This is a genomic window from Actinoplanes sp. NBC_00393 (assembly GCF_036053395.1).
GTDB lineage: Bacteria > Actinomycetota > Actinomycetes > Mycobacteriales > Micromonosporaceae > Actinoplanes.
This window is the reverse complement of record NZ_CP107942.1, coordinates 3,174,839-3,285,616: the sequence shown is the minus strand read 5'-3', so window position 1 is coordinate 3,285,616 and position 110,778 is coordinate 3,174,839. Positions and strand designations below refer to the sequence as shown.

122 protein-coding genes and 1 pseudogene (2 of these 123 only partly in view) are annotated in these 110,778 nt (G+C 70.1%); 63 read left to right on the top strand and 60 right to left on the bottom strand.

The features are described 5' to 3' along the window. Together OHA21_RS15495 and OHA21_RS15490 are read right to left on the bottom strand one after the other, a co-directional pair. Positions 1-175: the 5' end (the start) of a YcnI family copper-binding membrane protein gene (locus tag OHA21_RS15495; protein WP_328474559.1), read on the bottom strand. The gene continues 545 nt to the left of window position 1, outside the view; the window shows 175 of its 720 coding nt (coding positions 1-175); the start codon lies at positions 173-175; its stop codon lies beyond the left edge, outside the window. A 186-nt stretch (positions 176-361) separates the two neighbouring features. Next, positions 362-922, bottom strand: a complete 561-nt coding sequence (locus tag OHA21_RS15490) for a sigma-70 family RNA polymerase sigma factor (RefSeq protein WP_328474557.1) — start codon at positions 920-922, stop codon at positions 362-364. A 163-nt stretch (positions 923-1,085) separates the two neighbouring features. Between OHA21_RS15490 and OHA21_RS15485 the strand changes: the two genes are divergently transcribed. The 6 genes from OHA21_RS15485 (at position 1,086) to OHA21_RS15460 (ending at position 6,564) form a co-directional block, all read left to right on the top strand. Beyond that, a complete protein-coding gene (locus OHA21_RS15485; protein WP_328474555.1) occupies positions 1,086-3,104 on the top strand; it encodes a cytochrome c oxidase assembly protein in 2,019 nt (672 codons plus the stop codon). A 30-nt stretch (positions 3,105-3,134) separates the two neighbouring features. After that, on the top strand, positions 3,135-3,710 hold the full coding sequence (locus tag OHA21_RS15480) for a copper chaperone PCu(A)C (protein ID WP_328474553.1): 576 nt from the start codon (positions 3,135-3,137) through the stop codon (positions 3,708-3,710). 17 nt (positions 3,711-3,727) lie between these two features. Next, positions 3,728-4,894 (top strand): Dyp-type peroxidase, encoded by a 1,167-nt coding sequence (locus OHA21_RS15475; RefSeq protein WP_328478425.1) that lies wholly within the window; start codon positions 3,728-3,730, stop codon positions 4,892-4,894. Next, positions 4,891-5,424 (top strand): copper resistance CopC family protein, encoded by a 534-nt coding sequence (locus tag OHA21_RS15470; RefSeq protein WP_328474551.1) that lies wholly within the window; start codon positions 4,891-4,893, stop codon positions 5,422-5,424. Before OHA21_RS15475 ends, OHA21_RS15470 begins: the two co-directional genes overlap by 4 nt. Positions 5,425-5,573: 149 nt before the next feature. Then, positions 5,574-6,122, top strand: coding sequence for a sigma-70 family RNA polymerase sigma factor (locus OHA21_RS15465; RefSeq protein WP_442875165.1), 549 nt, complete (start codon positions 5,574-5,576; stop codon positions 6,120-6,122). A 91-nt stretch (positions 6,123-6,213) separates the two neighbouring features. Further along, positions 6,214-6,564, top strand: a complete 351-nt coding sequence (locus tag OHA21_RS15460) for an ArsR/SmtB family transcription factor (RefSeq protein WP_328474547.1) — start codon at positions 6,214-6,216, stop codon at positions 6,562-6,564. 56 nt (positions 6,565-6,620) lie between these two features. Here OHA21_RS15460 and OHA21_RS15455 read toward each other — a convergent pair whose 3' ends face one another. From OHA21_RS15455 to OHA21_RS15445, 3 genes are all read right to left on the bottom strand, one after another. Further along, positions 6,621-6,878, bottom strand: a complete 258-nt coding sequence (locus tag OHA21_RS15455; RefSeq protein ID WP_328474545.1) for a hypothetical protein — start codon at positions 6,876-6,878, stop codon at positions 6,621-6,623. Between the two features lie 165 nt (positions 6,879-7,043). Continuing rightward, positions 7,044-8,054 carry a polysaccharide deacetylase family protein gene (locus tag OHA21_RS15450; RefSeq protein ID WP_328474543.1) on the bottom strand — a complete coding sequence of 337 codons (1,011 nt, stop codon included), beginning with the start codon at positions 8,052-8,054 and terminating at the stop codon, positions 7,044-7,046. A 265-nt stretch (positions 8,055-8,319) separates the two neighbouring features. Continuing rightward, complete coding sequence (locus OHA21_RS15445) at positions 8,320-8,634, bottom strand: hypothetical protein (RefSeq protein ID WP_328474541.1); 315 nt, start codon at positions 8,632-8,634, stop codon at positions 8,320-8,322. On the opposite strand from OHA21_RS15445, the gene OHA21_RS15440 reads away from it, so the two are divergent. Further along, positions 8,633-12,163 (top strand): fibronectin type III domain-containing protein, encoded by a 3,531-nt coding sequence (locus tag OHA21_RS15440; protein WP_328474539.1) that lies wholly within the window; start codon positions 8,633-8,635, stop codon positions 12,161-12,163. The two genes, OHA21_RS15445 and OHA21_RS15440, sit on opposite strands and share 2 nt — an antisense overlap. Before the next feature lie 10 nt (positions 12,164-12,173). Here OHA21_RS15440 and OHA21_RS15435 read toward each other — a convergent pair whose 3' ends face one another. The 5 genes from OHA21_RS15435 to OHA21_RS15415 form a co-directional block, all read right to left on the bottom strand. Beyond that, positions 12,174-12,485 (bottom strand): hypothetical protein, encoded by a 312-nt coding sequence (locus tag OHA21_RS15435; protein WP_328474537.1) that lies wholly within the window; start codon positions 12,483-12,485, stop codon positions 12,174-12,176. Continuing rightward, entirely contained in the window at positions 12,482-12,919 is a 438-nt protein-coding gene (locus tag OHA21_RS15430; protein ID WP_328474535.1) for a MerR family transcriptional regulator, read from the bottom strand. The genes OHA21_RS15435 and OHA21_RS15430 overlap by 4 nt, the downstream gene beginning before the upstream one ends. Then, positions 12,916-13,311 carry a hypothetical protein gene (locus OHA21_RS15425; protein WP_328474533.1) on the bottom strand — a complete coding sequence of 132 codons (396 nt, stop codon included), beginning with the start codon at positions 13,309-13,311 and terminating at the stop codon, positions 12,916-12,918. The genes OHA21_RS15430 and OHA21_RS15425 overlap by 4 nt, the downstream gene beginning before the upstream one ends. Next, positions 13,308-13,637 (bottom strand): hypothetical protein, encoded by a 330-nt coding sequence (locus tag OHA21_RS15420; protein WP_328474531.1) that lies wholly within the window; start codon positions 13,635-13,637, stop codon positions 13,308-13,310. The genes OHA21_RS15425 and OHA21_RS15420 overlap by 4 nt, the downstream gene beginning before the upstream one ends. 80 nt (positions 13,638-13,717) lie before the next feature. Further along, positions 13,718-14,377, bottom strand: a complete 660-nt coding sequence (locus OHA21_RS15415) for an SGNH/GDSL hydrolase family protein (protein ID WP_328474529.1) — start codon at positions 14,375-14,377, stop codon at positions 13,718-13,720. Positions 14,378-14,461: 84 nt separating this feature from the next. Between OHA21_RS15415 and OHA21_RS15410 the strand changes: the two genes are divergently transcribed. Further along, a complete protein-coding gene (locus OHA21_RS15410) occupies positions 14,462-14,977 on the top strand; it encodes a winged helix-turn-helix transcriptional regulator (protein WP_328474527.1) in 516 nt (171 codons plus the stop codon). Here the strand turns inward: OHA21_RS15410 and OHA21_RS15405 are convergent. From OHA21_RS15405 to OHA21_RS15385, 5 genes are read right to left on the bottom strand one after another with little or no spacing between them, the layout of a single operon-like run. Further along, positions 14,897-15,604: a VIT1/CCC1 transporter family protein gene (locus tag OHA21_RS15405; RefSeq protein ID WP_328474525.1), complete on the bottom strand. Its 708-nt coding sequence runs from the start codon at positions 15,602-15,604 to the stop codon at positions 14,897-14,899. The two genes, OHA21_RS15410 and OHA21_RS15405, sit on opposite strands and share 81 nt — an antisense overlap. A 21-nt stretch (positions 15,605-15,625) precedes the next feature. Beyond that, positions 15,626-17,428 carry a glycogen debranching N-terminal domain-containing protein gene (locus OHA21_RS15400; protein ID WP_328474523.1) on the bottom strand — a complete coding sequence of 601 codons (1,803 nt, stop codon included), beginning with the start codon at positions 17,426-17,428 and terminating at the stop codon, positions 15,626-15,628. Further along, positions 17,425-18,705: an MGH1-like glycoside hydrolase domain-containing protein gene (locus OHA21_RS15395; protein WP_328474521.1), complete on the bottom strand. Its 1,281-nt coding sequence runs from the start codon at positions 18,703-18,705 to the stop codon at positions 17,425-17,427. Before OHA21_RS15395 ends, OHA21_RS15400 begins: the two co-directional genes overlap by 4 nt. Continuing rightward, the gene (locus OHA21_RS15390) at positions 18,702-19,520 is read right to left on the bottom strand and encodes a sugar phosphate isomerase/epimerase family protein (RefSeq protein WP_328474519.1); all 819 of its coding nucleotides are present in this window, start codon (positions 19,518-19,520) and stop codon (positions 18,702-18,704) included. Before OHA21_RS15390 ends, OHA21_RS15395 begins: the two co-directional genes overlap by 4 nt. Then, the gene (locus OHA21_RS15385) at positions 19,520-20,566 is read right to left on the bottom strand and encodes a zinc-binding dehydrogenase (RefSeq protein ID WP_328474517.1); all 1,047 of its coding nucleotides are present in this window, start codon (positions 20,564-20,566) and stop codon (positions 19,520-19,522) included. Before OHA21_RS15385 ends, OHA21_RS15390 begins: the two co-directional genes overlap by 1 nt. 261 nt (positions 20,567-20,827) lie before the next feature. Between OHA21_RS15385 and OHA21_RS15380 the strand changes: the two genes are divergently transcribed. After that, entirely contained in the window at positions 20,828-21,976 is a 1,149-nt protein-coding gene (locus tag OHA21_RS15380; RefSeq protein ID WP_328474515.1) for an ROK family protein, read from the top strand. 43 nt (positions 21,977-22,019) lie between these two features. After that, the gene (locus OHA21_RS15375) at positions 22,020-22,898 is read left to right on the top strand and encodes a Gfo/Idh/MocA family protein (protein ID WP_328474513.1); all 879 of its coding nucleotides are present in this window, start codon (positions 22,020-22,022) and stop codon (positions 22,896-22,898) included. Positions 22,899-23,001: 103 nt separating this feature from the next. Here the strand turns inward: OHA21_RS15375 and OHA21_RS15370 are convergent, their stop codons facing one another. Both OHA21_RS15370 and OHA21_RS15365 read right to left on the bottom strand, forming a co-directional pair. Then, positions 23,002-23,475: a GAF domain-containing protein gene (locus OHA21_RS15370; protein ID WP_328474511.1), complete on the bottom strand. Its 474-nt coding sequence runs from the start codon at positions 23,473-23,475 to the stop codon at positions 23,002-23,004. A gap of 63 nt (positions 23,476-23,538) precedes the next feature. Then, on the bottom strand, positions 23,539-23,841 hold the full coding sequence (locus OHA21_RS15365) for a hypothetical protein (RefSeq protein ID WP_328474509.1): 303 nt from the start codon (positions 23,839-23,841) through the stop codon (positions 23,539-23,541). A gap of 284 nt (positions 23,842-24,125) precedes the next feature. On the opposite strand from OHA21_RS15365, the gene OHA21_RS15360 reads away from it, so the two are divergent. Both OHA21_RS15360 and OHA21_RS15355 read left to right on the top strand, forming a co-directional pair. After that, positions 24,126-24,818 (top strand): PilZ domain-containing protein, encoded by a 693-nt coding sequence (locus tag OHA21_RS15360; RefSeq protein ID WP_328474507.1) that lies wholly within the window; start codon positions 24,126-24,128, stop codon positions 24,816-24,818. A 216-nt stretch (positions 24,819-25,034) separates the two neighbouring features. After that, positions 25,035-25,391 (top strand): VOC family protein, encoded by a 357-nt coding sequence (locus tag OHA21_RS15355; RefSeq protein WP_328474505.1) that lies wholly within the window; start codon positions 25,035-25,037, stop codon positions 25,389-25,391. A 60-nt stretch (positions 25,392-25,451) separates the two neighbouring features. On the opposite strand, the gene OHA21_RS15350 is transcribed toward OHA21_RS15355, so the two are convergent. The 5 genes from OHA21_RS15350 to OHA21_RS15330 all read right to left on the bottom strand — a co-directional run bounded on the left by OHA21_RS15350 (position 25,452) and on the right by OHA21_RS15330 (position 29,739). Continuing rightward, a complete protein-coding gene (locus OHA21_RS15350) occupies positions 25,452-25,658 on the bottom strand; it encodes a hypothetical protein (protein WP_328474503.1) in 207 nt (68 codons plus the stop codon). Between the two features lie 183 nt (positions 25,659-25,841). After that, complete coding sequence (locus OHA21_RS15345; protein ID WP_328474501.1) at positions 25,842-26,399, bottom strand: dihydrofolate reductase family protein; 558 nt, start codon at positions 26,397-26,399, stop codon at positions 25,842-25,844. 72 nt (positions 26,400-26,471) lie between these two features. After that, positions 26,472-26,975 (bottom strand): RICIN domain-containing protein, encoded by a 504-nt coding sequence (locus OHA21_RS15340; RefSeq protein WP_328478424.1) that lies wholly within the window; start codon positions 26,973-26,975, stop codon positions 26,472-26,474. A gap of 153 nt (positions 26,976-27,128) precedes the next feature. Continuing rightward, entirely contained in the window at positions 27,129-28,586 is a 1,458-nt protein-coding gene (locus OHA21_RS15335; protein WP_328474499.1) for an alpha/beta fold hydrolase, read from the bottom strand. A 28-nt stretch (positions 28,587-28,614) separates the two neighbouring features. Further along, positions 28,615-29,739, bottom strand: coding sequence for an FAD-dependent monooxygenase (locus tag OHA21_RS15330; protein ID WP_328474497.1), 1,125 nt, complete (start codon positions 29,737-29,739; stop codon positions 28,615-28,617). A gap of 61 nt (positions 29,740-29,800) precedes the next feature. Here OHA21_RS15330 and OHA21_RS15325 point away from each other — a divergent pair, with 61 nt between their 5' ends. Further along, positions 29,801-30,415 (top strand): TetR/AcrR family transcriptional regulator, encoded by a 615-nt coding sequence (locus OHA21_RS15325; RefSeq protein ID WP_328474495.1) that lies wholly within the window; start codon positions 29,801-29,803, stop codon positions 30,413-30,415. Here OHA21_RS15325 and OHA21_RS15320 read toward each other — a convergent pair. Then, positions 30,412-31,614, bottom strand: coding sequence for a cysteine desulfurase-like protein (locus OHA21_RS15320; RefSeq protein ID WP_328474493.1), 1,203 nt, complete (start codon positions 31,612-31,614; stop codon positions 30,412-30,414). The two genes, OHA21_RS15325 and OHA21_RS15320, sit on opposite strands and share 4 nt — an antisense overlap. A 10-nt stretch (positions 31,615-31,624) precedes the next feature. Beyond that, positions 31,625-32,260 carry an isochorismatase family protein gene (locus tag OHA21_RS15315; RefSeq protein WP_328474491.1) on the bottom strand — a complete coding sequence of 212 codons (636 nt, stop codon included), beginning with the start codon at positions 32,258-32,260 and terminating at the stop codon, positions 31,625-31,627. Between the two features lie 95 nt (positions 32,261-32,355). Here OHA21_RS15315 and OHA21_RS15310 point away from each other — a divergent pair, with 95 nt between their 5' ends. After that, entirely contained in the window at positions 32,356-33,333 is a 978-nt protein-coding gene (locus OHA21_RS15310; protein WP_328474489.1) for a GlxA family transcriptional regulator, read from the top strand. Here the strand turns inward: OHA21_RS15310 and OHA21_RS15305 are convergent. The 3 genes from OHA21_RS15305 to OHA21_RS15295 all read right to left on the bottom strand — a co-directional run bounded on the left by OHA21_RS15305 (position 33,302) and on the right by OHA21_RS15295 (position 36,332). Then, on the bottom strand, positions 33,302-34,366 hold the full coding sequence (locus tag OHA21_RS15305; protein WP_328474487.1) for a cellulose-binding domain-containing protein: 1,065 nt from the start codon (positions 34,364-34,366) through the stop codon (positions 33,302-33,304). The two genes, OHA21_RS15310 and OHA21_RS15305, sit on opposite strands and share 32 nt — an antisense overlap. An 89-nt stretch (positions 34,367-34,455) precedes the next feature. Then, a complete protein-coding gene (locus OHA21_RS15300; RefSeq protein WP_328478422.1) occupies positions 34,456-35,097 on the bottom strand; it encodes a response regulator transcription factor in 642 nt (213 codons plus the stop codon). Between the two features lie 5 nt (positions 35,098-35,102). Continuing rightward, positions 35,103-36,332, bottom strand: a complete 1,230-nt coding sequence (locus OHA21_RS15295; RefSeq protein WP_328474485.1) for a sensor histidine kinase — start codon at positions 36,330-36,332, stop codon at positions 35,103-35,105. 108 nt (positions 36,333-36,440) lie between these two features. Here OHA21_RS15295 and OHA21_RS15290 point away from each other — a divergent pair, with 108 nt between their 5' ends. The 3 genes from OHA21_RS15290 to OHA21_RS15280 are packed head-to-tail and all read left to right on the top strand — an operon-like array spanning position 36,441 to position 40,837. After that, positions 36,441-37,175 carry an ABC transporter ATP-binding protein gene (locus OHA21_RS15290; protein ID WP_328474483.1) on the top strand — a complete coding sequence of 245 codons (735 nt, stop codon included), beginning with the start codon at positions 36,441-36,443 and terminating at the stop codon, positions 37,173-37,175. Beyond that, positions 37,175-39,112: an FtsX-like permease family protein gene (locus OHA21_RS15285; RefSeq protein ID WP_328474481.1), complete on the top strand. Its 1,938-nt coding sequence runs from the start codon at positions 37,175-37,177 to the stop codon at positions 39,110-39,112. The genes OHA21_RS15290 and OHA21_RS15285 overlap by 1 nt, the downstream gene beginning before the upstream one ends. Positions 39,113-39,115: 3 nt before the next feature. Then, on the top strand, positions 39,116-40,837 hold the full coding sequence (locus tag OHA21_RS15280) for a family 43 glycosylhydrolase (protein WP_328474479.1): 1,722 nt from the start codon (positions 39,116-39,118) through the stop codon (positions 40,835-40,837). Between the two features lie 23 nt (positions 40,838-40,860). Here the strand turns inward: OHA21_RS15280 and OHA21_RS15275 are convergent, their stop codons facing one another. After that, positions 40,861-41,856 carry a saccharopine dehydrogenase gene (locus OHA21_RS15275; RefSeq protein WP_328474477.1) on the bottom strand — a complete coding sequence of 332 codons (996 nt, stop codon included), beginning with the start codon at positions 41,854-41,856 and terminating at the stop codon, positions 40,861-40,863. 39 nt (positions 41,857-41,895) lie between these two features. Here OHA21_RS15275 and OHA21_RS15270 point away from each other — a divergent pair, with 39 nt between their 5' ends. Beyond that, entirely contained in the window at positions 41,896-42,519 is a 624-nt protein-coding gene (locus OHA21_RS15270; RefSeq protein WP_328474475.1) for a TetR/AcrR family transcriptional regulator, read from the top strand. 1,157 nt (positions 42,520-43,676) lie between these two features. Here the strand turns inward: OHA21_RS15270 and OHA21_RS15265 are convergent. Beyond that, positions 43,677-43,925 (bottom strand): hypothetical protein, encoded by a 249-nt coding sequence (locus OHA21_RS15265; RefSeq protein ID WP_328474473.1) that lies wholly within the window; start codon positions 43,923-43,925, stop codon positions 43,677-43,679. A gap of 238 nt (positions 43,926-44,163) precedes the next feature. Next, the gene (locus OHA21_RS15260; protein WP_328474471.1) at positions 44,164-44,385 is read right to left on the bottom strand and encodes a hypothetical protein; all 222 of its coding nucleotides are present in this window, start codon (positions 44,383-44,385) and stop codon (positions 44,164-44,166) included. Between the two features lie 191 nt (positions 44,386-44,576). Here OHA21_RS15260 and OHA21_RS15255 point away from each other — a divergent pair, with 191 nt between their 5' ends. Then, positions 44,577-45,818, top strand: a complete 1,242-nt coding sequence (locus OHA21_RS15255) for a cation:proton antiporter (protein WP_328474469.1) — start codon at positions 44,577-44,579, stop codon at positions 45,816-45,818. 327 nt (positions 45,819-46,145) lie between these two features. Here the strand turns inward: OHA21_RS15255 and OHA21_RS15250 are convergent, their stop codons facing one another. Together OHA21_RS15250 and OHA21_RS15245 are read right to left on the bottom strand one after the other, a co-directional pair. Next, entirely contained in the window at positions 46,146-46,667 is a 522-nt protein-coding gene (locus tag OHA21_RS15250; RefSeq protein WP_328474467.1) for a DUF6328 family protein, read from the bottom strand. A 69-nt stretch (positions 46,668-46,736) separates the two neighbouring features. Beyond that, positions 46,737-48,197, bottom strand: a complete 1,461-nt coding sequence (locus OHA21_RS15245; protein ID WP_328474465.1) for a peptide MFS transporter — start codon at positions 48,195-48,197, stop codon at positions 46,737-46,739. 273 nt (positions 48,198-48,470) lie between these two features. On the opposite strand from OHA21_RS15245, the gene OHA21_RS15240 reads away from it, so the two are divergent. Continuing rightward, on the top strand, positions 48,471-49,385 hold the full coding sequence (locus OHA21_RS15240) for a universal stress protein (protein WP_328474463.1): 915 nt from the start codon (positions 48,471-48,473) through the stop codon (positions 49,383-49,385). A 437-nt stretch (positions 49,386-49,822) separates the two neighbouring features. Continuing rightward, complete coding sequence (locus OHA21_RS15235; protein WP_328474461.1) at positions 49,823-50,239, top strand: PRC-barrel domain-containing protein; 417 nt, start codon at positions 49,823-49,825, stop codon at positions 50,237-50,239. 200 nt (positions 50,240-50,439) lie between these two features. Here OHA21_RS15235 and OHA21_RS15230 read toward each other — a convergent pair whose 3' ends face one another. Both OHA21_RS15230 and OHA21_RS15225 read right to left on the bottom strand, forming a co-directional pair. Next, the gene (locus tag OHA21_RS15230; protein ID WP_328474459.1) at positions 50,440-50,988 is read right to left on the bottom strand and encodes a DUF421 domain-containing protein; all 549 of its coding nucleotides are present in this window, start codon (positions 50,986-50,988) and stop codon (positions 50,440-50,442) included. A gap of 153 nt (positions 50,989-51,141) precedes the next feature. After that, positions 51,142-52,191 (bottom strand): potassium channel family protein, encoded by a 1,050-nt coding sequence (locus OHA21_RS15225; RefSeq protein WP_328474457.1) that lies wholly within the window; start codon positions 52,189-52,191, stop codon positions 51,142-51,144. 216 nt (positions 52,192-52,407) lie between these two features. On the opposite strand from OHA21_RS15225, the gene OHA21_RS15220 reads away from it, so the two are divergent. Continuing rightward, complete coding sequence (locus OHA21_RS15220) at positions 52,408-52,728, top strand: STAS domain-containing protein (RefSeq protein ID WP_328474455.1); 321 nt, start codon at positions 52,408-52,410, stop codon at positions 52,726-52,728. Positions 52,729-53,043: 315 nt separating this feature from the next. Then, a complete protein-coding gene (locus OHA21_RS15215) occupies positions 53,044-54,255 on the top strand; it encodes a sensor histidine kinase (protein WP_328474453.1) in 1,212 nt (403 codons plus the stop codon). Here the strand turns inward: OHA21_RS15215 and OHA21_RS15210 are convergent. Continuing rightward, positions 54,246-54,602: a response regulator transcription factor gene (locus tag OHA21_RS15210; protein ID WP_328474451.1), complete on the bottom strand. Its 357-nt coding sequence runs from the start codon at positions 54,600-54,602 to the stop codon at positions 54,246-54,248. The two genes, OHA21_RS15215 and OHA21_RS15210, sit on opposite strands and share 10 nt — an antisense overlap. A gap of 53 nt (positions 54,603-54,655) precedes the next feature. Here OHA21_RS15210 and OHA21_RS15205 point away from each other — a divergent pair, with 53 nt between their 5' ends. From OHA21_RS15205 to OHA21_RS15195, 3 genes are all read left to right on the top strand, one after another. After that, complete coding sequence (locus tag OHA21_RS15205) at positions 54,656-56,983, top strand: hybrid sensor histidine kinase/response regulator (RefSeq protein WP_328474449.1); 2,328 nt, start codon at positions 54,656-54,658, stop codon at positions 56,981-56,983. 104 nt (positions 56,984-57,087) lie between these two features. Then, positions 57,088-57,387, top strand: a complete 300-nt coding sequence (locus OHA21_RS15200; RefSeq protein ID WP_328474447.1) for a BON domain-containing protein — start codon at positions 57,088-57,090, stop codon at positions 57,385-57,387. 288 nt (positions 57,388-57,675) lie between these two features. Further along, positions 57,676-57,885, top strand: coding sequence for a hypothetical protein (locus OHA21_RS15195; RefSeq protein ID WP_328474445.1), 210 nt, complete (start codon positions 57,676-57,678; stop codon positions 57,883-57,885). Positions 57,886-58,395: 510 nt separating this feature from the next. Here the strand turns inward: OHA21_RS15195 and OHA21_RS15190 are convergent. Next, positions 58,396-58,809, bottom strand: a complete 414-nt coding sequence (locus OHA21_RS15190) for a hypothetical protein (protein ID WP_328474443.1) — start codon at positions 58,807-58,809, stop codon at positions 58,396-58,398. Here OHA21_RS15190 and OHA21_RS52720 point away from each other — a divergent pair. The 3 genes and pseudogenes from OHA21_RS52720 to OHA21_RS15175 form a co-directional block, all read left to right on the top strand. Next, positions 58,693-59,547 (top strand): annotated as a pseudogene (locus OHA21_RS52720) (sigma-70 family RNA polymerase sigma factor); the annotation flags it as partial. The gene OHA21_RS15190 and the pseudogene OHA21_RS52720 overlap by 117 nt on opposite strands. Positions 59,548-59,804: 257 nt before the next feature. Then, entirely contained in the window at positions 59,805-60,446 is a 642-nt protein-coding gene (locus tag OHA21_RS15180) for a BON domain-containing protein (protein WP_328474439.1), read from the top strand. 328 nt (positions 60,447-60,774) lie between these two features. Further along, entirely contained in the window at positions 60,775-61,659 is an 885-nt protein-coding gene (locus OHA21_RS15175; protein ID WP_328468905.1) for an IS5 family transposase, read from the top strand. A 152-nt stretch (positions 61,660-61,811) separates the two neighbouring features. On the opposite strand, the gene OHA21_RS15170 is transcribed toward OHA21_RS15175, so the two are convergent. Beyond that, complete coding sequence (locus OHA21_RS15170; protein ID WP_328474437.1) at positions 61,812-62,192, bottom strand: STAS domain-containing protein; 381 nt, start codon at positions 62,190-62,192, stop codon at positions 61,812-61,814. Positions 62,193-62,477: 285 nt separating this feature from the next. Between OHA21_RS15170 and OHA21_RS15165 the strand changes: the two genes are divergently transcribed. From OHA21_RS15165 to OHA21_RS15155, 3 genes are all read left to right on the top strand, one after another. Then, on the top strand, positions 62,478-62,858 hold the full coding sequence (locus OHA21_RS15165; protein ID WP_328474435.1) for an STAS domain-containing protein: 381 nt from the start codon (positions 62,478-62,480) through the stop codon (positions 62,856-62,858). A 168-nt stretch (positions 62,859-63,026) separates the two neighbouring features. Next, a complete protein-coding gene (locus tag OHA21_RS15160; RefSeq protein WP_328474433.1) occupies positions 63,027-63,707 on the top strand; it encodes a hypothetical protein in 681 nt (226 codons plus the stop codon). Positions 63,708-63,729: 22 nt separating this feature from the next. Next, positions 63,730-65,964 (top strand): MMPL family transporter, encoded by a 2,235-nt coding sequence (locus tag OHA21_RS15155; RefSeq protein WP_328474431.1) that lies wholly within the window; start codon positions 63,730-63,732, stop codon positions 65,962-65,964. Positions 65,965-66,083: 119 nt separating this feature from the next. On the opposite strand, the gene OHA21_RS15150 is transcribed toward OHA21_RS15155, so the two are convergent. Continuing rightward, the gene (locus OHA21_RS15150; protein WP_328474429.1) at positions 66,084-67,850 is read right to left on the bottom strand and encodes a serine/threonine-protein kinase; all 1,767 of its coding nucleotides are present in this window, start codon (positions 67,848-67,850) and stop codon (positions 66,084-66,086) included. A 242-nt stretch (positions 67,851-68,092) separates the two neighbouring features. On the opposite strand from OHA21_RS15150, the gene OHA21_RS15145 reads away from it, so the two are divergent. Further along, positions 68,093-69,079, top strand: coding sequence for an STAS domain-containing protein (locus tag OHA21_RS15145; protein ID WP_328474427.1), 987 nt, complete (start codon positions 68,093-68,095; stop codon positions 69,077-69,079). 101 nt (positions 69,080-69,180) lie between these two features. Further along, the gene (locus OHA21_RS15140; RefSeq protein ID WP_328474425.1) at positions 69,181-69,564 is read left to right on the top strand and encodes a hypothetical protein; all 384 of its coding nucleotides are present in this window, start codon (positions 69,181-69,183) and stop codon (positions 69,562-69,564) included. Between the two features lie 210 nt (positions 69,565-69,774). Here OHA21_RS15140 and OHA21_RS15135 read toward each other — a convergent pair whose 3' ends face one another. Next, entirely contained in the window at positions 69,775-70,197 is a 423-nt protein-coding gene (locus tag OHA21_RS15135; protein WP_328474423.1) for a PRC-barrel domain-containing protein, read from the bottom strand. Between the two features lie 227 nt (positions 70,198-70,424). On the opposite strand from OHA21_RS15135, the gene OHA21_RS15130 reads away from it, so the two are divergent. Both OHA21_RS15130 and OHA21_RS15125 read left to right on the top strand, forming a co-directional pair. After that, complete coding sequence (locus OHA21_RS15130; protein ID WP_328474421.1) at positions 70,425-70,652, top strand: hypothetical protein; 228 nt, start codon at positions 70,425-70,427, stop codon at positions 70,650-70,652. Between the two features lie 91 nt (positions 70,653-70,743). Further along, a complete protein-coding gene (locus OHA21_RS15125; protein ID WP_328474419.1) occupies positions 70,744-71,223 on the top strand; it encodes an STAS domain-containing protein in 480 nt (159 codons plus the stop codon). 152 nt (positions 71,224-71,375) lie between these two features. Here the strand turns inward: OHA21_RS15125 and OHA21_RS15120 are convergent, their stop codons facing one another. Beyond that, positions 71,376-71,669, bottom strand: a complete 294-nt coding sequence (locus OHA21_RS15120; protein ID WP_328474417.1) for a GlsB/YeaQ/YmgE family stress response membrane protein — start codon at positions 71,667-71,669, stop codon at positions 71,376-71,378. A gap of 241 nt (positions 71,670-71,910) precedes the next feature. On the opposite strand from OHA21_RS15120, the gene OHA21_RS15115 reads away from it, so the two are divergent. The 4 genes from OHA21_RS15115 to OHA21_RS15100 all read left to right on the top strand — a co-directional run bounded on the left by OHA21_RS15115 (position 71,911) and on the right by OHA21_RS15100 (position 74,375). Continuing rightward, positions 71,911-72,351 (top strand): SPW repeat protein, encoded by a 441-nt coding sequence (locus tag OHA21_RS15115; protein WP_328474415.1) that lies wholly within the window; start codon positions 71,911-71,913, stop codon positions 72,349-72,351. A 505-nt stretch (positions 72,352-72,856) separates the two neighbouring features. Continuing rightward, positions 72,857-73,540 carry a response regulator transcription factor gene (locus tag OHA21_RS15110; RefSeq protein WP_328474413.1) on the top strand — a complete coding sequence of 228 codons (684 nt, stop codon included), beginning with the start codon at positions 72,857-72,859 and terminating at the stop codon, positions 73,538-73,540. A gap of 189 nt (positions 73,541-73,729) precedes the next feature. Further along, complete coding sequence (locus OHA21_RS15105; protein ID WP_328474411.1) at positions 73,730-74,008, top strand: DUF3040 domain-containing protein; 279 nt, start codon at positions 73,730-73,732, stop codon at positions 74,006-74,008. A 73-nt stretch (positions 74,009-74,081) separates the two neighbouring features. After that, complete coding sequence (locus tag OHA21_RS15100) at positions 74,082-74,375, top strand: hypothetical protein (RefSeq protein WP_328474409.1); 294 nt, start codon at positions 74,082-74,084, stop codon at positions 74,373-74,375. Positions 74,376-74,464: 89 nt separating this feature from the next. Here the strand turns inward: OHA21_RS15100 and OHA21_RS15095 are convergent, their stop codons facing one another. Next, the gene (locus tag OHA21_RS15095; RefSeq protein WP_328479089.1) at positions 74,465-75,022 is read right to left on the bottom strand and encodes a hypothetical protein; all 558 of its coding nucleotides are present in this window, start codon (positions 75,020-75,022) and stop codon (positions 74,465-74,467) included. Here OHA21_RS15095 and OHA21_RS15090 point away from each other — a divergent pair. From OHA21_RS15090 to OHA21_RS15080, 3 genes are read left to right on the top strand one after another with little or no spacing between them, the layout of a single operon-like run. Then, complete coding sequence (locus OHA21_RS15090; protein ID WP_328478420.1) at positions 74,930-75,259, top strand: PRC-barrel domain-containing protein; 330 nt, start codon at positions 74,930-74,932, stop codon at positions 75,257-75,259. The two genes, OHA21_RS15095 and OHA21_RS15090, sit on opposite strands and share 93 nt — an antisense overlap. Positions 75,260-75,275: 16 nt before the next feature. Next, positions 75,276-75,719 carry an SPW repeat domain-containing protein gene (locus tag OHA21_RS15085; protein WP_442875099.1) on the top strand — a complete coding sequence of 148 codons (444 nt, stop codon included), beginning with the start codon at positions 75,276-75,278 and terminating at the stop codon, positions 75,717-75,719. 54 nt (positions 75,720-75,773) lie between these two features. Continuing rightward, complete coding sequence (locus tag OHA21_RS15080; protein ID WP_328474405.1) at positions 75,774-76,733, top strand: alpha/beta fold hydrolase; 960 nt, start codon at positions 75,774-75,776, stop codon at positions 76,731-76,733. Between the two features lie 168 nt (positions 76,734-76,901). Here OHA21_RS15080 and OHA21_RS15075 read toward each other — a convergent pair whose 3' ends face one another. The 3 genes from OHA21_RS15075 to OHA21_RS15065 all read right to left on the bottom strand — a co-directional run bounded on the left by OHA21_RS15075 (position 76,902) and on the right by OHA21_RS15065 (position 79,073). Next, positions 76,902-77,996 carry an SPFH domain-containing protein gene (locus OHA21_RS15075; RefSeq protein ID WP_328474403.1) on the bottom strand — a complete coding sequence of 365 codons (1,095 nt, stop codon included), beginning with the start codon at positions 77,994-77,996 and terminating at the stop codon, positions 76,902-76,904. A gap of 39 nt (positions 77,997-78,035) precedes the next feature. Beyond that, on the bottom strand, positions 78,036-78,491 hold the full coding sequence (locus tag OHA21_RS15070) for an NfeD family protein (protein WP_328474401.1): 456 nt from the start codon (positions 78,489-78,491) through the stop codon (positions 78,036-78,038). A gap of 243 nt (positions 78,492-78,734) precedes the next feature. After that, positions 78,735-79,073, bottom strand: a complete 339-nt coding sequence (locus tag OHA21_RS15065) for a GlsB/YeaQ/YmgE family stress response membrane protein (protein ID WP_328474399.1) — start codon at positions 79,071-79,073, stop codon at positions 78,735-78,737. Between the two features lie 147 nt (positions 79,074-79,220). On the opposite strand from OHA21_RS15065, the gene OHA21_RS15060 reads away from it, so the two are divergent. From OHA21_RS15060 to OHA21_RS15030, 7 genes are all read left to right on the top strand, one after another. Further along, positions 79,221-79,367 (top strand): hypothetical protein, encoded by a 147-nt coding sequence (locus OHA21_RS15060; RefSeq protein ID WP_328474397.1) that lies wholly within the window; start codon positions 79,221-79,223, stop codon positions 79,365-79,367. Continuing rightward, positions 79,364-79,546: a hypothetical protein gene (locus tag OHA21_RS15055; protein ID WP_328474395.1), complete on the top strand. Its 183-nt coding sequence runs from the start codon at positions 79,364-79,366 to the stop codon at positions 79,544-79,546. The genes OHA21_RS15060 and OHA21_RS15055 overlap by 4 nt, the downstream gene beginning before the upstream one ends. Next, complete coding sequence (locus OHA21_RS15050) at positions 79,543-80,886, top strand: sensor histidine kinase (protein ID WP_328474393.1); 1,344 nt, start codon at positions 79,543-79,545, stop codon at positions 80,884-80,886. Before OHA21_RS15055 ends, OHA21_RS15050 begins: the two co-directional genes overlap by 4 nt. Then, positions 80,883-81,452: a GerMN domain-containing protein gene (locus tag OHA21_RS15045; protein WP_328474391.1), complete on the top strand. Its 570-nt coding sequence runs from the start codon at positions 80,883-80,885 to the stop codon at positions 81,450-81,452. Before OHA21_RS15050 ends, OHA21_RS15045 begins: the two co-directional genes overlap by 4 nt. Before the next feature lie 403 nt (positions 81,453-81,855). Next, positions 81,856-82,296 carry a response regulator gene (locus tag OHA21_RS15040; RefSeq protein ID WP_328474389.1) on the top strand — a complete coding sequence of 147 codons (441 nt, stop codon included), beginning with the start codon at positions 81,856-81,858 and terminating at the stop codon, positions 82,294-82,296. A 172-nt stretch (positions 82,297-82,468) separates the two neighbouring features. After that, positions 82,469-83,323 (top strand): IS5 family transposase, encoded by an 855-nt coding sequence (locus tag OHA21_RS15035; protein WP_328468234.1) that lies wholly within the window; start codon positions 82,469-82,471, stop codon positions 83,321-83,323. 117 nt (positions 83,324-83,440) lie between these two features. Further along, positions 83,441-84,007 (top strand): hypothetical protein, encoded by a 567-nt coding sequence (locus OHA21_RS15030; protein ID WP_328474387.1) that lies wholly within the window; start codon positions 83,441-83,443, stop codon positions 84,005-84,007. A gap of 158 nt (positions 84,008-84,165) precedes the next feature. Here OHA21_RS15030 and OHA21_RS15025 read toward each other — a convergent pair whose 3' ends face one another. The 4 genes from OHA21_RS15025 to OHA21_RS15010 all read right to left on the bottom strand — a co-directional run bounded on the left by OHA21_RS15025 (position 84,166) and on the right by OHA21_RS15010 (position 87,656). Beyond that, on the bottom strand, positions 84,166-85,242 hold the full coding sequence (locus tag OHA21_RS15025) for a PucR family transcriptional regulator (RefSeq protein ID WP_328474385.1): 1,077 nt from the start codon (positions 85,240-85,242) through the stop codon (positions 84,166-84,168). Next, a complete protein-coding gene (locus OHA21_RS15020; RefSeq protein WP_328474383.1) occupies positions 85,229-86,020 on the bottom strand; it encodes an ABC transporter permease subunit in 792 nt (263 codons plus the stop codon). The genes OHA21_RS15025 and OHA21_RS15020 overlap by 14 nt, the downstream gene beginning before the upstream one ends. Next, positions 85,995-86,924, bottom strand: a complete 930-nt coding sequence (locus OHA21_RS15015) for an ABC transporter ATP-binding protein (RefSeq protein WP_328474381.1) — start codon at positions 86,922-86,924, stop codon at positions 85,995-85,997. Before OHA21_RS15015 ends, OHA21_RS15020 begins: the two co-directional genes overlap by 26 nt. A 249-nt stretch (positions 86,925-87,173) precedes the next feature. Further along, positions 87,174-87,656 (bottom strand): hypothetical protein, encoded by a 483-nt coding sequence (locus OHA21_RS15010; protein WP_328474379.1) that lies wholly within the window; start codon positions 87,654-87,656, stop codon positions 87,174-87,176. Positions 87,657-87,986: 330 nt separating this feature from the next. On the opposite strand from OHA21_RS15010, the gene OHA21_RS15005 reads away from it, so the two are divergent. The 3 genes from OHA21_RS15005 to OHA21_RS14995 all read left to right on the top strand — a co-directional run bounded on the left by OHA21_RS15005 (position 87,987) and on the right by OHA21_RS14995 (position 90,242). Further along, a complete protein-coding gene (locus tag OHA21_RS15005; RefSeq protein WP_328474378.1) occupies positions 87,987-88,580 on the top strand; it encodes a TetR/AcrR family transcriptional regulator in 594 nt (197 codons plus the stop codon). A 73-nt stretch (positions 88,581-88,653) separates the two neighbouring features. Next, positions 88,654-89,472, top strand: coding sequence for a TlpA family protein disulfide reductase (locus OHA21_RS15000; RefSeq protein ID WP_328474376.1), 819 nt, complete (start codon positions 88,654-88,656; stop codon positions 89,470-89,472). Beyond that, complete coding sequence (locus OHA21_RS14995; protein ID WP_328474374.1) at positions 89,469-90,242, top strand: MBL fold metallo-hydrolase; 774 nt, start codon at positions 89,469-89,471, stop codon at positions 90,240-90,242. Before OHA21_RS15000 ends, OHA21_RS14995 begins: the two co-directional genes overlap by 4 nt. A 438-nt stretch (positions 90,243-90,680) precedes the next feature. Here the strand turns inward: OHA21_RS14995 and OHA21_RS14990 are convergent, their stop codons facing one another. The 9 genes from OHA21_RS14990 to OHA21_RS14950 all read right to left on the bottom strand — a co-directional run bounded on the left by OHA21_RS14990 (position 90,681) and on the right by OHA21_RS14950 (position 100,204). Further along, positions 90,681-92,144 (bottom strand): benzaldehyde dehydrogenase, encoded by a 1,464-nt coding sequence (locus tag OHA21_RS14990; RefSeq protein WP_328474372.1) that lies wholly within the window; start codon positions 92,142-92,144, stop codon positions 90,681-90,683. 26 nt (positions 92,145-92,170) lie between these two features. After that, positions 92,171-93,286 (bottom strand): NAD(P)-dependent alcohol dehydrogenase, encoded by a 1,116-nt coding sequence (locus OHA21_RS14985; protein ID WP_328474370.1) that lies wholly within the window; start codon positions 93,284-93,286, stop codon positions 92,171-92,173. Next, a complete protein-coding gene (locus OHA21_RS14980) occupies positions 93,283-94,608 on the bottom strand; it encodes an amidase (RefSeq protein ID WP_328474367.1) in 1,326 nt (441 codons plus the stop codon). Before OHA21_RS14980 ends, OHA21_RS14985 begins: the two co-directional genes overlap by 4 nt. Then, positions 94,592-95,632 carry a branched-chain amino acid ABC transporter permease gene (locus tag OHA21_RS14975; RefSeq protein ID WP_328474365.1) on the bottom strand — a complete coding sequence of 347 codons (1,041 nt, stop codon included), beginning with the start codon at positions 95,630-95,632 and terminating at the stop codon, positions 94,592-94,594. The genes OHA21_RS14980 and OHA21_RS14975 overlap by 17 nt, the downstream gene beginning before the upstream one ends. Then, positions 95,629-96,495, bottom strand: coding sequence for a branched-chain amino acid ABC transporter permease (locus OHA21_RS14970; protein WP_328474363.1), 867 nt, complete (start codon positions 96,493-96,495; stop codon positions 95,629-95,631). The genes OHA21_RS14975 and OHA21_RS14970 overlap by 4 nt, the downstream gene beginning before the upstream one ends. Continuing rightward, the gene (locus OHA21_RS14965; RefSeq protein WP_328474361.1) at positions 96,495-97,214 is read right to left on the bottom strand and encodes an ABC transporter ATP-binding protein; all 720 of its coding nucleotides are present in this window, start codon (positions 97,212-97,214) and stop codon (positions 96,495-96,497) included. Before OHA21_RS14965 ends, OHA21_RS14970 begins: the two co-directional genes overlap by 1 nt. After that, positions 97,211-97,963 carry an ABC transporter ATP-binding protein gene (locus OHA21_RS14960; protein WP_328474359.1) on the bottom strand — a complete coding sequence of 251 codons (753 nt, stop codon included), beginning with the start codon at positions 97,961-97,963 and terminating at the stop codon, positions 97,211-97,213. The genes OHA21_RS14965 and OHA21_RS14960 overlap by 4 nt, the downstream gene beginning before the upstream one ends. Then, positions 97,963-99,270 (bottom strand): ABC transporter substrate-binding protein, encoded by a 1,308-nt coding sequence (locus tag OHA21_RS14955; protein WP_328474357.1) that lies wholly within the window; start codon positions 99,268-99,270, stop codon positions 97,963-97,965. The genes OHA21_RS14960 and OHA21_RS14955 overlap by 1 nt, the downstream gene beginning before the upstream one ends. A gap of 130 nt (positions 99,271-99,400) precedes the next feature. Then, positions 99,401-100,204: an IclR family transcriptional regulator gene (locus OHA21_RS14950; RefSeq protein ID WP_328474355.1), complete on the bottom strand. Its 804-nt coding sequence runs from the start codon at positions 100,202-100,204 to the stop codon at positions 99,401-99,403. Positions 100,205-100,304: 100 nt separating this feature from the next. Here OHA21_RS14950 and OHA21_RS14945 point away from each other — a divergent pair, with 100 nt between their 5' ends. Beyond that, positions 100,305-101,759: an aldehyde dehydrogenase family protein gene (locus OHA21_RS14945; RefSeq protein WP_328474353.1), complete on the top strand. Its 1,455-nt coding sequence runs from the start codon at positions 100,305-100,307 to the stop codon at positions 101,757-101,759. Here the strand turns inward: OHA21_RS14945 and OHA21_RS14940 are convergent. Further along, on the bottom strand, positions 101,704-102,840 hold the full coding sequence (locus OHA21_RS14940; RefSeq protein ID WP_328474351.1) for an ROK family transcriptional regulator: 1,137 nt from the start codon (positions 102,838-102,840) through the stop codon (positions 101,704-101,706). The genes OHA21_RS14945 and OHA21_RS14940 overlap by 56 nt on opposite strands. A gap of 89 nt (positions 102,841-102,929) precedes the next feature. On the opposite strand from OHA21_RS14940, the gene OHA21_RS14935 reads away from it, so the two are divergent. Next, complete coding sequence (locus OHA21_RS14935; protein ID WP_328474349.1) at positions 102,930-104,204, top strand: DUF1479 domain-containing protein; 1,275 nt, start codon at positions 102,930-102,932, stop codon at positions 104,202-104,204. Between the two features lie 118 nt (positions 104,205-104,322). On the opposite strand, the gene OHA21_RS14930 is transcribed toward OHA21_RS14935, so the two are convergent. Beyond that, positions 104,323-104,511: a hypothetical protein gene (locus OHA21_RS14930; RefSeq protein ID WP_328474347.1), complete on the bottom strand. Its 189-nt coding sequence runs from the start codon at positions 104,509-104,511 to the stop codon at positions 104,323-104,325. Between the two features lie 18 nt (positions 104,512-104,529). On the opposite strand from OHA21_RS14930, the gene OHA21_RS14925 reads away from it, so the two are divergent. The 8 genes from OHA21_RS14925 (at position 104,530) to OHA21_RS14890 (ending at position 110,549) form a co-directional block, all read left to right on the top strand. Then, positions 104,530-104,727: a DUF4240 domain-containing protein gene (locus OHA21_RS14925; protein WP_328474345.1), complete on the top strand. Its 198-nt coding sequence runs from the start codon at positions 104,530-104,532 to the stop codon at positions 104,725-104,727. A 61-nt stretch (positions 104,728-104,788) separates the two neighbouring features. Continuing rightward, the gene (locus OHA21_RS14920; protein WP_328474343.1) at positions 104,789-105,457 is read left to right on the top strand and encodes a HEAT repeat domain-containing protein; all 669 of its coding nucleotides are present in this window, start codon (positions 104,789-104,791) and stop codon (positions 105,455-105,457) included. Positions 105,458-105,463: 6 nt separating this feature from the next. Next, positions 105,464-106,468, top strand: coding sequence for a HEAT repeat domain-containing protein (locus OHA21_RS14915; RefSeq protein WP_328474341.1), 1,005 nt, complete (start codon positions 105,464-105,466; stop codon positions 106,466-106,468). 35 nt (positions 106,469-106,503) lie between these two features. Next, entirely contained in the window at positions 106,504-107,340 is an 837-nt protein-coding gene (locus OHA21_RS14910) for a hypothetical protein (protein ID WP_328474339.1), read from the top strand. A 122-nt stretch (positions 107,341-107,462) separates the two neighbouring features. Beyond that, positions 107,463-107,885: a TOBE domain-containing protein gene (locus OHA21_RS14905; protein WP_328474337.1), complete on the top strand. Its 423-nt coding sequence runs from the start codon at positions 107,463-107,465 to the stop codon at positions 107,883-107,885. Continuing rightward, a complete protein-coding gene (modA, locus tag OHA21_RS14900; RefSeq protein WP_328474335.1) occupies positions 107,882-108,670 on the top strand; it encodes a molybdate ABC transporter substrate-binding protein in 789 nt (262 codons plus the stop codon). Before OHA21_RS14905 ends, modA begins: the two co-directional genes overlap by 4 nt. A gap of 5 nt (positions 108,671-108,675) precedes the next feature. Beyond that, positions 108,676-109,488, top strand: a complete 813-nt coding sequence (locus OHA21_RS14895) for an ABC transporter permease (protein ID WP_328474333.1) — start codon at positions 108,676-108,678, stop codon at positions 109,486-109,488. After that, entirely contained in the window at positions 109,485-110,549 is a 1,065-nt protein-coding gene (locus OHA21_RS14890) for an ABC transporter ATP-binding protein (protein WP_328474331.1), read from the top strand. Before OHA21_RS14895 ends, OHA21_RS14890 begins: the two co-directional genes overlap by 4 nt. On the opposite strand, the gene OHA21_RS14885 is transcribed toward OHA21_RS14890, so the two are convergent. Continuing rightward, a protein-coding gene (locus OHA21_RS14885; protein WP_328474329.1) for a MerR family transcriptional regulator crosses the window boundary here: on the bottom strand, positions 110,534-110,778 show its 3' end. Its footprint extends 649 nt past the window's final position; 245 of the gene's 894 nt are visible here — the last part of the coding sequence; its start codon lies beyond the right edge, outside the window — the gene reads right to left on this strand; the stop codon is at positions 110,534-110,536. The two genes, OHA21_RS14890 and OHA21_RS14885, sit on opposite strands and share 16 nt — an antisense overlap.

Here is a 110,778-nt window from a genome sequence, read left to right as displayed (position 1 = left end):
CGCCGTCGCAACCGTGCGGCACCGACACCGTCAGGACGGTGTAGGCGCCGGCCGCGGTCACCGTGGGGGAGACGGTGACGTGCGCCGCGGCGGGCGCAGCGGTCATCAGCAGCAGGCCGGTGGCGACCAGACCGGCCGCCCCGAGCTGGACCGTACGGCGCGAAACACTGTTCATCGGATTGACATCCCTCCATAGATGGCAGTGGGCCGGACGGATGCGTGACAGCGCCCGGTCCGGTCTCGCCCCATGAGTCGATGCCTGTGCGTGAATAGTTCCCGTGAACTTTCGCCGACTTTGTGCCACACGTCTGGTGGGTCGGCCGACGCTGGCCGGCGGCTCTTTCGCGGATGCCGGCCGATGTCAGGCCGTCTGCTGGTCCTGCCCTTGCCGGCCGGCCAGAGCGGCGACGAGGTCTTCACGGGCCCGGGCCACACGCGAGCGGATGGTGCCGACCGGGCAGTCGCAGACCTCGGCCGCCTCGCTGTAGGACAGGCCGAGCACCTGCGTGGCGACGAACGCCTCGCGCCGCTCGTCGGACAGGGCGGCGAGCAGGTCGGTGAGAGCGTGCTGCTCCTCGAACCGCGGGTGACTGTGCGGGTCGGCGCTGTCCGCGCTGGAAACCCAGTCGGTCACGGCGGCGAGCCGCGGGCGCCGGGTGAGATGGCGGACGTGGTCGGCGGCGACCCGCCGCGCGATTGCGAACAGCCAGGTGCGTACCGACGAGCGGCCGGCGAAGGACGGCAGCGCGCCCAGCGCCCGCAGGTACGTCTCCTGGGTCAGATCGTCCACGTCCGTGCCGCTCGCCAGCGACCGCAGGAAGCGGTTCACCTCGAACTGGGTCGCCCGGATCAGGTCGGCGGCCGCTTCCCGGTCACCGCGCCCGGCGGCGAACGCCAGCGCGGTCAGATCTTGCTCGGCCATCCGGTGCATCCTCTCCCGACACGCTTCGCACCCTCGTACGGCCGGTGGCCGGGCACAGTTCAACCACGCGCCGGGTGACATCCCCGAAGATCATCGGGATGGGAACTTTCCGGAGTCGCGGGCCGACTGATGGGCCGTGCGAAGTGCGCTGAGAACACCATCCGTGGCTCTGGCAGCGGCAGGGGCGGCCGTGCTGGCCCTGGCCGCGGCGTTGTGGTTCGGGAACGCGGTGGAGGACACCGTGCTCCCGGGCATCCCGAGCCCGGGCCCGGTGACCGAATGGCTGCTCCCGGTCATCTCGATGCTGGCGAACCTCTGCGGCGTGCTGACCGTCGGCCTCACCACCACCGCGGCGTTCCTGCTGCCCGGGGACGGCCCCAGCGTGGCCGCGCACGGATGGCAGTTGCTGCGCCGGGTGACGTGGGCGGCCCTGACGTGGGCCCTGCTCTCGGCCGCCGCCATCGTGCTGACCGTGTCCGACGTGCTCGGTATGCCGGTGACGGAGCTGAATCGGCAGGCGGTTGTCAGCTTCGCGCTGTCGATCTCGCAGGGACAGGCGCTGCTGCTGCAGAGCGGGTCGGCCCTCGCCGTGGCGATCCTGTCCCGCGGCGGCGTGTCGCGCGGGCTGGCCGCCTGCACCGCGCTGCTGGCGATGCTCTGCCTGCTGCCACCGGCGTTCACCGGGCACGCGGCCAGTGCCGGCGATCACCAGTTGGCGGTGACCAGCCTGGCTCTGCACGTGCTGGCAGCCTCGCTCTGGGTCGGCGGACTGGCGGGCCTGATGCTGGTACGCCGGCACCGCCGCTTCGCCGACACCGCGGCCCGCTACAGCAGTCTGGCGCTGACCTGTTTCCTGGCGACCGCGGTCAGCGGCACTGTCAACGCGGCAGTGCGGCTCGGCGACTGGCCCGCCCTGTGGACCACCCGGTACGGCGTACTGGTGCTGCTCAAGGTTCTCGCCTTGCTCGCCGTCGGCCTGATCGGCGCGGTGCACCGTGTCCGGACCCTGCCCGCCCTGCGTTCCGGCGCGCCGAGGGCCTTCCTCCGCCTGGCCGCGGGTGAGCTGGTCGTTCTCGGCGCGGCCGTGGGTCTGGCGGCCGGGCTGTCGCGCAGCCCCACCCCGGCGACTGCCGTGGAACCGGATCCGCTGGTGGAACTGCTCGGATTCGACCCGCCCGGCGTGCCCACCGCGACGCGGATGCTCGGTGATCCGCTGCCGGACATGTTCTTCCTGACCGTGGTCGTCGCCGGTGTCCTGGCGTACCTGGCCGGGGTGCGCCGGCTGCGCCGCGCCGGGCACGTCTGGCCGGTGAGCCGCACGGCATCCTGGACGGCCGGGATGCTGCTGCTGGCCGCCATCACCGGCCTCGGCGTCGCCCGGTACTCGGCGGTGCTGTTCAGCGCGCACATGATGCAGCACATGGTGCTGTCGATGGCGGTGCCGATCCTGCTGGTCGGTGGGGCGCCCGTCACTCTCGCCCTGCGGGCCCTGCGGCGCCCCGCGGACCCGCAGGTTCGCGGGGCCCGCGAATGGCTGCTGCTGATTCTGCACAGCGGATTTCTGCGTTTCCTCAGTCACCCCTTGGTGGCGCTCGGCATCTACGTGACAAGCCTGTACGGGCTCTACATGGGAGGCCTGCTCGGCACCCTGATGCGTTACCACCTCGGGCACCTGGCGATGCTGGTCCACTTCGTGCTCGCCGGCTATCTGTTGTTCTGGGTGCTGATCGGCACCGATCCGGGACGCCGCCGCATCCATCCGGCGCTGCTGACCATCGTTCACTTCCTGGCGATGGTGGCGCACGCCTTCTTCGGTTTCGTCCTGCTGCAGTCCACGACGGTCATCGCCGCCGATTGGTACCTCGCGGTGCGTCCCGCCTGGGCCGGTCCGCTGCTCGACGACCAGCGCCTGGGCGCGAGCCTCGCCTGGGCGTTCGGCGAGCTGCCCGCTCTCGTGGTGATGCTGCTGCTGGTACGGCAGTGGATTCGTTCCGACGAGCGGGAACAGGCCCGCCTGGACCGGGCCGCGGACCGGGCGCAGAGCACCGGGACCGAGGACGAGCTCGACCGGTACAACGCCTTCCTCGCGGCTGCAGCGGCACGCGACGCGGCTGCGGCGGCACGCGACGCGAGAAAGTCCGAGGCCGCCGGGAACTTCCCGGCCCCGGGACCGGACCAATGAATTGCAGACCCCCTTCGAGGAACGGACATCATGCGAACCAGGTTCTTCCGCGGCTCCCGCCGGAACATTCTCACGGCGGCCGTACTGGTCGGCGCGCTGGGCACTCTCGGCCTTGCCGGTTGTGGTGACAGCGACGAGTCAGCCACTGGAACGGGGCCCAGCCCGGCACCGACGGCCGGCACGGCTACCACGTTGACCATCAAAGACCCGTGGGTGAAGGCGTCCGAAGCGGGTGTGATGACGGCGGCGTTCGGTGTGCTGGTCAACGACACCGCCGCGGACATCACCATCACCGCGGCGGAGTCGCCGGCCTCGCCGATGGAGTTGCACGAGATGACGATGGACGGCGGCAAGATGGTCATGCAGCCGAAGAAGGGCGGCTTCGTCGTCAAGGCCAACAGCAGCCACGAACTGGCTCCCGGCGGTGACCACCTGATGCTGATGAAGCCGGCCCAGGCGATCGAGGCCGGCGCGGAGGTGTCGTTCACGCTCAAGCTCGCCGACGGTACGTCGGTGCCGTTCACCGCGGTCGCCAAGCCGTTCGCCGGCGCGGAGGAGAGCTACGACCCGGGCATGTCGATGCCGATGGGAAGCAGCGCGCCGTGACGACCCGGCCTTCCCCGGTGAGCAGGCGCCGCCTGCTCACCGGGGGTGCGGTTGCCGGCGTCGGCGCGATCGCCGGAGCCGGTGTCGTCGCGGCCGGCGGGGGCCAGGCGCCGGTTCCGGCGACGGCCGTCCCGGCCGCGCAGATCGGTACGGCGACGGTCGCCTTCCACGGCCCACGTCAGGCCGGGGTGGCGGAGGATCCACCGGCACACGCGTCGTTCGTGGCTCTCACGCTGGCGGCGGGCACCGACCGCGAGGCGCTGCGGCGGCTGCTGCGGTTGCTCTCCGACGACGCCGCCCGCCTCACCCGCGGTGTCCCCGCGCTCGGGGACACCGACGCGCCGCTGGCGGTGCTGCCGGCCCGGCTGACGGTCACCTTCGGGTTCGGCCCGGGTCTCTACCGGGCGGCCGGGCTGAAGTCCCCGGTCGCGGACCTGCCCAAATTCAAGATCGACCGGTTGCAGGACCGCTGGTCGGGTGGTGATCTGCTGCTGCAGATCTGCGCCGACGACCCGCTGACCGTCGCGCACGCCCAGCGGATGCTGATCAAGGACGCCCGGCCGTTCGCGGCGGTCCGCTGGGTGCAGCAGGGCTTCCGGCGCAGCCCCGGTGTCCACGCGCCCGAGCACACCCAGCGCAACGTCATGGGACAACTCGACGGCACGGCGAACCCCCGCGGCGCCGAGATCGATCCGGCGGTGTGGAACCCGGACGGCTCCACCACACTGGTGGTACGCCGGGTCCGCGCCGAGATGGAGACCTGGGACAAACTGTCGGTGACCGACAAGGAGAACGCTGTCGGCCGGCGCCTGGAATCCGGCGCTCCGCTGAGCGGCACCCTGGAACACGACAAGCCCGACTTCGCCGCGCTCGACGAGTTCGGCCTGCCGAAGATGCCGGACTTCTCGCACGTCACCCGGGCCCGCATCGAAGACCCGAAGCTGAAGATCCTGCGCCGGCCGTACAACTACGACGGCGTGCCGGACGAGGCCGGGACCACGGACACCGGGCTGATCTTCGCGGCCTACCAGCGCGACATCGTCGAACAGTACGTGCCCATCCAGCAGCGCCTCGCCGACAAGGACCTGCTCAACGAATGGATCACCCCGATCGGCTCGGCCGTGTTCGCGATCCCGCCCGGCTGCGCCGAGGGTGGCTGGATCGGCGAACACGTGCTGGCATGAGACGGCTCCTGCTCGCCCTCGCCGCGGTGCTGGCCGTGCTCGCGCCCAGCACCTCGGCCTGGGCACACGCCCAGCTCGTCGCCTCGGTCCCCACCCGGGACGCCACACTGGCCGAGGCGCCGAGCGTCGTGACGCTGGAGTTCAACGAGCGGCTCAACCCCGACTTCACGACCATCGTCGTCAGCGATGCGGCGCAACAGCGGCTGCCGGCGTCGGACGTGGTGGTGGACGACGTCCGTGGCCGGGTGACTCTCACCGGACCGCCGGCCAACGGGACGTTCACCGTCGCCTACCGGGTGGTGTCGGTCGACGGGCACACCGTCCAGGGCTCCTACCCGTACACCGTCGCCGACCCGGACCTGCCTGCCGCGTCTGCATCGGCGGTTGCCGCCGCGCCCGACGCGGACGAGGCCACGGGCGGCGTCCCGGCCGGTGTGCTGGCGGGGCTCGGTGCGACCGGGGCGCTCCTCGTCGCGGTGACCGCGCTGCTGTACGTGTCCGGACGGCGGCGCGCCGCAGCCGGAAGCTGATCACGGCCGGCCGCCGCAAACGACCACAGGGAGACAGAACAACAAAGGGGAGGGCGCATGGGCTGCGCGTCGGCAGCGGTGCGGTGGCCGCGGTGAGCGCGCCCGAGCCGGGCGTCACCGGCTCGAACCCGGACTGGAGCGGCGATGCGCTGGCCGCACTGGTACGCGACGCCGTCGACGGCAACAGCGAAGCCCTCACCGCATTCGTCCGCGCCACCCAGCGCGACCTCATGCGATTCCTCTCCTCGTTCGTGCCGCCTGCCGACGTCGAGGATGTGGCTCAGGAGACATACCTGCGTGCCGTCGGCGCGTTGCCCCGCTTCGCCGGACGGTCCTCGGTACGCACCTGGCTGTTCGCCATCGCCCGCCACGCCGCGATCGACCATCTGCGCCACGCGGCCCGGCGGCCCCGCGTGGCGGGCCCGATGGACTTGCTGGTCAGCATCGAGGAAACCCCACCGTGGTATCAGCCCCGGTTCGAAGAGCACCACGCGCTCGCCGGCCTGATCGAGGGCCTGGCAGCCGAGCGCCGCGACGCGTTCGTGCTCACCCAGATCGTCGGCCTGTCCTACGCCGAGGTCGCGGAGCTGACGCAGTGCCCGATCGGCACGGTCCGGTCCCGGGTCGCGCGGGCCCGCGACGATCTGATCACCGCTCTGCGGGACGCGGCACCGGGCCGGCGTGCGGCAGTCGGCTGACGCCGAAGCGGTCAGACTCCGCGGGAACTATCGCAGTCGATCCAGCGACTCTTTGAACAGAGGCAGTAACCGTCGGGAAGGTGGGGCGCTGATGATCGACGGCGTACGGCGAAGGCGCCCCCGCGGCTGGGAACATCCCCATCTCGACGACGTGTACCTGGACACCATGCTGGATGCTCTCGGCGACCCGGTGCGGCTCGACGTCATCCGGCAGCTCGCCGACCGAGGCGGCGTCATCCACGGCCCCATCGAGGTGCCGGTGACCGGCCAGACACTCTCGCACCACCTGAAGATCCTGACTCGTGGCGGCCTCGTGCGAGTGAGCCAGCAGGGCCGCTTCCGCCGCTGCGAACTGCGGCTCGCCGAGGTGGAACGCCGGTTCCCCGGCCTGCTGCCCACCATCCTGGAAAGTGCCGGTGCGCCGGCGCTCGGTGCTCGATGATCCGGACTCGCGGGCCGTCCCAGGGATCTCGGCGGTCCCGGCGGGCAGGGCGATGATCAGGCCGAGCAGATCGAGGGAACCTGGTCGGCGATGCCGGTCGGAACCAGGCCCGGCTCGGCCAGCTGAGCCCGGACAGCCGCCTCGCAGCGGGCCGTGCCGTAACGAGCGGCCGCGCCGAAGCGCGGATGCCAGAGCAGATGATCCCAGTCCGGGTGCGTGGAGAAACCCGCCGCCACGGTACGGCCGGACGACGACAGATCGTCCGCGAGGCAGGCCATCTCGTGGTCCTGCACGCCCGGGTCGATCAGCAGCACCCCCGGGCGCTGCCCTGCACGATGACGGCGTTGCTCTGGATGAACTCGCTCTGGTGGACCAGCACCCCGTCCGCGATCTCCGTCAGCACGGGCCCGCCTTCCCTGCGTCCTGGTTTGTATGGCAGGGGACCGGCGGTGTGCAGCCGCCGGTCCCCTGCGCGCGGGTCAGCTCAAGGCGCAGCTGGCGGTGGGTGTGCTGGTGTTGCCGTTCTTGTAGACGGTGATCCCGAAGTTGTTGCCCGCCCCGTTGGGGCGCGCCGTCACGGTGCCGGAGGTGCCGGTGACCGAGGCGTTCCAGCTGTTCTGCAGGCTCTGGCCGCCGGCCAGCGCGATCCGTACAACCCAGGTGTTGCTGCCGCCGACCGCGAGGTTCACGTTGAACCGGTCGGGCCAGTCGGTGCCGCGGGTGACCGAGACGCTGCAGCTGCCGGTGCCGCCGCCCGGGTTGCTTCCGGCCGGGGCGACGGCCCGGCCGGTGCTGGACGAGATGTGCCCGGTGCACAGGTTGCGGGCCTGCAGGTCCTGCAGGATGCCCGGCAGTGCCTGGATCGTCGCGGCCGGCCAGTCGTGCATGAGCATGAGCTGGCCGTTCGTCAGACGGGTGGCGGCCTGGCGGATCTGGCTGGCGCCGGCGTTGTTCCAATCCTGGGAGTCGACGTCCCAGATGACCTCGCGCAGCCCGAGTGAGGACGCGACCGACTTGAGCGTCGCGTTGGTCTCACCGTACGGCGGGCGGAACACGGTCGGCGTCACGCCGGCCGTCTGCTGGATCGCCTGCTGGGTGCGCGACAACTGGGACTGGATCTGGCTCTGGCTCATCGTGATCAGATGCGGATGGTCCCAGCTGTGGTTACCGATCTGCAGACCGGCATTCTTGTACGCCTGCATGAGCGAAGCGTTGTTCGAAGCGTTCTGCCCGGTCGGGAAGACGGTGGCGGTCGCACCCGCCGAACGCAGCGTGCTGATGAGCTGGTTGGTGGTGCCGGTGTTCGGCCCGTCGTCGAAAGTCAGGGCGACGTAGCCGGCCGAACAGTTGGCGGCCGCGGCCACCGCCCGGTTGACGTCGGCGTGGGCGGTGACGGCCAGCGCCGTTGCGCCGGCGGCCATGGCGATGGTGGCCGTAGCGCCGGCGAGCATTTTCAGGCGGTTTCTCGCGCGGCTCGGAGCGTCGTGCATGCGTTACCTCCTGGTGACGCCTGGCGGGGAACCAGGCAGCGCGGTACGCGCCGGCACCCGGGTGGCTGGTGGCGCCATCCGCGGCCGGCGTCATACCGAATTGCTTGGGGACGGGCGGTGGGGCGGGGGTCGACGACTGCCGGTGGAGGCTCGCTGTCGTCGATGCCCTACTGTCGACCAGCGCGGCGGGCGTTGTCAACAACTTTCGATGTGTCCACGGAACAACCGGATGTGCTAGTTGCAGCTCAGGCCTTGCTTTCTGGGCTTAGAGCGCCTTCATCGACGATCTTCGCCGTCGGACTGGCCGAAACTTTCGGAACCAGGATGCCCCTTGCGGCCATTCCACTTTTCGCCATTTGCCGCCGTTGCCGCTTTGCGCCGCAATAACGTGACCTAGCGCGGCTTCGGAGCCGACATTCACGGTGGGGAATGCGGAAATGGTCAGAACAATTCCGCGGCGCGATTGTGCCGTGCTGCTCGTCCTGCTCGTCACTTGCCTGACGGGGCTGGTGACAGCGGCCACGGCCACGGCCACGGTCTCGGTCTCGGCCGACACGCCGAGCGTCTCGGACGGCGACATGGCAGCGTATTTGGTCGTGGGCGACCGGGTCGTCCGTTTCCGTCCCGGCTGGATGATCGACGAACTTTCCGTCACCGCGCCGAAGTCGGTCGCCGTGACCCGGAACGGTTCGGTTTACGTCGCCGCGACGCTGGGTGACGACCAGGGCGTCTTGGAGATCAACCACGACATGACTGTCGGCGACGATCTCCTCCTCGGTCCGCTGAGTGTCGACGACATCGCGGTGGACGACGGCGAGGCCCTCTACGCGGCCTCCGCCGCCGAGCACAAGATCGTGAAGCGTACGGAAGCGGGGGCGGAGCACCCACTGGCCACGCCGGGCCTTGCCCCGGTCTCAATCGCCGTCAGCCGCAACGGCGCTGACGTCTACTTCGCGGACCGGACCACCCGAACCGTCTACCGGTATGACCCCGACGGGTCGACGCCGGTGATGGAGGATGTGGTGGCGAACGATCTCGCGGTCGACCGTGCAGGCGTTCTGTACGTCGCGGACAACGACACCCGCAAGGTCTTCTCCGTGAGTGCCGATGAGGACCCGGAGCAGGTCATCGAGGCCTCCGGCAGCATTCCGGTGTCGCTGGCGCTGGCCGAGAGCGGCGAACTCTTCGTGGCGATGGACGACGGTAGCGCCTCTCCCGTGATCGACGGTGAGTTGGGGCCCGAGGAGCTCTACTTCGGCGGGCCGATCACCTCCCTGGTGTTTCGGGCCTTGCCCAAAGCGCCGACCGGGGTCGACGCCGTGCCCGGCGACGGGAAGGTGACCGTCAGCTGGGAGGCGGCCGACGACAACGGTGGCGCGCCCGTGACCAGCTACATCGTCAGCACGTTCCTGGAGAACGGCAACAACTTCGACCCGGCCGACGGGTTGACCTGTGAGACGGCCCAGACCAGTTGTGAGATCGCGGGGCTGGAGAACGGCACGAACTACGCCTTCTACGTGCACGCGACGAACACCGAAGCGCCGGACCGCTCCGGCCGCTCCGCCGCCAGCGAGATGTCCTTTTCGGTCCATCCGTACGCGCCGCCGGACGCGCCGACCGGGCTCCAGGCGGTACCGGGAAACGGAGCCGCCACGCTCGCGTTCACCCCGGGCGACAACAACGGCGCCACTGTCAGCGGCTGGGAGGTCTCGTCCGACGGCGTGACCTGGCTGAATGTTCCCGGGGTGAAGCTGGACTCCGGCGAGGTCGAGGTGGTGGTCGGGGGATTGGAGAACGACACGCCCACGGAGGTGTTCGTGCGCGCCACCACCGAGGAGTACGACGGACAGGACTTCGTCCCCGGTGTTGCCGCCAGCAGGATCGTCACGGCGGACGCGGACCTGCCTGGTTCTCCCGGCCCGCTCGGTGTGCGGCCGGATAATGGGTCGGCGGCGCTGATGTTTCTCACGCCCGAGGATGCCGGCGACTCGGAGATCTCCGGCTACGAGGTGAGCACCGGCGGCGTGTGGCAGCCCCTCACCGTCGTGGAGATGAACCCGGGACCGGAGCCAGGCCCGGGCCCAGAGCCGGAGCCGTCAGCGGAGGCAGAGCCGGAGCCGTCTGCGGAAGCGGAGCCGGAGCCGTCGGCGGAAGCGGAGCCGGAACCGTCTGCCGAGGTAGAGCCGGAGCCGTCAGCGGAGGCAGAACCGGAACCGTCAGCGGAAACGGAGCCGGAACCGTCTGCCGAGGCAGAGCCGGAGCCGTCAGCGGAGGCAGAACCGGAGCCGTCTGCGGAAGCGGGGCCGGAACCGTCAGTGGAGGCAGAACCGGAACCGGAAGCGAGTGAGGGCGCGGAAGCCGCCAACGCGGGCGTCGTCATGCTGACGGCGACGGTCGAAGGTCTGACCAACTACAAGCCGACCTGGATTCGGGTGCGGGCGACGAACGACACGGGCGCCGGGGTCTACACGTTCGGCATGGTCGTCCCGACGGATGTTCCCGCGGATCGACCGACGGTTGTGTGGATGCGAATGGGCTACCGCGAGATCACCCTCAGCTTCACCGAGGTCGCCGGTGCCAGCAGCTACCAGGTGCAGCTCAACGGCGAGGAGTGGCAGGACCTCAGCTTCGGCGATGATCCGCTGGACGGCCTGGTCCGCGGCATTCTGGTCGGTCTGCGGCCTGCCGTGTACCGGCTGCGGCTGCGCGCCGTCGACGAAGCCGGGGAGCCCATGCCGGAGAGTATGGAGTTTCCGGTCTCCCTCCTGGAACCACCGCAGCCGCTGGACACGTTCGGGGCCGTGGCCGGCAACACGTCGGCGCTGCTGTACCTGATGCCGGGAGGCGACGGCGGCGACCCCGGCAACCTGAGGTATGAGGTGAGTACCAACGGCGGCGCACGGTGGGACGTCATCGAGTTCACGCCGATTGAGGACTCCGACAAGCTGGGGGCCACGCTGACCGGCCTGGTGAACGACGAAGAGCTGGAGGTTTGGGTTCGTGCGGTCAACAGCGTCGATGCGGGGCCACACTCCACCGTGCTGGTGACGCCGACGGCCACACCCGAGACGACACCTCCGACCCCGGAGCCGTCAGAGTCGGCTTCGCCGACCGCAGCGCCGCCTACCTCGGCTGCACCGACGACCGCGCCGCCGACGACCGTGCCGCCGACGACTGCGGCACCCACGACCCTGCCGCCGACGACCGCGGCACCCACGACGGTGCCGACGACTGTGCCGCCCACCACTGCGGCGCCCACGTCAGCAGCGCCTACGTCTGCGGCTCCGTCGAAGACCACCGCACCGCCGACGAGCACACCGCCCACGACACCGCCGACCACCGCGCCGACGGTCACCTCGCCGGCGCCGACGACGGCACCGACAACGAGCCCGTCCGAGTCTCCGACGCCGGATCTGGTGGCGCCGCTCGCGCCCACCGGGGTTTCGGCCACCGCCGGCCTCGCGTCGATCACCGTGTCGTGGAACCCGCCCGCCGACAACGGCGCGACGATCACCGGCTACCGGGCTACGGCCTCACCCGGCGGGGCGAGCTGTTCCACCACCGGCGCCACGAGTTGTGTGGTGGGTGGTGCGGCCGGCACCGCGTACCGATTCAATGTGGTGGCCCTCTCGGCCGCCGGCGAGTCTGCGGCCTCGCCGTCCTCGAATGCCGTCGTGCCGACCGAGTTGACCGTGCCCACCGCGCCGCCGGAGACCAACGAACCGCTGATCACCCCGGACGGCCCGATCACCTCGGCGGAGCCGGGCGGGACGTTGACGATGTCCGGTAGCGGCTATGCGCCGTTCTCCGAGGTGACCCTCGCGGTCTACTCGGAGCCGCGCGTTCTGGGCACCGTCACGACCGACGCCAACGGCGCCTTCGAGACGGAGATCCAGGTGCCGGACGGTCTCAGCCTCGGCAAACACTCGTTCGTCGCGGCCGGTGTCGACAAGTTCGGCAACTTCCGGGCGCTGCGGCTGGACCTGACCGTCGCGGAGGACACCAGCAAGGAGAAGCTGCCGGTCACCGGTTCGGCGACGCTCTGGATGATCGCCGCCGGTTTCGCCAGTGTGCTCACCGGGGCGGCGATGCGGGGCGTGCGGAGGTGATAGGCCAGGTTCAACAGCCGCAACCACAGCCCGCCGCGGCACGCCGGGCGCTGCGGTGCCGGTGCAGCCACCACATCCCGAGTGCCAGGGCGGTGAGGCCGGCGGCGACGGCGAGCAGCGTCTTCTCCAGCAGCGCGGCGCCGGCCCCGGTTAGCACGCCGGCGGCGATGAGCAACGGCAAGGCGCAGCACGCCGCGCAGGCCAGGGCGGCGAGCCCGCCGGCGATCCGGCTGCGTCGCGGTGGGCTGTTGTCGGCGTGCTGGTGGCGGTCGCGGTGTTCGTCATCGTGCGCCACCACGGGCGTACGGATGGACTGGCTCATTCGTTCTCTCCGGCAGCTCGGTCGGCGGAGCCGATTGTCAGGTACGGGATCGGGCAGTCGGAGCACGTGCAGTTGGTGAGGCTGTCGCAGCGGGCCTCGACGACTTCGGCGAGCGTGGCCCGGATCGTCGTCAGGTCGGCGATCCTCCGGTCGATCTCGCCGATCTTGTCGATCGCGCGTTGCCGCAGGTCCGCACCGGGATGCCGGCGCCGGCCGGCGTCGAGCAGTTCAGCGACCTCGTCGAGGGTGAACCCGAGCCGCTGCGCCGCCTTGATCACCTGGAGCAGGGCGACGGTGTCGGGCGGATAGAGGCGGTGCCCGCCGAGCGAGCGGTGCGGTTCGGCCAGCAGCCCGCGCCGCTCGTAGTAGCGCAGCGTCTGAATGTTGACGCCGGCCTGCTCGGCGACCTCGCCGGTGCGCAGCCCGCCGCTCACGGCGCCTGCTCGGTGGGGAAGCGGGCGCCGAGCCCGACGACCGCGGTCAGGGTGCCCACGGCGTCGCCCGACAGCGCGGTGGCACAACCGCAGTCCTGCCCGCAGAGGCCCTCGTGCGCCGCGCCCGTCAGGGCGGCTGCCACCGCCTGCAGCCGGGCTCCGGCGCAGTCGTCGTCACGCCAGCCCGCGCCGAACGTGACGAGCGGATCGATGCCGAGATCCTCGGCGCCGGCCAGAACCCGTGCCGCGCCCGCTTCGGCCGGCGGGTAGCCGTACCGATCACCGTCCTGCCGGGCCGGCGCCAGCAGGTCCGCCTCGGCGAAGCGCTGCAGCCGCGGCACGGACACGCCCGATCGATCGGCCAGTTCGGACAGCGTCAACAGCCCGCTCATGATGCGGACACCGTGCCCGCCCGCCGGATCAGGGCGTCGAGCACGTCGGCGTAGGCCGCGGGAACCTCGATGCCCAGCACCACCACGCCATCCGGTTCCTCGGTGATGGTGAACGTGAAGAACGAGCAGCAGTCGGTCTCGCGTGCGGTCAGGTCCCGCACGGTGGCCGCCAGTCCGGCCGGGCCGGACAGCCGCAGCCGCGCGTGGGTGGCGTCCACCAGGTCGATGCCGCGCACCGCGGTGGCGAACAAGGCGTCGAACTCGGCGAGCCGTAACGGCTGCTCGGCCGTCGGCAGCGTGCACGCGTCCGGAACCACGAATGACATGCCGGCCTCCTCGGATTCGGGCGCCGTCGGCGCCGTCCGTTCGACGGTAAGCCTGTACCTGGGTACCGGATGCAACCGTCTCAGCGCAGGCGTTCTCCCAGCGCTTCGATCAGCAGGCTGGCGATGACCGCCTGCCCGGTGGTGGCGAAGTGGATTCGGTCCGCGCTGAGCAGGTCGGGCCGATCGTTCAGCGGATGGTCCCAGCAGTCGGCGACGACCGCGCCGTACTCCGCCGCGAGTGTGCGGGTGATGGCGTTGAGGCGGGCGACGCGTTCGCCGAAGTCAGGCAGGGCCGGGATCACGAACGCGCGACCGAGGGTGAAGACGCTCAGGTGGGCGCCGGTTGAGCTCGCCCACTCGTACATCGCTCGCAGGTCGTCCTCGATCCGGCCCCAGTCGGGCGTGCGCCGCATGATGTCGTTGGCGCCGCTGTTGAGGTGCAGCAGATCGGGGCCGAATTCGTTGATCCGCTGCGCCTGTTCCTGCAGTGCCTGCACGGTGGTCGCGCCGATCCTCGCGGTGTTGAGATAGGCCAGGTCGGGGTGGACGCGCCGCAGTGCCCGCTCGACCCGCGCCGGCCAGCCCAGACCGTCGTAGCCCGGCGTGGTGTCGCCGACGCCGAGGGACAGGCTGTCCCCGAAGACGCCGAATCGTCGCCAGGGGGCGCCGGCGAGGATCCTCGCGGCCTGCGCCGGCGCCAGGACGTCGGGATCCGTGGTTTCGGTCAGCAGTTGGGTCATCCCCGCCTCCAAGCGATGAGTGAGTTGGAAAATCAAACCAGGAGTCGGTTTGAAATCACAACCCACTCGGGTGAGAATTCGAGGATGCCGACAGCACCCGCCGACAAGAGCCCCAGGGACTGCACGATCGCCGACGCCCTCGAGGTCGTCGGCGACCGCTGGAGCCTGCTGGCGGTGCGGGAGCTGTTCTACGCGCAGCGGCGGTTCACCGAGATCGCCCGCAACACCGGCGCGCCCCGCGACATCCTGACCGCCCGGCTGCGCAAGCTGGTCGAGCACGGTGTGATCGCCCGCGAGGAGTACAGCCGGCGGCCACCGCGATACGAGTACCGCCTCACCGACGCCGGGCGGGCGCTGGCCCCGGTGCTGCTCACCCTGAAGCGGTGGGGACACGAGCACCTCAGAGACGGCACCGATCCGGTGCGCTTCGACCACACCTGCGGGCACGAGTTCGTGGCCGAGGTGCACTGCACGGCCTGCGGTGACGCGCTCGCAACCGGGCAGCTGACCCTGCAGCCGTCAGCCGACGGCGGTGCCGACCAGCGCGCCGATGCCGTAGGTGACCGCCAGGCCCGCCGTACCGCCGAGGACGAGGCGTAGCACGGCCCGGCCCGGCCGGGCGCCGCCGAGCCGGGCGCTCAGATACCCGGTGCCGGTGAGCGCGGCGATGACCACGGCGAACGCGACCGCGACCCGCACCGGCGGCGGCGGCAGCAGGATCGCCGTCAACGGCAGCAGCGAACCCGCGGTGAACGCGACCGCGGACGCTGCGGCGGCCTGCCACGGGTTGGTCAGCTCGTCCGGGTCGAGGTGCAGCTCGACGTCGGCGTGCGCGGCGAACGCGTCCTTGGCGGTCAGCTCCAGGGCCACCTGCCGGGCGGTCGCCGTGCTGAGTCCTTTCTCCTCGTACAGCTCGACGAGTTCGGCCAGCTCCTGCTCGGGGAACTCGGCCAGTTCCCGGCGTTCCTTCGCCAGCAGGGCCCGTTCGGCGTCGCGCTGGCTGCTGACCGACACGTATTCGCCCAGCGCCATCGACACCGCGCCGGCGACCAGACCGGCCACCCCGGCGGTGAGGATGGCGCCGGTCGAGGTGGTCGCGCCGGCCACGCCGACGACCAGGCCCGCCGTCGACAGGATGCCGTCGTTGGCGCCGAGCACGCCGGCGCGCAGCCAGTTCAGCCGTCCGGCGACGCCGGCGTCGTGTGGCTCACCCGGATGCATCACCATGGCCGCTCCTTCACATGCTGCTCAGGCCCAGCCTCCGATTCTGGCCTGGAGCAGCAGCAGGGGAGCAGCGGCGGCCCACGCCTGCGGCGAGCAGGAATGCGGGTACGGTACCGGGCCGTGTCCCGGTTCGCGGGCCAGGCCGGTCATCAGCTCGGGCAGCCGGCCGCCCGTGTAGGACGCTGCGGCGATCAGGCCGTCGGCGATCCGCGCCGCCTCGTCGGAGTGCCCGGCGGCGGCCAGGCCGGCCACCGTGATCGCCGTGTCGTGCGGCCACACGCCGCCCCGGTGGTAGGACAGCGGGTGGTACGGGACCTGCCCGGCCGCCAAGGTCCGCACACCCCAGCCGGAGAAGAACTCGTCGCCGGCGAGCCGCGACGCCACTGTGTCCGCCCAGTCGCCGTCGAGCAGCCCGCACCACAGCACGTGCCCGGCGTTGGAGGCCGGCGCGTCGAGGGCGGAGCCGTTCGCGTCGAGGGCGAGCGCGACGAACCCGTCGGGCAGGCGGAAGTCGGCGGCGAACCGGTCGCGCAGCTCGGCCGCGGTGGCGGTGAGCCTCGCGGACCAGGCCGGGTCGGACCACACCGCGGTGGCGAGCCGGGCGGTGCCGACAAGCGCGCGGTACGCGTACCCCTGAGCCTCAGCGACCGCGATCGGCCCGGCGGCCGGCGTGCCGTCGCGGAACACCATCGAGTCGGCCGAGTCCTTCCAGCAGTGATGCACCAGGCCCGGCAGGTCGGTGCGGTAGCGCAGATAGCCGCCGGTGAGACCGCCCGGGCCGAGCATCCAGCCGGCCGCGGCCCGCGCCGCCGGCTCCAGCTGCCGCGCCAGCCGGTCGTCGCCGGTCACCTGGTGGTAGACGTCGAGCAGCATGAGGAACAGCGGGGTCGCGTCGACCGAGCCGTAGTAGCGGGCGTACGGCACCTCGCCGGAGATCGCGAGCTCACCCCGCCGCGTCTCGTGGATGATCTTGCCGGGTTCCTCCACCCGGGACTCGTCGGTGACCCGGCCCTGGGTGGCGGCCAGCACCTGCAGCGTGCCGGCGGCCAGTTCCGGCCGGTGCTGCAGCGCGAACAGCGAGGTCAGCAGGCTGTCGCGGCCGAAGACGGTGAGGAACCAGGGCGCGCCGGCGGCCGGCACGATCGCCCCGGGCACGCCCGGCGCCGGCATGCACAGCGCATCGAGGTCAGCGAGCCCCTGGCGTACGCATCGGGCCAGGTCGTCGCGGGCCACCGTGGGCATGCTGCCGCCAACGGCCGCCTCGGCGGCTGCCGGCGACACCGACACCGTGACCTGCAACGTCACCGACTGCTGCGGCGGCAGGATCACCGACCAGCGGACGCCGTCGGGGCTGAGCTCGGCGGCCGGCGCCGCCTCGAGGGTGTTTGCGCGGGAGAAACCCCGCCGGGTGTACGAGTAGAGCACCCGGCCCGCGTTCACCTCGGCACCACGGACCGCGTCGGACTTGTCGAAGCTGCCCGCCGAGCGCAGCTCGAACTGGTCGGCGAAGTCCGCCGCCACCGCGTAGCCCACCTCGACGGTCTGCGGCCCGGCCACGAAGCTGGTCAGCTCCAGCGACTCGACCAGCCGGCCGGGCCGCACCTCGCGGCGCCGGACCATCGCCCACGGCGGGTCGGCGTGCCGGCCGCTGTCCGGCACGTACACCGTCGACTCGGGGTCACTGCGCAGCACCCGCAGCGCCGGCCCCGGCACGCGCAGCTCCAACCGGGACAGGTGACGGCAGTCGTCGACGAAGAAACCGGTGAGATCCGCGTCGTCGCCGACGAGCAGGCAGGTGGTGCCGGCGACGACCGTGCGGCCGCTCACGGGGTCCGCAGCAGGTCGAGGACCAGCGCCGCCGTCCAGCTGAACTCGTCGGTGCCGTGCCCGGCGCCGGTCAGCGGATCGAAGTACTCCCGGAAACCGGCGTCGCGCACCCGCTCGAGCAGGCGGTCCCGCAGGTCGTCGGCGAGCGACGGCTCACCGTGCAGCCGCAGGCCGTGCCAGAACAGCCAGCTGGTGTTGACCCACCCGGGCCCGCGCCAGTAACGGCCGGGGTCGTGGTCGGCGGCGGTCAGGTCGTACGACGGCAGCGGGCTCGCCTCGCCGAGCCGGAACCGGTCGCCCAGCGCCGTCTTGACCAGTTCGGTGGCGACCGGCAAACCCGGCACCACCAGCGGCAGCAGACCGCCGATCGAATACGACCGCAGGTGCGAGCCGGTGTGCGCGTCGCGCGGGAAGAAGATGCCGGCCGACGGGTCGTACAGGGTGGCGGCCATGGCCTCGGTGAGCCGGGCCGCGGCCGCAAGGTGCGGGTCGGGGTCCTTGCCGAGTTCGGTGGCCATCGCCGCGAGCGCGTGCTCGCCGGCGGCCAGCAGCGCGTTGCACAGCGGGTCCTCCACCGCGAAGGCGTGCCCCGCCAGCGAATCGGCGTAACCGGCGTCGCGGTAGTCGCGCGCCAGACGTACATATCGGCCGTAATCGGTGTCGGTCGGCCGGTCCGCGGCCGCCGCATGGTTGAGGTCGCGGCGGGTGAACTCGCCGGCCGGCACCGGCTCGATGCGCGACAGCGGCACGTCCCAGGCTGGGCTGTTGTCCATCCCGGACTCCCACGGATGCACGACGCACATCAGCCCGCTGCCGGTCAGATCCCGCCGGGTGGCCAGGTAGCGGTGCCAGGCCACCAGCCGCGGATAGAGGCGCGGCAGAAAGCCGCGGTCGCGGGCCGCCGCCGGGTCGGCCCGGTAGGTCAGCCAGGCCGCCAGGGCGTGCGCCGGCGGCTGCATGATGCCGGAGGTCGGCACCCCCGGCGCCTGCGGCACCGACCCCGAGCGCCAGAAGGACGGGCCCGGAAAGTAGGCGTCAGCCGGCACGTGCGGATCAAAAACGATGTGGGGTACGCGTCCGTCACGCCACTGCGCCCCGAACAGTGACTCCAGCTCGCGCTGGGCGCGGGCGGGGGACAGGTGCCGCAGCCCGATGGCGATGAACGCCGAGTCCCAGCTCCACTGATGCGGGTACAGCCGGGCGGCCGGCACCGTGGCGTGCCGCCGCCAGTTCGCGATCAGGACCCGCCGCGCGGCCCGGTCCAGGCCGGCGTTCACACCAGCACACTGACGTCGTGGCGGCGCAGAAAGCCGGGAACCCCGGCGACAGCGGTTGCTGGTTCGCCCCGCAGCCGGCACTCCAGCGCCAGCCACCCCCGGTAACCGACCGCGTCGAGGGTGCCCAGCAGCGCCGACCAGTCCAGGTGCCCCGCCCCGGGCTGCAACCGGTTGGAGTCGCTGACCTGCACATGACCCAGGTGCGCGGCGGCCCGGACCAGCGCCGACGTGGGCTCATCCTCCTCGATGTTCATGTGGTAAGTGTCGGCCAGCACCCGCACCGACGGCAGTCCCACCGCATCGATCAGCTCGACCGCCTGCTCCAGCCGGTTCACCATGTGGTCCTCGTACCGGTTCAGCGGCTCCAGCGCGAGAATCGCGCCTTCGCGCTCGGCGTGCTCACCCAGCTCGGCGAGGCCGTCCAGCAGCACCGCCCGGTCCTCCTGCTCGCTGCGCGGCGGCTCGAACGGCGGCAGCCGCCGCGAGAACATCCCCCACGACGCCGGCGTGCAGACCACCGCGCCCGGCCCGCCCACCTCGGCCATCACCGTCAGCTGCGACTTGAGCTGGGCGATGGCGTCGCGGCGCAACTCCGGATCGAAGGCGCCGAAGAAATGCGACATGTCGACGCACACCGACGGCATCACCACACCGTCGCCCGCCGCCCGGCGCAGCTCCGGCAGCCGCTCCCGGAACGCGAAATCACCGCGGGCACGCAGCTCGATGCCGTCATAGCCGGCGTCGCGGGCGAACGCGAACTTCTCCTGCAACGTCTGCCCGGGCAGCATCTGCTCCTGACACGAAATCTTGATCATCAGAATGTCAACACCACCTGGAGAGCTTCGTGGGGACTGCGGTCGAGCATGTCGTACGCGGCCGCCGCCTCGCGCACCGGAATGACGTGGGTGATGAGCCCGGCGGGATCGATCTGCTGGTCGGTGGCGAGCCGCAGGAACGTCTGGTTGAGCCGGATCTGGTCCCAGCGTCCGGCGACGGCGGGTGGCACTCCGCCGATCTGCGAGCAGATCAGGCCGACCCGGTTGTGGTGGAACTCGTCGCCGAGGCGCAGTCCCATCCCGTCGCCCTGATAGAAGCCGGACGCCACCACCCGGCCGTTGACCGCCACCGAGCGGATCGCCTCGTGCAAGGCCGGGTACGAGCCGCTGATCTCGATCGCCACGTCGGCGCCGCGACCGTCGGTGAACTTGCGGATCTGCGTGGCGACGGTGCCGTCGCGGGCGTCCAGGACGATGTCCGCGCCGTACTCCAAGGCCTTCTCCAGGCGGCCGGGCACCGCGTCGACCGCGACGACCGTGCCGCCGTTGAGCCGCACGAGCCGGGTGGTGAGCAGTCCCAGCACGCCCTGCCCGAACACGGCGACGGTTTCGCCGAGGTGCACGTCGGCGGCCAGGACCGCGTTGAGCGCGACCGCGCCGACCCGGGCGAAGGTCGCCGCGATCGGGGCGAGCCCGGCCGGGACCATGCACCCGCGCAGCTTCTCGGCGGGCAGCACGGCCTCGCTGCGGTGGCCCCAGATGCCCCACACCTGCGCGCCGACCGGCGGCAGGTTGGGGTCGTCGGCGACGTCCGGGGCGACCTCGACGACCTGGCCGACCTCGGAGTAGCCGAGCCCGGCCAGCGGGTAGCCGACGCCGGTGGTGTCGTCGACGAACAGCCGCTGGTCGGGATCCCAGGACCTGTTCAGGTACGGGTTGGAGCCGCGATAGGCGGTCAGTTCGGTGCCGGCCGAGATGCCGGAGAAGCTGGTACGCACACGCACCTGCCCGGGACGCAGCTCCGGGGCCGGCTGGTCGATCACCTCGACGTGGTGCGGTGACGTGATCTGCACTGTCAGGGACACTCAGACATTTCATCGCATTAGCGGCACCCGCGGGCCAAAACGCGAGAAGTTACGGCGACCAACCGGCCGACTTATGTCCGGCGGTCGGGCATTAGTGCCGCACCTGAGGGTGAAGCCGGTGGCGATCCCATGTTTTGGACGTGGTCGTGACCGCGCGGCTGCGTCCCCCGGCGCATCGCCGCTGCTTAGGCTACGCAGCATGGATGTCGCTGCGGATCGAACGGCTGACGGCGGGTGCTGAACCAGAACTCGGCAGGGCACTTGCTGTGGCTGGTGCGCACCGGGCGCGCCCGTACCCGCGGCGAGCTGCAGAGCTACACCGGCCTGTCCCGCTCGACCATGACGCAGCGCATCGACGTGCTGCGGGCGGCCGGCTACCTGCGCGCCGGCGGGGTCGAGGGCTCGACCGGTGGCCGGCCGGCCGAACTGCTGGAGTTCGACACCGGGCACGGCGTCGTGCTGGTGGCCGACCTGGGCGGCAACCACGCCCGGGCCGCGGTCGTGGACCTCGCCGGGCGGCCCCTGGCCGAGGAACACGAACCGATCAAGATAGGTACCGGGCCGGAGGCGGTGCTGGGCTGGATCGACGGCGCGTTCCGCCGGGTGCTGGCCCGCACCGGGTGGGACGCCGACCAGGTCCGCGGCATCGGCGTCGGCGTGCCCGGCCCGGTCGAGTTCGAGCACGGCATGGTCACCCAGCCGCCGATCATGCCGGGCTGGGACGGCTACCCGATCGCCGAACGGTTGCGCCGGACCTGGCATCGACCGGTCTACGTGGACAACGACGCCAACCTGATGGCGCTGGGGGAGCAGTCGGTCCACTACCCGGACTGTCCGGCGCTGGTCCTGGTGAAAGTGGCGACCGGGATCAGTGCGGGCGTGGTCATCGACGGGCAGGTCTATCGCGGCATCGACGGCGGGGCCGGCGACATCGGCCATATCCGGCTGTACGAGCATCGTGAGGCCCGGTGCGAGTGCGGGCTCTACGGCTGCCTGGCGGCGGTGGCCAGTGGTTTGGCGCTGGCGCAGCGGCTCACTGCCTCGGGCACGCCGACCTCCTCGGGAGCTGAGCTCGTCCAGCGGATCCGGTCGGGGCATGCCGAGGCGGTGCACCTGGCGCGTACCGCGGGCAAGCTGGTCGGCGAGGTGCTGTCCACGGTGGTCTGCATGGTGAACCCCGCGGTCCTGGTCATCGCCGGCGACCTCGCCGACATCCACTTCGTCACCGGGGTCCGCGAGGTGCTGTACCAGAGTGCGCTGCCGCGCTCGACGCGCCACCTGAACGTCAGCGCGAGCCTGCTGGGCGCGCAGTCCGCGGTGGTCGGTGGGTACGCGATGGTCGTCGATCAGGTGTATGCGCCGGCCGCCGTGGACGCCGAACTCGCCCGGCTGGTACCGGTGACCTGCTGAGCTTTCGCCCTCTCAGGCCGGCCTTTCGTGCACTATGTCCGGTATGGAATCGGAGGCGGTCGCGGTCGGGCTGGTCGGCGCCGGACCGTGGGCGGCCACCATGCACGCACCGGTGCTCGCCGCCGGCCCGCAGACCCGGCTCACCGCCGTCTGGGCGCGCCGTGCCGACGCCGCCGCACAGTTGGCCGGCCGGCTCGGCGCCCATGCTGCTCGCTCGTACCCCGAACTGCTCGATCGCTGCGAAGCGGTCGCCTTCGCCGTGCCGCCGGATGTGCAGGCCAACCTCGCGCCCCTCGCTGCCCGGGCCGGCAAGGCCCTGCTGCTGGAGAAGCCGATCGGGCTCGACCTCGGCGCGGCGCGGAGGCTCGCCGACACCGTCGCCGAACACGGCGTGGTCACCCAGCTCGTGCTGACCAAGCGCTACCACCCCCGTACCCGGGAATTCCTGGCCGAGGCTGCCGGCTTCGCCGCGGCCGGCGCCCGGACCCACTACCTGCACGGCGCCTTCCTGGGCGGCGCGATGGCCACCGGCTGGCGCCTCACCCTGGGCGCCCTCTACGACCTCGGCCCGCACCTGCTGGACCTCGCCGACGCCGCCCTCGGGCCGATCGAGCAGGTGCGTGCGGCCGGCGACAGCCGCCGCTGGATCGAACTGACCTGCCGGCACCGCGGCGGAGCGGTCAGCCAGATGTCGCTGTCCGGCGCGGTGGGGCTGCCGTCGTCGCGGGCCGGGATCGAGCTGTTCGGTCCGGCCGGCACGCTGGCCCTCGACTTCGGCACGGTCGACCACGGCGCGTGCTGGCCGGTGCTGCGCGCCGAGTTCGCCGCCGCCGTGCGATCCGGCGTGCCGCATGCGCTGGACGTGCGCCGCGGCCTGATGCTGCAGGAACTGCTCGACCAGGCCGGCCGCTGCGATACGTGACCTGCCTTGGCTTGCTGTTCGTGCCTCGTCGGCTTTGGCGGGCCGTGGCCGGTCGGGCCGACGCTGCGGTGCCTGGCTCGACGACTCGTCGGCACAGCTTCTCCTAGGGAGCAGTCGGCCATGGCGCCAAGCGGTATGCCTCGAGGACGGCCCCGATCTCTTGCGCGCTGCGGCGCAACTCGGCCAGATCCGCCTCGCTGAACGTTTGCTCCTGAAAGCCCAGCACACAGTGGGCGCCCAGAATCTGCCCATCGACCACGATGGGGACGCCGGCGTAGCTGCGTACCCCGTCGACGGTCACCAGCGGGTTGCTCGCCTGGTGCTCGTCCGACGTGGCGTCTGGGACGACATAGGCCGTTCCCGTCCGTACGGCGGTGGCGCAGAACGACCACTCGGCCGGTGTACCGTGCAGGTCCGCCAACCAACCGTCCAGGCCGTGCGACCCCGGAAAGAACTGTGCGGTGTCCAGCACCATGCTCACAAGGCTGACCGGCTGGCCGAGCCGTGCGGCAGTTCGTGCAGTGATAGCATCCAGCCGGCCGCGGAGCTCGACGTTGTCCAGGTCGATGCCGGCCATGACCGCCAAGCGATCCGCGTCCCGGCTCTCGGTTTCTTCCCCGCTGTTCATGCGGTCCCCCGTTCAGTGCTGCGGACTTGCGAGACGCTCGTGGGCCGCCAAGCGGATCGCGAGGCCCCGGCCACATAACTGGATCAGCGGCGCCGCCCCCTGCATGGCGGCGAGCAGCCGGCGCAACGATGCCGGGTCGGTCTCGTCGCCGCTCAGCCCCGCGCTGAAGATCAGCGTGCGCCAGACGTCATCCGTATGCGGCCCGTAGAAGGACCGCAGAGCGGCTCGAGCGGTCGCCAACGTCGGCCGCTCCAGCTGATAAGACGGCGTCTTCGTGGCGACCGGTACATCGGTCCCGGCGGCGTTCTCGCTCATCGCTGCCTTTCGTCGGCACGGGTCCTGGTGGCGACCTTCCAAAAGACTGGTCGGTCGTGGCGGGTTGTACCTGAGTCACCGTGCCGCAACAGACGGGATGACGGCTGTGCACGCCGGTCTGTGCAGATCCCGCCACCACCCGGCCCACGATGTACCGGCCCCAGCCGAGGTGGGCGGCGACGCGGATCCGCATCGAGTGTGATCGCGGCGGCTCACGATCGCCCGAGACGTGCCGATGGGGTAGGTGTCTGATCCTGCCGTGAAGGGCAGCCACGGAGGTACTGATGAGCAACGTTGCGGCGGGTCCTGCGTCCGTCTCCGGATCGGCCGGCGGTAGCGCGGCGGTCGAGTTGCCGGAGCAGGGCACGCCCGTCTTTCTGGTGCTGGGTGAGGGCGTGAACTTCCGCTCGCGACTGGAGACCGTCGACGGTGACGCGTTCACCGTTGCCGCCCCGCTGGAGACCTCCGGTCCCGCAGTACTCGAGCCGGGCCAGGAGTTCGAAATCTTCTGGGCACCACCGCGCACACGCGTGATGCTGCCGTGCAGGTTGATCGCGGTGTCGGACGAGGCACCGTACCGGTGGACGCTCGTGCCTACGGCGCCTGCACGGCACGACAACCGGCGGCAGTACGTGCGCGGCGGGGCCGGCGCGTTGGTGCGCCTGGACGCCGACATGGCCGGGCAGCCGGCCGAAGGTGTGCTGTTGGACATCAGCGAGAGTGGTCTGCGCTGCTGGGTCGATCAGCCGCTGTCACTGGCCGCTGGGGATCGGGTAAAGGCCACCGTGTGGCTGGGTACCGACGAGGCCCGGATGAACGGCATCGTCCACACGGTGCGGGAGGCTCCCCACGGAGACCCCGGTCAGCACCTGATCCTCACCTTCGGCACACCGGAGGAAGTGGCCCGCATGATCCGGCAGTACGTCCTCGCCTGGGAGATCGGCGAGCGCCGCCGAGGCAGACGGCCCGGCCCGTAGAGGCTGAACGCTCAAACACAGCTCGGCTCACACTGCTCGCCCTCGCGGCGGTCGCCTTCGCAACCATCGTCGCGCAACGCCATGCCCGTGCCGTCGGAGTGCCGCCGGGCCAACGCCTCACCGGACCTACCCACCTGTGCCTCCGCCCACCAGCCGAGCGGACGCTGAACCGTCACCGACGGTGATCGTGATGTCCGTCTGGACTACGATCGGCGTGTGATCAACGGTGCGCACGTGATTCTGTACAGCCGCGACGCCGAGGCCGACCGGGCCTTCTTCCGGAACGTGCTGGGGTACCCGCATGTCGACGCGGGCGGCGGCTGGCTCATCTTCAAGGCGCCACCCGGCGAACTGGCGGTGCATCCGACCGACGGGACGCCGACGTACGAGTTCTACCTGATGTGTGACGACCTGGCCGCGACCATGGCCGAGCTCGGCGGGCGCGGGGTTGAGTTCACCGGGCCGGCCACTGACCAGGGCTGGGGCCTGCTCACCGGCATCAGGCTGCCCGGCGGTGGACAGCTCGGCCTGTACGAGCCGCGCCACCCGGTCGCCCACGCCCTGCCTGACTGACGCCGGTCCGCCGCGGTGGACTGTTCTCCCGGCAGCGGAGCCGGCGCGGTTTGCCGAAGGTCAGCCGCTTCGACGGTTGCCGTAGGAGCGCGGGCCTTGCACCGTGCCGGAACGGCCATGGAGATGGGGCGCGGCACCTTCGGTGTGCTTGGCGGTCGACTTGCCCTTGGCCCGGCGTGCCGCCCGGTTCTGGAAGGGCTGCGGTTGTTCCTCGGAATCCGTCTCGGCGTCGGCGGCGGGATCGGCGTCGCCAGGAGCGTCGGTCATCGGTGTCTCCTCGTACTGTTCAGAACCGGACTGATCACTGCGGATCTTCGAGTGTGGCCGTCTCGATGAGCAAACCGTAGCGCGCGCACCACGAGAGGCAGCGCATCTCTCGTAGGTGAGTCTGCCTCGTCCCGGCTGATCGATCCGCCCGCCGGCTTCGGTCGTGGAAACGGGGCCCAGGCTTCAGCGCGCGCGGCGGTAGTGCATGGCCACCGCGCCGTTGCGCAGCGGGTCCGCCGAGATCAGCTCGAGCTTGCGCGTGCTGGGCAGCCCGTCCTGGTACAGCGTCGGCCCGTGGCCGGCGATCCGGGGATGGACGAGCAGCCGGTACTCGTCGATCAGGTCCAGCCGGTCGAGCTCGGTCGCGAGCTTGCCGCTGCCGAGCAGGACCCCGGCCGGGGTCGCGTCCTTGAGCTTCTGCACGCCCTCGCGCAGGTCCCCGGCGATGTGGTGGCTGTTGTTCCACGCGAAGTCCTTCCGCGTCGACGACACCACGTACTTGGGTTTGGCCTCCAGCTTGCCCGCCCACTCGCGTAAGGCCGGCGGCGCCTCCTGGTCGCCGCGGGCGATGGCCGGCCAGGAGTCCTCCATCAGCTCGTAGGTGACGCGACCCCACAGCATGGCTCCGGCCTCGTCCATGAGGCGGGTGAAGAAGGCGTGCGTCTCGTCGTCGGCGATCCCCTCCTGATGGTCGACGCAACCATCAAGGGTGACGTTGAGGCTGAAGGTGAGAAGTCCCATGCCCGGCGACTCTAATGCCCCGCCCCCACGCTACCGGTCATCGACGCCAGGCGGGCCCGCGTGAAGCGTCTTCTACCAGGGGACTATCTCCCAGCGCTGGTTCGCCAGGTTGTCGCAGGGAGCCTGAATCGCGACCGCGCCGGGGGCGGTGCTCGCTCCGTTGATGCCGAGGCAGAGGTTGCTGTTGCGGTTCTTCAACTCGTAGAGGGTGCCGTGCTTGGTGACCTTCCAGTCCTGGTTGTACGCAGGGCTGGGGTTGGCGAGGATCGCGAATCGGAACGGTTGCGTGCTGCCCCGGTCGATGCCGATGTTCCTGCGTCCCAGGTTCGACATCAGGCTGTCGTAGGCACCGTCCGCCACCCACACCCATTCCTGGAAGCCGCCGGCCTGCGGGCGCTCCTGCTTGATCAGGGTGCCGTTGTTGAAATTGCTGTCGGGCTGCAGATAAAGCTTCGACTTGTAGTTCTTCAGGGCGAAAACCGTGGCCGCCTGCGCGGGGCCAGGTGCCGCCAGGACCGCCAGGCAGGTGGCGATCATTGTCAGAAGCAGTGCAGCGCTTGTCGTTCGTTTCGGCATGACCGGCACATCCTTCCCCCGTCGGTGAGGCCAGCGAGCCAATAACCGGTATAACACCGATGTCAATGCCTCGCGAGGTCCCCAATCGGCCGCAACGGAATGCCTGCCGACCATTCTCGGTCAAACGGCCGGGGTCCGAGAATCGTGCAGCATTCAGTGTCCGGCGAGGGGGAGTGTGACCGCCAGTGGCCAGGCCACGATGACGGAACCGGTCGCCGCGATCAGCCACGGGGCCACGGCGAGACGGTTGAGGACGGCGCTCCACACCGCCTGCCAGAGCAGCAGACCGATCAGCGGGACCAGCACCAGCGTCACGAAGCCGAAGGTCAGCCCGGTGATCGCGGCAGCCGCCAGGACGATCACGAAGATCGCGGCGACCAGCAGCAGATGCAGCGTGACGCCGCCGGTGACGCGTTCGGTGGCGTACGCCAGCAGGGCGAAGGCCGCCCAGACGATCAGCAGGATCCACCAGCGGTCGCCGACCGGCTGGGCGTGCGTCAGCCCCAGATGCACCGGCACGGCGATCGACGCCACCGCGTAGGGCACGGCCAGCAGCAGGCGGGGGCGGCTGGTCACGGGCGTGGGCGCGGGCTGCCGGGAGGCGTACGCGAGAAGCAGCGCCCCGGTGACCACCGCATAACAGACGACGTAGCCGGCGATCGCCATCGGCAGCACGGTCGTCGGCAGGAACCGGGCCGTCACCGCCGCGACGACCGCCGCCGCTGCCGTCACCGCCGCGATCCGGATCGTCGCCGCCCACGACGGCCGTGCGAAACGCGGCCACGGGCTGCCACCGCCGGCCAGCACGGCCGCCAAGGGAACGAAGCCGATCAGGAACGCCAGCACCAGCAGCGCCGAGCCGGCCAGGCGCCGCCCGGGGAACGGCATCGCAGCGTCGTCGCGCGGCCCGCCGAACGCCCGGTCGAGCCAGGCGACCGTCTCCCGGTGGGTCTCCGGCGCATACAGGACGCTGATGTGTTCCGTGCCGGGCACGACATGCACCGCGCGGTCGCCGCGCTGGCCGGCGGCGCTGGTGGCCGCCGCGTGGAAGTCGGGGAACTCCAGAGCGCCCACCATGGTGAGCAGCCGGGCCGGGCCTTCGGCGGTGGCGACCGACGAGTCCGGCAGAGAGATCGCCACGGTGGCGGTCACCTCGGGGTGAGCGGCCGCATACCGGGTGACGGCGCCGGCGCCCATCGAATGCCCGACCAGGGCGACGCGGGCCGGGTCGACGTCCGGCAGCGACCGCAGATGCGCCATCGCCACATCCAGGTCCTGCTGCAGAGCCGCGGTGGAACTGGCCGTGCCCGCCGCCTCGTCCGGCAACGGTCGCGGGTTGGCGCCGTGGCCGGTGAAATCCAGCAGAACCACCACATAGCCACGGGCCGCCAGGGTGTCACCGAACGAGGCCATCAGCTTCGCAGACCCGGAGAAGCCGTGCGCGACCACGACACCCGGATGACGCCCGCTCGCCGCCGGATGCACCTGCTGCAGCGGGACCCCGGCCGAGGTGACGTGCTCGCGGCGCAGGTCGTGACCGGCACCGAGGGCCAGCCAGCCGCCGCCGACCACCAGGGCGAGCAGGAGAAGCAGAGGCAGCGTACGTCTCACGGCGCTCCAATCCGGCGGATGCCGGATCTTACCGAGCTACCGGGCGCCAGTCGGCGTAGCGGGCCATCGACCGCAGCGCCAGGCGCGGCGGGGTCAGCCGGATCAGGGTGTTGCGCGACGCCACAGCGAGGGGGTTCGTCAGCTGCTGGCCGAATCGCCCGATCATCCGCGACGCTTTCGCGACCTGCTGGCTGCGCGGGCGGCGTTGCCGGTCGTAGGCGGCCAGCCCGTCCGGATCGGCGGCGACCGCGGCGAGGACGACGGCGTCCTCGAGCGCCTGGTTGGCGCCCTGGCCCAGGTTCGGGGTCATGGCGTGGGCGGCGTCGCCGAGCAGGACGACCCGCCCGTTGACGTAGGTCGGCAGCGGCTCGTCGAGGCACATGAGCTCGTCGCGCAGCACCGTGGGTGTCGCGGCGACCAGCGCCGGGATCGGGTCGTGCCAGCTGGCGAACCGGGGGTCGAGCTCCGCCGGCGCGGTGCCGGGGGCGGCGTTGACGCAGCCGTACCAGTAGACGCGGCCGTCGGGCAGCGGGACGATGCCGAACTCGGCGCCGCGGTCCCAGGTGATCGCGACGACCAGGTCGTCCGGCCACTCCGGTGCGATGCCGCGCCACGCGGTCACCCCGACGTGCACCGGGTCGGCGGCGTCGGGCCACAACTGCTTGCGTACGGTGCTGCGGATGCCGTCCGCGCCGACCACCAGGTCGGCGTCGAGCCGGGCGGGCCCGTCCGGTCCCTGCCAGTTGACCTGGCCGTCGGCGGTGACGCTCGTGACCTGCGCGCCGGTGCGAACCGTCACGTCGCCGGGCAGGGCGTCCAGCAGAATGTTGTGCAGGGCGGCGCGGTGGATCCCGTACGCCGGGGTTCCGAGCGTCTCCTCAAGCCGGCCGGCCTCGACGCGGGCCAGCCACCGCCCGTCCGCGGTACGCGTGCCGCCGGACCGGTCGGGGCAGCCGTCGTGGCGCACGGCCGCGCCGACGCCGAGCGCGTCGAGGCAGCGCAGGCCGTTGGCCTGCAGCACCACACCGGCGCCGACCGGCCGGAACTCGGGTGCCCGCTCCAGGACCGTCACCTGCCAGCCGGCCTGGCTCAGCCCGATCGCGGCGCCGAGACCGCCGATGCCGCCGCCGATCACCACTGCACTGGATGCCATCACTCACTCCTTCTACAGATGTAGAAGCCATACTACAGATGTAGAAAGAGGTGATGCCACCATGCCGGCCGACCGGTTCGCCCTGCTGACCGACGCCGCGATCGACGTCCTCGCCGAGGAGGGCATGCGCGGTCTGACGCACCGCGCCGTCGACCGTCGCGCTGCCTTGCCGGAGGGCACGACCTCCGCCTACTTCCGGACCCGCAAGTCGCTGATCGAAGCGGTGGTGCGCCGCATCGCCGACCTCGACCGGCTGGACCTGCAGGCGGGACAACTGCCCGGCGACGCCGGCGATCCCGTCCCGGTGATCACCGACCTCGAGGCGATGGCCGCGACGATCGCCCGCGTGCTCGACGGATGGATGAGCGTGGGCCGCAACCGCACCCTCGCGCGCTACGCCTGCCTGCTGGAGGCGACCCACCATCCGGAGATCAGGACCATTCTGGCGTACGGCGACGCGTCCCGAGCGCAGTCGACGGCGATGCTCGCGGCCGCCGGCGTACCCGATGCGCAGCAGGCCGGCCGCCACCTCGTCGCCTGCATCGACGGCCTGCTGTTCGACCGGCTGGCCGGCGCCGGCGCGCGCACCGCGCCGCCGCCGGGCACCGACGCCAACCGCGCCGACCTGACCGCCGCGCTCACCGCGGTGCTCCGCGGCTTCGTCGGGCCCCGTTAGCCGAGGAAGGCGGCGAGCCCGTCGAGGAACCGGTCCACGTCCCCGGCGGAGTTGTAGGGCGCCAGGCCGGCCCGCAGCGCCGGGTCGGTCAGCTGCAGCGCGGCGAACGGCTCGTAGGCGTAGAACGACCCGGCCGGGGCCAGCACGTCGCGGGCGGCCAGGTGCTGCTGGGCCTCGCGCGCGTCGCGGCCCTCCAGGGTCATCAGCAGCGTCGGCGTGCGGTCGGCGGCCTGCGAATGCAGGACCACGGCGTCACCGAGCGCGCGCAGACCGTCCTCCATCCGCGCGCGCAGCGCCTTCTCGTGCTCGTGCAGCGAGCCCAGCGAATGCGCGAGCCGCTCCCGGCGGGTGCCCCGCGCGCTGGGATCCATCGCCGCCAGGTAGTCCACGGCGGCGGTCGCGCCCGCCAGCATCTCGTACGGCAGGGTGCCGAACTCGAAGCGCTCCGGCACCGCGTTGGACGACGGCAACAGCTTGTCCGGCTCGATGGTCTCCAGAAGTTCCGGCGCCGCCGCGAGCACACCGCAGTGCGGGCCGAGGAACTTGTAAGGGGAGCAGACGAACAGGTCGGCGCCCATCGCCGGCACGTCCACCAGGTCATGGGCGGCGTAGTGCACGCCGTCCACGTAGACCAGGGCGCCGCACTCGTGCGCCAGATCGGCGATCCGGCGCACCGGTGGCTTGGTGCCCAGCACGTTCGAGGCGGCCGTGACCGCGACCAGCCGGGTGCGGGAAGTGAGCGCTTCGGCGTACGAATCAAGGTCCAGCTCGGTGCTCTTGCTGTCGATCTCGATCCAGCGGACCGTGACCTCGGCACGCGCGGCCGCCTGGATCCAGGGGCGCACGTTGCAATCGTGATCGAGACGGCTCAGGACGATCTCGTCGCCCGGCCGCCAGGTCTTGGCCAGGTGCCGGGAGAAGTCGTACGTCAGCTGCGTCGCGCTGCGGCCGTGCACCACACCGGCGGCAGGCACGTTGAGCAGGTCCGCGTAGGCGGACCGGAAGTGCGCGACCGCGCGTTCCGCGTTGAGCTCGGACGTGCTGACCGCCCCGCGGTTGGACAGCGGAGCGGTCAGCGTCGCGGCGATGGCCTCGGCGACCGGGCGGGGAGTCTGCGTCCCACCCGGCCCGTCGAAGAACGCGAGGCCGTGGTCGAGAGCGGGAAAGTCCGCCCGCAGGGCGGTCAGGTCGATGGCCATGACCGCCAGACTATGACCCGGCCCGCTGTGCGCCGGTCACCGCGGAGGCGCCCAGGTCGGGCTTGGGCAGCGGCTGCCCGGCGGAGGCCGCAGCCGACCAGGTCGCCGTGTCGGCGACGGCGGCGAAGTTGGAGTTGAACAGCGCCATCAGCGTGGTGTGGAGCGTCTTGGCGTCGACGAAGCCGGCGTCGTTGGCGACGTTGATCGCGCCGGTGGCGTCGGAGAGGACCTCGGCGGTCAGCCCGTGGGTCTCCGCCTCGGCGGCCGAGGCCAGCACACAGTTGTTGGTCATGTAGCCGACCAGGGTGATGGTGTCGATCTCGTGTTCGCGCAGCCAGGCGAGCAGGTCGGTGCCGGCGAACACCGTGCCGTACTGCTTGACCACGGACTTCCACTCGGGCGTGCGGCGGCTCTCCACCTCGGGGTGCAGCTGGAAGTCGGGCTGGGTGGGATTGAACAGGGGAGCGTCGTCGCCCATCGTGTGCTGCACCGCGACGACCGGAACACCCGCCGCGGTGGCCGCGTCGATGGCGCGGGTGATCTGCGGCAGCGAGGCGGCGTGCGGCGGGTACTGGATCTCCAGCGGGCCGCCGAAATACACCTGCTGCACGTCGACGAGGATGAGTGCGCGCCGGGGCGTGGTCATGATCTTTGCTCCTTCAACTCGTAACGGCCGCCTCCAAGTCTGTGCCCGGGACACCGCCCAGGCCATTGGCACGTGTGCATCGTTACGATGGAATCGTGCCAACACTGCGCATCGCCGTCTACGCCTTCGACGGCATCACGATGTTCCACCTGTCCGTGCCGCAGCTCGTCTTCGACGAGGTCGCCCGGCAGGGCCTGGGTGACTGGCAGACGGTGTTGTTCGCCGAGCGCGCCGGTTCGATCCGCACCGCGGAGGGCTACACGCTCGGCGAGGTGCGCGGCCTGGAAGCGGCAGAGGACGCCGACATCGTCGTGGTGCCGTCCTGGTTCGAGGACGGCCGTGCCGCCGGCCCGGCGCTGCGGCGAACCCTGACCGCGGCGCACGGCCGCGGCGCGACGGTGGCCGGGCTGTGCCTCGGCGCCGTCGCCGTCGCGGACACGGGCCTGCTGGCACGGCGTACGGCGGTCACGCACTGGCAGGCCGTCGACATGCTCGCCGCCCGGCATCCCGACGTCGACCTGGACGCCTCGGTGCTCTATATCGACCACGGCGACGTGCTCACCTCCGCCGGGACGGCGTCGGCGATCGACGCCTGCCTGCACCTGGTCCGCGGCCGGCTCGGCGCGGCAGCCGCCAACCGGGTGGCCCGCTCCCTGGTGGTCGCCCCGCACCGTGAGGGCGGGCAGGCGCAGTACATCGAACGCCCGCTGCCGCCGCACTCCGCCGACGACCCGATCGCCGGGGTGCTGGAATGGGCGCTGCGGCACCTCGCCGACGACCTCACCGTCGAACGGCTGGCCGGCGTCGCGCACCTGAGCCGGCGCACCTTCATCCGCGCGTTCCAGGCGTCCACCGGCGTCACCCCGGCCGCCTGGGTCCGCCAGCAGCGCCTGGACGAGGCCCGCCGCCTGCTGGAGTCGACCGACCTGTCGATCGATCAGGTCGCCGCCGCCTGCGGGTTCGGCAGCACGGTCACGCTGCGGCAGGCGTTCGCCGCAGCGTTCGACACCACGCCATCGGAGTACCGGCGGCGTTTCGCGATCACGACAGGAAGCTCCCGTACGGGCCGTTGAGGATCCGGTCCTTCTGGGCCTGGCTGAAGTGCGTGTTCGGATAGTTGTAGAAGGACGCGGACATCGGGGTGCCGTCGGTCGACGTCGAGTCGGGCAGCCCGAAAGCGTGGCCGAGCTCGTGGACCATCCCGCCGTACCAGCGGTTCATCGGGCCGTTGATCCCGGCGGCGCCGTCCGCGTCGTGGCCACTGAGGATCACCCAGCCGCCGCCGCCCCCGCCGCCGGAGCACGGCGCCTCGGCGCTGATCTCGCCGACGTTGATCCAGCGGCTGTCCGGCGCGCGCAGGGCGAGTTTGCGCAGCAGCTCCTGCTGCATGTTGAAGACGACCCACCAATAACACTCGCCGCCGTTGGGGGTGTTCTCGTACCAGGATCGGGGGTGGTCGCCGTTGACGACCTCGACGACCGGGTTGTTGAGGGTGAACGTCTTGCCGAGTTCCTGCCGGTAGTAGCGCTGGGCCTCGCGCATCACAGTCGCGATGCCGTCGACGTAGCGCTGGTCGTAGGGCACGTCGGTCGGCCGCAGCCAGTAGGCGCGTACGGTCCGCTGCGGTGGTGTCTGCGGCGCGGTGGTGGGCGTGGCCGTCGGCGAGGCGGTGGGTCCCGGTGTGGTGGCGCCGGTGCAGGCGACGCCGTTGAGGGTGAAGCCGGTCGGCGCCGGGTTGCTGGAGTTGTTCCAGGAGGCGTTGAAGCCGAATGTCGTGGTGCCGTTGGTCGACAGGTTGCCGTTCCAGGCGGCGTTGACCGCGGTGACCGCGGCGCCGCTCTGGGTGGCGGCGGCGTTCCAGGCCTGGGTCACCACCTGGCCGGCGGTGAACGACCACCGCAGGGTCCAGCCGGTGAGCGCGTCGCCGAGGTTGGTGACGGCGACTTCGGCGTTGAAGCCGCCGCCCCACTGGCTGCCGACGGTGTAGGTGACCCGGCAGCCGGACGCGGCGGCCTGTGCGGTGGTCATGCCGGTGAGTGCCGTACCGGTAAGGGTGGCGGCCAGTGCGGCCGCGACCACCGGGGTACGGCGCCATCGTGGGAGCATCTCGTCTCCTTCCGGGGTCAGCCATTGATTTCTGTCAATCAATGCGCTCACGATGGCGTACGAAAACGGTTTCGGCAAGTTTCGGTGAGTCAGCCGCGCAGATAGGTGAGCACGGCCGAGACGCGGCGATCCGAGGCCGGGTCCAGCGGCAGCTTGGCGAAGATGTTGCCGATGTGCTTGCGTACCGCCGCCTCGCTGACGAACAGCTCTCCGGCGATCCCGTTGTTGGTGTGGCCCTCGGCCATCAGCGCGAGAACCTCACGCTCCCGGTCGGTGAGGGCGGCGAGCGGGCCGTCCGCGTGCCGGCGGCCGACCAGGTGGCGCACCACCTCGGCGTCGATGACCGTGCCGCCCGCAGCGACCCGGTCGATGCTGTCGAGGAAGTCGCGGACGTGCCCGACCCGGTCCTTGAGCAGGTAGCCGATGCCGCCGCCCGGGGTGGACTCGAGCAGCTCACCGACGTAGGCGTCGGCGACGTAGGCGGACAGCAGCATGATCGCGACGCCGGGATGCGCGGCCCGGATGGTCGCCGCCGCCCGCAGGCCTTCGTCGGTGTGGGTGGGCGGCATCCGGATGTCGGTGACCACGAGGTCGGGGCGCACGTTGCCGGCGTACGTCAGCAACTCCTTCGCGTCGGCGACAGCCGCGACCACGTCATGCCCGGCGCGTTCCAGGATGCGCACCAGGCCCTCGCGCAGCAGGGCGGCGTCCTCGGCGACCACGATGCGCAGCGCCTTCAGTTGATCGGGCACGTCATCCTCACCTGGGTCGGGCCGCCTGCCGGGCTGGCGATGTGCAGTTCGCCGTCGAGGGCGTCGAGCCGGGCCCGCAGCCCGGCCAGACCGGTGCCGGCCTGCGGGTCGGCGCCGCCGCTGCCGTCGTCGACCACGGAGACGATCAGGGCGTGCTCCTCGGTCCACGCGTGGACCTGCGCCGACCGGGCCCCGGCGTGACGGGCCACGTTGGTCAGGTTCTCGCTGATGAAGAAGTAGGCCGCGGCCTCGATCGCGGGCGGCAGCCGCCCGTGGAGGGCGAGATCGAGGTGGACCGGGACGGGGAAGCGCCCGGCGATCTCGTGCACGGCCGCGGCGAGACCGTGGTCGGTCAGCACCTGCGGGTGGATGCCCCGGATCGTGGTGCGCAGGTCGGCGAGGGCCTGCTCGGCCTGCTGGTGGGCCTCGCGGACCAGGTCGAGGCCGGGACCGTCGGGCAGGTCGAGTTCGGCGCTGCCCAGGGTCATGGTCAACGCGACGAGGCGCTGCTGGACCCCGTCGTGCAGGTCGCGTTCGATGCGGCGCCGTTCGGTCTCGAATGCGTCGACCAGGCCGCTGCGGGATCGGCGCAGCTGCTGGACGGCTTCGGCGAGCCGGGCCTCGGGCGGGTCCAGCAGGTGCCGGACCAGGGCCGCCTGGCCGCAGGCGAGCACGGTGATCGCGTACGCCAGCAGGATGAGCGCGACGAGTCCGGCGCCTGCCGCCATCCACGCCTCGCCGCTGGTGTCGACACGCCACCCAGCGAGGTCGAGCCGGTCGCGCCGGACCAGCACCGGAGCGAGCAGCAGCGCGCCCGGAACCGTCAGAAGAAGCAGCAGCAACGCGGCGTCCACCAGCCAGAACACGGTCGCCAGCAGGACCGTGACGCCGGTCTCCGGCCAGGACACGCGGCCCGGCTGCGGATCGGGCGGCTGGTGAGCCGGCCGCCCGGGGAAGATCAGCCGGAGCCGTCGCCGTTCACTGGCGGCGGCCAGGCGGGCGAGGACCGGGATGCCGGCGAGCACGAACAGCCCGGCGACCACGATGACGGTGGCGCCACCCACCGCGAGCATCACCAGCAGCAGGATCAGCCAGGCCAGGCCGATCGGCACCGTGCTGGCCACATAGGCCAGTGCGCGCCACGGCCACGCTGACAGCAGGAACCGTGTCGGGCGTCCCCGCACGGCCGTCCAGGCGTCCGGGAACCGACTCACGTGCCTCATCCTATGAAGCGGGCGCGCCCCGCGCGGTAGCGCAGGCGCTACCTTCGATGTCGCGTGCGCGCCCGTGTGCCCGGCCGCGGTTGCCGGTGGACTGATCGTATGAATCAGACATCCTCGGCGGCCGTCACGCTCGACGGCCTCACCCGGACCTACCGCTCGCGGGCCGGCGCGGTGCAGGCGCTGCGCGGCGTGACCCACGTGTTCCCGCGCGGCACCTTCACCGCGATCATGGGACCGTCCGGCTCCGGCAAATCCACCCTGCTGCAGCTGGCCGCCGGCCTCGACCGGCCGACCGCCGGGCGGGTGATCGTCGGCGACACCCGGCTCGACACCCTGAACGAGATGGCGCTGACCCGGTTCCGGCGCGGCTCGATGGCGTTCGTCTTCCAGTCCTACAACCTGCTCGACGCGCTCAGCGCGTTCGACAACGTCGCGCTGCCGGCCCGCCTGGCCGGGCGCCGGGTCGAGAAAGCGAGCGTGCTGGAAGCACTGGCCCACGTCGGTCTCGGCGAGCACGCCGGGCGCCGCCCGACGGAACTGTCCGGCGGCCAGCAGCAGCGGGTCGCGATCGCCCGGGCCCTGTACGGCCGGCCCGACGTCCTGTTCGCCGACGAACCCACCGGCGCCCTGGACCGCCGCACCGGCCACGACGTGCTCGAACTGCTGCGCTCGCTGGCCGACCGCGGGCAGAGCGTCGTCATGGTGACGCACGACCCGGTGGCCGCCGCGTACGCCGACGGTGTGCTGTTCCTCGCCGACGGCCAGATCGTCGGCCACCTGGCCCGCGCCGACGCCGGCCAGATCGCCGCCACGATGACCGAGCTGGAGCGCTGATGCCCACCCCGGCGATGCTGGCCCTGGCCCGGCAGACGGTACGCAGCTCGTGGCGCGGCTACCTGGGCGCCTTCGTCGCGCTGCTGTTCGGCGTCGTCCTGATCGCCATCACCGTGACCCTCATCGGCTCCGTCGACGCCACCGCCGGGCAGCCCGGCGTCACCGCCGCCCAGCGGGCCAAACTCGACGACCTGGCCGCGGTGTTCGGCATGATGTCGGCGGTCTCCGCGTTCATGGCCCTGTTCGTGGTCGGCAGCACGTTCGGCTTCGTCGTGGCCGGGCGCCGGCGCGAACTCGGGCTGCTGCGCCTGATCGGCGCCACACCCCGGCAGGTGCGCCGGCTGCTGCTGGGCGAGGCCACCGTCGTGGCCGCCGCAGCCACCACGGTCGGTGGTCTGCTCGGCGCGGCACTGGCCCCGGCCGTGCTGTGGCTGGTCCGGGCCGCCGGGATCACCACACTCGATCTAAAGGCCCCGAGCCCGTGGACCGCCTGGGCGGTCGCCGCCTCCACCGGTGCGACGGTCGCCCTGCTCGGTGTCTGGCGCTCCTCGCGGCGCGCCGCCCGCATCGCCCCCGGCGCCGCCCTGCGCGAAGCCGCGGTCGAGCGGACCCGGCCCAGCATCGTCCAGATCGCCATCGCGACGCTGTGCCTCGGCACCCTCGCAGCGACCGTCGCCGTAGCCGTCGCCGGCGACCTGCCACCACTGTTCGCGGTGCTCGCCTCCATCCTGCTGCCCGAAGCGGTCGTGATCGGCCTGATGTGCGTCGGCCCGGCCGTCATCCCGCGGCTCGCCGCGCTGCTCGCCCGCCCGTTCGTCGGCCGCGACGTGGCGGTGCGGATGGCCCGCGACGAGGTGCGTGCCGCCGCGCGCACCACCGCCGCGATCGCCGCCCCGGTCCTGGCGATCTCGGCCATCGCCGGATCGCTGCTGCTGGCGCTCAGCTTCACCGCCGACTGGACGACCGCCCTGAACCGGGCCCAGCTGCACGCGCCGCTCGTCGTCGAGGCGGACAACCCGGCCGCGGCCGCGTCGGCGGCGGCCGACGAGACGGTCGCGACAGCCGACGTACGCCGGGAGGCCTCCCTGCGCAGCGATGCCGGCGGCCGGGAACAGGTCGAGATCGTCGACCCGGCTGCCGCGTCCGCCGCCCGGGGCCTGCGGGCGATCCGAGGTAGCCTCGACGACCTGCACGGACGGGCCATCGCGGTCAGCGAGACCTGGGTCAGCGACGCCGGGACCGGGCTGGGCGACAAGCTCACGGTCCGGATCGCCGGGGACCGGGTCCGGCTGCGGGTCGTCGCCGTCCTGCCCGACGCCCCCGATCTGTACGGCGACCTGGTCGTCGCCGACGATCTGCTGCCGGCCGCGGCCGGCAAGGCGACCGGGACCGTGTTCGTCATCCCGCGTGCTGACGCCGCCGCCACCCGCGACTCCCTGCAGCGCACCCTGGCCGGCACCGACAGCCGCGTCCTGGACGCCGACGACTGGATTGACGCAACCGGCGAGCAGACCCGGCAGGGCAACAACGTCGGCCTGGTCATCCTGTTGGGGCCGGCCGGGCTGTACGCGGCGATCGCGATCGTCAACGCCACCCTCATCGGCGCGTCCCAGCGGCGCCGGCAGGGGGAGCTGGTCCAGCTGCTCGGCGCGGACCCGATCCAGGTGCGGCGGGCCGCCGTCTGGCAGGCCGTCCTGACCTGCGGCACCGGCCTGCTACTGGGTGGGGCGATCACTGTGTTGCTCGGGTGGCTCGTACGCCGCGCCATCAGCGCCGACCTGCCGGCGCCGCTGACCATTCCCTGGCTGCCGCTGCTCAGTATCGCCGCCACCTGTGTGCTGCTCGCCGTGGCGGCGGCGGCCGCAGGTCTGCGCACGCGCAAGGAGCATGGCGTTACATTGACGGCGGTGTCTCCCGCTGCGGCCGGAAAGGCATAGACCATGCGCCGATTCATCGCTGTCCTCGCGGCGGCTCTGCTGCTGCCCGTTGCGTCACCGGCCGCGGCGCGGCCGGGCGCGCGCTATCAGAACCCGGTGTCGGCGAGCTTCGCGGACACCTTCGCCGATCCGGTGGTCATCGCCGGAGAGGACCGTCATTGGTACGCGTACGGCACCACGGACCCGCTGCGCGAAGGCGAAGGCACGCCGCACCGGATCCCGATGGCCCGCTCCGGCGACCTGGTCAACTGGACGTACGTGGGCGACGCCTTCGGCCCCGGCCAGCTGCCCGCCTACGCCCGGCCCACCGCCGCGCTGTGGGCGCCCGACGTGCGCAAGACCGGCAACCGGTGGGTCATGTACGTGACGGTCACCGAGACCGAACCCGACGGCGCCTCAGCGATCGGGGTGGCCACCGCACCCACCCCCACCGGCCCGTGGACGTTCGCCCCGCAACCCGCCGTGCCGCCGCGCGCCGCACCCGGCGGCGGCTGGTGGTGGACGTTCGACCCGGCGCAGCTGACCACCCCGGACGGCACCCGCTACCTGTACTACGGCAGCTACTTCGGCGGCATCTGGGTGTCCCGGCTCAGCCCGGACGGCCTGCAGACCGTCGGCGACGCCACCCGAGTGGCGATCGACAACAAGTTCGAGGGCGCGTACGTGGTGCGCCGCTCCGGCTGGTACTACCTGTTCGCGTCGTCGGCGAACTGCTGCGCCGGACCGACCACCGGCTACTCCGTGTCAGTGGGACGTTCCCGCAGCCCGCTCGGCCCGTTCGTGGACCGCGACGGCCAGTCCCTGAACGTGTCGCGGGCCGGCGGCACCCCGGTGATCGCCCCGAACGGCAACCGCTGGGTCGGCACCGGCCACAACGGCCTGATCACCGACCGCGCCGGGCAGGACTGGTTCGTTTACCACGCCATCGACCGGGCCGACCCGTACCTGGACGAGCCGTTCGGCATCAACGAGCGGCCCATGCTGCTGGACCGCCTCGACTGGATCGGCGGCTGGCCCACCGTGAACGCCGGCGCCTGGGCGTCGCAGACCCCGCAGCCCGCGCCGGGCCGCCGGGTCGGCCCGGTCCGGCCGGTTCCCGTGCCGCAGCCCGGCCGGTCGCTGCCCGCCCACTCCGACGAGTTCACCGCGACCGGTCTCGGCCCGGCGTGGCAGTTCGTGCGTCCCGACGCCGCAGTGACGGTGTCCGGCGGCCGGCTGCGCTGGCCGGTCCAGGGCGCCGACCTCACCGGCGACTCGAACAACGCCGGGGTGCTGCTGCGCGACGCACCCGCCGGGAACTGGATCGCCGAGACGAAGATCAGCCTCGACCTCGGTGAGGACACGGTCCGCAACTTCCAGCAGGCCGGGCTGATCGCCTACCTGGACGACGACCACTTCGCCCGGCTCTCGACGGTGGCGATCTGGAACACCCGGCAGGTTGAGTTCGGCAAGGAGATGCCGTTCGCGGGAAGCACCTCGTTCGGCGGGACCATTGCCGGCACCCCCGGCCTGACGACGACCTGGCTGCGGCTGGCGCACCGGGTCGACGCGGGCGGCGAACACGAGTACCGGGCCGGGGTCAGCCGTGACGGCCGTACCTGGACCTGGGGTGGGGTGTGGACGCTGCCCGCGGACACCGTTGCGCGGATCGGCCTGATCGCGCACGGCGGCGCCGAGCCGCCGGTCACCGCCGAGTTCGACTACCTACGGTTCTCCCGCTGGTGAGACCGTCGCGCCGCGCGGGACAGCTACCTGCCCCCTTCGCGTGCGGTAGAGGATTCGGCTCTGGACGCGCCGGTCCCGGAGGTCGGCGCGTCCAGGCCCTGCACCTCGAATCCCTCGCCGGCCAGTGCGGTCAGGAACGGCACCGGCTCGATGACCTGGTCGATGTGGTGGATGCCGGGCGGCAGGTCCGGCAGCGACCGGATCACGCGAGCGGCGGCCAGGCCGGTGGCCCGGCTCTGCCGCCGGCCCTGGAACGACGCGGTGACCGCACCGGCCTGCACGGTGACCGCGAAGCCGTCCGATCCCAGGTGCACCGCGCCGAACGCCTGCACCGCCGCGCGCCGCAAACCCGGCCGCCGCTGCAGCAGACCGGCGACGAACGGGCGGTTCAACGCTCCCAGCAGCGCCGTCGTCGGCCGTGAGTCGAGGGCGAGACCGGCTCGTGCGCCGGCCATCCCGGCGAACGGGAAGTCGTGCACGGTCCGCTTTCCGTACGGCTGCGGGAAGTTCGCCTCCCATGAGCCGGGGGAGTGCCCGAGCCCGTCGACGGTCCATTCGACGGCGGCCCGGCCGTGCCGTTCGCCGGATCCGAGCAGCACCCCGATCCGGATCGGTGAACCCGGCGCGCGGGCGGCGATGTGCCGGGCCAGCAGGTTCGTGACTCCCGGTGCCAGGCCGACGCTGAGCACCGCTGTTCCCCGGGCGGGGTGGAGCTGGGCGATCGAGTCGATGACCGCCGGGGTGGCGGAGATGTCGGCGTATCCGATGCCACGCTCGAGCGCGGCCTGCGCCACCCGGGCGTTGCCGTTCTCCGCGCACATCAGCACCGCGTCGACCCCGTCGAGCACCGGGTCCTCGCGGGACAGGTCGAGGCGTACCGCCGTGGTGCCCGGCACCGGCCGGGCGCGTTCCGGACGCCGGCCCGCGACCTGGACCTCCATGTGCGGCACGAGCGCGGACGCCGCCTCCCGCCCGACCGCGCCGTACCCACCGATGATCAACACTCTTTTTGTAGTCACACTCCAATAATGTTCCTGTAGTAGCGCTATAGTCAACACGTGAGTGACAGCGCACCGAAGCCGGACGGCCGCGCCGCCCGATCCCGGGCCAGCCGCACCCGGGTGGCCCGGGCCGCGACCGGCCTGTTCATCGCGGGCGGCTACGCCGGGACCAGCGTCGGCGCGATCGCCAAAGCAGCCGGGGTCAGCGAGCAATCGGTCTACTACCTGTTCGGCACGAAACGAGCCGTGCTCGTCGCCGCACTGGACCAGGCGATCGCCGGCGACGACGAGCCGATCCCCACGCTCCAACGGGACTGGGTGCACGACGCGGTCGCCGACCCGGACCCACACGGCCAGATCGAACGGCAGGTCGCGGGCGTCGGCGAGGTGCTACGACGGGCGGCGCCGCTGCTCGACATCGTGCGCAACGCGTCGACCGACCCGGAACTGGCAGAGGTCTGCGCCACCACGATCGGCCACCACCAGGAGGTGCAGCGCTTCTTCGCCGAGGCGCTCGCGGCCAAGACGGCGCTGCGCTGCGCAGTGGACGCGGCGGCGGACACCGCGGTGGCGCTACTCTCGCCGGAGACCTATCTGCTGCTGGTGGACCACCTGGGCTGGAGTCACGACCGGTGGTGCCGCTGGGCGGTGGACTGCCTGACCCGCACCGTGATCGATTGAACTCTCCACTCCGATGCCCTGCCAGGACGCCTCGGGCAGAGGCTCGCACGACAGCGCAACTCGCGCGCCATCCTCCGTTCCGCGGACGCAGGACGGCCGCATGCGAAAGCAGTGGACGGGATGTCGCCGGGCTGGCTGTCGGCGACGCTGCGTCGTCACACGATTGACATGTCGCTGTGTCGATGCTGTGGACCGGCCACCGTAGCTTCGCGGTGAAAGGTGGTGGCAAGCGCCACCGAGCTGCGGTGGCCAGGCGATGAGCGGCATCCTGTTCGATGTCGCGCGTTGCCCAGACCCCATCCCGGCGTCGCAGGAGGACGGTCATGCAGCCTTTCGACTCGGGTTCTTCCGGTAGGTCCGTCGGCGGACACCGGCGGTGGCACCTGATGAGATCTCGACCTGACGACCTACTCGCGTTGCGGGCGGCTGACGTAGTCGCTGCAGTGCTGGGCACACACGAGTGCCGGATCACCATCGAGGTGCAGAACCGGGTGGTCATCGTCGAAGGCGTTGTATCCGGACGGGGCGTCCTTCAAGCCGTGCACGACGCGGTGACAACCATGCCGGACGTTCTCGACGTCTCGATGAGGGTGAAGGTGAGAGCAGGCGAAGCGTCAACCTCAGCCCCCGAGGATGGCGCTTCGCCCCCTTTCTCCTAGGTGGTCGTTGGTGAGAACGTGCGCTAGGGGGCGCCGGCTGCTGAATCATGGTCATGGCCTGGTAGCGGTTCGACGTTGAACGCCTGTTGACACGGATACGGCTGCCCTCAACGCCTACACCGACGCGTCGGGCCGGGCCCAGTTCGTTCTCGAACCGGTCTGCGTCACCTGAGATGGATGCTGGCCGGCCCGCTCGGCGGAGTACACGGCATCGCGCCGGTCCCGCACCCAGGCCGGTGCGCGCCGACAGCCGCGAAGCCGCAGCCGGGAGTGTCATGCGCGCGAGCCGCGTCGCGGGGATCCCGCGCGTCTGGGTTCGGCCCCTCGCTCGTCGCGACGGGCCCGGCGGTCCTTCTCCATCTGTTCGGATGACGGCGTTTCCGGCGCCGTAGTCAGACGACGACCAGGTCGACCGCGGCGATCACCGCCAAGGCGTTGAACAACCAGCCGAAGGCCGTGAGGTCGGAGCGGTACGCGGCCTGCGTACTGAACAGCAAGTCATCGGCGTGACTCGTGGTCGGCTGCTCGTCGCCATCGCCATCGGATGAAGGCACCGGTGGCGAGTGCGGCGACAGCTATCCAGGCCAGCAGGTGGCCGCGGTCCGGGCGACCGGAGTTGAGCGACATCGCCGCCAGGGTGGCGGCGACCGCGGAGACGACCAGGCAGAACAGGCTGGTGATCCGGGCCGCCACCTCGTGCACTGAAGACCGGGCCCGGCGCTGGTGGTTGGTGGTCGAGCCGGTCATGACTGTTCGGCTTCCTCACGGTCGGGCTCAGCAAGTGGGTACGGGCCGCCTCCGCTGGAACCGGTCCGTGCGTCGGCGCGTTTCACCGGCCCGTCCTGCCGGCTGGCTTCGCTGGTGTCGTGATCGCTGTTCGGTTGAGCGGGGCGGTTCTCGTTCGACATGAGGAGCACCCTCGTTTCGGCAGACGGTGGGCGACCACGCCCAGCGGGGACACCGGGCGCGGCCATACGGCTGATGCTCAGGCTTTCTCGGTCTGCAGCCGCTGGGCGAGCAGCTGCTTGCCCTGCTCGCCGGCTTTCCGGCTGTTCTCCTGGATCGAGCGGAACCAGTTCGCCAGCTCGGTGTCGCCTTCGCGTTCGGCGTCGGCGACGAACTGCTCCATCCGCCAGGCGTTCTCCAGCGACAGGTGCAGGATGTTGATGAGGTTGTAGTTCTTGTCCTTGACCGGGCTGTCCGGCACGGGTCCACCTCCGCAAGTCGGTGCGTTGTCGGGCGGCGCGTACCCGCACAGCGCAGCTCTACGCCTGCGCCGACCGGATTCGGGGTCACGTGAAAGTCGGCGCGATCGGCCGATCCGGTAGCTTGCTATCGGGGTGCGCCGGGAAGTCTGGTCGGCAGTCGGCTCGTCGTTGCTATCGACCGGAGATCTCAGTGCTGCTGCTCGCTTTCGCCGGTGTCCTGCTGCTGGCGGTCCTCGTTTCCGCTCTTGCCGGCCGGACGATCCTGTCCACCGCGGTGCTGTTCCTGGCCGCCGGTTTCCTGCTCGGGCCAGGCGTGACCGGCGTGCTGGACGTGCACGCCGACTCGGAGATCGTCGGCACGCTGGCTGAGCTGGCGCTGTTCGCGGTGCTGTTCACCGACGGGATGCGGGTCGGTTGGGCTGATCTGCGGTCGGCATGGCGGCTGCCGGGCCGGGCTCTGGGCTGGGGCTTACCGCTCACGCTGCTGGTCACCGCTCTGCTGGCACACTATGTGGCGGGGTTGAGCTGGGCGGAGTCGCTGCTGATCGGAGCGATCCTGGCACCGACCGACCCGGTGTTCGCCTCGGCGCTGGTCGGTAACGACAAGGTGCCGGCCCGGCTGAGGCATCTGCTCAATGTCGAGTCCGGGGTCAACGACGGACTGGCGTTGCCATTCGTGATCGTCTTTCTGGCGGTGGCGGCCGGTTCCGCCGACCTGCACCTGGGCGAACTGGCCTTGGAGGTGTCGCTGGGCCTGCTCATCGGCGTACTGATCCCACTGGGTGCCATTCTGCTGGAACGCAGCCGGTTCTTCTCCGCCTCCCCGGCCTACGAGCCGCTCAACGGACTGGCGATCGGCCTGCTCGTGCTCGCCGTCGGGCAGGCTACCCACGCGAACCTGTTCCTGGCAGCCTTCTCCGCCGGCATCACCGTGGCCACCTTCGGGCCGCGGCAGCGGGCCGCCTTCGAGCACTTCGGGGAGAACATCGCCGAGCTGCTCAAGCTTGCGGCGCTGCTGGTTTTCGGTGCGCTGATCTCCCCGGCGTTCCTCGGTGAAATTGCCTGGACCGGCTGGATTTTCGCGATCCTGGCGATTTTCGTGGCCCGGCCGGTGGCGTTGTGGCTGTCGTTCCTGCGCTCCGGTCTGGGCATGCGGGAGCAGGCGGCGGCGATGTGGTTCGGGCCGAAAGGCTTCGCCTCGGTGGTGTACGGGCTGATCGTGCTGGAATCCGGCATCCTCGCCGCGAACGAGATCTTCCACCTGGTCGCGGTGACAATCGTGTTGTCAATTCTGCTGCACTCCTCGACGGATGTGGTGGTTGCCCGCGCCTTCGACGAGCAGGCTGACGTTCCCGCCTGGTACGGCGTTGTCCGCCGGACCGTACGCGCGGTTCGCGGAGAACCTCGTCGTTCACCGGCCGACGACCGTTGAGTGTGCGCTGGTCACGCTGCGCGCGTACCTGTCAGCCGGCCGCTGCACCCGGACGGTGAAAGGAGCTGCGCGGTTTCCTCCGTTCCGCATCGGGTAGGCGCGCCAGGGAGACGTCGTCGAAGGCTCGGGGAGGTACGGCGTGACTGCTCCCCGTCCTAAAGGACGGGGCTTCGCCTAAACCTTGACGGGTTCGGGCTGAGACGCCAGCCCGCCGGTGAGACCGCGCCGAGTTTTCCTCCACGGATACGCGGTCAGGCGCGTACCGGCCGAAGCGCTGGCGCTGTCCGCTGTGCGGATCCGGCCGCAATCAAGACCGCCGATGCCGACTCAGTGGCCGGCGCCGGCGCTCACCCGGTCCGAGACCTCCTTGGCGGACAGGTGCTCGTCCGGATCGTTCTCGCCCCAGCTGCGCCGGGCCAATGGCAGCACGCCCCACAGCACGACGAACCAGACCGCCGTCACCGCGGTCAACGCCAACGCCAGGAGCCTCGGCAGCAGAAAGTCGGTGATCAACAGCACCGAGGCCACCATCGCCACCAGCATGCATCCCAGGCCGGCGCTGGCCATGCGATGAGCGAAGCGCACCAACTCGGGCTTGCGGCCTCGCCGGAACAACGCCCGGTGAAACGCCACCGGGGAGATGATCGCCCCGGTGGCGAAAGCCGCAGCCAGTAGGGCCACCACATAAATACCGCGCTGCACCTCGGTTGTCTGCTCGAACTGGGCAGTGAACGGCAACGTCAGCAGGAACGCGAACAGAATCTGCACACCGGTCTGCGCTACCCGCAGTTCCTGCAGCAGGTCGGCGAAGTTACGCTCCCATCGTTGCTTCTCCGTCTCGTGACGCATTCGCGTCCACCCTCCACATCAATCGTTGATGCTGGATGCCCGCGGTGTCGGGGATCAAACGGCTCACTGTCACCGGACGCCGCTCATGAGGCGGCTGATGGGTTTGGCGGCGGCGGCCAGAGCCAGCCCGAGCACGATGGCTATCGTGCCGAGAACACCGAAGTAGGCGATCTCATCATCGGCGCTGTAGTAGCCGGCGAGAGTTCCCGACAGTGCGGTTCCGAGCGCAACCGACAGGAAGAACAGGGCGACCATCTGGGTGTGGAAGACGCGCGGCGCCAGTTTGGTCGACACCGAGAGCCCGACCGGTGAGAGCAGCAGTTCGGCAACGGTGAACACGAGCAGGATTCCGGCGAGCGCGAGCAGCGGCGCGCTGTTGGGGCCGCCGCCGGCCAACGGCAGGAACAGCAGGAAAGCTACGCCCATGATGACGGTTCCGGCGGCGAACTTGATCGGGGTGGTCGGCTGACGGTCGCCGAGCCGGGTCCACAGGCCGGCGAACACGCCGGACAGCACGATGATGAAGACCGGGTTGATGGACTGCACCCACGACACCGGCATCTCCCAGCCGAACAGGGTGCGGTCGAGACGCTGATCGGAGTAGATCGTCACGACCGTGAACTGCTGTTGGTACAGAGACCAGAAAGCGGCGCTGGCGAGGAACAGCGGGATGAACGCGAGCACCCGGCGCCGCTCCACCGTGGAAATCCGGCGACTGGTCAGGATGACCACGAAGTAGCAGATCGCCGCCGCCACACTGACGACCACCACGATCGAGGCGAGCCGGTCAGCGGCGAGCACGCCGGTGGCTGCCAAAGTTACGATCGCGGCGAGCGTCACGGCGCCGGCCAGGGCCACCATCGGACGGGACTGCGATGGCAGCGGGTTGGGCACCTCGCGCGCCGCGGGCGGCAGACGACGGCGCCCGAACGTGTACTGCACTAGGCCGATGGCCATCCCGATCGCGGCGAGGCCGAAGCCGAAGTGGAATCCGACGTTCTTCTGCAGCAGTCCGGTGAGCAGCGGCCCGGCCAGAGCGCCGAGGTTGATGCCCAGGTAGAACAGGGAGAATCCGGCGTCGCGGCGTTCGTCGTGCTCGCCGTACAGGGTTCCGACCAGCGACGTGGCGTTGGCTTTGACGCCGCCACTGCCGACGGCGATCAGGATGAGCCCGATGGTCACGCCGAGCAGTCCGGGCAGGATCGCGAGGCCGATGTGCCCACACATCACCAGGACAGCACTGAAGAACAGTACGCGTTCCGGGCCCAGCAACCGGTCGGCTGTCCACGCGCCGAGGATGGTGGACAGATAGACGGCGCCGCCGTAAGCGCCGACGATGCTGGTGGCAGTGCTCTCCTGGATGCCGAGCCCGCCGTCGGCGGCCGAATAGTAGAGGTAGATGAGCAGGATGCCCTGCATGCCGTAGAACGAGAACCGTTCCCACAGTTCGACCCCGAACAGGGTGGCCAACGGACGCGGCTGGCCGAAGAAGGATCGATCCCGTTCCGCTTCGGTGGTGTCGGCATCCATGCTGGATCGCTCCGCCCTCGAGTGGTGGTAAGCGGCAGGCGACCTGTGTTCCCGGCTGTCGGCGCGGCAAACAGCGATCGACGGTGCCGACCCCGTTGAATGCTCACGTACGCGCCGCGATGCGCAGGGCAGATCCGGATCAGCCGGAACCGGCTCTGCAAACCCTGGTGCCGAGGAAGGGACCGGAGCGATACCCTGCCCACGCCGGCAGACCGAGCAGCTGCAAGTGACTGACGCGGTACGCACCAAGCGGAACCGCAGGACGGAGTCGACGTGAGCGCGGGTGATCCCAGGCAGCGTGTGATCGTCGGCGTTGACGGATCTGAGGGCGCGCTGGCAGCCGTGCGGTGGGCTGCTCAGTACGCCGCCGAGGTCGGGGAGCCGCTGCAGGTGGTGCATGTGGCAGGCGCATCCGACACGGAGTCCGTCGTCCTGCCGGTACCGGTCGGCGTCAGCAACGCGGGTCTGCGACCCGGGCCGTCGAGCGATCAGATACTGGAGAATGCAGTCGATGAGGCAGCCGGTCATGCTCCGGACCTGGAGGTGACCGCCCGTACGATTTCCGGCGATGCGGTGCCGGCGCTGGTGGAGGTTTCCGCAGAAGCTGGCCTGCTGGTTCTCGGCAGCCGTGATCGAGGTCGATTGGCGGCGGCCCTTTTCGGATCGGTGGCCGACCGGGTCACCGCTGACGCGCGCTGTCCTGTGGTGGTGGTACGGGGAACATCGGAACCGACCGGCCCTGTCGTCGTGGCGGTCGACGCCTCGGGCGGTGACGGGCAGGCGTTGCAGTTCGCGTTCCGGGAGGCGACTCGCCGCCGCTGCGCTGTGCTCGCCGTTCATGCGTGGCAGCCTCCGCTGACGGCGACCGGTCCGGGAACGATGGCGGCCACCACGGCCGCCACAGGGTTCATGAGCGAGGAACTGCCCGCCGCGGCACGACAGGCCCTGAACGAAGCTGTTGCGCCGTGGCGGGCCGCTTTCCCGGACGTCACAGTCCACGAGCGGTTGCTGGAGGGCCACCCAGAGGTCGTAGTGGCCGACCGGACCGACAAGGCCGCCCTGATCGTGGTGGGAACTCGCGGACGCAGGCCGCTGACCGGGCTGCTGTTCGGCTCGACGAGCCAAGCACTGCTGCACCGGGCCGACTGCCCGGTCGCTGTGGTGCGAGAACCCGACGATCAGACCTGAGTTACCGCGGCGATCCGAATCATGCTTGCGAACCACCGGTCCGGGACGGGGCCGTACCGGGGCGCTGGATCAGGACTCGCCGGCACCACCGGCCGGCCCGATCCCGGCAACGCCGGTGGGCGGCGGAGGCTTCACTCTTCCCGGCAGGTTCCGGCGACGAAGTCGACGCTTGCGATCCCCACCCGCTGTCGCGATTCGCCCCGTTCCCGCGTGAGGAAGCCCTGATGGCGGACAGCGCTTTGCCGAGTCCTACGACGTCTGCCGTCCCGGACCGGCGGTCTAGTGGCGTTCATGGTCGGTGAAACGAAGGGCGCGGCTGTCATCGAATCGAGAAGTGGTTGTAGGAAGTCCGCGAATCCGGCCGCATAGCGTTTCGGCCGGTACGTCAATGTCATCCATGACCTCCCGGCGTCGATGCCCGGAGAGGGAGGAGAACCATGAACGCGAACTTCGGCACACTGGTGGAACTTGGCGACAGCGGCCAGATGTTGGCCGACCCGGATCAGGACATCCGCGGACGTAAGGTTCTGGATCGCGACGGCAACGAGATAGGCAAGGTCGACGACCTGCTGATCGATCAGGAGGAGCAGAAGGTGCGCCTGCTGCGCGTCGAGCACGGCGGACTGTTCGGCATCGGCGCGACGGCGCTGTTCATCCCGGTGGAGACCGTTGAGCGGGTGACCGACGACAAGGTCGGCATCGACCGATCCCGGGTGCAGGTGGCGGACGCGCCACAGTACGACCCGGAAGTCGTTGACCGTGACCAGCAGATGGCTGGCCTGTACGACTACTACGGCTACGCGCCGTACTGGGCACCCGGCTACGTTCCCCCGGCGCGTGGCTTCTTCCACTGACGGCCTGGTCATCCACCGGAATACCGGCGCGCGGGCCCGGGCTGTCCGGGATCAATAACCGCACCGGCTCGGGCAAGCCCGCCGGAACACAGTCGTGGGGAACCTGCCGACGAGATCATTGCCCCGATCGCGGACGCCGGCCGACAGCAGCGCACCAGGTGACTGCCATGCTGCACAACCCGCGGCTGCTGAACCGCTGCCTACTGGGCTCGTGACTTGGGCGGAGCCGATGCGATCCGGTCGGCATGGCGGACGTCGCGGAGTGCGCTGCGGGAGCCGGCCTGTTGATGCGGGATGACACTGAAGCTGCCGTCGGTTTCCAGCACCACGGCAGCCACGGAACTCAGATCCCCGATGCCCTGTGCACGTACGGCCTGGAGGATCTCGCCTCCGGTGATCCTCTGACGGCGCAGCTCATCAAGGATCAGATCGCCATCGCGAAGCAACTGGGTGGGGGTCGACTTGACGAGATTGCGAAGCGTATCGCTGTGCACCGAGAGCCAGCTGACCGCGAACTGCAGGCCGATAAGAACCGCGAATCCGACGAGCCCTTCGGACAGCGAGACGTCGCGGGTCAGCAGGATGGTGGCCAGCGTGGAACCGAGGGCAACGGTTACCACCAGATCGAAGGCGTTCATCTTCGCCAACGTGCGTTTGCCGGACATCCGTAGAACGGCGATGAGAACCAGATAGGTCAGCACGCCGACAGCCGCGATGCGCCACAAGTCGTAGACAGTGTCGAAGAACATGTCGGTCGTGTACCCGCCACCGACGTGCTCATCCAGGACGTCTCGGCGGAACCTTCCGGCAAACCGCAGTGGCAGCGGTTACCGCCGTCGACAGCGTGCCGGGCCGGTCGGTGCCGGTAAGCATCGACATTCTCGCTGCCCCGGGCCAGTTGGTTACCGGGGGGAGCGGCGGTCGTGGAGCCGAACGCCTGGGGCGGCCCACGCGCGCAGAGTGTCGGAGAATTCCAGCGAGCGTGAGACGACATGACCGGCAAGCTCGTCGTCGACTGACATGGCCCGGCAACCGGTCTGCTCAGTGATGCGTTCGCGGAGCTGTTGCAAGAGTTGCCGTCCGTGCTCCGGTGCCTGCTGAATGTCCGGAAGGTAGCGCCGGGCGATGGTGTCCTGCAGCCGCAGCAGTGCGTGGGCCAGTTCTTCGGCCGACAGTCGCAGGGCACGCCACGGCTGATGACAGCCCGCAAGCAAAGCGACCGCGGTTGCCTCGGCCAGGTGCTCCAGCGCCGGCTCCAGATCGTAGTCGGGGCGGCGGGGCCGGAACGTCAGCGCGACCAAGGGATAGCGGCGCGTGGTGTCCTCCACCTCGCGGAGGCTGGCCGCCCAGTCGCGGCACCGTTGGACGGCAGCGTCCACACCTTCCTCGGTGAGGCTGCGGAGGAGCAGTCCGGCGCCGTCCTGCTCGCGGGTCTGGTCGTACACCGCCAAGGCCAGCCGGTTGCGTAACTCCAGACCGCCGACCAGCTGAATCAGATAGGTGACCAGGGCGGTGAACATGGCGAATCCGACTGCCCCGAGTATCACGCTGAACAGTTTGAGCAGGCCAGTGTCCGGCGTGATGTCGCCGTAGCCGAGCACGGTCAGTGTGCCGCCGGCGTAGTACAGGGCGTCGTTGAAATCGCGTGCCACCACGCCGTCGGCGGTGCGGTAGGCGTCGAGGTACGGCCACACGAGCAGCGCCGTACCCACGACCAGCACGACGACCCAGAGCAGGAAGGTGGCAGTGACGACTACCGGTCCGGCGAGCACCAGCGCGGTCCGGCGGGGCGGGTCACGATGCCGTCCCGCGAGTGACACCGCCCGCCACACCAGCCGGCGCACCGTCGCCGCGATCGGGCCCTCGGCGTCCGGATGAAAGATCGTCAACCAGACGTCGACCAGCACAGCCGTACTCAGCGCGAAGCCAAGAAGCACCCACACCAAACGCATGCCTGCGCGTTTACCCCGGACTCCCGGAAAGGGATCGTCGAAAGTCCACCACACTGATCCTCCGGGTCAGCCGTGCCTGTTGTCGCCACGACCATTCGGGACGGCGGAGCCGATGAAGCGGCAGCTGTGATGCAACTGTCATGGGCCCGTGGAGTTTCCGTCTGATCGGATGTGGAAGCTGACGTCGACGGACATACGGGCGGAAGGTTGACACGGATGCGGAGCGCGATCATTCCCGAGGCGGTCGTCGTGGTGACCGAGCCGCTGGCCGATCACACGGTGCACCGCTGGCAGCAACTCGTCGACGACGCGACGGAGTTGCGTCCCGGTCGCCTGATTGTCGACTTACAAGCAACGGACCACATCGACGAGGCCGCCGTCGCCATGCTGTTGCGGGCACACCGGCGGATGACGATCATGGACGGCAGTCTCATCCTGCGAGGTCCGAACGAGCGAGTCCGGGACATGCTCAGTCACGGCCGCGTGGCCCGCCTCCTCGACATCGAGGAGCCATCGCAACCTGTGTCCACCCACTGACCGGACGACCCGGCCGAGGACATCCGCCACGAAGGTGGGCAGCCCGTTGCCAGCGCTGATCGGCGGGCGGCAGATTGGCCCGTACCACGCCATGGACGATCGTGAGGTCCTCAAGGTCCTCATTTGCGGTCTGAGCGCGGGAGTAGCGCCGATGCGCCGGTACGTTCTCCGCTTTCGGTTGTCTTTCGCTGCGTCTGCGTACCCTGCTGCTTGATCAACTCGACGACCAGCCGCCGGGCGGGCCTGCCCGGCGGCTGGGAGACAGCGTGACGCCGGCCGATTCACCCGGCCGGCGTCGCCCTGTCTTCCCGGGCGATGCCGGACCTGGTCAGTTCGGCGCTGCAGGTGCAGGCGCCTGCCACGCTGAGTATCGACGGGGGATTCGGCGCGTGGCGCGCGCTGACACGTGCAGCGACTTCCGGCATACGCGGCAGTTTGAGTTATTCAGGTGTTTCGCCCCGGTTATCGTGGACGTTGATGGATAGGGAACAACCCGAACAGGCATTACGACAACCCCCGGCCGGCACCCTGCCACCGGTCGTCGAAGCGCTGACTCAGGCGGTCGACCTTGGCATAGCCATCGTCGCTGACGGCGTAGTGGCCACCGTCAACCGTGCTTTCCTCGGGCTCTTCGGCGCACAACAGGCCTGGAACACCCTCGTCGGCGAGCCGGTCGCAACGCTCAGCGAACGCGAACCGTTCTGTGCCGCCGCGAGCCTGTGGGCCGCGCGGCACGACGGCTATGGCCGCCGGCACCGCTGCACGGTCGGCGATCGGGTGATCGAGGGTCGCTGGCACGCTCTGCCCTCCGACGACCCGCCTCTGCTCGCGGTGATCGCCCGCGACCTCACCAACGAGGTGCGGGTGCGCGGCCGCCTGCGGCAGCACAACCGGGCCCTGGCGGAACTGGTGGCCACCAAGACCGAGTTGGTCTCCGCCCTGCTGCACGAGTTGCGTACGCCGCTGACCTCCGCCTTGGGCATAGTCGATCTGCTGCCGGAAGGCAGCGGCGACCCGCTGCTCGACGAAGCGCTGCCGATGGTCGCGCGCAGTCTCCACCGCATCAACGACATCACCACCCAGATCGCCGCCATCAGCGGGATCGAAAGCGGCGCCGTGCCGATGGAACAGCGGCAATTCGATGTCCCCGCGCTGCTGGCTGAGGTGGCCGCCGCCCATGGGGCCACGGTGCGAGCGCAGGCGTCCGCGCCGATCGCCGTCGGAGACCGGGCCCGGCTGGGCGAGGTCTTCAACCGACTGATCGCGGCAGTCCGAGCCGTAGGCGGAAGCGCCGATGAGATCGCCGCCGAACTGCTCGACGACCGATGGCGGATCGCGCTGAAACTGCCCCCGCAACAGGCGACCGACCGCCTCTTCACCGCCGCCGATTCCGGCGGCAACGCCACCGCCTTGATGCTCGCCCGCGCCGTCGTGGGACGGCACGGCGGCACCGTCGGCGTGGAAACCGTGACCGGTACGCCTTACCTCGTGGTCCGGCTGCCTCGTGGCGGCCCGAGTCAGCCTTGACCGGACGCCGTCAACGCGTCCACGCGCGTCAGCAGCTCCTGAGCGGTGAACGGCTTGACCAGATAGTCGTCGGCGCCCGCGTCGAATCCCGAAGCCACATCCAGCCACTGGCCACGACCGGTCAGCAGGATGATCGGGATGTCGGCGGTCTCGGCGTCGTCGCGTAACGCGCGGCACACTTCCAACCCGGTCATGTCGGGCATGGTGACGTCGAGTACCGCGCAGTCGGGCGGATGTTCGTGAGCCGCGCGCAGGCCGTCGATCCCGGTGCTGCTGGTGGAGACGTCGATGCCACCGGAACGCAGCACCGTCGCGACGATCTCCAACATCGTCGGATCGTCGTCCACCACCAGGACAGAAGTCACCACGCCCTCCTCGATCGCTACCTAGAGTAGTACCCGTGGGTGATCGCGGTGGTCGGATCACCGATGGGAGCCTTTCCTGGTGGACCGTCGGCCGGACCCTCGCCGCCGGGTTCCTGCTGGCGCTGATCTCGCTCGCCGTCATCGGCACCAGCGCGTGGCTGCAGATCGGCGCCCTCATGCGCAGCCAGGTGCCGCTGCAGCACTCGCACCTTCTGTTGAGCGAGATCGGCCGGCTCGGCGACGCCGTCAACGGATTGGACCGCGCCGCTCGCGGCTATGCCAAGGCCGGCAGCCCGACCTGGGCCCAAGCGGTACGGAACTCGTGCTCCACGGTTCGCAACCGGGTCTCGACGGTGCGCAGGACCGCCCGCGAGGATCCCGACCACCAGCGTCTGCTCGACCGGCTGCAGCCGCTGCTCGAGACCCGCCTCGCCGCTTTCGAGGCGGCGAGCGCCGAGCAGACGCCGGAACGCGTCGACTCGGACATGACCGATGTTCGCGAGCTCGTCAGCTTGATGCACGCCGGGGAAGAACAGCACCTGGCCGAATTGCTTCGCCGCAGCGAAGCGAGCGCGCACCGAACCCGGCAACTGATTCTCTGGGTCTCACTGGCCACAGCAGCGCTGGTGGCCGTCTGCGGCCGCTGGATCAGCCGGCGGATCACCGCGCCGGCCCAGGCAGTCACTGCTGCCGCGCAACGGGTGATCGACGGTGACCTCAGCCGCCGCACACAAGTCGCCGGGCCGCGCGAACTGGCTCAGATGGCCCGCGCGGTGAACGCCTCGATGACAGCCATGGTGTCCGCCCGCGACGAGGCCATGGCCGCCGCCGCTGCCAAGTCGGCTTTCCTGGCCACCATGAGCCACGAGATCCGCACCCCGATGAACGCTGTGATCGGCATGACCGGCCTGCTGTCCGAGACCGAACTGGACCCGCGCCAGCGTGAACTGGTCGAGACCGTGCGGGCCAGTGGCGAGTCGCTGCTGGTCATCATCAACGACGTACTGGACTTCTCCAAGATCGAGGCGGGTGAGCTGACGCTGGAGGAGCGGCCCTTCTCCCTGGGCTCCTGCGTCCAGCAGGCGATCAACCTGGTGTCGCTGACCGCAGACGCCAAAGGACTGCGACTGTCGAGCCATCTCTCCACCGACTGCCCACCCGTCGTCATCGGAGATCAGAGCCGCATTCGGCAGGTCCTGGTCAATCTGATCGGCAACGCCGTGAAATTCACCGAGCACGGAAGCGTCACGGTGACGATCTCGGTGGAGCCCGAACAGCCCACCGAAACCGGGCGCGTCGCCGTTCGCCTCGCTGTCCGCGACACCGGTATCGGCATTCCGCCGGACCGGCTGGACCGGCTGTTCCTGCCTTTCAGCCAGGCCGACACCTCGGTAGCGCGCAGCTACGAGGGAAGTGGCCTCGGCCTGGTGATCAGCCAACGCCTCGCCGAAGCGATGAACGGAGGTATCTGCGTCGACAGCACCCCCGGCCAAGGCTCCACCTTCACGGTCACGCTCCGCCTGGGCAGGGCCGAGCCGGGTACACCGATGCCCGCTGCCGACCCCCATCCCGTGTCGCCGCTCGGACGTCGGCTGTACGTGCTGGTCGCCGAGGACAACCCCGTCAACCAGCGGGTGGCGCAGCTGTTGCTGGAACAGCGCGGCCACCGGGTGGAGTTGGCGAACGATGGCGCCGAGGCGGTGGCAGCCATCCGGCGTACCCGGTTCGACCTGGTGCTCATGGACGTACAGATGCCGGTGCTCGACGGGCTCGCCGCCACCGAACGTATCCGCGCCGACCCGCCGCCGCACGGTCCTCCTCGGATCGTCGCATTGACCGCGAACGCGATGGTCGACGACCGCAACGCGACTCGGCGTGCCGGCATGGACGGTTTCCTCGCCAAGCCCATCCGCGAGGCAGAACTGGACGCCGTGCTCGCGAACGCGGCCGGTCACGCCGACGTCCATGCGGCGGTCAGTGCCGTGCAGTCGCAGGGGACGGGGCTCAGCGAGGAGCAGAACATCCGGGAACGAGTGGGGCGTATGGCGGCCGAGTCAGGCGACCGGCACCGGGTTGCTGACATCCTGCACAACTTCGCCGAACGGCTGCCGGACACGCTGGACCGGCTGGAACTGGCTGCGGCGGCAGGGGACACCTCGAGCATGGCGCGGCTGGCACACAGTCTGAAAGGTTCCTCGGCGACCCTGGGTGCGAACGGCTTCGCCAACCTGTGCGCGGATCTGGAGGATCGCGCGCGGCGCTCGGACACCCACCCGGCCGGACTGCGTGCTCTGCATGATCATGCTCGCGAGGTGGCGGATCTGATGGAGGACCTCTCCCACGAGTTGCAGCGCGTCGGCTGAGCCGATCGTCACGAGACTGTCATGGCGCCGCGGAGCGGCCGCTACGTGGCCCAGCGATGCTGTGACCTTGCAGTTTCGGTGCGAGCAATCAGCGGAGGACCTTCATGTACCCATTCCCCGAGGGCGAAGGAGATTGGCAGGAATCCGAAGCGGATCTGCAGGACTGCTCGATGGGCATGTCGACTGACGACATGATTGCGGAACTGTTCGCGGCCTCGGTTTTCGGCGATCCTCACATCAGGGGTGCGTACATCCGGGTGCAAGTGCAGAACCGCGTCGTGATCCTGTTGGGCGAGGTCGCCTCGGTGCAAGCGCGCAAGGTGATGCGTCAGCGAGCCTGGGAGGTTCCCGGCGTCGCGGATGTCTGCAATCGGCTGACTGTCGTTCCGCCGGGACGCTCGTGATCGGCCATTTTCCGGCAACGGGAGTCCTATGAAGCAGTGGCTTCGGGCGGTTTTAATGCACCGGAAATGCAATATCCCACCGCGCCGATCGACCTGAGGCGGACGAGCCACGAGACTGGCACGAACCGTCGACCTGCGCTCGAGTGCCTTGAACGAGGCGGTGCCCCAGCCGACCGGTCCGTCGGGCCGCAGGTTCGAAGGTTGTCATGCAGCTGTCAGGCGACTGTGCACCAACCACCACGACGGGCCACCAGTCTGGACATCTGGCGCTGACGAGAGGAGAAAAGCATGCGAACGCTTCTTACCTGCCTGGCGATCGCTGGTGTGATCGTCGCTGCTGCAGGAGCCGTGTACCGCGAAGGCCTGATCATCCTTCTCGGCTTTGCTGCGGTGATCATCCCGCTGGTCATGTTCGCGCAGGGGGCTGTTTCCGATCGCCGTAGCAGCGCACCACGACGGCACCGGGATCCGAAGCCGCTGAGTCATCTGCACCGATGAGTCCTCCTAGGTTCCGGTGTTGTCGATGACGGCTCAGTCCAGCCAGGTGGCTGTGGACCTTGTCAGAGTGGATGCGGATGACTTCGGGGCTGAATGGGCTCCGAGGTCCTGAGGGCCTTCGCGGCGTTCGGCGGTGCCGCGGATCTCGACCATGCGGGGTCGCCAGGGACAGACGCTGGCGTCACCCTGCTCGTCGGCGACGTCTGTGCGTCCGGCGCGGCGCCATGCACGGGCTGCGGCACGGCACGTCGCGCGAAGCCGATGATCCGGTTCTACCGGTCGTGGGACCAGATCTTGTCGGCGATCAAGGCTTTGCGACCGGCGTGGATCCGGATGGAGACCATGCCCGGATCAAGTTCGCGGTCGGGGCGGTGACGCACAAGGCTCGCGACGCCGGGATGACGGCCCGATCACATTCTTGGCAATTCGATCACAGGTTATCGGCTTGCGTTTTCCGAGCCAGACGGCGGAAACGCCTCATGCAACGTCCGGGCGCCAAGCCGCGGCCGGCTACTGCGGGACGGCCCGGGTGCGCACACACCCGAAACTGTCGCCACGACCTGGGAGAAGAACATGTCTATGAGCTTCATCCGGCCGGACAGCGTGGAATCGGCGGCGCGACCGATCGAGGTCGTCGACGTCGCCGGGCGAGACGAAGTCATCACGGATCTGGTGGGGCGGTTGCGTGACCCCCGGTGCACCACCGTGGAACGGCGTCGGCTGGGGGACGCAGCCGTGCGGCTCGGCCTGCCATTGGCGTACCGCCTGGCCCGCGGTTTCCAGCAACGCGGCGAGATGCTCGAGGATCTGCGTCAGGTGGCAGCGTACGCGCTGGTCAAAGCGATCGGCGGATACGACCCCGACCGCGGCCACCGATTCACCGCCTATGCGACACCGACGATCACCGGAGAGATCAAACGGCATTTCCGTGATCGTGTATGGAGCGTGCACATGCCCCGGCCACAGCGTGACCTGGCGCTCCAGGTCACGCGGACCCGCGCGCAGCTCACGCAGCGTCTGGGCCGGTACCCGTCGGCCGCGGAGGTCGCCGCTGAGCTCGGCGTGGCGAGGGAGCAGGTCGATGCGACGGCTGCCAGCTTCTCGGCGTACCGGGCCGATTCACTGAACCAGCCCTGCGGCGAGGGGGATGGCCTCCAGCGACAGGATCCGCTGGGCACCGTGGATCCGGCGCTGGAGAGCGCCGACGACCGGCTCACGGTACGCGCCCTGGTGCAGCAGCTGCCGCCGCGACAGAAATGGGTGGTCGACAGGTATTTCTTCGGCGGCTGGAGCCAGGCGCAGATCGCGGCAGCGATGGGTACGTCGCAGATGACCGTGTGCCGTCTGCTCAGCTCGGGTCTCGACGGGCTGCGCCGCGATCTGTGCGGGCCGGGCCGGGCGTCGGGCGGCGATGTTCGGGTGCGCACCTACGCGGTCGAGCGTGACTGTGTGGTCGCCGGCGTCGTCGGCACGGTGGACCGGCCCAACATGGCGGAGCTGCGCCGGTGTCTGGTCGACGCGGTCGTCGGTGTCGGGGCGCGGACCTTGGTGATCGATCTGCGCCGGATGTCGAGTGCGGACGGCGGTGTGGCCAGGGCTCTGCTGGACGCCTATCGTGCCGGCGGGCACAGCGGCACGCGGATCTGTGTGGTCAACGCCGCACCGCCGGTAGCCGACATGCTGCGCCGAACGGGATTGTCCCGGCTGTTCCCGTGCCGGGCGCGAACCGATGTACGGCCGGCGACCCCCGGACACGAGGCGGGGGAGAGAAGTGCACCGGCCCGCCCGACGCCGGCGAGAGTCACGGATGACCCCGGGGCAGGGGCCGAGCATGCCAAACACGCGAAGGATCCTCATCGACGGCCGTTTCCGGTGTCGGACGTGAGATCCCCGGCTCAGCGAGCCGGGGCCGTCCGCTGGTGGATCTCATCCAGGCCGACGCGCCGATCCCCCCGGGGAACTCCGGCGGTGCGCTCGACCACGCCGCAGGCCGCGTTGTCGGCATCAACGACGCCTACCTGCCGCCGCCCACCGGCGCGGTGCCGATCGGCTTCGCAGTACCGGCGGCCACCGCCGCCGCCGAGGACCTGCTCGACGACGGCACGGTCACCCACCCGTTCCTCGGTGGCACCGTGCGGCCGGACAGGACAGCAAGAGCGTCCTGCGGCTCGTCACGTTGGGCGTCGTTTGACCGTCACCACGAAGTAGAGCAGTCCGACCAAGACGTTGAACCGCAACACCACCCCGGAGGCCCCCGCATGTATCCGTACTTCCCGTCGGACTTCTTCTTCAACGGAATCCCGACGCACTGGGCGTTCCAGCGACCCGCTCCGCCTCTCGCCGCTGACGAGGAATTGGCGATGCGCGTGGCAGCGAAACTGCGAGAGAACCTCACCGGAACCGCGTACCGCATCGTGGTGGAGGTGCAGAACCGGGTCGTCATCCTGGAAGGCGCCGTCCCTGCCGCCGCACTGCGCACTCGCCTGCATCACCTTGTCTGGCAGGTGCCGGGCGTTACCGACGTCTGCAACTGCCTCACCACAGGTCGCGGCGAACGATAGCCGGACGCCGAGATCTCGGGGGACACCGATGGATCTGATCAGCTTTGTCACCGCCGTCACGGCCGGAGCCGTGGCCGGCTCGGCGAGCCGTTATGTGACCGGAGACAGTCGAAGGCCGTGGTGGCTGGCCCCGGCAATCGGTGTGGCCTGCGCAATTCTCGGGTCCGTGGCCGCCCGGCTTGCCGGAGCCGAGGTTAGCCCGTGTTTCGTAAGGGCATCGATGTCACGGCGTGGCGGTGATCGATAACTGAAGAGGTCTCCGGTAGGTGGTTTAGCGACCAAGCAAAACCAGAGACCGACCGGAGACCTCGTGCCGAGCGTAGCGGCAGTGAGGCGCCATGACCTGACCGACTCGCAGTGGGCGGTGCTGCAGCCGCTGCTGCCTGTCGAAACAAGGCGCGGGCGACCACGCGTATGGGCCAGCAGGGACATCATCGACGGGATCCGCTGGCGGGTGCGGACCGGCTCGCCGTGGCGCGATGTCCCGCCGGTGTATCCGCCCTGGCAGACCTTGTACCGCTGGTTCAGGCGCTGGCAACGCGACGGCACCTGGACACAGCTGCTGGCCCGGCTGCAGTCGGTGGCCGACGCGGCCGGGAAGATCGACTGGACGGTGAGCGTCGATTCCACGATCAGCCGCGCCCATCAGCACGCCGCCGGTGCCCGCCGCGACGGGCAGGCGCAGAAGGAGCCGCCGGGTGGCGTGCAGACCGAGCCTGACGATCACGGGCTGGGCCGGTCCCGGGGCGGGTTCACCACCAAGACGCATCTGGCCTGCGAGCAGGGCCGTAAGACCCTCGCCATGGTGATCACCGCCGGGCAACGCGGGGACAGCCCGCAGTTCATCACCGTGCTGGAACGGATCAAGGTGTACCGGCTCGGCGGCGGCCGGCCACGGACCCGGCCCGACCTGGTGCTGGCCGACAAGGCATACACCAGCCGGGGCAACCGCGGGTACGCGCGCCGCCGCCGGATCCGGGTGTGCATCCCGAGCAAGGCCGACCAGGACGCGCACCGCAAAGCGAAGGGGTCCAAAGGCGGGCGGCCACCCTCCTTCGACCCGCAGGTGTACCGGCTGCGCCACGCGGTGGAATGCGGCATCAGCCAGCTCAAACAGCACCGGGCCATGGCCACCCGCTACGACAAACTCGCCGTCCGCTTCGAAGCCACCGTCACCATCGCCATCATCAACCAGTGGCTCCGCGCGTTATGAAACGCGGCCTAGTGGCGTGACGCGGGAATTCGTGGTGCAGCTGTGCTTCGCCGGCATAGGGGTGGCGGTGATGGCCATCCGCCTGCGGCGGCCTACTGGGCGCCGGGCTGTGCCCGCCGGCACTGACTTGCGTCCTGAATGAAGACGGTGACTCAACCATGCCTTCGAGAGCTGGCAACCACCAGCCGCCGGTTCGTCATGCCGGCCACCGGCCGCAGCTCGCGGATGTCCAGAACCGTGTCGGCCTTGGTTAGGTGCAGGACGCGCCGCACCGGGGGAGCAGGGTTGAGCAGCGTCAACCGGCCGCCATCGCGTCGCAGCCGGTAGTGGGCGCGCAAGAGGACTCCGATACCCGCGCCGTCGATGGAGGAACAGTCGGCGAGATCTATCAGCACGCGCCGGGGGCGGCTCGGCAACACGGCGTCGAGGACCGCCGCTGTCCTCGGCGCGGAAGCCAGGACGAGTTCGCCGGTGACGGCAAGCCGTGCGGACGACACGGTACAGCCGCGATCCGGATGGTCCTCAGCAATCATCGGATCCTCCTTACCGGCGTGGACGTCAGGCCCTTGTATCGTCGCCCGACGACTTCGCGGTCCGCCCGCGGCGGCATGACGGTTGCGTGACAACGGCTGCTCATCGCGGTTCGGTAGGGCGGCCGGCCGGCAGCAGCGGATCGTAGCGGCCGGGGAGACGCCTGGCCCGTTGTGGTGTCTTGCGGGGCGGTAACTGTCGGAATGTCATCCGAACGCCGGTCGACCGTCATGACGCCGGACGATCCTCGACGGGAGGAATCCAGGACGGCCGCTTCGGAGGAGACCATGAACAACACGGATCCCGGCAACGGATGGGTGGCAGTTCCGGCGCAGACGGCAGACACCGCGGTGGTGGAGCTGCACGGCGACATCGACATCACCACTGCCGAGGTGTTGGAGGACTGCGTCGTCGCCGGTGTTACCGGGGGCGCCGACGTGTCCGTCGACATGGCGGACGTCACGCTGATCGACGGTGCGTCGCTCAACGCACTGGTCCGCGCCGGCCGGATCGCCGATCGCTGCGGACGCACCATCCGTTTGGTGGCGCCGTCGCCGTTCGTGCGGCGTACCCTGGCTGCCGCGGGTCTCGGCAAGGAGTTTCCGGTGACCGGCGACCGCTGGCAGGCTCTCGGCGAGCTGGCACCCGAGCCCGACACCCTGGCGTGAAGCCGGGTTCGCGGTGCAATTGCAGCCGATGCGCTCATCGAGCGGAGTGGCGCCGCGACCGAACCGCCTCCGCAGTGTAATCGAAGCGTCACGCGACCGGGTCGGGTCTGTCGCCTCCGATGGGCAGGACACAAGCACACAGCTTGCTCGCTCTCGGAGGCGATCTCCATGACTGCTCGAATTCCTCTGACCCTCTGTCTGGGCATGGTGCTCGGCATGGCCGGCGCCGCTTGTGGTGACACCGGCGACCCCACCGGCGCGGCGTCGCCGCCCGCGCCCACCCCGTCGGCATCTGCAGCACCGACCGCGTCGGCGCAGTCCGCCGAGGTGGCGTGTGTGACCGGATCCTGGCGGGTCACCGGTGTCCGTGCCGCCGGACCTTTCGGCACCACCTCCGGCCGCGTGGCCGGCGGCACCGGTGCTGTCATGACTGTCAACGGCGACGGACTCACCGCAGTGGATTTCGCCGGCTCAGAACCGGTGACCTTCTCGGGAGCGCTCGGCGACATGGAACTGAGTGGACAGATCCAGTACGCCGGATCGCTGCGTGCTGCCGTCCGCTTCGAGCCGGCCACCGGCGATACGCCGGGAACCTGGCAGCCGCAGACCGGCACCGGCGAGAACAAGTTGCGGGCCACCGTGAAACTCAATGAGCCGTTCGACGTCACCCTGCTCGACGATGCCCGCGTCGGCGAACTGACCGGCACCGACCTACCCCAGACCGGCGACGCCCTGGACGTGCTGCCCATCCTGCGCGGTGGCACCTACCGTTGCACCGGCGACGCCCTGCAGGTGCAGACGCGCCAGAACGGTCCCACGATGACCTGGCTGTTCGACCGCACCCGCTGACGCCGATCGCCAGGGGACAACCGTGAGAACGCAGGTGATAGCGCCGGCCGGACGTCGGTCGCGCGGCCCGGCCGCGGCGTATGCGCGCGTCGTCGTCCGCTGCCGTTGGTTGATCGTGGGGGTCTGGCTGCTGCTGGCCGTGGTGGCTGCCGGCTTTCAGCCACCGAACCGGGGCAGTGGCGTGGAGGGCCTGATCTCGGTCGAGAACCCGGCGATCCAGACGGAGTTGGCGTCGTTCGCCCGATTCAAGTTCCCCCTGCTGAGCCGTGTCGCGGTGGTGCAGCACGACCCGGACGGCCTCACTCCGCTGACTCAGGCAGAGGCGGTAGCCCGCGCTGCCGCGGTCACCCAAGGGCAGTACGCCGACGCCGGCCCGATTCTCGGTGCGATCCCGCTGACGAACACGGCCGGGCTGTTCCCCGGCAGCCGCGAACGCGACACCACCATCCTGACTCTGCTGTTCATGCCACCGGACGTCGGTCTGGGCACGCAGATCGCCGCCGCGCATCGCTTCGTCGACAACCACTTCGGGCCGGAGGACCACGTGGTCGGCGTGACCGGTACGCTGCCGGCCCAGGTGGAACAGGGCCGTGTGGTGAGCCGGTCGGTGCACACCGCCGAGATCGCCACCCTGGCGGCAGTCCTGCTCATCGTCGCGGTCGCCTTCCGGTCCGCGGTGGCTCCGTTCGTCGCGCTGGTCACCGCCGGCACTGCCGCCCTCATTCTGCTGGACGTGGCAGGTGTCCTCGGCTGGATGCTGCACGTCGCGGTCCCGCCAGAGGTCGCGCCGCTGCTCATCGCGTTACTGCTGGGTGTCGTGACCGACTACGTGGTCTTCTATCTGTTCGCGATGCGGCGAGCCCTGGCGGATGGCCTTGATCGTCGCGGGGCGGCGGTACGGGCGACCGAGGACACCACGACCATCGTGACCGTGGCCGGCCTGACGGTGGCCGCCGGCACCGGTGTGCTGCTGGTCGCCCGGTTCCCGTTGTTCCACGCGTTCGGGCCGGGTATGGCGCTGGCCGTACTGGTCGGTCTCGTGGCTGCCACGACTCTGGTGCCGGCGCTCATGGCGATCCTGGGACCGTACCTCTTCTGGCCCGGCGGGCACCGGCCGCGCCTGAGCACGATGGAACGCGCGGCGCTGGCGCGCCGCGACCGCCGCACGCGCTGGTTGGTTCGGCCGCGCAACGCCGCAGTGGTCCTGTGCGTCGGCACCGTGCTGCTGGCCCTGGCAGCGGTGCCCGCCCGCAATCTCAGCCTCGGCCTGTCCTTCGTCGGTTCGCTGCCGGCGGACAGCGAGATACGCCAGGCGGCGAACGCTGCACGGGACGGCTTCGCCGAGGGCATCGTGTCACCCACCGTCGTGTTGGTGGAGGGACCGGGAGTGACACGTGAGCGTGACGCGCTCGCCCGTCTCCAAACGATGCTGGCCGCGCGGTCCGAGGTCGCCGGAGTCGTCGGGCCGGCTGACCAGCCGCTGCCGGACGAGCTCGGACTGGTGTTGTCGCGTGACGGTGCAGCTGCCCGCTTCCTGGTAATTCTGGACACTTCGCCGCTGGGCGCCTCGGGGATCTCAGCGGTGTCGGCGTTGCAGCAGGACCTGCCGGGCCTGCTCGCGCGCGCGGGACTATCCGGAGCGAGCGCCGGTGTCGGCGGAGACAGCGCCGTGGCCGCCGATGTCGTAGCGCGCACGACCGCTGATCTGAAACGGATCATCGTCGCCACACTCGTCGTCAACCTGCTGATGCTGATCCTGTTCCTGCGTGCGCTGCTCGCGCCCGTGCTGTTGCTGGCGCTCAATCTGCTCGGTCTGGCCGCGACTCTGGGGCTGAGCACCTGGCTGTTCGTCGACCTTCTCGGCGACGACGAGCTCACGTTCTACGTGCCCTTCGCGGCTGCGGTCCTGCTGGTCGCTCTCGGCTCCGACTACAACATCTTCACCGTCGGCCGGGTATGGGACGAGGCGCGCCGGCAGCCGATGCGGCAGGCGCTGATCATCGCGACGCCGGCGTCCTCGCGGGCGGTGACCACGGCGGCGGTGATTCTGGCGGTCAGCTTCGGTTTGCTGTTCCTGATTCCGCTGCAGCCGTTCCAGGAACTCGCGTTCACGATGGCGGTGGGGGTGCTGGTGGACGCCGTACTGATCAGGTCTCTGCTGATGCCCGCGTTGCTGGCGCTGCTGGGCCCGCTCAGCGGCTGGCCCAGCAAACGCCTGCGGTCCAGTTCCGGCCGGCCGCAGCAGGCGGCGGCATAGGCCCTGCCGACGTACCGGCAGTCACGCGCGGTGCAGAACGGCGGGCAGATCATCATCGTCGTCGGGAATGACGGAGCCGGGGGCCTGTTGGGCGGACGCCCCATCGGGACCGGTAATTTTCACGCCACCGTTTCCGGCGACCTTCCGGCTTGCGCCGATGCGTTCGTGACGGGCGCCGGACCAGTCGATCCCGGGCCCGTTGACGGGATGCTGCTAGGCCGGAGCTCCGAGCCGGTTGGTTGCGGCTCCGTCGGTTCGGGCCTGCTCGGTTGCGGCACTGGCGTGCTCGACGGCGATGACGTCGGGTCGTTGCTCGGCCTCGGCGCCACGCTCGCGGACGGTGAGGCCGGCGGTGGACTACTGGTGGGCGGTGCGGAGGCCGGCGCCTGAGTGCGCGGCGACGGCTCGGCGGTGCTGGCCGGTGCCGTAGGGCGTGTCGTGGGCCGTGCCCGCCGAGTGCGCGAACCATCCACCGTTGCCTGGACCGGCGTCCGCGAACCCCTCACCCGTGTCAACACCTGCGCACAGGTCACACCGTTGACGGCAAAGCCGGCCGGGAGATCGCTGGAGTCCGGGTCGTAGCGGCCGCGAAGTGACAGGGTCGTGGTCGCCCCCGGCAGCAACCGGCCTGCCTCGGCGACCCTCGCCCGTTCCCCGTCCTGTGACCAACGTCCCTGCGGTACACCGCCGGTCACCACCTGACCGTCGGGAACCCGGAAGGACAGCGTCCAATCGCGAAGCGCCTTCGGCCCGGTGTTGGTGACCGCGAGCCGTGCCGCGAACCTGCCGTCGGCGCCGCGGGTGCTGCTGTACGTCGCCCGGCATCGCACCGCGGCCGGTGCGGCGCTGGTCTCGGCCGGTTCGGCCTGTGCCGCCTGTTGCGACGACCCGATCTCCCGCGCCTGGCCTGCGAGCAACCCGGCCACCACGGCCACTGACAACACCGCCGCGAGCCGCGCGGTCCGCCGGGGCCAGTCGCTTCGTCCCGCCCGACGAGTGCTCGGCTGGGGACGCGTCGTTCCCGGCCGGACGGTCGCCACTGTCGTGCGGTGACGCTCCGGGACGGCGGCTGCGGCACGTTCTTCGGCGGCCGCGCGGAGGACGCCGGCGACCTCGCCTGCGCTCGGCCGGTCCGCCGGCTGGTGAGCCAGGCAGCGACGATAAATCTCCGACACGGCGGCGGGCAGTCCGGCCGGCACGACCAATTCGGGTACGCCGAGCCGGTTCCGGCCTGCCGGCGGCCTCGGACCGGTGAACGGCGTTCGCGCCGTCCGTCCGAGGAGACACTCGCGAAGCACCAGACCCAACGCGAAGACGTCGCCTTCGGGCAACGCCTGGCCGTCCCCCCATTGCTCCGGAGGCAGGTAGCCCGGCGTACCCCAAACCCGTCCGGCCGCGTCGGCGGCCTGGTGCCCGGTCCGCGCCGCGACACCGAAATCCACCACCTTGACGCCTGCCGGTGCCAGCATGATGTTGCTCGGTTTGATGTCGCGGTGCACCAGTCCTGCCTCGTGCGCGGCGGCCAGAGCGTCCGCCACCTCGGCGCAGATGCGCACAGCCTCCGGCCAGGACAGCGGCCCCTCCGCGAGGCGCCCGGCCAGAGTGGGACCGTCGACGTACTCCATCACCAGGAACGGCAGCCGGGTGCCGTTCTCCACCGTCTCCCCGTAGTCGTAGACGCCGGCGATGTGGGGATGACAGAGCCTCGCGGAGTGCAGGGCCTCCTGACGCATCTGCTCGGGAGCGGCTTCCGCAGCCAGTTCACGAGACATCACCTTGACCGCCACCGTGCGGCGCAGCACCCGGTCGTGGGCCCGCCAAACCTCGGCCATCCCGCCCCGGCCCACCTGATCCTCCAGGACGTACCGGCCGCTGAGGCATCGCATCAGTCACCTCCCGGGTATTGAACCCTCGCCATGTCGCCGGGGCCGTACGGCCCCGTAGCCGATCTGGAGCACCGTCCGCCCTACCCGGCGAATTCGCAGGCAAACGGAGGTGGCTGCCGGGCGGCGAGGTGTCACGCAACTGTCACGACAGGTGCTCTCACCTGGAGGCGTTCAGACGATGTTGCTGCAAAGGCTGACACAAGGAACAGGACGCAGTAGCTCCGGCACCAAGTTCGTTTGGCATGGGTTCGTTGGCAAGCAGGTCGGAGGGACTACGCGGGAAACATCCGGTCCCAGCCTCCGCCGATCGCGCAGGCCAGCGTGGTGGGCGGGATAGGCGCGGTGACCGCCGAACGAGCCGGGTGCGGCGGAGTGGCCGTTGCCGGGACCCGTACTCGTCGCTGATCCACCCCCGGATGACGAGCCGTAGGTCCGGGGTTGTCGCCGAAAACCGCCGCGATACGCCTGGTGAGCCGATGCCGACGCGAATCCGCGCCGGTGCCGATGTGTCGTTCGCATGGCATTTGTGCCGGTCCCATGGCATAACGCGCCGACCCAGTTTGTGCTCGGTGCCGCTGGATACGCATCACGACGTCGCGGGTCCGGCCGTGCCCCCCGTGGGCCGGACCCGCGGCCCGTTCGACCCCTTGATACGCCGAGTTGCGGGGGCTCAGGCGATCGTCACTGAAGCTTCATGGCTCTGGGCCGCAAGTGCCATCGCCGCGGACGAATATGAGACACGACAGCGAAATCGGAGGTGTGACATGGGTGCGGCCATGCTGGACGCCGCCACGGCGCATTGGTCGGTATGCAGCGCCTTTCCCGCGGGTCCCACGGTGGTGCGGATACACGGTGACGTGGACGCCGAAGTGGCGCCGGCACTGCAGACGTGCCTGGTCGGCGGACTCGAACGGGGCGCTGACGTACTCGTCGATCTGACCGGGGTCTCACTGATCGACGGCGCCTGCCAGGGCGTGCTGGTTCGCGCCCACTGCCGGGCCCGCTCCCTCGGGCTGCTGCTCGCGCTCGCCGCACCGTCACCATCGGTGCAGCGAACCCTCGCCGCGACACGGGTCGACCGGACGCTGCACATCGTCCCCTGTGTTGATCAAACTACGGCCGACCTGCGCCGGCACGCCCTGGAACATGTCTGGCCCGAGCGACTGCGCCGGCGTACCCGTGACGCGCAGCCGCCAAGCCGGCTGCGTCGCCGGGGAGCCAGAGCCTGAGCGGTCGCGACGCGCAGCGGTCACCGGTTCTGAAGTTCTTTCTCTCAGCCGATTGCCGGCTTTCGTCCGCCGGCGCCAAGCCGTTCGCCGAAGGATCCATCATGGAAAGCACACCGCACCGTTGCACCCGTGGCCGGACCGTCCTTTCGACCGCCCTGACCTTCCTGCTGGGTGTGACGGCCGGCGTCAGTATCAGACCGATTGCGGCACCTGAGCGGGCGAGCGACGCCCGGGCACGGCCGGCCGCCGTCGTACCGCAGGTCGACCGGACGGTCGACGTCATTCCGGCGAGCTGCCGCTCCGGCCTGGATCGGGCGCAGCGCGCGGCAACGACCCTCGAAGCTGCCGCACAGGCAGTGGGCGAGCTCGAGTCGGCCCGCCTGCAGCAGGCGCTGAACCGCCTGCAGCAGGCACAACGGCAACTCGACGCGTTGGCTGTGAAGTGCCGGGCGGAAATGCGCGACCGTGCGGTCGTGCTTCCCTGATACCGCAGTCGGCGACGGGCGGATAGCTGTTGTGAGTGTTCTGACCCGACCGCCCCGCCCACTTGATGCGGCTGCACATCGAACGACCGCTGGCGAAGGCGACTGCCCGCCGTCGAGCCAGGCGACCGGAGCGCTCTCCGGCCCGCCGTCGACGCGCGTAGGGCAGCGGCGATCGGTGAGGGCCGCCGCCTGCCCGCTGCGCCGGATACGTCAGTGCCGGTCGGCCGGATCCTCCGGAGCGACGTTGCCGCTACGCCGGACCGGCGTATACCCGTAGTGGCGATACAACTCTTCATACAGTTCGTCGGCGTTGACGAGGTCCGGGTCGTAGTGCGGCGCCCCGGTGACGTGCTCGCGTGACTGGCCGACGTGTACCACGTCGTCGATGGCTGTGACCGCGTCCACCGGGATGAACGACGGGGTACCACCTATGCCCAGGATTCCGCCGTGCTCGAGTCGCAGCATCCGGACCTTACGCTCGGTGGCGTCGATGAGCAGGTCGTCGACCTTGCCCAGGTCTTCGCCGTCATTGTCGACGACCTTGCTGCCTCGGATGTCCTCGTCCGGGTTGGCCAGCATGTGCTCGCTGTCGCTGAGCCGGATCAGTGTGGCGGCGTTGTTCTCCACTGCCATGTCGGATCTCCCATCGTCAGGTAGAGGGCGCAGGCTTCGGCAGATCGGCTACCACTGGCGATGCGGCTTGAACCACCGGGACATGCATTTCTTCGACAAGGACCCGCAACAGCCGCTGCGTTCGCGTGACAGGGTCATGTCAGTCCCGCGTCGATCAGAGCGTTCTCGATCAGCGGTGTCGGTGTTGTGTGAACCTGAGCCGGTATCGATCTACCGGAGGAACGGCGATGACGACGTCCGTAACAGAAGCAGGCTGGGACGGCTGTCTCGGCTGCACAGCTGTCGTCGGAGCAGGCGCCGCAGTCGCCGGCGCGATCTACTCGATCGGTTGGCTGATCCTGATCGGCGGGTTCGCGATGCTGGTCGCCGCGCTCGCGGCGCCCTCAGGGGAGCGCGACTCTTCTTCATCCTGCGACAGCGAATCCAAAATCCGGTTCGCGGCCGCCGATGAGTGATGTCAAGAAACTGTCATACGGCTGCCGGAATGCTGCCATGTCTCTGAGCAACCCTTTGTCGACACGATGAAGGGAAGGCCGGGGAATGTCGATGCCGGAAGCGAAGTTGGCAGAAGTAACCACCATCGTCCCGCGGCCCGCCGACGACGACTTCCGCCAGGTCCGACCGATCCGCGTAGAAGTCCACGACAGTGTGGCCTTTGTGGCGGTTCATGGTGCTATCCAAACCACGACCGCTTCCACTCTCCGGGACATCCTGACGTGGGCGGTGGGGAATCACAGCGGTGTCGTCGTCGATCTGTCCGCAGCCGAGACCATTGACCGGCACGGACTCAGCGTGCTCATCCAGGCCCAGGACGTCGCCCATGCCCAAGCGGTCGGGCTCTGCTTCGCCGAGCCGTCGAAGGCTTTCCGGACCGCATTGCGGGCATTGCAAGCCGACGCCATGTTCGTGATGTTCGAACGCTGCTCTGACGGCTTCGCGTCGGTACGTGATCGAACTTCGCAGCCGGACCGCCGATCGGCCATTCCGTCTGCACGTCTGCCATTCGCCGCCGCAGTCCTCCTATGAGGCGTGTCCGCTCGGGGGCCGGCAACGGAAAGCCCCGCACAGACGCCCGGATGGTTCACGACCGTATCCGGGCCGGGTACTCCTGGAACTTGTAGGCGGCGCCTCACAGGCGTCACAGAACAGCGGTCCATGCGTCGAAGCCCGCGTACAGGTCACCGCACTGTGCCGTCGTTGTCGCGGGAAGCGGGTTGCCGGTCCGCCGTGGCAGCGACCAGGCTGATGGAGAGCGCGGCGAAGACCACCTGCATGACGATGTCGCCTGGGCTGACGCCGGCGACGTCGCTGTTGACGATGTGTGCCGTGATCGTAGCGAGCAACGCGGCACCCACGGCTGCGGTCATCGGAACCCAGAAGGGAATCCGGCGGCCACCTGGCATGATGAGTTGGCCGAGCGCGCCGATGCCGATGCCGACGGCAACTGCCACCACCAGATGCATGACAGTCATCGGTAACCTCCTGGAACGAGAAGCGTAGCGTCCGCCGGGCACATCTCAGTGTGTGCGACTCGCTTGGCGGAAGTTCTCCCGCGCCATGACGTTTTCGTGACGACAAGGCGGCGGATGACCTCATGAGCCGCTGCGACCCCCGGCATGCGGTTCGCCGGATAGAATGGCATTGCAGTGCGGCTGAGGCGCATTTCGCAAGCGCAATCGTCACGATGATGGAGTGAGCCGAAAGGACACTGCCATGCAGCTTCACGTCCAATTTCCCTTTGCTCGCCGCCTCCTCAGCGAGGTGGTTCACACGCCGAGCGAGCTGACGGTTCTGGCCGGAACCTGGCTGATCATGGCGCCGCTGATTCTGGACCACGGCAGCGCCGACATCGCGTTCATCGGCTGGAACGACGTCGTCGTCGGACTGGCGATCGTCACTCTCGCTTTCTTGCGAGTGGTCATGCCCGACGACACCGCGCCGCTCAGCCTGGTCAACATGGGTCTCGGCGGATGGTTGATCGTTGCGCCGTTCGTCCGTGGTTATCACACCGCGCCGCTGGCGACTGTCAACGACATCGTCGTCGGCATCGCCGTGGTCGTGCTGGCACGGGCGAGCTGGAAAGCCGCACGCCGGCAGCGGCTCAGCGATGAAGTGTCCCTGCACGGCGGAACAGGTCACGGTTCTCGAGAGTGAACAGCAGACACGATACGAACAGGTGAACCGTCTTCGACCAGGCCTCGGGCCGAAGGAAACCGGACCGCCGGCCTGCACAGCCTCGGCCCCTACAAAGGTGGCTCATTGACCGCACGGCGGGGGCGGCGCCCGAACCGGTGCGCCACCGCCCGCAGTGCGTATTAAGACCTCCTCATGGTCTCACGGAGAAATATTGTGCATGGATGTGGCGGTTCCGGCCCTGTTGTATGACAACCGCATGACAACTTCGTATCTGCCGAATGGGCGGCGAGCATCGTGATGATCCCGGCCGAACGAACAGTGCGAGCGCTCGGCGTAGCCAGCGACGATGACAACACCGGAAGCGTCGAAAACTTCTCCCGGAAAATCGCAACGAAAAGGTTATAGAATCGACAGACTGCGATCGGCGATCCTGCTGACGGTGACCTGATGACAGTTCCATGACAAATTGCGAAGGTGCCGATGTGATTCGGCTGGAGCGGCCGCTACGGGGCATCATTCGGTTATGAGCACCGTGCTACTGATCGAGGACGATGACCGCATCCGCGTGTCCCTGACCATGGCCTTGGAGGACGAGGGCTACACGGCCCACGCCGTGGCCACCGCCGAGGAAGGGCTGGCCCTGCAGCGTGAGAAGCCGGCCGACACGGTGCTGATCGACCTGATGTTGCCAGGCATGGACGGCTACGAGTGCATCCGGCGGATACGCCGTGACGAGGACGTGCCGATCGTGGTGGTCAGCGCCCGCGACGACACCCATGACATCGTGGCCGCCCTGGAAGCGGGCGCGGACGACTACGTCGTCAAGCCGGTAGCGGTCAAAGAACTGGCGGCGCGGCTGCGCGCGCTGCGCCGCCGCAGCCGCGCCGCTGCGCCATCCGGGCCGGAGACCTCCGTGCTGACCTTCGGCGAGTTGGAGGTACGCCCTGAAGCCGGCGAAATACGTCTGCGCGGCGAGCCCGTCGCGGTGACCCGTACCGAGTTCCGGCTGCTCTGCGAGCTGGCCGACCATCCCGGCCTGGTGCTGTCGCGGCACCAACTGCTGCAACGCGTATGGGGGCACGAGTTCGGCGACGAGCGTGTGGTCGATGTGCACGTGGGCCGCCTCCGGCACAAGATCGAAACGGACACGGCGAAACCCCGGCACCTGGTGACGGTGCGCGGCCTGGGCTACAAGTTGCAACCGTGAAGGTGATCGGCTCGCGAGCCCGATCGGGCGCTGCCTTAGCGATCGGGGCGTTGATGCCACACGATCATCGCGCTTGGTGTGAAGGGGCAACCCCGGTGGAATGTCACGGGAGTGTCATGAACGCAGGGGCGGCGATGCCGCAGGATCGGGGTATCACGCCATACGGAAGGTTCATACACCGATAGGGCGGTGAAAGATTTGTCGACCAAAGACACACGCCGAGAGTTCGACGAGATTGTCGGACGTCTCGCCGCCGAGGAGCCGTCCCTGGCTCGCCCGGTTCGGATGATTCCGCGACATGTGGTGTTGATGGTGTTGGCGACCGCCGGTGCGCTGGTCTGGGCCGGCCTGTCGGTTCTCATGGTGGTATGGGGTGCGCCAGGCGTGCTCCTCGCCGCGGTGACGGTAGCGGTTGTTGCCGGGCTCGCCATCCATCGCGGCAGGCGGCAGGAGAGCGCTGAGCGCTGAGCGCCCGGCAGTGTCATCGATCCGTCATCGCGCTGAGGATGTTTCGGGTCACCGGTGCGCCAGTGTCGGATGCATGGGCAACGGCATGAACGTCCGCCGGCCGGCTACCCGATCCATGCGGCGCCTCTGGCCGGTGATTCTCCTGGCGGCACTTTTCATTCTCGTCGCTGCGATGACCGAGCGGCGGGGATCGGACGCGGGTGCGGTGCTCGTGGGGATGGATGGCGGGCTCGTGGTGGCGTACGCGATCGGCCGGCTGCGGACCCGCACCCGTAGCCGGCCGCAGCGCGCCGTCATACGCTCCGATCGCGTGCCCGGCAGGCACGAGCGCCGACCGTGGCAAGCACCGCGCTCGCTACGGGTCTGACCAACACGACTTCGACCGGTTCCCTGCCGAGCAGTCGCCGCCGGCCCCGACAGGTCCCGCCGAAATTGTCCTTCAGCTCGCCGCGGTGATCACCCCGGGGACGTACGGCTCTGGTCGGGTACGCCGTCGGCCTCGGTGAAATGCTGCTGCTCCGCGTGGTTCGTCCTGCTCGCTGACCACGCCGAAGGCGGGTGACCGGGTCGGCCGGCGATGATGCCGATCGTCGCCGAGTCGGCCGGCGTCGTGCCGAGGCCGCCGGCTCCGGCGAGCGAGACATCGGCCTCGAAGAAGAAGCCGTCCGTGTCCGGTGGCCCCATCAGACTGCTCCGCCGGCCGAGCCGCCGACAGCTTGTCATCAAATCGACCAGCTTTTGTGCGGTCGCCGCCGACATCACCTCGTAGGTTCCCGAACGAACGCCCACCACGTCAGGCCCCGTACCGTTCGGTGCGGAGAGGGGATACTCACCGTGGCCGTAGAATCCTGGGCCCTCGCCCCGTTGAATGACGACGGGCACACGCTCAGCGACCCGGCTGAGGATCTCCGTGGCCGTCGGGTGCGGGATCGCGACGGTAGAGAGATCGGTGAGGTCGGCGACCTGCTGATCGACCGGAGACAGCGCAGAGTGCGCCTGCTTCGCGTCGACCACGGTGGACTGCTCGGGATACTCACGACGCCCGTCTTCGTGCCAGTGGAAACCATCGAGCGAGTGAGCGGCGACGCCGTCGACATCGGCCGCTCCTGGTTCCAGGTTGCCGCCGCACCGCAGTGCCACCTCGCCGGGCCCGACGCGGACATGCAGCTTGCCGACCTGTACGCCTATTACGCTCACCCGCCGTTCTGGCTGTCCGGCCGCCTCACGCCGCCCCGCGGCTTCCTCCGCTGACCGCCGGAGTCACCAGGTGCGATCGAAGCTTCTCCAGGGCATCCGGCACGTGGCACGACCGGCCGCGTCTCCCGTTGTCGACCGGCGTTCGTCTCGTCAAGGCTCCCTCGGCCGCCGCCCGGCGGTGGTCGCCGCTTGCCTGGTCATCGCGGCTGGACTCTGGCTCATGATCACAGCGTCTCGGTGGGACCGGGGTGCCGTCGGCGGCTTCGGTGCCGCATGGAACGACGTGGTAGTGGGAGCGGCGCTGTTCGTTCTCGCGTCGTTCCAGGTCCTCCTGCGATGGCGGACGAGCATGCTCGGTCTGGTCGCCATCCTGCTCGGCTTCTGGCTGATCGCGGCACCTGTCCTGCTCGGTTACGGCGGCGGTACCGGCACCCCGGCCGCGACATGGAACAGCTTCGTCGTCGGCGCGGTCGTTGCGGTTCTCGCGACATTCACTGTGCCCGAAGCAGGTTGATTCATCGAGCAGCAGCGGGCAGGCGGCGTTGTCGACCGGCCGTAGCCTGGGGGAGTGCAGTACACCGACTGGGGTGAACGTGCCGCTCGCTGGTCCGGAATTCGCAGCGGGACTGTCGATGTGCACGGCACGGCGGTGCACTACCTGGCAACTGATCGGACGCGGAGGATGGAAGCGCCGGTTCACCTGCTTGTCGCCAACCCCGCCAACAGCGCCTCGAACTGGCTCGACGTACTCGCGGAACTGCGACCACATGCGTACGCGATCGCGGTGGACCTGCCCGGCACGCTCGCCGGCCACACGGCGCTGCCGAACCGGCGTGCGGCGGGCATCGAAACGAACGCGCTGTTCCTGCGTGATTTCGCTGACGCGCTCCAGCTGGACCGGATAGTGGTGCACGGTTGGTCGGCCGGCGGGTTGGTCGCGTTGCTGTTCGCCGACCGGGAACCGGAGCGGGTCGCCGGACTCGTGTTGGTGGTGCCGGCACTTCCTCCGCCGCTGAGCGACGGCGAGGCGCGCATGTGGCAGAGCTTCGGCAGGGCCGGGTTGGCCCTTGCCGCACCTGTCGCTCGTACGCTGCTTCGCGTGTCGGGGCGGCGCCTGCTCGCTGCGAAGCTGCGGATGCTGGACGATCCCGCGGCGTCAGCGGACGGCAAGCGGAATGCGGGCGGTGACCTGAGGAGAATGTCGCCGGAGATCGCCAGGCTCATGCGGGACGAGATGTCGGCGGTCGAGCCGGCGCGCTTGGGAAACGCGGTCACGGTGTACGCCTCGCTGATGTCGCTGATGTTCGTCCGGCGGCGACGCGTGTTGGAGGCGATGCGCCGCGTCGCCTCGCCGACTTTGCTTGTCTGCTGCGATGAGGATCGCCTCGCTCCCCGCGCGTCGATCGATGACTGGACGGCGCAGCGGCCCGACTGGAAATTGGTGGTCCTTCAGGGCGTGGGGCATGCCCCGCCCTTCGAGGTCCCCACCGAATACGTTCGTGCAGTCATCGATTGGGGCGGGCAATGAGTTCGCGACCGGCAGGCCCGTCGCTTGCCTGCGGGCGGATGCTCCGCAGGCAAGCGACGGACAGTGGCTCGGATGATGAACGTCAAACCCGCGGCGGCGGACCCATGGGCTCGTTGCCGTGCCGGGCGGCCGCAAGATCCAGCGAGGCCTGGCGATGGGGTTTTCCCGTCAGGACCTGTCCTGGTCTCCGGCGTACAGCGCCTGTACCGCATCCGGCGTCGGCAGGCCACCCGATTGACCGTTCGCCGTGCCGGAGACTTCGGCCTCGGCAGCTTGGACCTCCGCGTTGATCTTCTGCGCCTCGGCGGCGGCCGCCTGTGCCGCCGCGGCGGCCTCGCGCTCGACGGCCTGGGAGTCCACTGCGACGGCCGGGGCGTCGTCGGCCATGCCGGCCAGGCCGCCCAGCGCACCACCGAGACCCTCCAACGCCTTCGTCAACTCGGTCGGGACGATCCACACCTTGTTGGCCGAGCCCTCGGCGATCTGCGGTAGTGCCTGGAGGTACTGATAGGCGAGTACCTTCTGGCTCGGGTTGGCGCTGTGGATCGCGTCGAAAACCGTGCGGATGGCTTTGGCCTGGCCCTCGGCCTGCAGGATCCGGGACTGCCGGTCACCGTCGGCCCGCAGGACCGCCGCCTGTTTCTCACCCTCGGCGGTGAGGATCGCGGCCTGCTTGTGGCCCTCGGCGTTCAGGATCGCGGCCCGCCGGTCGCGTTCGGCGCGCATCTGCTTCTCCATCGAGTCGCGGATGCTGGGTGGCGGCTCGATAGCCTTGATCTCGACCCGGGTGACCTTGATACCCCATCGGCCGGTGGTCTCGTCGAGGACGCTGGACAGGTGCCGGTTGATCTCCTCACGGCTGGTCAGCGCGCGCTCCAGGTCGAGCGAGCCGATCACGTTCCGCAGCGTGGTGACGGTGAGCTGCTCGATCGCCTGCAGGAAGTTCGAGATCTCATAGGTGGCCCGCACCGGATCGATAGCGCGGAAGTAGAGCACCGTGTCGATCGAGACCACCAGGTTGTCCGAGGTGATCACCGGCTGAGGCGGAAACGAGACGACCTGCTCACGCATGTCGACCTTCGACCGGACCGCGTCGACGAACGGCACGAGCAGATTCAGACCCGGGCTGAGCGTCTTCTTGTAGCGGCCGAGCCGTTCGACCACGTCCATACGTTGCTGAGGAACGATGCGGACGGCTTTCACCAGAGTGACGACGGCGAGTAGGACGACTGCAGCAACAATGATGCTGAGTACGGCGTCCATATGTGTGAACCACCTTCAATCATATTTGACTGGCACTAATCAATTCGGCAGATCGGTTGCGCCGGTCAGGTCGTCACGCCAGACGACGACGGCACCGTGGCTCATGTCGACAATTCTGACCTGCTCGCCGGGAGAGTAGGCGCCGAATCCTTCGAGGGCGCGCGCTTGCCAGAGCTCGCCGTCGATGCGCACCAGGCCGTTTCCGGTGTCCACCTGCTCCACGACGACTGCGACGGCACCCGACATCGTCTCCGTGCCCATTTCCACGACATTCTTCCTGGCCAGCTGTCGGCGCAAGGCGGGGCGAACAGCGGCCAGCGTCAGCGCCGACACCGCGACGAACACACCGGCCTGGACCGGCACGGGCGCGCCGAGTCCGGCCGCAGCGGCCGCAGCGAGCGCGCCCGCCGAGAACATGAGCAGGAAAAGGGTCGTCGTGAAAATCTCCGCGACGGCGAGCACCACCGCGGCAATAATCCACAACAAGACTTCCATGAATCAATAGTGGCACGATCCTTCGGCTTCGACTACCGAAGCCTTCCGCCGAGAAAATGAGCCTGCCCGCGGGGATCGTCATGGAATTGTCATTGTTCTGTCGGCTATTCCACATGGCGGTCTGACCCCAGCAAGGGCGGAGAATTTCACCTCGGTCAGTACGGACCTGCCCGGCCGCCGTTCTATCTCAGGCATCGTCGGCGGAGCCCGGGTCGCGGCGCGCCGGAACGCTCCGTAAGGCAATCACCCTGCTCGTCGCGACCGCCGGCCGCCTGCAGACCCGGAGCCGTTCTCGCCTGCGTGCTCCCGCGGTGCGCCGGCGGGCGCAGGGCCACCGGTCACGGCTACCAGTGCGACAACGGCGACGGCGGACAGTACCTGCACGATGATCTCGGCTGGGGTGAGATCCGGCCGTGAAGCGTTCGCCATGCGGGCGATGACGGTCGCCAGGACGGCGGCGGCGACGGCGGCCGCGGGAGGTAGCCACAGCGGCACCGACCGTCCACGGCAAGTCAGAATGTGTCCGGCGACGCCGACGACGATGCCAACGGTCACGGCGATGATGAGGCTGTGCGCCGTCATGGCGAATCCCCCAGCTCTGGATCGACAACATCAGATTGCCCTCGTCGCTCTGCACATCGCTCCCAGGTCCGTGACAGTTTCGTGACGAAACCTGTCGTGGCAGGTTCGGCTCGGTCGAAGAGATCGCCGCGGGGCATCATGCGGTGTATGAACACCGAGTTGCTCATCGAGGACGACGACCGGATCGGCCCGTCGCTCGCCATGGCCCTGGAGGAGGAGGGCTGCACGGCCCGCGCCGTACCCCAACGCCAGCCGATGGACGTGCCCCCGTCTGCCCGATGCCGCCGGTCATGAGTGGCTATGGATGCAATCGGCGGCTGCGCCGCGAGGACGACGTGCCGATCGTCGTTGTCAGGGCCCGCGACGACACGCATGACGTCGTGAGGCGGCTGCGTAACCAGATCGAGGCGGAATCGGGAAACCCGCGCCATCCGGTCACGGTGCGCGGCCTGGGCGCTAAGTTGCAGCCGTGAGGCCGATCGGACTGCGGACCAGGGTGAGTGCGGCCTTCGCCCTCGGTGCGCTGCTCCTGTCGGTCTGTATCAGCCTGGTCTCGTACGAGTCGACCCGCCGGACCCTGTTCGCCGAGCGGGAACGCACTGCCGTGCGAGCCACCTACTACGACGCCGCGGTGGTCAACGCGGGAATCGCCGGGCCGGCGCCGGACGTGCTGGAGGTGCTCCGTTCGCTCGATACCGGCTCGGACCGCTACGTGTTGCTGTACCTCGACGGCCAGTGGCATTCCCGCAACGCGGACCTCGCCGCCGACACCGCGGTTCCGCCGCTGCTGCAGACGATGATCGCGGGCGGGCAGGCGGCTGCGCAACGCGTTCACCGCGACGGTCGGCCGGTCCTCATCGTGGGTATACCGCTGGCTGGTTCGGCCGCCTTCTACGAGATCATTTCGCTGGGCGAGCTGGAACGTACGCTGCAGACCCTCGCCCTCGTGCTGACCACGACAGCGATCATGGTCGCAGCCGGCGGAGCCGCCGTCGGCTGGTATGTGACGCGGCATGCGCTACGGCCGCTGTCGGCGGTAGCAAGCGCCGCCCGCGGTATCGCCGAGGGCGATCTGACGACCCGGCTCGACCCGGCCACCGAACCGGACCTGGCCCCGTTGTCGGTGGCGTTCAACGACATGGCCGATCAGCTCGCCCGGCGGCTGGAACGGGATCGCCGGTTCGCCGCCGACGTCAGCCACGAACTGCGCTCGCCGCTGCAGACCCTGGCAGCTGCAGCCAGCGTGATCGAAAAACGCCGCGACGGCCTCGACGGACGCGCGTCGACCGCGATCGGACTGCTCACCGCTGAGGTCGGCCGCTTCCAGACGCTGGTGAACGACCTGCTGGAACTGGCCCGTAGCGATCAGCCGGTCCGTCCCGAGCCGGTGGACATGACCGAACTCGCCCGGCAGGTCTGCCGGTCACGCGGCCTGCCGGCCGACCTGGTCGAGGCCGACCCGGACGCACCGCACACCTGGCTGGTCGAGCGCCGCCGGATGCGACAGGCACTGGGCAACCTCGTCGACAATGCCGTCCGCTACGGCGGTGGCCCGACCGCTGTCCGCGTCGGCGCCGGCTTCCTGGAGGTCGACGACGCCGGACCGGGCGTCGCCGAGAAGGACCGGGTCAGCATCTTCGATCGCTTCGTGCGCGGCCCGGCCGCCAACGCCCGCGGCGCCGGAGACGGCACCGGCCTCGGCCTGGCCATCGTGGCCGAACACGCCGCCGCCCACGGCGGAGGCGCCTCCGTCGGCGAACGCCCGGGCGGCGGCGCCCGATTCCGCATCGACCTACCCGGAAGCAGAACATGATCACCGTACGCGGCCTCGCCGCCCTGATCACGATCAGTCTCCTGTTCACCGGCTGCGGAGTGCCTGCACAGGACGAGCCGCACCCGGTCACGCTGCCGCGCCGCCCCCTCACCGCCACCTCGGCGCCCGCCACCACCGAACCGCTGGGAGAGGTCGCCCAGGTGTTGTGCCTGGTCCGCGACAGCCGGCTCGTGCAAGCCGTCCGGCGCGTCGACGCGGTGCCCGCGCCGCAGCAACAACTCGATCAACTGGTCGCCGGTCCTACGCCGAACGAGCAGGCGCAGGGGATGTCCACCGCCCTTGCGGCTACCGAACTGACCGTCAACCTGCCGATCGGATCATCTACGGCGGAGGTGGGAATCAGCGAAACCGACGACAGTGCGGCACGCACCGACGCAGTGCTCGCCTACGGGCAGATCGTGTGCACGCTGACGTCACGCGCCGACATCGCCACCGTTTCCTTCCGGCGCGACGGCGAACCCCTGCGGGTTCCGAGGGGGGACGGCATCCTGACCGGGGAGGCGTTGCGGGCCGGCGATTACCGTTCCCTCATCGGACCGGCCTGACAGCGGGCTGCGATGCCTGTGATTGCCGGCCTCCATATCGCGTGTGGTGGGGATGGGCGTTGTTCACTTCGTTTCCGCGCCGGCCCGGCGTCCCGCCCAGCCGGCCGCAGAGACCGAACACGGCGATGAGTGACACGGGGCGATCGCCTGAAGGGGGCCGCGGCGCCGCTTCAGCCCAACTCGTCATAAAACTGTCACGACTTCGCGTACCAGTTGACGGACTCGGCGTTCAGGATCGCCGCGGTGGATACGTGTTGAGCAGGTGAACGTCACTGAGGCGCAGGACGGTCCCGGAACCGGGCGCGCGCCGCCCGCGGTGCTACTACCGATGGCGCGATCACAGCCCAGCCGGCGCACGATTTCGGCCCCCCGCTCACTTCGCGGATCATTGAAAGGAGCCTAGGTGGCTGACGCTGCGACCCCGGTCGAATTTCTGATCGTGCAAGCCGATGCTGCGGACAGCCGTGTGACCCGCGAAGCGTTCGAATATTACGAATTTCGCAACGGCGCACATATCACCGAGAACGCCGACGTCGCATTGACCACCCTGATGCGCGCAGCCTCCTCGACTGGCTCTCCGGCGGCATGGCTGGTGATGCTGGATCTCGATCTGCCCGATGCCGGCGGTCGCGACCTGCTTCGACGATTACGCGCTGACCCCAGAACTGCTGAAGTCCCGGTGATTCTGCTGGTGAGGTCCTCCGCACAGGAGCGCCTCCTTCGGGCCGAAGACCTGCCAGTGCAGGGGTACGCCCGTAAGCCGGCTGATTTCGACGCGGTGGCCTGTGCCGTCCGTTGCATCGACTCGCTGAGCGTGGCCGCGTGGCGGGGGACGGGTTTATGAAACAAACCTGAGCACCACCCCTGTGCCGGTAACGGAGCGGCTCGGATGAATGTCACTTAGGGCGACCGGCAGTAGGCATCCACGATCCGGACAACTGGGCACCCCGAGATAGCAAACAGGCACGGGATGTTGATCATCAGAGTTCTCTACGCTCAGCGATCGACGGAGTCCCGTGCCTGCGCTGCCATCATCGTTGCTCGAACCGATCTTCGTCCAGTTCGCCGCGCTGTGTCCCGAGCGACCCGGCTTCGACCCGGCGCATCCCCTCGGATGTCACCGCCGGGCAATCCCGAACCGGGTCGTGTTCGAACTGGTCATTGCCGCCCTCGTTCACGGATCGGGTTACGAACGGGTGGCCACCGCGCAGTGCTCGGATCGCACGATCCGCCGGCGCCTGCACCGGTGGGCGCAGGCCGGGCTGGGCGAGCAACTCCACGAACTGGCCCTGGACGCCTATGACCGGATGATCGGCCTGGACCTGGCGGACGTCAGCGCCGACGGCGCGATCACCAAGGCGCCGTGCGGCGGCGACCGGGCCGGACGGTCCCCGGTCGACCGCGGCAAAGGCGGCATGAAACGCTCGACCGGCGTCGACGGCTACGGCATCCCGCTCGGCCTCGTCGGCGCCCCGGCCAACCGGCACGACTCGCCGCTGCTGCGCGACACCTTCGAACAGTGCAGCACCCAGCTGCGCCATCACTGGCCCGAGCAGGTCACCGCGCACCTCGACCGCGGCTACGACAGTAAACGCACCCGCGAGCTACTCGACGAGATCGGCTTCGATGCCGAGATCGCCCGCAAGGGCGTGCCCGCCCCGATCCAGATCGGAAAGCGCTGGGTGGTCGAGCGGACGAACTCGTGGATGAACGGCTTCGGCAAGATCCGCCGCTGCACCGACCGCAACGCCCAGATCATCGACTTCTACCTGTACCTGGCCGCCGCCATCGTCACGATCCGTCAACTCATCCAACGAGCACGGACCCTCTACCGATGGGAAACCCGGCCCACCACCCGCCGACTCAAGTGAGACACCTATTGCCGGTCGCTCTTACGTGACGATTGCCCGCCAGTCGATGCGCCGGCGTGCTTGCCGGGTAGGTGGCCGCGGGAGGGCCCAAGGGCGAGGTCCCGCAAGGAGGACGTCATGAGGACCGAGAGTGGCAGGCAGAACCGCAACGACACGTCGTCGGCGACGGAATTCGGCTCCCCGGATCCCGATGCCCGTGTCGGCGTGGCCCGGCGGCTCATCGCCGCCGCCGAGGATCAGGCCGCCGCGCAACGAGCGAGGAACTATCTGGTGCAGGCCGGCATTGCGACTGAACGCGTGACCATCGTCGGGCGCAACTTCTCCGCCGCACAGCCCGCCGGCGCACGCACCACCGCGCAAGCCGCGGCGCGCGGTGCCCTGCCGGGTGCTGTGGTCGGCGCCCTGGTCGGCGCAGCACTGCGGGGGAGTGACCTCGTCACCTCCGAAATGCCCCTGGGCTGGCTCACGGTTACGGCCGCGGTGTGCGGCGTGGTGGTGGGGGCCATCATCGCCGTGCTCAGCTATGGGCTGCTGGCCGGCCGTCGAGCGGCTCAACTGCAGGGGCTCACCCACATCGGCCGTTTCGATCTGCTGGTGGACGCCGAGGTCGCCGATGAGGCGGCACGCCTACTGCACGAGGCCACTGTGCCGATCGGACAGCGTGGCGCCGGCGGTCCGGTGTAAGCGTACGGATCAGCATTGATCCGCGTCCGCCGCAATGCCGGAGCCACTCGCGACCGGCTCGAAGCAGGTGGCGTGCCAGGTTTCGCAGAACGGGGGAGCCGTCGGTGTGGTCATCGCGCGCCTCCTGCTTCCGGGCGGACCGGCGGACCGCGGACACGTCACACCGGCGGCCAGCCGAGAAGTCGGGCGCCGAGCACGGCGGCATGCAGGGTGAACCGCTGGGTCGACTCACCGGGGTGGTAGCCGGTGAGGTCGCGGATACGGTCGAGACGGTAGGTGACGGCACGAACCGACAGGTGCATGTCACGGGCAGTCGCTGTGTAATTGCCCTGGTTGTCGAAGAGCACACCGAGGGTGTCGAGGTAGGGACGAGCACCTCCGCGAGCGGCGGTCAACGGCCCGAGGACCGTGCTGACCAGGTCGTTGATCGCGTCGCGGTCACGCAGCAGGACGGGGAAGACGAGCAGGTCGGCGGCGTTGAGCAGCGGGGCGGTGAAGCCGAGTTTGGCGGCGTGCTCGAGGGCGTTGTGCGCCTCTTCCAACGAGGCGGCCAACCCGTGCAGACCTTGAAGGGTGCGGCCAACAGCTACCTGCCAGCGGCCGGCGCCGAGTTCGTTCAAGAGCAGGTGGGCGAATTCGGCATCGATGCCGCGCAGCCCGCCGGCGCTGATGCAGACCAGCTCCCCGTTACGCAGCGTCGTGACCGTGTTGCCTTCGCCGAACCGGGCGGCCAGGGCGGCATCGACCCGATGAGCGATCTCAGCGTTGAGCCCATCGGCGCGGCCGACCAGAACGGTGTGGGTGGCGGAAAGGCGGATGCCGTACCGGCCGGCACGTTCGGCCAGCCGTCCGGGGTCGGCTCGCCCGGTGAGCAGGTCGTTGATGAAGGCGGTGCGTTCGTCGTCGTGACGGTCGAGTTCGGCACGAGCCTGACGGGCATAGCCGTCGAGAACAGCGTCGAGCATGCGCTGGGTGACGCCGATGAGGGCCGCCGCGTTGGCGTGCACCTGCGCCGCGGTCGCCGTTGCATCACCACCGTGCCAGTGCGCTGCGGCCGCGGCGAGCACGCCACCGACGATCTGCCGGAGCTGCAGACCGGAGTCGGCGGCGCAGGCTCCCAGCAGCTGTGCCGCCCGGAGCCGATCGCCGGCAGAGAGCGAGTCCTCGAAGAGCGACGCCCAGTCCGGGCCGGGCGGTAGTGCCGCGCGGCTGCTGCGCGGGTCAGACACCGACATCGCGGCGGTCGAAGAGGATCACGCCGGCAACGGTGGTGACGGCGCCGACGGCGACAAGCAGCAGCAGGTGGCCCGGGTGCCAACCGGTGTGAAGCGGATCGGTGCCGATGAAGTAGTGGAACGGCGACAGCCAGCGCAGCCAATCCACTGCGTCGGACATGTCGCTGAAGGCATTGGCCATGTATGTGGCGACTCCGATCGCCCCGGTGACCGCCAGGACGCTGGCGCGCCGGCCGGTCACCGCGCCGGTCAGGAACGCGATGCCGCCGAAGCACCAGGTCAGCAGAATCAAGCCGACGGAGGCGGCGGCGACGTTGGCCATCGGGATGTCCATGTCGATGGCAGGTACGAGGATCATCAGCAGAATGCCGGGCAGCGCGGCGACACCGGTGGCGGCCGCACCGGCGGCGGCCAGTCGTTGCCGGGCGAAGCGGGTGCGGGAGACCGGCACGGTCAGCAGCAGTTCCATGCCGCCGTCCTCCTCCGGACGGGGAATGGTCCGTGCGATGAGAGTGACGGCGCACAACAGCACCAGCACCGGACCGAGAAAGCCGAAGATGCTGGCCTGCAGATAACCGGCCGGAGAGACCATTTCCGCCACTCCGAGGAAGTCCAGCATGCCCTGCGGCAGAGCGTCCTGCTTCAACTCGGCGGCGCTCTTGAACTGGGGGTAGAACCCGGCGTAGATCAGCGTGAACGCGGTGACGCCGACGGCCCAGCCGAGCACGGCCCGGCGGTCGTCACGCCAGCTCTTACGCACCAGTGGCGGTCGCAGCATCGCCGGCTCCTTCGGAGTGGTAGTAGAACGACAGGAAGGTCTCCTCCAAGTCGGGTTCGGCCGAGAGCAGGTCCACCACCTCGTGCCGCGCCGCCGTCTTGATCAGGGCATCGAGGCGGCCATCCACGGTGCACTTGAGTACCGGCCCCGAAACAGTCACGTCCGTGACCCCGGCCAGGACGCGGAACTCCGCAGCCTCGACGGGGTCTGCGAAATGGATCTCGATCGTGCGTACGGCGCGCCGGCCCAGCGACTCGACCCGTTCCACCGCCGCCAGGCGCCCGTCGCGCACGATGGCGACCCGGTCGGCGACCTCCTGCACCTCGGCGAGAACGTGCGAGGACATGAAGACGGTCTGCCCGGCAGCGCGGGCTTCCCGGACCATGGCCAGAAACTCCTGCTGCATGAGCGGGTCCAGGCCGCTGGTGGGCTCGTCCAGCACCAGCAGGGCCGGCTGATGCATGAACGCCTGCACCAGACCGACCTTCTGCTTGTTGCCCTTGCTCATGGCCCGCACCGGCCGGGACAGATCCAGCTCGAGACGCTCGGCCAGGCTGGTCACCTGCGACCATGCCACCCCGCCGCGGGCCTCGCCGAAGAACCGCAACAGGTCGGCGGCCCGCTCACGACCGGGAAAGACGAGCTCGCCGGGCAGATAGCCGATGCGGCGGTGCAGTGCCGCCTTGTTACGGCGCGGATCCAGGCCAAGCACGGTGGCGTGCCCACGCGTCGGGCGCAGGAAATCCAGCAACAGCCGGATGGTGGTCGTCTTGCCGGCGCCGTTGGGGCCGAGAAAGCCCAGCACCTCTCCGACGCGAACCTCGAGATCGAGGCCTTCGATGCCGCGGTGAGTGCCGTAGAACTTGGTCAAGTCCTCGGCGAGCACGGCCATGTCAGCGGTCATGCCCATATCCTGGCCACCTGCCCATCGTCATTCCAGATCGGCATCCGGCCGACATCAGACCCGCTCGTTTCCGGAACCCGGCAAGCAGCCGAAGCTCGCTGGAACCGGCACGAAGCGGTCCAGCTCGGCGCAGCCTCCGTCCGGGCCGGTGCTCAATGCCCCTGGCGACCGGGCGAGCTACCTGGGGAGGCACCCACCGCGGCGACGAAGAACGACGCACCGCGCCGCGATCGATACTTCCGGGCTTCGTCAGCCACTCACCCCACGGCGGCGAAGCTGGCTCCGGACGTCCGACGTCGAAGCTGTCAGTCCCACGATCGGCATGGAGAACCGCACCTGACTGCCTTTGCGTTTACGCAGCGGCCGACGGCCCTCCCGGTCGACTCTGCTCACCTGTGAGCTGTCGGCGGCATCGACAAAGACCTCGAACACCGTGATCGGCCACCACCGCCGAACCTGAGCGCTCGACACGATCTCGTAGGGCACCCGGACGGCGTCGTGGCGCTGCGCGCCGAGCTCGATCGCATCGCTGCCGAACCTCAGCACAGCCGGCCTTCCACCAGTGAGCAACCAGGAGAAGAGAGGAAACAGGATCGTGTAGGTGCCGATGAAGGCGACCGCGCCGGCAACCGTGGACACGGGAGGCCTGCCGGCGATCGCGGTGAACATCCACATGCCGAGGAACCAGCCGAGGGAAGCGGTAGGTAAGCCCGTCACGGCCGCCGCGAGCACGTAACGCCACGGTGACCAGACGTACCCCGCCTCACCAGTCGCGAAGGCACCGTTGTCATTCACACGTCGATCGTGGCAGCTGCTGCCGAGCGCTGCTGTCCAGCAACCGGCTGCTCCACGGATCTGAAAGGCGACTGTGACTGTGGGGCCGAAGTTCACCGCCCGGACGCCGCGGATGCGATCCGGCCGTCGTCCGGCCGTCGTCCGGCCGGGCCGGCGGTCACCGCAGGCCATGTCCCGCGATGCGGCTGCAGCCGATCATTCCCTCTTGACCGAACGGTAAACTCAGACATAGTTTTTGACCGAACGGTCAACAAGGAAGGTGGGGTCATGGCTCGTGATACGCGGCAACGCATCGTCGCGGTGGCCCGTGATCTGGTGCACGGCGCGTCGTTGGCCGAGGTCAGCACCGAGGACGTCTGCCGGGCGGCGGGGGTGCACAAGGGCAGTCTCTACCACTTCTTTCCGTCCAAAGAGGTGCTGGGCGGGGCGGTCCTGGACCACAACTGGGACATGATGCACGCGGTGCTGGAGCAGGCGTTCGCCTCCGATGTGCCGCCGCTGGAGCGCATCGACCGGTTCGTCGACAGCTTCGTGCGGATGCTGACACTGATGCGCGAGCGGTTCGGCGCTACACCGGGCTGCCCGCTCGGCGGGCTGGCCGCTGAGGTGGCCGGCCACGGCGACGAGGGCCGGGCCCGGGCGGGCCGGGTGCTGGCCGGCTGGACGGGCTATTTCTCGACGGCCATCAGCGAGGCGAAAGGCCGCGGTGACGTCCCCGCCGGCGTCGATCCCGGCGGTGCCGCCATCCGGGTGCTGGCCCTGATGCAGGGGCTGGCATTGCTGGCCAAGGCGCACGACGACCCCGGCCTGGTGCTGCTCGCCAAGAACGACATCCGTCTGCTGTTGCAGGCCGCGCGCTGAGCGCCCCGCCGGGAGCGGTGGGCCTTGTGCGCCAGCAGAGTTGACCGATCAGTCAAAAATGGAGGAGGATGCCATGCCATCGACCACCGCGGACGCCGGAGAGGCGTACCGTTTCACCCGGTTCCGCACCGCCCTGCTGCTCGACGACCTGACCTTCGACCGGGACTCGCCCGCCCCCGGCGCCCGGATACCGGCCTTCGACCTGCCCACCCTCGACGGCGGCCGATTCACTGACACCGACCTCGGCGCACGCCCGGTGCTGCTCGTCTTCGGCTCCCGGACCTGCCCGGTCACCGAGAGCGCCGGCCCGATACTGAACGAGTTGCACCGCGACTTCGGCGACCGAGTGCGATTCGTCCTGGTGAACACCCGAGAGGCGCATCCGGGGGAGAAGTTCGGCCAACCGCGTACGCCGCAGGACAAGCGGCGTCACGCCGAGGAGCTACGCCGCCATCACGCGCTCCAGTTCGAGGTGGCCGTCGACGACCTGGACGGTGGACTGCACCAGGCGATGAGCCCGAAACCCAACTCGGCGTACCTTCTGGACCCGGCCGGTGTCATCCGCTTCCGGGCGCACTGGGCCAACGACGAAACCGGCCTGCGCGCCGCTCTGACCGCGATCGCCGCCGGACGCGTACCGCAGCGCGATCGCAGTCGTGCCATGCTGGGTCCGCTGCTGCGCGCCGTCGGCCATCTGCCCGGCGTCGTCGGCTTCGCCGGCAGTCGCGTGGAACGCGACATCTGGCTCGCTGCGGCACCACTGGCGGTGCTGAGCCGGGTCTCCCGGCTGTTCAGCCGGCTGCCCGAGGATCACCGCGGCCCAGCTGCGGCGGCGCTCACCGCTGGGGTTGCTGTCCTGGTAGTCGCCCTCGCCGTCGCGGTCGCGCGATGACGGCCCGGCCTGCGCACGTCAACGTGCGTCCCATTCCGGTTGCAGGCCGGCACTCGATCAACGCCTACCTGCTGATCGGCCGCAAGCCGATCCTCGTCGACGCCGGAGTTCCCGGGAGCGGCCGCAGGATCGTCGACGGCATCGCGCGCCACGGCGTCGACCCGGCCGACCTGGCACTGATCGTGCTCACCCACGCCCACATCGATCACTTCGGTGCCGCCGCACACCTACGCCGGCTGACCGGGGCGCCGATCGCCGCGCACCGCGCCGACCTGGACCCGTACCGGGCCGGACGCGCCCGCGAACCGTACCTACCCACCGGCCCGTTCGGGTCGATGGTGAGCCGGCTGCCCGCCTTGCATCACACCACCCACCCGGTCGAGCCGGAGCTGATCCTGGACGGCCCGCAACGCCTCGACGACCTCGGCGTCGCCGCCCGAATCGTCCCCACGCCCGGCCACACCGCCGGATCGGTCTCCGTCCTCACCGACGACGGCGACCTGGTAGCCGGAGACCTCGTCGCCACTTCGTTCCTGGGCTCGATCTCCGGACGCCCGGCCAACCCGCCATTCCACGACGACCCGGTCGCCAACCTCGCCAGCCTGCGCGCGATGCTCGCCCTCCAGCCGATGGCGCTGCACGTCGGCCACGGCGGCCGGCTCGACCCCGACCGCGTCAGACGGTGGGCCGACCAGGAACAGCGGCGCCTCGACCGGCTCGCCGCCCGCGGCCGGATCCGCCGGCGCGCCGAAACACCCCGGGTGGACTGACGAGCCCGGACAAGCCGGTTCGTACCAGCAAGGCGCACCAGCCGGGATCTCGACCTGCCCACGACCGCGGAAGACGCGCCGAGCGCGATGGAGACGTTGTATCCCAGGGTGTTGAGAAACATGGCCGCATCGAACTGGTCGGGTGCGGCGCCGAGCATCAACGTGATCTGGCACAGGTTCGCCGCCCCGAAGGACACACCCCACAGCGCGACCGCGAGCAGCAGCCCCGGCCGGCTGTGCCCGACGGTCTGGAGCAGCAGCATCGCGGTCACCAGGCCGCTGCAGGCGGCGACGAAGCCGGCCCGCGGGTTCCGGGTGACCGCGTGCCCCGGCGATGACGTTGCCGGCCGCGAGTTCAGGATGAAGCCGAACAGCGATCGCCCAGGGCCTGCGGTTCCACCGGTCAGGTTCCGGCCTCACCGGTGGAACCGGGCCGGTTCAGAAGGGATAGGTGGCCGGCTCGCCGCGCATGGTGATCCACCGGGTCTCGGTGAACGCCTCGATGTTGGCGGCCGCCCCGCCGAACCGCGAGCCGGTGCCGGAGGCCCGCACCCCACCGAACGGCGCGTTGGCCTCGTCGTTGACCGTCTGGTCGTTGATGTGCACGATCCCGGTCGGGATCTGCTCGGCGACGGCCAGCCCGCGCATCACGTCGCGGGTGACGATGCCCAGCGACAGCCCGTACTCGCTGGCCCCGGCCAGCGCGACAGCCTCCTCCACCGACGACACCCGGGTGACCGGCGCGACCGGGCCGAACACCTCGTCGGCGAACGCCGGGGCGGTCAGCGGCACGTCGGCCAGCACGGTGGGCCGGTAGAACAGGTCCTCGTACGATCCGCCGGAAACGACCGTGGCGCCCTGGCCGGCGCTGGCCGTGACCAGGCCGTGGATCTTGTCGCGCTGCCCGGCGTCGATGATCGGGCCGAGCGCGACCTGCTCGGTCGCCGGGTTGCCGACCGGCAGCTTCCCGGCCTTGTCGGCGAGGCGTTGCACGAACTCGTCGTACAGCCGGTCGGCGACCAGGTGCCGTCCGGTGGTCATGCAGATCTGGCCCTGGTTGAAGAACGAACCCCACGCGGCCAGGTTGACCGCCGCGTCGACATCCGCGTCGTCGAGGATCAGCAGCGCCGAGTTGCCGCCGAGCTCGAGGTGGGCCCGCTTCAGGTGCCGGCCGGCGAGCTCCCCGATCCGGCGGCCCACCGGGGTGGAGCCGGTGAACGAGATGACCCGGATGTTCGGGTCGGTGATCAGCGCCTCGCCGACGTCGGCGCCGCCGGGCAGCATCTGCAGCACGCCCGGGGGCAGCCCGGCCTCCTCGAAGATGCGGGCCATCAGCGTGCCGCCGGTGACCGCGGTGCGCGGGTCCGGCTTGAGGATCACCGCGTTGCCCAGCGCGAGCGCCGGGGCCACCGACCGGATGCCCAGGATGATCGGTACGTTGAACGGCGAGATGACGCTGACCACGCCGGCCGGGATGCGCCGGGCCATCGACAGCCGGGGCTGTTCGGACGGCAGCAGCTCGCCGTGCGGGCGGCTGGGCAGCGAGGCCGCCTCGTAGCATTCCTCCGCGGCGACGTGCAGCGCGAACCCGGCCATCCCGGGGACCGCGCCGACCTCGCGGATGTTCCAGCTGCTGATCTCCTCGGCGTGCTGTTGCCACAGGTCACCGGCCTTGCGCAGCACCGCGGCCCTGGCGGGGTGCGGCATAGCCGCCCACTGCTTCTGGGCCCGGGCGGCGTGCACGCCGGCCTCGGCGACGTCCTCGGGTGTCGCCCGGCCCATCCGGCCGAGTTCGGCGCCGGTGGCGGGTTCGACGACCGGGTAGTCGCCGCCCCGCCCGGTGGTCCACTCGCCGTTCTTGAAGATCTTTCCCTGCCAGTCGACGCCGTCAAGCAGTCCCACAGTGTGTTCCTTTCGTTGTTGCTTGGTCAGTGGTGCATGCGCAGCACGGGTTTGAGGACGCTGCCGCGGTGGCTGTCCTGCAGCGCCTCGTCGATGTCCGCGAGGTCGTAGAACTGCACGAGCCGGTCGAACGGGAACCGGCCCTGCCGGTGCAGTTCGACCAGGGTGCCGATCAGCGTCTCGCTGCGGCCGCTGCCGCCGAGCACGCCGACGATCCGCTTGCCCCACAGCGTGCTCAGGTGATCGACGCTGAACTCCGCGCCGGCCGGCGCCCCGCCGATCAGCACGCAGGTGCCGAGCATGCCGACGCTGTCGACGGCCTGCCGGACGACGGAGATCACGCCGGTGCATTCCAGGGAGAAGTCGGCCGGGCCGCCGCAGAGGCGGTGCACCTCGGCCACCGGGTCGGTCTCGGCGGCGTTCACCGTGTCGGTGGCCCCGAGTTCGGCGGCCAGTCTCAGGCGCTCGGGATGCCGGTCGACGGCGATGATCCGGGTGGCGGGGGAGAGCCGGGCCGCCATCACCGCGGCCAGGCCCACCGCGCCGACCCCGTACACCACCAGGCTCGCGCCCGGCCCGGGCTGCAGCGTGTTCATGACGGCGCCCGCCCCGGTGGAGATCCCGCAGGCGAGCGGGCCGAGCATCTCCAGAGGGGCCGCTTCGGGTACGACCACCAGCGCGTCCGCCCACGTCAGTGCGTAGGTGGCGAACGACGACTGCCCGAAGAAGTGGCTGTGCACCAGCGACCCGTCCGGGCGGCGCAGCGCGCTCTGGCCGGCGCGCGGCCCGAGCAGGCGAGCGCCGCCGCAGAGCGCCTCACCGAGCCGGGCGCAGTAGCGGGGCTCGCCGTCACGGCAGTTGCGGCACTGCCCGCACGACGGCCAGCCGATCACCACATGGTCACCCGGGCGTACCGCGGTGACGTCGTCGCCGACGGCCACCACCTCCCCGGCGCCCTCGTGGCCGAGCACGCTGGGGAACGGCATCGGCAGATCACCGTGCCGGGTGATCGCGTCGGTGTGGCAGATCCCGGCGGCGACGACCTTCACCAGGGCTTCGCCAGGACCCGGCTCGTCGAGGTCGAGTTGTTCCAGCCGGAACGGGCCGTCGAGCTCGTCGACGACCGCAGCGGTAACTCTCATCGGATACCTCCGTCAAGGGGACAGTGCCGCTCCACCAGCCGGGCCGCGTCCAGGACGAGGTCCTCACCGTGTGCCGGCCCGGCCAGCTGCAACCCGACCGGCAGGCCCCCGGCCAGCGCGATCGGCACCGAGATCGCCGGAAGCCCGGCCGCGTTGAACGGCGCGGTCAGCCGGGTCAGCACGAATTCGACCGGCCAGTCGGTGCCGGCGACGCTCAGCGTGTGCGCGCCGATCGGCGGTGCGGTCACCGGCACGGTGGCGCTGGCCAGCACGTCGTAGGAGCGCAGCGCGCCGAGCAGGGCGGTGACTGTGCGGCGCAGCGCGGCCTCGGCGCGTTCGACCTGCTCCGCATCGGGTGCCGGCAGTCGCATGAGCTCGGCGATGTCCGTACCGAACATGGCCGGTTCCTGCTCGAAAGCGGCGCGGTGGAAGGCGCCGGCCTCGGCGGCGATCCGGGCCAGCGGAGCCTGCGGCATCAGCGGCTCGTCGGGGATGGCGACATCACCGACGCGCACCCCGGCGTCTTCCAGCCGGGACCGGGCCGTCGCCAGCGCGGCCCGGACCTCGGGGTACAGGACCGCGTCGTACCAGCCGCCGAGCCAGCCGACCCGCAGCGGGCGTCCCGGCGGTGCCACCGGGATGCCCAGCCCGCCGAGCAGCAGGGCCGCGTCGTCGACCGTGCGGGCCAGCACCCCGAGATGGTCCAGCGACGGCGCCAGCGGCAGCACCCCGTCGAGCGGGATCCGGCCCCGGGTGGGCTTGACACCGACGCAGCCGCTCAGCGCGGCGGGAATCCGTACGCTGCCGGCCGTGTCCGAACCGAGCGCCCCGAGACTGCTGCCAGCGGCGACCGAGGCCGCGGACCCGCCGGAGGATCCGCCGGGGATGTGACCGTGCCGGTACGGGTTGTGGGTCGGCCCGAGCACCGCGCTGTCCGTGCGGCCGCCCCACGCCAGCTCGTGCGTGGTGTGCTTGCCGAGGATCACCACGCCCGCGTCCCGCAACCGCGACACCGCGGTGGCGTCGCGCTGCGGCACGTGCCCGGCGAAGCGCGGCGAGCCGTAGCTCGTCACGATGCCGGCGGTGTCTATCAGGTCCTTGATCCCGATCGGGATGCCGTGCAGCGGACCGCGGCGCGGCTCGCCGGTGAGCCGGGCCGCCTGCTCGCGGGCCTGCCCGGCGGCGACCGTGGCGTAGGCGTGCAGCGCCGGCTCGGTGGCCGCGACGCGCTCCAGCAGGATCTCGGTCAGCTCGGCCGGGGTCAGCTCGCCGTCCGCGATCGCCGCCGCAGCCGCCACGATGCTGTCAGGTCGGGTCGGCATCGGCAGCCCGCGTCCGCACGAAATAGCCCACCGGGAACAGGCTCAGCCCGGTCCGGTCGCGCACCAGACCCCACAGCCCGCGCGGCAGCCACAACGCGACCGCCATGCCGATGGCTCCCAGCAGGATCAGATACCAGGACCCGTAGTCGGACAGCAGCTGCTGCAGGGCGAAGAAGACCACCGCGCCCAGCAGCGGACCCTCGATGTAGCCGATCCCACCGATGACCACGATGAAGATCATGTAGGCCGACCACTGGACGCTGAAGATCGCATCCGGGTTCACGCTGAGCGAACTCACCGTGATCACGCCGCCGGCGGCGCCGCAGCCCGCCGCGGAAACCAGATAGACCAGGAGCTTGGCGCGGCGTACGTCGATCCCGACCGAACTTGCCGCGGTCTCCTCGTCGCGCACCGCCATCAGCGACAGCCCCAGCCGGCCCCGCAGCAGCAGATAGCAACCCGCGATCGAGGCGAGGGCGAGCCCGAGCGCGACCCAGTACGTCAGCGCGCCGCGCAGCGTCTGGTCGAGGCCGGACAGCCCGGTGAGGCTCTTGCCGCTGGCCCCGCCGAGGCTGCTGACCCGCACGACCAGCAGCCGGTAGACCTCCGCGATCACCCAGGTGCCCACGGCGAAGTAGTCGCCGCGCAGCCGGAACGCCAGCCACGACGTCGGCACCGCGAAGATCGCGCAGGTCACCGCGGCCAGCAGCACCGCCAGGTACGGCTGCACGCCCAGGTCGGCGAACGCGATCACGCTGTACGCGCCGATTCCGATGTAGGCCTGCTGCCCGACCGAGACCAGGCCGCCGAACCCGGCCAGCAGGTTCCACATACAGGCCAGCGCGATCAGCACGAACAGGTTCACCAGCGTGTCGGTCACCTGGGCGAACACCAGGAACGGCAGGGCGCACAGCGCGGCGACGGCGACCGCCATCACCAGCGTGGACACCTTCGACGAGCGGGCGGCCCGGCTGACGTCCAGCGCGGCGGCGGCCCGTTCGGTCAGGGACTGCGTCAGGCTCATGCTTTCCGTCCCGCGATGAGGCCCTGCGGCCGGAAGGCCAGCACGGCGAGGAAGATCAGGTGGCCGGCGAGCAGCGTCAGGGCCGGGTCGATCTGCGAGCCGATCGACTGGGTGACGCCGAGGATGATGCCGCCCAGCAGGGTGCCCCACAGCGACCCGAGACCGCCGATGACGACCGCCTCGAACGCGAAGATCAGCCGGGACGGGCCGATCGACGGATCGAACGACGAGCGCATCGCGAACATCAGCCCGGCGAGCGCGACGGTCGCGAACGCGATGGCGGTGGCGATGCCGTAGATGTGCCGGCTGTCGCCGCCCACCAGGTTGGCGGTCTCCGGGTCGTCGGACGAGGCCCGCAGCATCCGGCCCAGCCCGGTCCGCGACAGGAACAGCTGGATCCCGGTCAGCACCAGGGCCGCCAGCACGAACGTCGCCAGCGACAGATACCCGATGGAGATGGCCCCGGTGATCTCGAACGAGCCGGTCGCGAACGAGCCGCCGTCCAACGTGCGGGTGTCGGCGGAGAACATCTCCAGCAGCACGTTCTGCAGCACGATCGACAGGCCGAAGGTGACCAGCAGCGTCGCCAGTGGGCCCGATTTCAAGCTCTTCTGCAGCAGCACCCGCTGGGTCAGGTAGCCGAGCACCGCGAACAGCGGGACGGTCACCACCAGCACGAACCACAGGGGCAGGCCGGTGCCGCTGATCAGGGCGAGGGCCAGGAACGAGGCGACCACCGCGAGGTCACCGTGGGCCAGGTTGACGATCCGCATCACGCCGAACATCAGCGACAGGCCGGTGGCGAACAGCGCGTACAGGCCGCCGATCAGCAGCCCCTGGATGAGGGCATTGAGAAAGTCCATCAGTGTTGTTCCTCTCGCACGCCGATGCCGAAGTAGGCGTGCTCCACCTGCTCGGAGCTCAGGTCCTGTGGTCGGCCCTCGAGCACGGATCGCCCTTCCAGCAGGCAGTGCACCCGGTCGGCGACCCGCATCGCCTGGGAGACGTCCTGCTCGACGATCAGCGCCGTCGTGCCGCTGCCCACGATGTCCGGCAGCACCTCGTAGATGCGGCGCACGATCACCGGGGCCAGGCCCAGCGACAACTCGTCGATCAGCAGCAGGTCGGGGTTGCACAGCAGGGCCCGGCCGATGGCCACGGACTGCTGCTCGCCGCCGGACAGCTGGGAGGCGTTCTGCTGGCGCCGCTCGGCCATCCAGGGGAACAGCTCGTACACCCGGGACAGGGTCCACGGGCCGCTTCGCTTGCCGAAGGTGCCGGTCCGCAGGTTCTCCTCGACCGTCAGCGAACGGAACAGCCGCCGGCCCTCCGGCACCAGCGCGACACCGGCGGACACCCGCTGGTAGGCGGGCATCCGGGTGATGTCGCGCCCGTCGAGCCGGATGGTGCCGGAGGTGGGCGGGTTGAGCCCGGCCAGCGCCCGCAACATCGTCGACTTGCCGGCCCCGTTGGCGCCGATGATGGCCAGCACCTCGCCCTTCTCCAGTTGCAGGCTCAGGCCGTCCACCGCGCACAGCTGCCCGTGGTGGACGGTGAGGTCGCGGATCTCCAGCAGGGTCATGAGGGTGCCTCCTCGGGCAGGTCGGACTCCGGCCCGCCGCCGAGATACAGCTCGCGCACCTTCGGGTCGGCGAGCACCTGAAGCGGCTCGCCGTCGGCGACCACGTCACCGCCGGCGAGACAGACCATCCGGGCGACCGTCTTCACCAGCGCGTGCACGACGTGTTCGATCCAGACGATGCCCAGGCCTTCGGCGTGCAGCTGTTTGACGACCGCCACGAGTTCGAGCACCTCGGGTTCGGTCAGGCCGCCGGCCACCTCGTCGAGCAGCAGCAGCCGTGGATTCGTACCCAATGCCCGGGCGACCTCCAGCCGCTTGCGCTGCAGCAGGCCGAGCCGTCCGGCCGGGGTGTTGGCCAGCTCGGCCAGGCCGGTGCGGTCCAGCACGCCCATGGTGTGCTGCCAGGCCTGTCTGCCCTTCATCGAGGCGCCCTGGAAGCCGCAGACCAGCACGTTCTCGAACACGGTGAGGTGCTCGAACGGGCGGGGCACCTGGTAGGTGCGGCCGATGCCGGCCCGGGTCCGGGCGTGCGGCGCGACGTTGGTGACGTCGCGCCCGTCGAACCACACCGCGCCGCCGTCCGGGCGCAGGTCCCCGGAGATCATGGCGAACAGGCTGGATTTTCCGGCGCCGTTGGGCCCGACGATGCCGAGCGCCTCGCCGGGCTCGACACCGAGCGTCAGGTCTTTCGCGACGGTCACCCGGCCGAAGCTCTTGGTGACGCCCTGCAGATGCAGCAGCTGCTCCATCAGGCGTTGGTCGGGAGCAGGTCGCCGCCGATCGGGACGGCCTTGTTCGCCGAGTTGTCGACGATGACGACGTCCCAGGGGAACGTGCTGCCCTTGCGCCACTGGCCGCCGACCGGGTGCTGGATGGCGATGCCCGGCTCGGGCCCGGCGGTGAAGTCCAGCTCACCGCTCATGCAGCTGATCTTCATGGCCTTCAGCTTGGCGGCGACCTCGTCGCGGTCCTTCGGGTCACCGGCGTCCTTGAACGCCTGGATGGCGACCTCGAACAGCGAGTAGATGGAGCCGAGCGCCTGGGTCCACTGCTTGCCGGTGGAGGCGGCGAAGTCGTCGGCGAGCTGCTTGGCGCTGCGCCCGTCGAGCACGGATTTGTACGGGTGCGCCGGGCTCCACCAGAAGTCGGTGGCGATGTTGTTGGCCAGCGGGCCGAGGGCCTCGGCCTCCGACGGGAACAGCATGACCTTCGCGACGGTGGCGAGCTTGGGCCGGAAGCCCTGCTGCTGCGCCTGCTTCCAGAAGGTCTGGAAGTCCGGCGGGATCGGGGTGCAGGTGAGCAGTTCGGCGCCGGAGTTCTTGAACTTGGCGATCTGCGAGGTGAAGTCGGTCGCGCCGTTCTGGTAGGCGCCGCCGTCGACCGGGGTGTAGCCGGCCTTGCTCATCATGGGTCCGAGGCCCTGCCGGAACGCGTTGGCGTCGGTGTCGTTGGGCCACAGCGCCGCCACGTTCTTGTTGGAGACACCCATCCGGTCCCACATCGGGATGAAGCAGTCGGCGAACTGCTGCATGCCGAAGAAGAACAGCGTCGTGTACTTGAAGCCTTCGCCGGTCTTGCCGCCGCGCCCGTGGAACCAGGCCTCCCACGGCGCGATCGTGGTGACGTTCGGGATGCCGTTGGCCTCGCACTGGTCGGCGACCGGGTTGGTGGTGTCCGGGGTGGAGGAGCCGACAATCAGGTCCACCTTGTCGCTGTTGATCAGCTGGCGGGTGACCTCGGTGGCCCGGTTCGGGTTGGACTGGGTGTCCTTGACGACGATCTCGATGGTGCGCTTCTTGCCGCCGGCGGTGAAACCGTTCTTCACGGCCTCCTGGATCTGGGAGACCACGAAGTTGTCGGCGCTCGCGAACCCGGCCAGAGGCCCGGTCTGCGGGCTGACGTAGCCGATCTTGAGGACGTCGGAGGACGAACTGCCGGTGCCTTTGAGCCCGCCGCAGGCGCTCAGCAGCGGGGCGCTGCCGACCGCGGCCGCGCCCAGTCCGGCCGCTCGGATAAGGGAACGGCGGCTGATTCCGCCGGATGATGTCTCGCTCACGCCGCGCTCCTTCAAAGAGTGTTCGCAGACCGCCAGCGCCTGGTGGGGGACCTACCGGGCTGGCGTGCGACGAAGGTAAGAGCGTTGTGTGACGCGGGCAACAGCGCGTTCGGCTGGCCGAAACAGTTTTTTAATTCTCCGAACGGTGTCCCAGCCGGCGCGAGATTTCCCGGGCGGTTCGCCGCAGATGCGGCTCGATCTGCGCGGCCAGCGACTCCAGCGAGGTCGGGGCGGCGCTCAGGTGCACCGCCACGTTGACCGCCGCGATCACCTCACCGGTGCGGTCCCGGATCGGGGCGGCGAACGAGCGCAGGCCGGGGGCGAGCTCCTCGTCGTTGACGGCGATCCCGCTCTGGCGGACCTTGGCCAGCGTCACCATCAGCTCCTCGCGGTTGGTGATGGTCTTCGGGCCGCGCCGGGCCATGTCGGAGCGCTCGAGGATCTGCCGCAGCGCCTGCGGGTCCTTGTAGGCCAGGATCGCCTTGCCCATGGACGTGCAGTACGCCGGCAGCCGGGAGCCGACATGCAGGTTCAGGTCGATCGCCAGGGTGTTGCGGCGCCCGCTGCGCCGCCGGTCGACGTAGACCACGTCCCGGCTCTCGCAGACCGCCATGCTGACCGTGAAGCCGGTCTCGTCGGCCAGGCTCTGCAGCAGCGGCGCCGCCACCCGGGTCAGATCCATCGACTCGATCGCCGCGAAGCCGAGGTCGGCGACCCGCGGCCCGAGAGAGTATTTCCTGGTGTCCGGGTCCTGCTGGACATAGCCGAGGTGCACCAGCGTGGCGACGTAGCGATGCGCGGTGCTCTTGGTGACCCCGGCGATCCGGGCCAGGTCGGCGATGCCCAGCACCGGCCGGCTGCGGCTGAACGCGGACAGGATCGTCAAGCCCCGCTCGAGCGAGACCGAGAAGTCGCCGGATGCTGGCTGTGCCATCGGTTCAGGATACGCATGAGTTGTTCGACTCAGCCGAACGATAGGGTGACAGGGTGCTTGTCGCGCCTGATCCTAGGGCCGACGGAGGGGGAGCGAAGCGATGCAAGCCGTACGCCACTTCATCGGGGGAACCTGGGCCGACGCTGCCTCGGGGCGCACCTACGACAACCGTTCGCCCTGGTCGGGTGAGGTGATCGGCGCGGTCGCGGCCGGCGATGACGAGGACGCCGCTCGGGCGATCGCGGCGGCGCACACCGCGTTCGGCGAGTGGTCGCAGGCCGCGCCGGTCCGGCGCCAGACCGTCTTCCTGCGTGCCGCCGACATCCTGGAGAACCGGCGCCGCAGCGTGCAGGAGGCGCTCGCCCGGGAGACCGGCTGCGGCTCGCAGTTCGGCGAGATCCAGGTCGACTTCGCGGTGAGTCTGCTGCGCCAGGCCGCCCAGCTCGCCTACCGGCCGGTCGGCGAGATGCTCGCGTCCGACGTACCCGGAACCCAGGCTCTTGCTGTGCGCCGGCCGGTCGGCGTGGTCGGCGCGATCGCGCCGTTCAACGCCTCGCTCACCCTGAGCGGCCGCGCGATCGCCGGCCCGCTGGCGCTGGGTAACACGGTGGTGCTCAAGCCCTCGGAGGAGTCGCCCTACACCGGTGGGGCGCTGTGGGCCGAGATCCTGCAGGAGGCCGGGCTGCCGGCCGGCGTCCTCAACGTGGTCACGCACGCGCCCGGTGAGGCCGGGGTCATCGCCGACGCCATGCTCGACAGCCGGCACGTCAAGCGGATCAACTTCACCGGGTCGACGCCCACCGGCCGGCGGCTCGCCGAGAAGGCCGGCACCCGGCTCAAGCGGGTGGTGCTGCAGCTCAGCGGGCAGAACCCGATGATCGTCGCCGAGGACGCCGACGTGGACTACGCCGTCGACGCGGCGGCGTACGGGGCCTTCCTGCATCAGGGCCAGCTGTGCATGTGCGCCCGGCGCATCTATGTGGCCCGGCCGGTGGCCGAGGAGTTCCTGGCCAAGTTCGCTGCGAAGGTGGCGACCCTGCCGATGGGCGACCCGGCCGATCCGGCGACCGTCGTGGGCCCGGTCATCAACGAGTGGGCCCTGGCCACGCTGGAACGCCGGGTCAAGCAGGCGGTCGACGCCGGCGCCCGGATCCTCGCCGGTGGTGAACCGCAGCCGCCGTGCTACCCCGCCACCGTGCTGGTCGACGTGCCGCCGGACACCGAGCTGGCGGAGAGCGAGACGTTCGGGCCGATCGTGACCGTCGAGGTCGTCGAGTCCGCCGAGGAGGCGGTCGCGCACGCCAACCGCTCCGAGCTCGGCTTGGTCGCCTCGATCATCTCCCGCAACGTGCCGCGCGCGATGCGGTTGGCGGCCCGGCTGGAGGTGGGCATCGTGCACGTCAACGACCAGACGGTCAACGACGAGCCGCAGATGCCGTTCGGCGGGGTGAAGGACACCGGCTGGGGCCGGTTCGGGATCGGCATGGCGGCGGAGGAGTTCACCGAGCTGCAGTGGGTCTCGGTGCGGGAGCAGGGCCGGGCGTTCCCGTTCTGACGACCGCGCCTTGCAGCCGGCGTAGCGCCTCGGCCCGGACCCCGGACAGGACCGGGTTTCCGTCCGGCGTGGCAGCGCGCACCGGCGCCGGGCGCGGCAACCCGGCGGTCGCCGCCCGGATGCTGTCGATCAGCTGCGGCCCCCAGGAACCGCCGATGATGATCTCCTGCGGGTCGGCGAGCGCGACAATAGCCGCGATGACACCGGCGACCGCCTCGCCGATCACCTGACGGCTGTCCGAGCCGCAGGCGAGCAGCCGCTCGACGTCGATCGCGGTGGAGCCGTCGCGGCGCAGGCCCAGCTCACCGAACACCTCGATGAACCGGATCGCGCGACCGTGCGGCCCGACGGTCAGCAGGTGGGCGATCTCGCCGGCCAGACCGTGGTGGCCGCGCCGGACCTCGCCGTCGCTGACGATTGCGCAGCCCAGCCCCTCACCCAGGTAGAGGTAGGCGAAGTCGCAGCGCGCGGCCTGCTCCGCCCGCTCGGCCAGGGCCGCCCAGTTCACGTCGTTGTCCACGATGACCTGCAGCGGCGCCAGGATCGCCGCCGGATCGAGCTCGCCCACCAGGAACGGCGCGTCGGGCAGCTGCACCAGCCGGCCGGTGTCCCGGTCCACCGGGTCGGCCGCGGCGATGACGGCAAGCCGAACCGGCCCGCCGGCGCTGTCGCCGACCTGCGCGACGGCGTCACGCAACGCGGCGGCCACCTGGTCCGGGTGTGCGGGCCGGTCGATCTCGCGGACCGCGCGCGCCACGGTGTCGCCGTAGATGTCCAGGCATTCGGTCACGACGCCGGCCGAGGTGATGGTGACGGCGAGGGCCACCCCGGCCGTCGGCGCCAGCGCATAGTACGACCCGACCCGGCCGCGGCCGCGCCCGCCGACAGTGCGCTCGCCGGTGTCGACCAGCAGGCCCCGCTCGGTGAGGCGGCGCACGCTCTCGCCCGCGGTCGGTTTCGAGATGCCGATCGCGGCCGCCAGTTCGGCCCGGGTCAGGCGCCGGTGCCGCATCAGGGCGGTCAGCACGTGCTCGTCGGTCAGCGCCCGGACCAGGTCCTGCGAAGGCTTGGCGGAATCCACGTGCCGATTCTAGTCAGGCCTCTTGCCTAGAAAGCGAGCGCGCCCCTACAGTCATTCAAGTAAAGGAACATGACTTGAAAGGAACTGCCGTGCTTCCGCACTGGGAAGAGACGCCCGCCGACCTCGCCGCCGCGACCCGGGAGATCAAGGCCGCCCTGCGCGCGCGGATCGCCGCGTCCGGCCGCACCGTCGACGAGGTCTTCGCCGTCGTCGAACAGCGCGTGCAGTCCGCCGTCGACGACATCACCGCGGCCCGCCGCCGCGGCGAGCCGATCTGGCCGGTGATCGACTACGCCGACATCGCCGACGGCACCGTCACCGCCGCACAGCTCGACCAGCTGCGCCGCCGCGGCTGCCTGGTCGTGCGCGGTCACTTCGAGCGTGCCCAGGCCCTGCAGTGGGACGCCGACATCGTCGACTACGTCGAGAGCAACCACTTCTTCGAGAACTACCGCGGACCCGGCGACGACTTCTTCGGCAGCGTCGGCTCCAAGCCCGAGATCTACCCGATCTACTGGTCACCCGCCCAGATGCAGGCCCGCCAGAGCGAGCGCATGGCCACCGTGCAGGCGTTCCTCAACAGCCAGTGGAAGCACGAGTCCGACGGAGTGCAGTGGTTCGACCCGCACCGCGACTCGCTGTATCCCGACCGCATCCGGCGCCGCCCGGAAGGCGCCGACTCGGCCGGCCTCGGCACCCACCTGGACCCCGGCACCCTCGACCTGTGGATGACCCAGGCGTACCAGCAGGCGTTCCGGCACCTGTTCGACGGCAGCGTCGAGCAGTACGACCCGTGGGACGCCGCCCACCGCACCGCCGGCCCGCAATACCCCGGCACCACCATGTGCTCGGCGTTCCGCACCTTCCAGGGCTGGACCGCCCTGTCCGACATGGACCACGACCAGGGCGTGCTGCACACCGTGCCGATCCCCGAGGCGATGGCCTACCTGATGCTGCGCCCCTTGCTGTCCGACGTCCCCGACGACGACATGTGCGGCGTCACCGTCAACCAGGTCTTCCCGGCCGGCCACAAATGGCACGCCCCGCTGATGGAGGCCCTCACCGGCATCCCGGACGTCAAGGCCGGCGACTCGGTCTGGTGGCACTGCGACATGATCCACAGCGTCGCGCCGGTCGAGGCCCAGCGGGGCTGGGGCAACGTCATGTACATCCCCGCCGCGCCGTGGTGCCCGCGCAACGAGCAGTACGCCAACTCCGTACGGGCCGCCTTCCTCAGCGGCGAGAGCCCCAGCGACTTCCCGGCCGAGCACTACGAACGTGACTGGCCCAACCGCTTCCAGCCGGCCGACCTCAACCACATCGGACGCCGCGGCCTCAACCTCGAACCTGCTACCCGGCCCTGAAGGCCGGCTCGCGCTGAGGCCGCCCGGTCGGGGTGGGTCTGCGGCCGGAGCGAAGCCACTGCGGCAAAGCCGGCGATGTGCGCGACCGGCCAGACGACGGCGGCCACCGCGACGGACATTACTGCCATCGCGGGCCGCGCCGGCTCAGCGCGACCACGCACAGCAGCGGAAAGCACAGGCCGAGCTGCTCGATGAGGGCCGCGGCGCCGGTGGCGTCCCGGTGGCGCTCACCGAGCGGGAGCGCGCCGTGCCCGCCCGCATGGCCCGTGTGGGCGGCGCGTGAGAAGGTCCCGCGCGTGACGATCATGGTCGGGACGAGTTCTCGTTGAACGTCGATCGCGCGGGCGTGCAGGACACCCGGACCGGCGAAGGCGCTGAGGAAGTGGCCGTACGCATCGCGAGCCGTCTCGCCCATCTGGGTCCGACCGCGGCCGTCTCATTCGATCTGCGCTATGCCCTGCTCGGCGCGGAGTCGTACGACTGGAACCGCTGGGGTGCCGCCCACCTGATGACCGGCGGCTGACCGCCGCGGCTTGACCTTGTCACGATGACAAGGTCTTGGCTGTGGTCAGGAGGTGATTCCGATGACCATTCCGGCAGAGGACCTGACCACGACGCGAGCTCTGCAGCGGCTGGAGAGCGGCAGTTCGTCGATGCGGCTGCAGGCGGCGCTGGCGATCGGCGCGGCCGCGGACCCGCGGTTCGTCGACAAGCTCATCGAGCGGTGCGCGGTCGAGCCCGACTTCTACGTGCGCGACATGCTCACGTGGGCGCTCACCCGATACCCGGCGGCGATGACAGTCCCTCGGCTCGTCGGCGAGCTCCGATCGGAGCACATGCAGGCACGAAGCCAGGCGTTGCACACCCTGTCCAAGATCCGAGACCGGCGGGCCTGGCCGGCGATCACCCGGTCGCTGCTGACCGACGCCGACGACGAGGTGGCCCGCAGTGCCTGGCGTGCGGCGGTCGTACTCGTCCCCGATGGTGACGAAGCGGGGCTGGCCGAGGTGCTGGTCACGCAACTGGGGCGCGGCCGCCGTGACACCCAGGTGAGCCTGAGCCGGGCACTGGTCGCGCTCGGCGACGTGATCCTGCCGGCGCTGGGCGCCGCGATGAAGGATCAGGACCCTGGCGTACGCCGGCACGCCATCGCCACAGAGCGGTTGTTGCGCGATCCGGATGCCGGATTCGAGTTCGCGATCGAGCAGGCGAAGCGCATCGTTGCTCTCGGGACGGGCGACGAGAAGGGATGACAGCCGGTGTTGATCGGTGACGTGGCGCGACGGTCCGGGGTCAGCGCCCGCATGCTCCGGCACTACGACTCGCTCGGCCTGGTCCGGCCGACGGGTCGTACCGGGGCGGGCTATCGCGAGTACTCCGGCGAGGACATCCGGCGGATCTTCCACATCGAGAGCCTGCGGTCGCTGGGGTTGTCGCTGCGCGAGGTCGGGCGCGCGCTGGATGATCCCGCCTTCACACCGTCGCAGCTGGTCGACGGCCTCATCCGGCAGACGCAGGACCGCATCGCAGCTGAGGTCGACTTGCTGACGCGACTGCGGCGGATCGGCGCCGCGGATCCCGGCGGCTGGGAAGACGTCCTGCAGATCGTCGCGTTGCTGCACGCGCTGGGCTCGGAGAGCGCCGGGAAGCGGCAGCGTGCGGCGCTGTCCTCGGTCGAGGAGACTCGACCGCCGGTGGAGGCCCTGGTCGAGGCGGCGTTGCACGAGACGGACCCGAACGTCGCCGGAGCGCTGCGATGGGCCCTGGCGCAATCGGGCGACGATGCGCTGGCTCTGCTTGCCCAGGGTCTCGACGCGCCGGAGGCCGAGGTGCGCACACGTGCCGTCCAGTGCATCGCCGAGATCCCGGACGGTGCGGCGACCGCACTGCTGCGCAACACCCTCACCGATGCCGACGTCGGAGTGCGCAGGTGCGCGGCGCTCGCAGCCGGGGCACGGGGAGTCGCCGAGACGGTGCCGATCCTCCTCGACATGATCGTCGACGAGGCGAACGACGTCGACGCGGCCGACGCGCTGAGCGGGCTGGCCGCTGATCCCGGGCTGGCCGACCAGATCGCTGCCGGTCTCGTCGACCGGCTCGCCCACGGCGCCGTCGCATCGGCCGGGCGCCGGCGGCTGACCCAGGCGCTCGCGGACATCCCCGGGACGACGACGTCCCGCGCCCTCGCCGATCTGACCCGGGACGACGACCGCGGCGTTGCCCTCACCGCGACGTACATCCTCCAGCTACGCAAGCTCACCTGAAGCAGTGATCGCGGAGACCCGTCTAGGGTGTGGCGGTGACGCTGCTGGTGTTGAAACTCTTGCTGGCGCCGCTGTTGGTGGTCGGGTCGTGGTTGGCGGGACGCCGATGGGGCGGCCGGGTGGCGGGCACGCTGGTGGCGTTCCCCATCGTCGCCGGGCCCATTCTGTTGATCACCTGCCTCGAGCAGGGTGTCCGCTTCGGCGCCCGCGCGGCGGCAGCATCGTTGCTGGGGCTGGTGTCGCTGGCGGTGTTCGCGGTCGTCTTCGCCTACGCGGGCCGGCGGTGGCGATGGCCGTTGACGCTCGCGGTGTCCTGGGCGGCGAACGTGCTGGCCGACATCGTGCTCGCTCAGCGGCCGGTAGGCGCCGGCTGGGCGCTCCTGCTCGTCCTGGTCGCGACGTGGGTGGCATACCGGCTGGTGGCGGCCATCGACGGCGACCCTGACACGGCCGCGACGGTGACCCCGCCCTGGTGGGATCTGCCGGGACGGGCCGCCGCCACCGCGGTGCTGGTGCTGACGGTCACGGGGGTCGCCGCCTACGCGGGACCGGTGGTGACCGGGATTCTGGCGCCGTTCCCGATCGCGACCAGCGTCGTCGCCGCCTTCGTGCTGGCTCAGCACGGGCCGTCGGCGGCGATCCGGACGCTGTCCGGGGTGACGCAAGGGCTGGTCGGGTTCGCGGTGTTCTGCTTCCTCACCGCCGTGCTGTTGGTGCCGCTCGGCATCCCCGCCGCCTTCACCATCGCGATCGTGGGCGCGCTGGTCGTGCAGCTCGGCGTGACCGCGTGGTGGGCCGCCCGCGCCAGGGGCCGGGAGGTCAGCGGGGGACGGCGAGCGTATGAAAGCGGGCGGCGGAGTCTTCGCAGCTGATCAGGTCCAAGCGAGGTGCTATCTCAGCGCATCTACGGCGTGGAACACGGTTTTGCGGCCGCATGTGCGAATCGCATCACCGGAATGCCCCTCTTACCTGCGGGGCCGATAGAGTGATCGCCGTGACGGTGTTTCGGATCGGTGAGGCGGCGGAGCTGCTCGGGGTCAGCGCGGACACGGTCCGCCGCTGGGTGGATGCCGGCCGGCTCCCGGCGGGCCGCGACGAGCACGGCCACCGGGTGATCGACGGGGTGGAACTGGCCGCGTTCGTCCGGTCCCGTGCCTCGGATGTGGACGAGCGGGCCGAGGAGTCGTCGGCACGCAACCGGCTGCGCGGGATCGTCACCGCCGTGGTCAAGGACACCGTCATGGCGCAGGTGGACATTCAGGCCGGACCGTTCCGGCTGGTGTCGCTGATGAGCCGGGAAGCCGTCGACGAGCTCGATCTGAAGGTCGGTTCGGTCGCCGTGGCAGTGATCAAGTCGACCACGGTGGTGGTGGAGCGTTCCGCCCCGGCCGCGGCACCTAAGGGGAGGACCAGTTGAGAGCATTCCGGATCGCGGCCGCCGCGCTGCTCACCCTGAGCATCGCCGCGTGCGGCGGCAGCGGGGACGACAACCCCGGATCGGGTACGCCGAGCAGCGGCGCAACCGTGTCCGGTGCGGTGACGGTCTTCGCCGCGGCCTCGCTCACCGAGTCGTTCACCACGCTCGGCAAACAGTTCGAGCAGGCGCACCCGGGTACGACCGTGACGTTCAACTTCGCGGGCAGCTCGGCGCTGGCCACCCAGATCAACGAGGGCGCCCCGGCCGACGTGTTCGCCTCGGCCGCCCCGAAGCAGATGGCGGCCGTGACCGACGCGGGCAACGCCGCCGGCACCCCGACCACGTTCGTGAAGAACCAGCTGGTCATCGCGGTCGCCAAGGGCAACCCGAAGGGCATCCAGGGACTGGCCGACCTGGCCAAGCCCGACGTGAAGGTGGCGCTGTGCGCCGAGGCGGTGCCGTGCGGCGCTGCCGCGAAGACGGCGATCGACGCCGCCGCTGCCAAGATCACGCCGGTGACGCTGGAGCAGGACGTGAAGGCCGCGCTGTCGAAGGTGAAGCTGGGCGAGGTGGACGCAGCGCTGGTCTACCGCACCGACGCCAAGGCGGCCGCCGCCGACGTCGACGCGGTCGAGTTCCCGGAGTCGGACAAGGCGATCAACGACTACCCGATCGTGGTGCTGAAGGACGCCAAGAACACGGCCGGCGCTCAGGCGTTCCTCGACTACGTGCTCTCCGCCGACGGCACGAAGGTGCTCACCGATGCCGGCTTCCAGGCACCCTGAGCACAGTGACGACGACCATCCGGCGTCCGGGAACCGGCGCGCGCGTACCCGTACCCCTGCTGTTGCCCGCAGTTGTGGGGTTGATCTTCCTGATCCTGCCGCTGGCCGGGCTGCTGGCCCGGACCCCGTGGTCGACGCTGCCGCAACGGCTCGCCGAGCCGGAGGTGGCGCAGGCGCTGAAGCTGTCCCTGCTCACCTCGACCCTCGCCACCGCGGCGTGTCTCGTGCTCGGCGTGCCGCTGGCCTGGCTGCTGGCCCGCGTCGAGTTCCCCGGGCGGCGCCTGGTCCGGGCGCTGATCACCGTGCCGCTGGTGCTGCCGCCGGTGGTCGGCGGCATCGCGCTGCTGCTCGCGCTCGGCCGCCGCGGCCTGGTCGGGCAGTGGCTCGACAGCACATTCGGGATCACCCTGCCGTTCACCACCGCCGGAGTAGTGATCGCGGAGGCGTTCGTGGCCCTGCCGTTCCTGGTGATCGCGGTCGAAGGCGCGCTGCGCGGCGCCGACACCCGCTACGAGGAAGCCGCCGCCACCCTCGGCGCCTCCCGCTGGACCAGCTTCACCCACGTCACGTTGCCGCTGGTCGCACCGGGGATCGCGGCCGGCGCGGTGCTGTGCTGGGCGCGGGCGCTGGGGGAGTTCGGCGCGACGATCACGTTCGCCGGCAACTTCCCGGGGATCACCCAGACGATGCCGCTGGCCGTCTACCAGACCATGGAGAGCGGCGACCTGGAAGGCGCCGTCGTGCTCAGTCTCATCCTGCTGGCGGTGTCGGTCACGATCCTCGCCGCCCTGCGCGACAAGTGGTTGACCTCGCCATGACCGACCTTCTGCTCGACTCCCGGCTCGTGGTGCAGCGCGGCACGTTCCAGCTCGACATCGACCTGCGCATCCACCGCGGCGAAACAGTGGCGCTGCTCGGACCGAACGGCGCCGGCAAGACCACCGCCCTGCGCGCGCTGGCCGGGCTCACCCCGCTCTCCGCCGGGCAGCTCACCCTCGACGGACGCGAACTGGACCGGCCCGACGCCCGGGTGTGGACGCCGCCGGAGGACCGCCCGATCGGCGTGGTCTTCCAGGACTACCTGCTGTTCCCGCACCTGAGCGCCCGCGACAACGTGGCCTTCGGCCCCCGCCGGCACGGCGTCGACCGGCGCACCGCACACGGCATCGCCAACCGCTGGCTGGACCGGGTCGGCCTGGCCGAACACGGCCGCCGCAGACCCCGCCAGCTCTCCGGCGGGCAGGCGCAGCGGGTCGCCCTGGCCCGGGCCCTCGCGGTCGACCCCGTCCTGCTGCTGCTCGACGAGCCACTCGCCGCGCTGGACGCGCGCACCCGCCTGGAGACCCGCGCTGAGCTGAACAAACACCTCGCCGCGCACCCGGGTGCGACGCTGCTGGTCACGCACGACCCGCTCGACGCCCTGGTCCTCGCCGACCGCCTGGTCATCGTCGAACACGGCCGGGTCGTGCAGGAGGGCGACGCCGCCACCATCACCGCCCGGCCCCGCACCGACTACGTGGCCCGCCTCGTCGGCCTCAACCTCTACCGCGGCAAAGCCGACGGGCACACCGTCGCGCTCACCGGCGACTTCACGCTCACCACCACCGACACCGTGCACGGCGAAGCATTCGTGGCGTTCCCACCGGCCGCGGTCGCCCTGCACCCGCACCAGCCGGACGGCAGCCCGCGCAACACCTGGCCGGCCGTGCTCGCCGACATCCAGCGTCACGGCGACAACCTGCGGGTCCGCCTGGACGGCCCGATCACCGTGGCCGCCGACATCACCCCGGCCGCCGCCACCCAACTGCACCTGGAACCGGGCCGGGAACTGTGGGTGGCCGTCAAAGCCAGCGAGACCCGCGCCTACCCGGCCGACTGACCGACCGCCCGGCGCTGGGTGAGCCAGCGCATGAGGTGCAGCGCGTGCGATGCCGGGTCGGGGATCGGGTGGAAGACGTGTTCCACCAGGTCGTCGGTGACGATCAGGTTGAGCCGTTCGTAGACGATCAGGTCGCCGACCGTGCGGGTGGGCAGGCGGGCAGCGGCGGCCAGGGTCAGCTTCGGGTCGGGGATCAGCGGGTACGGCAGCCGCAGCCGGTGGACCAGCT

Coding starts and splice junctions, on each gene's coding strand:
- OHA21_RS15490 (WP_328474557.1), bottom strand. CDS start 922: ATGGCCGAGCAAGATCTGACCGCGCTGGCGTTCGCCGCCGGGCGCGGT.
- OHA21_RS15480 (WP_328474553.1), top strand. CDS start 3,135: ATGCGAACCAGGTTCTTCCGCGGCTCCCGCCGGAACATTCTCACGGCG.
- OHA21_RS15470 (WP_328474551.1), top strand. CDS start 4,891: ATGAGACGGCTCCTGCTCGCCCTCGCCGCGGTGCTGGCCGTGCTCGCG.
- OHA21_RS15460 (WP_328474547.1), top strand. CDS start 6,214: ATGATCGACGGCGTACGGCGAAGGCGCCCCCGCGGCTGGGAACATCCC.
- OHA21_RS15450 (WP_328474543.1), bottom strand. CDS start 8,054: ATGCACGACGCTCCGAGCCGCGCGAGAAACCGCCTGAAAATGCTCGCC.
- OHA21_RS15440 (WP_328474539.1), top strand. CDS start 8,633: ATGGCAGCGTATTTGGTCGTGGGCGACCGGGTCGTCCGTTTCCGTCCC.
- OHA21_RS15445 (WP_328474541.1), bottom strand. CDS start 8,634: ATGTCGCCGTCCGAGACGCTCGGCGTGTCGGCCGAGACCGAGACCGTG.
- OHA21_RS15435 (WP_328474537.1), bottom strand. CDS start 12,485: ATGAGCCAGTCCATCCGTACGCCCGTGGTGGCGCACGATGACGAACAC.
- OHA21_RS15425 (WP_328474533.1), bottom strand. CDS start 13,311: ATGAGCGGGCTGTTGACGCTGTCCGAACTGGCCGATCGATCGGGCGTG.
- OHA21_RS15420 (WP_328474531.1), bottom strand. CDS start 13,637: ATGTCATTCGTGGTTCCGGACGCGTGCACGCTGCCGACGGCCGAGCAG.
- OHA21_RS15415 (WP_328474529.1), bottom strand. CDS start 14,377: ATGACCCAACTGCTGACCGAAACCACGGATCCCGACGTCCTGGCGCCG.
- OHA21_RS15410 (WP_328474527.1), top strand. CDS start 14,462: ATGCCGACAGCACCCGCCGACAAGAGCCCCAGGGACTGCACGATCGCC.
- OHA21_RS15405 (WP_328474525.1), bottom strand. CDS start 15,604: ATGGTGATGCATCCGGGTGAGCCACACGACGCCGGCGTCGCCGGACGG.
- OHA21_RS15390 (WP_328474519.1), bottom strand. CDS start 19,520: ATGATCAAGATTTCGTGTCAGGAGCAGATGCTGCCCGGGCAGACGTTG.
- OHA21_RS15375 (WP_328474513.1), top strand. CDS start 22,020: ATGGAATCGGAGGCGGTCGCGGTCGGGCTGGTCGGCGCCGGACCGTGG.
- OHA21_RS15370 (WP_328474511.1), bottom strand. CDS start 23,475: ATGGCCGGCATCGACCTGGACAACGTCGAGCTCCGCGGCCGGCTGGAT.
- OHA21_RS15365 (WP_328474509.1), bottom strand. CDS start 23,841: ATGAGCGAGAACGCCGCCGGGACCGATGTACCGGTCGCCACGAAGACG.
- OHA21_RS15360 (WP_328474507.1), top strand. CDS start 24,126: ATGAGCAACGTTGCGGCGGGTCCTGCGTCCGTCTCCGGATCGGCCGGC.
- OHA21_RS15350 (WP_328474503.1), bottom strand. CDS start 25,658: ATGACCGACGCTCCTGGCGACGCCGATCCCGCCGCCGACGCCGAGACG.
- OHA21_RS15345 (WP_328474501.1), bottom strand. CDS start 26,399: ATGGGACTTCTCACCTTCAGCCTCAACGTCACCCTTGATGGTTGCGTC.
- OHA21_RS15340 (WP_328478424.1), bottom strand. CDS start 26,975: ATGCCGAAACGAACGACAAGCGCTGCACTGCTTCTGACAATGATCGCC.
- OHA21_RS15330 (WP_328474497.1), bottom strand. CDS start 29,739: ATGGCATCCAGTGCAGTGGTGATCGGCGGCGGCATCGGCGGTCTCGGC.
- OHA21_RS15325 (WP_328474495.1), top strand. CDS start 29,801: ATGCCGGCCGACCGGTTCGCCCTGCTGACCGACGCCGCGATCGACGTC.
- OHA21_RS15320 (WP_328474493.1), bottom strand. CDS start 31,614: ATGGCCATCGACCTGACCGCCCTGCGGGCGGACTTTCCCGCTCTCGAC.
- OHA21_RS15315 (WP_328474491.1), bottom strand. CDS start 32,260: ATGACCACGCCCCGGCGCGCACTCATCCTCGTCGACGTGCAGCAGGTG.
- OHA21_RS15305 (WP_328474487.1), bottom strand. CDS start 34,366: ATGCTCCCACGATGGCGCCGTACCCCGGTGGTCGCGGCCGCACTGGCC.
- OHA21_RS15290 (WP_328474483.1), top strand. CDS start 36,441: ATGAATCAGACATCCTCGGCGGCCGTCACGCTCGACGGCCTCACCCGG.
- OHA21_RS15285 (WP_328474481.1), top strand. CDS start 37,175: ATGCCCACCCCGGCGATGCTGGCCCTGGCCCGGCAGACGGTACGCAGC.
- OHA21_RS15280 (WP_328474479.1), top strand. CDS start 39,116: ATGCGCCGATTCATCGCTGTCCTCGCGGCGGCTCTGCTGCTGCCCGTT.
- OHA21_RS15265 (WP_328474473.1), bottom strand. CDS start 43,925: ATGACCGGCTCGACCACCAACCACCAGCGCCGGGCCCGGTCTTCAGTG.
- OHA21_RS15250 (WP_328474467.1), bottom strand. CDS start 46,667: ATGCGTCACGAGACGGAGAAGCAACGATGGGAGCGTAACTTCGCCGAC.
- OHA21_RS15245 (WP_328474465.1), bottom strand. CDS start 48,197: ATGGATGCCGACACCACCGAAGCGGAACGGGATCGATCCTTCTTCGGC.
- OHA21_RS15235 (WP_328474461.1), top strand. CDS start 49,823: ATGAACGCGAACTTCGGCACACTGGTGGAACTTGGCGACAGCGGCCAG.
- OHA21_RS15230 (WP_328474459.1), bottom strand. CDS start 50,988: ATGTTCTTCGACACTGTCTACGACTTGTGGCGCATCGCGGCTGTCGGC.
- OHA21_RS15225 (WP_328474457.1), bottom strand. CDS start 52,191: ATGCGTTTGGTGTGGGTGCTTCTTGGCTTCGCGCTGAGTACGGCTGTG.
- OHA21_RS15220 (WP_328474455.1), top strand. CDS start 52,408: ATGCGGAGCGCGATCATTCCCGAGGCGGTCGTCGTGGTGACCGAGCCG.
- OHA21_RS15215 (WP_328474453.1), top strand. CDS start 53,044: ATGCCGGACCTGGTCAGTTCGGCGCTGCAGGTGCAGGCGCCTGCCACG.
- OHA21_RS15200 (WP_328474447.1), top strand. CDS start 57,088: ATGTACCCATTCCCCGAGGGCGAAGGAGATTGGCAGGAATCCGAAGCG.
- OHA21_RS15195 (WP_328474445.1), top strand. CDS start 57,676: ATGCGAACGCTTCTTACCTGCCTGGCGATCGCTGGTGTGATCGTCGCT.
- OHA21_RS15190 (WP_328474443.1), bottom strand. CDS start 58,809: ATGCCGTTTGATCTCTCCGGTGATCGTCGGTGTCGCATAGGCGGTGAA.
- OHA21_RS15170 (WP_328474437.1), bottom strand. CDS start 62,192: ATGATTGCTGAGGACCATCCGGATCGCGGCTGTACCGTGTCGTCCGCA.
- OHA21_RS15165 (WP_328474435.1), top strand. CDS start 62,478: ATGAACAACACGGATCCCGGCAACGGATGGGTGGCAGTTCCGGCGCAG.
- OHA21_RS15160 (WP_328474433.1), top strand. CDS start 63,027: ATGACTGCTCGAATTCCTCTGACCCTCTGTCTGGGCATGGTGCTCGGC.
- OHA21_RS15150 (WP_328474429.1), bottom strand. CDS start 67,850: ATGCGATGCCTCAGCGGCCGGTACGTCCTGGAGGATCAGGTGGGCCGG.
- OHA21_RS15145 (WP_328474427.1), top strand. CDS start 68,093: ATGGGTTCGTTGGCAAGCAGGTCGGAGGGACTACGCGGGAAACATCCG.
- OHA21_RS15140 (WP_328474425.1), top strand. CDS start 69,181: ATGGAAAGCACACCGCACCGTTGCACCCGTGGCCGGACCGTCCTTTCG.
- OHA21_RS15135 (WP_328474423.1), bottom strand. CDS start 70,197: ATGGCAGTGGAGAACAACGCCGCCACACTGATCCGGCTCAGCGACAGC.
- OHA21_RS15130 (WP_328474421.1), top strand. CDS start 70,425: ATGACGACGTCCGTAACAGAAGCAGGCTGGGACGGCTGTCTCGGCTGC.
- OHA21_RS15125 (WP_328474419.1), top strand. CDS start 70,744: ATGCCGGAAGCGAAGTTGGCAGAAGTAACCACCATCGTCCCGCGGCCC.
- OHA21_RS15120 (WP_328474417.1), bottom strand. CDS start 71,669: ATGACTGTCATGCATCTGGTGGTGGCAGTTGCCGTCGGCATCGGCATC.
- OHA21_RS15115 (WP_328474415.1), top strand. CDS start 71,911: ATGCAGCTTCACGTCCAATTTCCCTTTGCTCGCCGCCTCCTCAGCGAG.
- OHA21_RS15110 (WP_328474413.1), top strand. CDS start 72,857: ATGAGCACCGTGCTACTGATCGAGGACGATGACCGCATCCGCGTGTCC.
- OHA21_RS15100 (WP_328474409.1), top strand. CDS start 74,082: ATGGGCAACGGCATGAACGTCCGCCGGCCGGCTACCCGATCCATGCGG.
- OHA21_RS15075 (WP_328474403.1), bottom strand. CDS start 77,996: ATGGACGCCGTACTCAGCATCATTGTTGCTGCAGTCGTCCTACTCGCC.
- OHA21_RS15070 (WP_328474401.1), bottom strand. CDS start 78,491: ATGGAAGTCTTGTTGTGGATTATTGCCGCGGTGGTGCTCGCCGTCGCG.
- OHA21_RS15065 (WP_328474399.1), bottom strand. CDS start 79,073: ATGACGGCGCACAGCCTCATCATCGCCGTGACCGTTGGCATCGTCGTC.
- OHA21_RS15060 (WP_328474397.1), top strand. CDS start 79,221: ATGAACACCGAGTTGCTCATCGAGGACGACGACCGGATCGGCCCGTCG.
- OHA21_RS15055 (WP_328474395.1), top strand. CDS start 79,364: ATGAGTGGCTATGGATGCAATCGGCGGCTGCGCCGCGAGGACGACGTG.
- OHA21_RS15045 (WP_328474391.1), top strand. CDS start 80,883: ATGATCACCGTACGCGGCCTCGCCGCCCTGATCACGATCAGTCTCCTG.
- OHA21_RS15030 (WP_328474387.1), top strand. CDS start 83,441: ATGAGGACCGAGAGTGGCAGGCAGAACCGCAACGACACGTCGTCGGCG.
- OHA21_RS15025 (WP_328474385.1), bottom strand. CDS start 85,242: ATGTCGGTGTCTGACCCGCGCAGCAGCCGCGCGGCACTACCGCCCGGC.
- OHA21_RS15020 (WP_328474383.1), bottom strand. CDS start 86,020: ATGCTGCGACCGCCACTGGTGCGTAAGAGCTGGCGTGACGACCGCCGG.
- OHA21_RS15015 (WP_328474381.1), bottom strand. CDS start 86,924: ATGACCGCTGACATGGCCGTGCTCGCCGAGGACTTGACCAAGTTCTAC.
- OHA21_RS15005 (WP_328474378.1), top strand. CDS start 87,987: ATGGCTCGTGATACGCGGCAACGCATCGTCGCGGTGGCCCGTGATCTG.
- OHA21_RS15000 (WP_328474376.1), top strand. CDS start 88,654: ATGCCATCGACCACCGCGGACGCCGGAGAGGCGTACCGTTTCACCCGG.
- OHA21_RS14995 (WP_328474374.1), top strand. CDS start 89,469: ATGACGGCCCGGCCTGCGCACGTCAACGTGCGTCCCATTCCGGTTGCA.
- OHA21_RS14985 (WP_328474370.1), bottom strand. CDS start 93,286: ATGAGAGTTACCGCTGCGGTCGTCGACGAGCTCGACGGCCCGTTCCGG.
- OHA21_RS14980 (WP_328474367.1), bottom strand. CDS start 94,608: ATGCCGACCCGACCTGACAGCATCGTGGCGGCTGCGGCGGCGATCGCG.
- OHA21_RS14975 (WP_328474365.1), bottom strand. CDS start 95,632: ATGAGCCTGACGCAGTCCCTGACCGAACGGGCCGCCGCCGCGCTGGAC.
- OHA21_RS14970 (WP_328474363.1), bottom strand. CDS start 96,495: ATGGACTTTCTCAATGCCCTCATCCAGGGGCTGCTGATCGGCGGCCTG.
- OHA21_RS14965 (WP_328474361.1), bottom strand. CDS start 97,214: ATGACCCTGCTGGAGATCCGCGACCTCACCGTCCACCACGGGCAGCTG.
- OHA21_RS14960 (WP_328474359.1), bottom strand. CDS start 97,963: ATGGAGCAGCTGCTGCATCTGCAGGGCGTCACCAAGAGCTTCGGCCGG.
- OHA21_RS14950 (WP_328474355.1), bottom strand. CDS start 100,204: ATGGCACAGCCAGCATCCGGCGACTTCTCGGTCTCGCTCGAGCGGGGC.
- OHA21_RS14945 (WP_328474353.1), top strand. CDS start 100,305: ATGCAAGCCGTACGCCACTTCATCGGGGGAACCTGGGCCGACGCTGCC.
- OHA21_RS14930 (WP_328474347.1), bottom strand. CDS start 104,511: ATGATCGTCACGCGCGGGACCTTCTCACGCGCCGCCCACACGGGCCAT.
- OHA21_RS14920 (WP_328474343.1), top strand. CDS start 104,789: ATGACCATTCCGGCAGAGGACCTGACCACGACGCGAGCTCTGCAGCGG.
- OHA21_RS14890 (WP_328474331.1), top strand. CDS start 109,485: ATGACCGACCTTCTGCTCGACTCCCGGCTCGTGGTGCAGCGCGGCACG.